This is a genomic window from Curtobacterium sp. MCBD17_034, assembly GCF_003234515.1.
GTDB lineage: Bacteria > Actinomycetota > Actinomycetes > Actinomycetales > Microbacteriaceae > Curtobacterium.
The window spans coordinates 1-113,999 of the sequence record NZ_QKTN01000001.1; the positions used below are offsets into that span (position 1 = coordinate 1).

Here is a 113,999-nt window from a genome sequence, read left to right on the forward strand (position 1 = left end):
CTGCGGAGAGTGTGTGAACTAGACAGCTCCACTCCACTGCAGGAGGTCCTTCTCACATCCCAACGACTACAGCGAGTCGTCGCAACACAACCAACGTCCCTGGGCAGTACAACTAGCCAGTCGGCGTTGCCCAGCCGCTTCAACTCGGCAGCGGCAGCCTCGAACTGCTCGGGCCAGCGACGATCATACGGAACCAGCACGATTCGCACTGTAGAGGGTTGTCCGGTAGTGGATCCGTGGGTTCAGCTGGTCGTTGCAACACCACCGTGATTCGGAGTGTTGCAGATGGGATCGAGGCTGGAACAGCGTGCCCGTGAGGCACGATTTTGGGAGCTACTCGGACAAGGCCTGAGCAGGCCGGCTGCTTGCGATGCTGTCGGAGTGCATCCACGTCAGGGATACCGATGGTTCAAAGCTGCTCACGGGAAGAACCCGTTCGAGCGAGTGCCCCGCTCCGGGAGGTACCGATGCACGTGTCCCACGAGACGATCTACCAATCCCTGTTCGTCCAGGGCCGCGGGCACCTTCGCGCTGACCTGCACAAACACCTCCGCACCGGCCGCGCCATCCGTCGCCACCGGGGTGAGCCCCGGCGGGCGTCGTGGTCAAAGATCCGGGACATGGTCCTGATCAGTGAACGTCCCGCCGAGGTCGACGACCGCGCCGTTCCCGGGCACTGGGAAGGCGATCTGATCGTCGGGATCAACGCGAGGAGCGCGATCGGCACCCTGGTCGAACGCACGACCCGGTACGTGATGCTGCTGCACCTGCCTGACGGGCACAGCGCCGACGCCGTCCGCGATGCGATGATCCCCACCATCCAGACCCTGCCCGAGCATCTCCGCCGTTCGTTGACATGGGATCAGGGCACGGAGCTTGCCCGGCACAAAGACATCACGCTCGCAACCGACATCGCGATCTACTTCTGCGACCCGCACAAGCCCTGGCAACGCGGCTCGAACGAGAACACCAACGGCCTGCTCCGGCAGTACTTCCCGAAGTCCACTGACCTCACCGTCCACAGCCCGGAACGGCTCCTCGAAGTCGCCACGGAGCTCAACGGACGACCCCGCAAGACCCTTGGCCACCGCACCCCAGTAGAAGCATTCGAAGGGCTACTCTCGGACCCGAAACAACCACCCGTTGCGACGACCCCGTGAAACCGCCGGTCGTTCATCGGACGCTGAGCACCGCTACGCCGACGGCGCCAGTCGTCTCGCTTGCGGATGGCTTACCGGGCGCCAATTACGCATTAACGCTTCCGACGGTCTTCCCGCCTCAGCACCACTGAGAACGCGGCCACGAAGATGACCCAGCAGGCGACTTGCACCACTTGGCCGACTGACGGTTCACCCACCAGACGCAGAACCGCAAAGAGCAAAGCGAATGCCCCGAAGATGATCGCGACGATGAACCACCTGCGCGTCTTGCGCCAGGCCCGCTGATTCGGTGTCCCTTCGGGCCTACTCACGGCGGCACCATCATGTCGGCAGCGTACCGGCAGCTCCTGTCCCGCAGTGGATCGGCTCCCGGGCTTGGCAAGTGCCTTCCGTAGGATGCGTCTGTGGGTGTGGCTGGGGAGAAGTATCGGGCGTGGGCGCAAGTCGAAGCGCATGGCATCTCCGATCTGTACTTCGACTGGGCGACTGGGATCGCGGCCGATGAGCACATCGTGAAGCTGGTCGAGGAGCTGCCCACGACGAAGCGGCAACCGAACCTTGTCTTCGCTTCGGCCCGGATGGCGGGTGTTCCTCTCGTGCCCTACAAGGAGGCAAGGAGTGAGTTCATCGCCAGGTGGGATGCGATCCGCGGGATTGCACTCACCCACGCGACGCAGACGAACGAAGTCCGCCGGTGTGCCGTGCTCTTGCCTGAGTTGGCGAAGATCACCGGACCGATCGCCCTGCTTGAAGTCGGTGCGTCCGCGGGCCTGTGCCTGTACCCGGACAAGTACGCCTACCGCTTCATCACCGAACGCGGAGTGGACGAACTGGCACCTGCAAGCGGCAGCGCTGTTGCGCTCGAGACCGAGCTACGAGGGCGTCCAACCCCGACGCGCCTCCCGAAAATCGTCTGGCGTGCCGGCATTGACCTGAACCCTCTCGACATCGCAGACCCGGTGTCACTGGAATGGCTAGAAACACTCGTGTGGCCCGAGCATGACGAGCGACGCCGGGACCTGCACGCGGCGGCATCCGTCGTTGCGGCACACCGGCCGCTACTGGTGGCAGGTGACCTGAATGAAGCGTTCGAGGAGCTCGCCGCGCAGGCACCAGCTGACGCGACGTTGGTCGTCTTCCACAGCGCCGTGCTCGTGTACCTGAGCCCGGACGCGCGCGAGTCGTTCGTTGGCAAAGTCCGCGCGAGCGGTGCTGTGTGGATCAGTAACGAAGGCAAGTCGGTACTCCCGGAGATTGCGACGCAGCTACCGGCAGACACCGAGAACGGCACCGTCCTGGCAGTCAACGGCACACCCGTCGCCATCGTCGGCCCACACGGACAGTTCTTCCACGCTCTCGCCGACTCCTGATCGGACGACAGCGCGGCGTGCCCGGCGAGGGATCCTCCACCGGCCATCGGCGGCGGTACGCGCGAGAGCGCTGCGGTGGATGTGCGGCGTCGCTCAGCGAGGTGCGGATTCTGACACCGAGGCTGCGAGGAGCGAGCCCAGACCCAGCACGGCAGCAGCTACCCGGGCCCGGTGCGCCATAGCCCAGCGGTTCCGCACACCTTCCCATCCCTCCGGCGGGTTCTCGGACGACCACGTCAGCAATCGGGCGTTGATGGGCAGCTCGACGGCGACGGTGATGGCCAGAGCGGTCAGCTGGCCGGTGAACCCGACAACGGTCAGGCGGGAGGCGCGCGAGGATCCCTGCCGGCGTCGCACGACGGCCATGGCCAGGTTGGCCGCTACGGCAGCCGGGAGCAGTGGCCCCATCACTGGCCGGAGATTGCGCACGGTCGCCTGCTGCACCTCAATGTACGTGCGCGGCGAGAAGCTCACAGTCGCGGGTCCGAGACTGGTCAGGGTGCCGAAGAACACGCCCGTCGAGAGGGTGGCGGTGAACAGGCTGGCGAAGTGAACGACTGGACCGAGGCGCATGAGTCATTGTCTTCGATAGCAGGCGGGAAGAACAGCGGCTCACGCTCGGGTCGGTGCATCGCTTCCGACTGGATGTTCCGCTTCAAGACGGCGTGCCCGCCGAAGCACAAGGACCCTGTGGACGTTCGAGCACTGGCAGAGAAGTACGGGTACGAGATACCGGCGACTCATCGCGGGCCCGTTCGATCGCCAATCCCCTACCGGATGCGTGAGCGGTGGGCGGGCGGCCGAGACAGCACCGGGGTGAGTACACCTCCGACCAGAAGGACCAGACCAAGGCCGGCGATGAGGAACTCGCCGAAGACTTCTGGAGCATCGAAAACAGCATGCTCGTCGAACCAGGTCCCGAGGATTGCGCCGTCGACGGAGTCGACGACCATGATGACCAGTCCCAGGAAAGCCGTAACCCAAGCCCACAACCGCGGCATCCACCCGAGCATGGCCGGTGGAACCGCCGCGCTGCTGAAAGCGCGTCGACGACCAGCCAACGCGTCGACGAAAGCACCTTCGGTTCTCAGTCGGTGAGAAGCGACCTCGACCGTCTCGCTCCAAGATCGACCACTGAGACGGGTCAGCTTGACTCCCGAGCTCGTCCCATGCTCTGCATCGGTGCCTCGCCTCGGCCGGTCGCCCGGGTCGTCCGGGCAGCGCGCGCCCCTCGTCAGCGGAAGTCTTGTACGTGGTCCTGTGCCCAGGTCTCGATGGTCAGCGGTGGCCTGCCGAGCAGGCTCTCGACTGCGTCCGCTGCGAGCCCGGCGGGGAGCATGGGCATGTTGCCCTGTGCTTCGATCACGCGGTCGACGACGAACGGCGGCAGCTGTGTCAGGAGCTCGGTGCGGTAGGTGTCGGTGTCGATCTCGACGAGGTCGACCGCCTCGTCGAGCGCGTGCGCGATCGCCGCGACCTGCTGACGCACGGTCGACGGGCCCGGGCCGAGGACGGCGTGGGCCTTGCCGCGCTGGGTGTCGTCGAGCAGGGACGCGGCCGCGACCTCGGCGATGTCTCGTTCGTGCACGGGAGAGGACACCGCGTTGGGGAACGCCGTGCGCAGCTCTCTGCGCGTGCGGATGCTCTGCCAGCGCAGCATGTTCGACGCGTAGTAGCCGGGTCGTACGAAGGTCCAGCCCAGGCCCGACTCCTGCACGGCCTTCTCGACTGCGCGGTGCTGCTCGGCTATGGGGTCGGATCCCGTGCTCGCGGAGATCACCGAGGCAGAGGAGAGCACCACCACGTGCTCCACCCCGGCGTCCCGAGCGGCGGCAGCGAAGTCGGCCGCGGTCTCCGGGCGGGCGTAGAGAAAGACCTTGTCGACGCCGTCGAGGGCATGCGGGAAGGTCTCCGGCGCATCGAGATCGAGGGAGACAACCTCTCCCTCGTCCGAGAACTGGCCGGGACGCGGGGAGCGGCTTGACGCCCGCACCGCCGCACCTGCGGCGATCAGGGTCGTGAGCACCGCACCTCCGACGTTTCCGCTGGCACCGGTCACGAGGATCACCAACGTTCCTGCCCCTTTCGGTACTGTTGTTGTGTCAACAGTATTCAAGGAGATGTTGAAGTGTCAACAGATAATCCGAGTGAGCTGTGGCAGCTGTGGAAGCGGAGCCACGAGGCGCTCCGATCCGCGATCGTTGCGGACGTCATCGCTCACTCCGAGCTCACCGAGCCTGAGTTCTCGGTGCTGATCCACCTCCACGACGCCGGCGGCAGCCTGCGGCAGAACGCCTTGGGGCAGGCGCTCGCGTGGGACCGGACCCGGCTGTCCCACTTGGTCTCCCGCATGGAAACCAGGGGGACTGTGGCACGCCGGAAGCTCACCAATGGCGTCGACATCGAGCTCACCCCCACAGGGCGCAGACACTACGAGGAGGCCCGCCCCCATCTCGACACTGCAGTCCGAGAGCACCTCCTCGACCGGCTCGACGAAGAAGACACTGCCGCCCTCACTCGCATCCTGCGGCACCTCAGCGGAGCACGGAGACCGCCCCTCGGCCCGAAACGGCGCGTCCCGGACACTCGCACAGTTCCTTGACCTCGCCACCCCCGCCAACAAGGCAGTCAGTCAATGCCTGACCGCGCCGCCCCGACCTCCTGAGTACAGCGACGTACCTGTTCTCGAGGCGGCAGGGACACTGGGACGCGTTGCACGCGCGTCCGCACGCTACCCCCATTGAGAGGCCGCTATGCGGCATCAAGTGCGAGACGCTGACACTCCATCGACGTCGACCGCGTCGACTCGCCCCCGACCGACGTGCGGCCGCCCGAACCGAGTGAACAGCTCCGCCACTGAGGTCGGTGACCTCGGGCGCTCGACGTCGGATCCGCTACGAGCCAGCCGGCTGGCCGTGAGCGACGGTGCCGCATGCGGCGCGAAGCCGGGGTCGCGGCATCGAGCCACTCGGGCGGCACGGCGGTATCGCCAGAGGGGAGACCAGTTCTGGCGAGCAACCCTTCGTCGATGCTCTTGGGGTCGGGTGGCTAGAGAAGGCTCGTGAGCACGCCACCGTCGGCCCGGACGGCGGCGCCGTTCGTCGCGGACGCCATGGGGCTCGCGAGGTACGTCACGAGCGCCGCGATCTCGGCCGGCGCGATGAACCGTTCGAGGAGGGTGGTCCGGTTCTCGCCGATGATCGCCCGTTGCACCGTCTCGACGGGGAGTGACCGGGCCGCCGCGATCGCGTCGACCGTGGACGCGACGCCGTCCGAGTACGTGGGCCCGCCGAGCACGGTGTTGACCGTGACGGCGGTGCCGCGCGTCCGCTTGGCGAGGCCGTTACCGAGGGCGATCATCGCCGCTTTCGTCACGCCGTAGTGCACCATGTCCGCCGGCACGTTGACGCCGGACTCGCTGCCGATGAAGACGATGCGGCCCCAGCCCCGTTCCAGCATCCCGCCCAGGAGGTGTCGCGACAGTCGGACACCGCTCATCACGTTGACAGCGAAGTACCGATCCCAGTCCTCGTCGGTGACGGACTCGAAGTCGGCGAGGCCGAACAGCCCGACGTTGTTGACCAGGACGTCCACGCGGTCGAGCGCCTCGAGCAGTCGAGCGATGTCGCCGGGATCGGCGAAGTCGGCGGCGATCCCGGAGAGGTCGGAGCTGGGGCGCTCTCGCCTCAGGCGTTCGACGGCGTCGGCGACGTGGGCACGGTCTCGGCCGTTCAGGATCACCCGTGCGCCTTCGGCGGCGAGTGCGGAGGCGATCGCGTACCCGATGCCCTGCGTCGATCCACTGATGAACGCCGTCTTGTCCTGGAGTTGCAGGTCCACGATTGCTCCTCGATCCTCTCGCGCCGCACGACGCAATGACTTGCTCAGGCAAGCACCGTAGGACGGATCACTTGCCTGAGCAAGTCAATGCACGCTACGCTGGCGGCATGGCGCGGCCGAGGATCACCGGCGAGCAACTCGAGGTCTGGGCGGCCGTGGCGACGCTGCTCGAACGGCTGCCGGCTGCCCTCGACGCGCAGCTGCAGCGGGACAGCGGGCTCACCCACTTCGAGCACGGAGTGCTCACCGCACTCGACACCGCTCCAGACCAGACGCTGCGGATGAGCACGCTCGCCGGGTACGCGAGTTCGACACTCTCACGGCTGTCCCGAGCGGTCACTCGACTCGAGCGGAAGGGATGGGTTCGCCGTGTCGTCGATCCGACGGACGGTCGGTTCACGCTCGCGGTGTTGACCGGCGACGGACGCGAGAAGGTCGCGGAATCGACCCCCGCACACCAGGCCCTGGTCCGACGGTTGGTCTTCGACACGATCAGCCCCGAGCAGGCGCACCAGCTCGGCGTCATCGCGCGGAGCATCGCCGACGCGATCGACACCGCGCCGGCGTGGCGGCCTCCGCAGGCGAGCGACACATGAACCCGCATTCCCCGCTGACTCTCGAACTGCTGACCTACGCCGCGGACGGGTCGGATCGCATCATGCACCGCGTCCGCTGAGCGTCCACCGGTCGCGATCCGCGGACTCGATCCGTAGCGTACGTGGCTGCTGTCGGGCAGCACGCGGCCCCAACGCAAAGAGCACTCATGCAGCCACGGCGGCCGCGACCGCAGCGGCGAGCAGCGGAGCGGAGGCCAAGACGTGAAGCCTGTGACAGCTGCGAGGACGGTCACGACGAACAACACAACGGTCACCGGTCCGAGTATCCAGCCAGCCCGGAGCCGGGTGTGTCCGCACACTCCTTGTCCTCGCCGGAGATTCCGGCAGGGGATCGCCTACCGGGCGTTGCTGTTACCGTCTCGGGTGTGCGGGTGGTGTGTTCGTTCGTCGGGGGCTCAGGGCATCTGGTGCCGCAACTTCCCCTGCATCGGTCTCTCGCTGAGGCCGGACACGAACTCACCCTCGTGGGTCGCGCGTCCGCTGCCTCCGTTGCCCCAACGGGCTTGTACCGTACGGCCGCTCTTCGGCCCGACCGACGAAGCGACCCGTCTGGTGGCATCACCCCGCTCGTTCCACTCGATGTCGAACACGAACTCGCGGTCGTCGAGCGGCACTTCGCGGGATCGGCCGCCCTGAAGTCGGCCGGCGCAGTGAGGGACTTCTTGCCCGGGGCGGACCTCTTGGTGTGTGACGAGCTGGACTTCGGGGCGATCGGAGCCGCGCAGCACGCCGGCGTCCCGTCCGTCGTCGTATCCGTGATCGCCTCCGGCGCGCTCGTCCGCCCCGTGAGACTCACGCATGCTCTCGGACAGTTGGGTGAGGCCCTGGGCCTGTCGGGGCCGGTCCGATCGCGCGGCGATGTCTTCGTTGTTCCTTTCGCCCCGACGATGCGCGATCCGCTATTCCCGACACCTGACGACGCGCTCTGCATGCGCCCAGACGCCGGCCCTCCGCCCGCCCCGGACGGATCGATCGTCGCGACGCTCGGAACAGAGTTCAACACCGAATCGGGCGACTTGTTCCACCGCATCCTCGCCGCGCTCGCCCGCTTCAACACGCCATCGGTGCTCGCAGTGGGGAACGACGTCGATCCCGCGCGGTTCGGCCGGCAGCCAGCTCACGTGCAAGTGCGACGGTTCGTCGATTTCGACGCGCTTCTCCCCCGGGCGAGCGTTGTTGTGCACCACGGTGGGAGCGGGTTGTTCCTCCGTTCGGTTCTCAGCGGCACACCGCAGGTCGTCCTTCCAATGGGGGCGGACCAGCCGTTCAACGCTCGCCGAGTCGACGATCTCGGCCTGGGCGCCACACTTGACCCCACGACCGTCGACTCCTCGGACATTTTCGAGGCGATCACAGCCGTTCTCGCCAACGATCAAGCTCTCGAATCGACGGCCGCGTTGCGCCGTTCCACCCTCAATCTTCCGGCCCCCGCCGACGTCATCGCCCACATCAGCTCATCCGTGCTCTAACGCCCAGCGGTCCTCCACCCGGGGTGCTATCGGCCCCTGGCAGTGCCTGCGCCCGTGCAGCCCGTCCGAAAGCCGATCGGGTGACGAGACGACGTCAGCTCGGTGCAGCGGCGCATCCTCGCGCCATGAACGCTCTACTGATCGGGTACGCCCGCGTCTCAACCTACGAACAAGACCTCACCGCTCAACGCATCGCGCTCGAGCGACTCGGAGTCCTCCCACCCAACATCCACACCGATCACGGCCTGACCGGCACGAACAGATCACGACCCGGCCTTCGGGAAGCACTCGCTTCCTGCCGTGACGGCGACACAGTTGTCATCGCGAAGCTCGACCGGCTAGCGAGAAGCCTTCGAGACGCGAAAGACATCGTCGACGAGCTGACCGCCAAGAACGTCAAGCTCAACATCGGCGGTTCCGTCCATGACCCCAACGACCCCGTCGGCCGCCTGCTGTTCAACGTCCTCGCGATGGTTGCCGAGTTCGAGTCCGACCTCATCCGAGCTCGCACGCGCGAGGGGATGCGGATCGCGAAAGCGAAAGGCCACCTCCGCGGCCGGCAACCCAAGCTCAGCGCCGCTCAACAGCGACACCTCCTCGAGGTGCACGAAGCTGGCACGCACTCGGTCGCGGAACTCGCCGAACTGTTCGGCATCGGACGAGCGACCGTCTACCGCTGTATCGACAGACAAGCCCACCCCGACCGCTAACGGTCAGCTCCGCTCTCGGCGCAGGCGTCCGAGAGCGGGGCGTCATCCGCGAGCAGATTCATCAGATGACTCATCCAGTCTGTCCTCGAGCGCGGACGTCCGCTGAACGACCGGGCTTCGAGACGGTCGACGCCCGGCAGGAGGAGGTTGAGTTATGTCGCGGTCGACGGGCGCCGGGTAGCGTCGGAGCATGACGTCGTGGTGGGATCGAACCGATCCGTCAGATCGTCCGGAACTGACGAACCGTATGCCTGCAGGACTCATCGAGTCGTGGTGGAACGTAATCGCGGGTGCCGCCCTGATGATCGGTCTCCCCATCATCGTGCTCAGTGGTGGCTTCGACGCAGCGCGCGTCGCGTTCGCACTCTTCGACCTGGCCATCATGGTGGCACTCGAGCTCGTCTTCTTGAGGAAGCTTGTCCAGCGCATCGCCGGCCGGCGCGCGCTTCGCGCGGAGCGCGACGACGATTCATAAGTAGGTTCCGATGCTCTCGCGCGTCCGTACATCGATCGGCTACCGGGCGGCCCGGGGTGATCGGCTGCGACGGGCCAAGCCGCTACGGCGGTAGAAGTTCTCCAAGGCAGCACGGTCCGGCAGGAGCACCTTCGGCCGTTCGAACTCGTCGAAGGCATGCCGATACCCGAGCCGGTTCTTCCTCGCGGGTCCGAGGATGAAGCGGAGCATTTCGACGCGGACGCGGTCGCGAGTGCCTTCCAAGCTCCCAGCCCGGTCGGACTCGAAGAGGGTGCGGCGGACGTACCGGACGATGCTCGCGGTGGTCGAGGCATCCAGCAGCACCAGACCGGTTGCTCGCCGCAACCTGCCTGGCAGCCAACGCGAGTAGTTGCCCTCGATGACCCACTGATCCGTGTCCATCGCCTCGTTGTGCATGCGCTCGAAATCGATGTCCGGACGCTCGACCCAGTCTGTCCCGGGCAGGTGGCGGTACTGGTCGAGGTGGATCACTGGAAGCGACCGGGCTCGGCCGATGGCTGCCGCAAGGGTCGACTTGCCGCTGTTAGACGGCCCCAGGATGCAGATCCGCTGGCCGAGGTCGACGAGGTCCATCTGGCGAGTCTCGCAGGAGGGCCCGCCGATGAAGCATCACTCATGCACGAAGACCGGTAGCCGATCGATAACCGTCCCTGGCCGCCGGGCGAGTGAGGCTAGTTTCGCTTTCCCAATCACGCCGAACAGGCGAGCGCCGCGAGCTGCCAGACGTTCTCCAGTTCGGTGCTCAGAAGTCGAGCACCATCCCGGGGAAGTCGCCGATGTACCGCTCGACGGCGTCGCCGACGCTGACCTTCGCGTCCTTCTCGTCGAGCATCTGCTGCAACCGGCGTTCGTCCGAGCGCAGCGTCTCCGAGCGGTCCCCGGTGGTCATGCCTGCGATCGTGGCGAGGGAGAACCCGCTCTGCTTCACCCGGAACGTGCGTGCGACCGCCAGACGAGGCTCGACGCGGACGATCTTGAGCACGGTCTTCGCGATCGGAAGCGATCCGATCACCTCGCCGGTATCCGGGTCCTTGATGTCGGTGCCGGATGGATCGAGGACAGCGAACTGCATCCCTTCCCGCACGCCGTCGTCGCTGCCCCGGTTGATGACCAGGTCGGTTGCGGTGAGCAGTTGCGCGACCTTGCCACGGATTGGCTCCGGAGCGCTTTCACCGTCCAACTCGTCGTCCGCTGGGTCGTGATAGTCACTCATTCGGTTGTTCCGTCCTCTGGCGCATCCGCCAGGTCCTCGTAGAGCCGATACCAGTCCGACGCGAGGTCGTCGTGATCTTGCTCCGCCTCTTGCAGCTGCCAGCTCAACCGGTCCACGGCCTTCTGTGCGATGGCCGGATCGTCCGAATTGGCTGCGTCCTCGGCGAGCTTGCGAACCCCGGTCAGTGTCTCCCCGAGACGCGCGTGCCGCCGCATCTGAATCCCCAAGGCTTGGGGGTTGGGTGCTCCCTTCGCGAACAGGTACACCGACGCCCCTTGGAACACCGCCGACAACAGAACGGTGAATCCGCTCTCGGAGGCCGACGGGGGCGTCTTGGCAGAGGCAAGGAACGCGATCAGGGCAGCGAAAGCGAGTCCGAGGACACTCAGCACCCCACCGGCTATGCGGTAACGGTACCGGCGACACCAGCGCCAGAACGCTTGGCGATCGAAGCTCACGTGTGGATCGTAGCCGCTGGCGGGAGCATTTACGGCGTCCGTTAGCCGGTCCTTCAGCGGACGTCCGGGCGCTTGCGGGAGGCGCCGACTCCTACAGCCCTGGTCCGTGGCCGACCCTGTCTCATATACGTGGTCCGAGAACTTTCGCACTTCGCGTAGGCCATACGGACGCCTCGAGACACTCGAAGGCTTAGCCGACCCGACGACGTCGCCCGTCTGCACAGCCAAATAGCGTGTCCAGGCCCGTATTTCAGATACGTTGAGTGGCAGTTGAACAAGTTGCTTGGCGGCCGAAAAGTTCCCCTACTGCGGCATGTCCACGAACCGCGAGAACATCCCGTGGAACGCCACCGTGATGGTATCCGTCGGCCCGTTGCGGTGCTTCGCGACGATGAAGTCCGCCTCGCCCTGCCGCGGGTTGTCCTTCTCGTAGGCGGACTCGCGGTGCAGCAGGATGACCATGTCGGCGTCCTGCTCGATCGAGCCCGACTCCCGCAGGTCCGAGATCTGGGGCTTCTTGTCCGCGCGCTGCTCGGGGCCACGGTTGAGCTGCGAGAGCGCGATGACCGGGACTTGGAGCTCCTTGGCCATGAGCTTGAGCGCACGCGAGAACTCCGAGACCTCTTGCTGGCGACTCTCGACCCGCTTGCCGCTCGTCATGAGCTGCAGGTAGTCGATGACGACGAGCTTGAGGTCGTGCTGCTGCTTGAGCCGCCGGCACTTGGCTCGGATCTCGACGAGGGTCATGTTGGGGGAGTCGTCGATGAAGAACGGGGCGTCGTTGATGCGACCGCGGGTCTGGGCGATGGTCGTCCAGTCGCGGGCGTCGACGGTGCCCTTGCGCATGTTCTGCAGCGGCACGCTCGACTCGGCGGACAGCAGGCGCATGGCGATCTCGGAGCGGCCCATCTCGAGCGAGAAGAACGCCGCGGTCTGGTTGTGCTTGACGGCGGCGGCGCGAGCGAGGTCGAGGGCGAGCGTCGACTTGCCGAGCGCCGGGCGCGCCGCGACGATGATGAGCTGGCCGGGGTGGAACCCGTTCGTCAGGGCGTCGAGCCCGGCGAACCCGGTCGGCACGCCGGTCATCTGCCCGTCGCGGCCCTTGGCGGCCTCGATCTCGTCGATGGCGGAGCCGATGGCCTCGGTCAGCGGCACGTAGTCCTCGGTCTGCACGCCACCCGCGACGTTGTAGACCTCGGCCTGGGCGTTGTTGACGAGGTCGGTGACCTCACCCTCGGACGCGTAGCCCATCTGCACGATGCGCGTGCCGGCCTCGACCAGGCGACGGAGCACGGCCTTCTCGGCGACGATCGCGGCGTAGTAGCCCGCGTTGGCCGCCGTGGGCACGAGCGAGGTCAGGGAGTGCAGGTACTCGGCGCCACCGGCCCGGGACAGCATGGCCGTCTTGGTGAGCTCGTCGGTCACCGCGATGACGTCGGTCGGCTCACCGTGCGAGTACAGCGACAGGATCGCGTCGAAGATGACCTCGTGCTTGGGGATGTAGAAGTCCACGCCCCGCGCGGTCTCGATCACGTCGGCGACGGCGTCCTTCGACAGCAGCATGCCGCCGATGGTCGACTGCTCGGCCAGCAGGTCGTGGGGCGGCGTCCGCTCCATGCCCCGTTCGGCCATGTCCGGTGGTGCACCGAGATGCGCGATCGACACGCAGACTCCTCACTGTCCTGGTCGGCCCGTCCGGGCCGTTCGAGCATGATCCGGGAGGCCCGTCCCACCATTGGTACCGCCACCCCCCGACACCACCCTCGCGGCTCGAGCGCGACGGTCGTTCCGATCCCGTGACGACCCGTTCCATGCCCCCTGCCCGAGTCGCTCCCGCAGGCTAGGGGAGCGAAGTTATCCCCAGCAAGAGGTCCTGTGGATAACTTTGTGGATGACACGGGGAACACGCCGGAAAGCGGTGGGGACAACTGTGGAAACTCCTGTGGAGGAGCGGGGACCGGGGCGAAATAAACCGCTTCTGACCAGGCATTTCCGGTTGCACACCATGTGTGCACAACGTTGTTTAGAGTGCCGGTTGAAGGTTCCCGACTTGACGTCCTGCCTGTGCATAGAACCTGGACAGGGCGGCCTGATGTGGAGTACCACGTCCCACGCTCCCAGCCCCACCACATGCGCGCTTGTCCCCCGGAACGGTCCCCGGGTCAACAGCGCGACGGGTGTCGCTGGGCGCGCGCCGGAACCACGCGGAGTTGCTGTCCGCAACCAGGAGGACACGCGTACCCCACCGGCCTCGCCCCGGTCCCGGCCAGCGGGACGCACCGCCACCGCGCCTCCGGCAGGGGGCCCGAATCGACAGGACCGTTGTCGTCCGACAGCAGTCGGGTCGTCGCATGCAACCGCATCTCGTGCGTGTGCATCCGACGACCGCCGATCCGATGTCGGACGACCGCCGGAGCGTCGAAGAGCAGCAAAGCCGGAGGAGGCCACGGGGACGACGAAGGGCGGGCCTCCCGACTGGGAGACCCGCCCTCGGCGGTCGGACCGGCAGCGCCGGCCCGGACGGAACTACTTGGCGGCGACGACCTTCAGCGCGATGGTCGCGACGATGTCCTCGCGGAGCCGGACCGTGGCCTCGTGCTCGCCGACGGACTTGATCGACCCGGGGACCTCGATCTTGCGCTTGTCGAGCGAGCCGATGCCCTGCGCCTGCACGGCGTCGGCGACGTCGCCCGGGCGGACCGAGCCGAACAGGCGGCCGTCCTTGCCGGCCTTGACGGTCAGCGTCACGACGGCGTTCTGCAGCTTGAGCTTGAGGTCCTGGGCCTCTTCGATCGTGGCGAGCTCGCGCGCGGCGCGGGCGGCCTGGATCGACTCGACCTGCTTCTGACCACCACGCGACCACGCGACGGCGAAGCCCTGCGGGATCAGGTAGTTGCGGGCGTAGCCGTTCTTGACGTCGACGACGTCACCGGCGGAACCGAGGCCGGAGACCTCGTGGGTGAGGATGAGCTTCGACATGGGTGATCCTCCGATCAGCGGCCGGAGCCGGCGTAGGGGAGGAGCGCCATCTCGCGGGCGTTCTTCACGGCACGGGCGATGAGGCGCTGCTCCTGGACGGAGACGCCGGTGATACGGCGGGCACGGATCTTGCCGCGCTCGGAGATGAACTTGCGCAGGGTCGCGACGTCCTTGTAGTCGATGACGCCGACCTTGATCGACTTCGCGGGGGCGGCGTTCTTGCCGCCCTTGCCTCCGCGAGGCTTGCGGCGGTCGCCGCTGCTCTTTCCAGCCATTGGGGGATTCCTTCTAGTTCTGTTTCCGGATCAGCGGGGGAGCCGACTGATCAGAACGGGGTTTCGTCGTCGTAGGTGCCGCCCGGGGTGTTCCACACGTCCGACGAGGACGTGTTGCCACCCTGGTTGCCCTGCGGGGACCACGGTTCGTCGGACTGCGCGCCACCGTTGTAGCCGCCGCCGCCACCGTTGCCGCCACCGACCTGGCCGCGGCCACCGCCGCCACCACCACCGGAGGCGCGGGTGACCTGGGCGGTCGCGTAGCGGAGCGAGGGGCCGATCTCGTCGACCTCGAGCTCGATGCTCGTGCGCTGCTGGCCTTCGCGGTCCTGGTAGGAGCGCTGACGCAGACGACCCTGCGCGATGACGCGCGAGCCCTTGGTCAGCGATCCCGCGACGTGCTCGGCGAACTCACGCCAGACACTCGCACGGAGGAACAGCGCGTCGCCGTCCTTCCACTCGTTCGCCTGACGGTCGAACGTGCGCGGTGTCGACGCGATGGTGAAGTTCGCCACCGCGAGGCCGTTCTGCGTGTACCGCAGCTCGGGATCGCTGGTGAGGTTGCCCACCACCGTGATGACGGTCTCGCCGGCCACGGGCTACTCGGCGCTCTTCGTGGCGGCCGCAGCCTTGCGGGCGGCGCGCTCGTCGGAGAGCTTCTTGGCGGCGGCGACCTGGGCGATCGCTTCCTCGGCGCGGAGGACCTTGGTGCGGAGCACGGCCTCGGAGAGACCGAGCTGGCGGTCGAGCTCCTTGGCGGCGTCGGCGTTCGCCGTCATGTTGACGACGGCGTAGATGCCCTCGGACTTCTTGTTGATCTCGTACGCGAGACGACGACGGCCCCAGACGTCCACGTTGTCGACGGTGCCACCGTCGTTGCGGATGACTGCGAGGAACCGGTCGAGCGACGGAGCGACCGTGCGCTCGTCGATCTCGGGGTCGAGGATGACCATCAGTTCGTACTGGTGCATGCGGAACCCACCTCCCTTGGTCTAGAACGGCTCCGGTCTTTCCGGAGCAGGAGGGTTGATGCATGTGTGCGACCACCACGAAGGCGGTGGGCACAACCTGACAAGATTAGCCGACGGCCGGGAGGCCCGGCAAGCGTTCTCCCCAGCCCGACCGCCCGCACCGTGGTCGGGTGGTGCGGATCAGCCCCGCTCGGCCCACCAGGCGCGCAGGCGACGCTCCGCCTCGTCGGGTCCGAGGGGCCCCTCGTCCATGCGGGCCTCGAGCAGGAACCGGTAGGCCTCGCCGACCTCACGCCCGGGGCGGATGCCGAGGATCCGCATGATGTCGTCGCCCGTCAGGTCCGGACGCATGGCGTCGAGTTCCTCCCGGTCGCGCAGGGCGGCGATCCGGTCCTCCAGGTCGTCGTACGCGAACCCGAGCCGGTCGGCCTTGCGGCGGTTGCGCGTCGTGACGTCCGAGCGGGTGAGCTCGTGGAGCCGCTCGAGCTGGTCGCCGGCGTCGCGGACGTAGCGGCGCACGGCCGAGTCCGTCCACGCGCCGTCCGTGTAGCCGAAGAACCGCAGGTGCAGCTCGATGAGCTTCGTGACGGCGGCGACGGTCTCGTTGTCGAACCGCAGCGCGCGGAGCCGCTTGCGGGCGAGCTTGGCACCGACGAGGTCGTGGTGGTGGAAGCTCACGACGCCGCCGGGCTCCAGGCGGCGGGTGGCGGGCTTGCCGATGTCGTGGAGCAATGCGGCGACGCGGAGGACGATGTCGGGCGCGTCGCCGGCGTGCCGTTCGTGCTCGTAGCCGATCGCCTGCGTGAGCACGGTGAGCGAGTGCTCGTAGACGTCCTTGTGGTGGTGGTGCTCGTCGATCTCGAGCTGCATCGCCGGGAGTTCCGGCAGCACCCGCTCGGCGATGCCCGTGTCGACGAGGAGGCGCAGCCCGGGCACGGGGTCGTCCGTGGCGAGCAGCTTGACGAACTCGTCGCGCACGCGCTCGGCGGAGACGATCGCGATCGAGCCGGCGAGCTCGGTCATCGCGGCGCGGACTTCGTCGCTCACGGTGAACCCGAGCTGGCCCGTGAACCGTGCCGCACGCATCATGCGGAGCGGGTCGTCGCGGAAGGACACGACGGCGCTCTGCGGGGTGCGCAGGCGACCGGCGAGCAGGTCCTCGACGCCGTCGGCCACGTCGACGAGCTCGCGCTGGGGGAGTCGCAGGGCCATCGCGTTGACGGTGAAGTCCCGGCGGACCAGGTCCTCGGTGATGGCCGATCCGAACTCGACCTCGGGCTTCCGGGTCTCGCCGTCGTACACGTCGCTGCGGTACGTCGTGATCTCGACCTGCTCGCCACGCACGCGGGCCGCGATGGTGCCGAACTGTCGCCCGACGTCCCAGGTCGCGCTCGCGATCGGTTCCACGATCCGGAGGATCTCGTCGGGCCGGGCGTCCGTCGTGAAGTCGAGGTCGGTCACGGGCCGGCCGAGGAAGGCGTCGCGGACGGGACCGCCGACGAGCGCGAGTTCGTGGCCGGCCTCGGCGAAGGCGGCGGCCAGGGTGGCGACGGGTGCGGACTCGGCGAGGTGACCGAGGCGTTCCACGGCGTGTGCGACGGAGGGCATGACCCGTCGATCATCCCAGAACCCGGCCGTGCCGTGCCTCCTCGGCTGCGTCTCCGGCTGGGCCTCCTACACTCGTCCGAGGCCCGGACGGTCCCGGGCGCCTCTTCCATGCACATCCTCCGAACGCCACTCGCCGCCGCGGTGACCGCGCTGGTCGCCCTCGGCGTCGTCGGCGCGCCCGGAGTCGCGGAGGCGGCGAGCAGCAGCCATGCAGCGGTCAGCAGCAGCCACGCCGCGTCGGCCACGAGCAGTGCGCGCGCGGTCGCGACCCCCGGTCCCACCGGCACGAACGCCAGCACCGCGACCCCCGCGCCCACCCACCCCGCGCAGAAGAATGCAGCGGCGCCCACCACGGCGACCACGGCCTCCCTGTCGGTGGCGGCGACGGACCAGGGCGTGCTCAAGCCGGACCAGGACCTCACCCTCACGGTCACCGTGACGAACGGCACCGACACGGACCTCGCCGCGACCACCGCGGACGTCTCCCTGTCGCGGAGCGTGACCGGGGACCGGTCCGACCTCGAGGACTGGCTCGACGACACCAGCTCAGACGGTTACCTCGGCTCCTACCTGAGGAGTTTCGACGTCCCGGTGGTCCCCGCGCACCAGACGGTCACGATGACCGACATCACGATCCCGTCGGCCACGGTCGGCCTCGACGGCTACTCGTTCGGCGCGCGCCGCCTCGCGGTCTCGTACGCGTCGGGCTCGGTCGACGTCGTCGGCCGCTCGGCCATCACCTGGTACCCGTCGCTGACGCAGCAGCCCACGGACGTCTCCGTCGTGATGCCGATCACCGTGCCCGCGACGACGTCGACCACGCTGTCGGCGTCCGAGCTCGCCGCGGACACCGCCGTCGACGGCACGCTCACGGCGCAGCTCGACGCCGCGATCGACCACAACGTCGCGATCGGCGTCGACCCGCGGATCATCGTCTCGATCCGGCTCCTGGGCCAGGACGCCCCCGAGTCCGCGGTGGCCTGGCTCGACCGTCTGACCGCCGCCCGGAACGAGACGTTCGCGCTCCCCTACGCCGACGCCGACCTGACGGGCCTCCGGCAGGCGGGAGCGCCGGGCGTCTTCACGCCGATCTCGTTCGACCAGGACGTCGACCCACGGCACTTCCCCGGTGCGGTCACGCCGACGCCGACCGCCACCGCGACCGGGACGACGGACGGTGCGAGCGGCGCCGGCGCGGCCGCCGCGAGCGCGACGCCGACCGCCGGTGCGGGCCCGTCCACGTCGGCCGGTGGAGGCACGGGGACGAGCGCCGGCGCCGGAACCAGCACCGGGGCTGAGACCGGAACGGCGGCCGGAACCGGAACGACCGCCGGCACGGACGCAACCCCGGCGCCCGGCACGGGTCAGCCGGGAGGCGAGCCCACACCCGCCGCGCCCACGCTGCCGACGATGCAGACCCTGCTCGACTTCCCGTACACGCTGCCCTCGATCGCCTGGCCGGACGAGGACACCGTCACGTCGGACGACCTCCCGGTACTCGCCAAGGGGGGTTACCAGCACATTATCGTCGCGAACGGGAACACCACGGCCGGCGCGGACACCACGGTCGCCGCCTCCGCCAAGGCCGGGACCGCCGACCTCCTCGTGTCCGACGAACGGCTGAGCGCGCTCCTCGACGACGCCGCGGACGCACCCGACCAGGCGTCGTGGCAGAGCGCGATGGCGGCGCTCACCGCCACCCTCGCGACGACGACGCGCCAGGCGAGCACCTCCGCCCCGATCCTCCTGACGTTCGACCGGTCATGGCCCACCGACCCGACCCGCATGTCCGACACGCTCGACGCGCTCGAGTCGATGCCGTGGGTCTCGCCCACGGACCTCTCGACGACCATCGGCACCGCGCCGACGAGCGTCTCGGTGAGCAACCACGCCGAGCCCGACGACCGCCTCGCGCAACTCCGCCAGCTCGTCCAGTCCGAGAGTGCCGTCACCGCGTTCTCGACCGCGCTGACCACCCCCACCGACCTCACGGCGCCGACCCGGCTCCACACGCTCGCCCTCGCCTCGACCGCGTGGACGACCGACCTCGCGGGACTGCAGCGTGCCGTGGCCGTCCGGGTGAAACGGGCGAACGCCGTCGTCGACTCCGTCGGGATCGTCGACTCGAGCTCCATCACCCTGCTCGGCGACCGGTCGTCCCTGCCGATCTCCGTTCGCAACAAGTCCGAGTTCCCCGTGACCGTCTACCTGACGGTGACGCCGTCGAACTCGTTCCTCCGGGTCGAGAAGAACGCGCTCCAGGTCACCGTCCAGCCCGAGTCACAGTCGCGCATCACGTTCCCCGTGCAGTCCGTCGCGAACGGCAAGGTGCAGCTCCAGCTCAGCCTGACGAGCTCCACCGGGACGCGCGTCGCGCAGCCGAGCGCGGTCGAGATCAACGTGCAGGCCCAGTGGGAGACCATCATCACCGGCCTCGCCGGAGCCGCGGTCGTGGTGATCTTCGGCCTCGGGATCCTGCGCAACATCCGCCGACGCCTCCGTCGCCGGTCCGGTGGCGCGCCTCCTGAGGACGACGACGACCCCAACCGTCCGCTCGACGACCAGCCGGTGGCCGCGTCGGCCGCCGCCCCGGCGGCCACCGTATCCACGGCCGTCGCCGCTGCACGCCCGACGGGCGCACGAGAACGGAACGACGTGACCGACGACCTCCAGACCGCTCGGCCGGGAGGCACGGCTCCGCTCGCCGGGACCCCCATCGGTGCCGCGGCACCCACCGCCGGCACCCCGGGCACGACGGACGCGGCCGTCGGGGCGGGCGCGGTCGCGGCAGCGGGCGCGATCGACGGCGCGACCCCGACCGGCGGCGCGACCCCGACCGGCGGCGCGACCCCGACCGCCCCGGCGGAACGCGGCCTCGGCCGGGCCAGCGCCCTGCTCGCGATCGGCACGATGGTGTCGCGCGTCCTCGGGTTCGCCAAGACGTTCGTCCTCGCGGCCGCGATCGGCCAGTCCGGTAGCGCCGCCGCCAACGCCTTCGCCGTCTCGAACCAGCTGCCGAACAACATCTACGCGCTCATCGCGGGTGGCCTGCTCAGCGCGGTCCTCATCCCGCAGATCGTCCGCTCGATGAAGCAGCACGCCGACGGCGGTCAGGCGTACATCAACCGGATCGTCACGCTCGGCGGCATCGTGTTCCTCGGCGTCACCGTCGTCGCCACCGCGATCGCGCCCCTGCTCGTCCACCTGTACAGCCAGTCCGCGGGCAGCGGCGGCAAGGGCTTCGCGGACGACACCACCGCACTGGCGGTCGCGTTCGCGTTCTGGTGCCTGCCGCAGATCCTCTTCTACGCGCTGTACTCGCTGCTCGGCGAGGTCCTCAACGCCCGCCAGGTGTTCGGGCCCTTCACGTGGGCGCCGCTCCTCAACAACGTCATCGCGATCGCCGGGCTCGTCGTGTTCATCGCCCTCTTCGGCACGCGCGGGCTCAACAGCGACGCGGGCGACTGGACGCCGACGAAGATCGCCGTGCTCGCGGGGAGCGCCACTCTGGGCGTCGCGGTGCAGGCGGCGTTCCTGCTGCTCTTCTGGCGTCGTGCCGGCCTGGGGTTCCGTCCCGACTTCCGGTGGCGCGGGGTGGGCCTCAAGGCGACGGGCACCGCGGCCGGCTGGCTGTTCCTCATGATCCTGGTGACGCAGCTCGCGGGCATCGTGCAGTCGCGGGTGGCGTCCCTCGGCACGGGCGCGGGCAACGCGACGCTGCAGAACTCGTGGCTGCTGTTCATGCTGCCGCACTCGATCATCACCGTGTCGATCGCCACCGCCTACTTCACCCGGATGAGCCACGACGCGGAACGGGGTGACATCGCCGCGGTCCGCCGGAACCTGTCGCAGTCGCTCCGGATCGTCGGTCTGTTCACCGTGTTCGCGTCGGTCGCCCTCATCGTCCTGGCGTTCCCGTTCGCCCGGATCTACGAGCACGCCTTCACGGACGTCCGGTCGATGGCCTTCGTGCTCGTCGCCTACATGCCCGGCCTGGTGCTGTTCAGCATGTTGTTCATCATCCAGCGGGTGTTCTGGGCCCTCCACGACCACCGCACGCCGTTCTTCATGCAGCTCGTGCAGTCCGGGCTGTTCGTCATCGGCGCGCTCGCCGTCGCGGCCCTGCCCGGCTCGGCCATCGGCGTCGGCGTCGCGATCACCACCACGCTCGCCGGCAGCGCCCAGACCGTCGTCGCGCTCGTCATCGTCCGCCGACGCCTCGCCGGCATCGAGGGCGGCGCCGTGACGCGCTCGCACGTGCAGTTCGTCGTCGCCGCGATCGTCGCCGGGGCCGCCGGGGTCGCCGTCGCCGCGTTCTTCGGGGCGTTCCGAGCCGGCGGGTTCGCGATGACGGACGTCACGAGTGCGCTCATCACCCTCGCGCTCACCGCGGCCGCCATGGTGGTCGTGTACGTGGCCGTGCTCGTCCTCACGCGCAACGGCGAGATCCGCAGCGCGGTGGGCCTCCTCCGGGCCCGTCTCGGACGCTGAACGCGGGCCGAGCGGCGGAATGCGCCGCCGGTACCATGTGTTGATCCGATCGGACCGGGAGGCACCGGTCCGGTCCTCCAGGACGTCCACGACGAAAGGGCACCAGGCATGCGCCAGCTCATCATCATCGGCTCCGGTCCCGCCGCGCTGACGGCCGCGATCTACAGCGCGCGCGCCGAGCTGAAGCCCCTCGTGGTCGCGTCCAGCGTCGAGACCGGCGGCGAGCTCACCAAGACCACCGAGGTCGAGAACTTCCCCGGCTTCCCGGAGGGCATCCAGGGCCCCGACCTCATGATGAAGATGCAGGAGCAGGCCGAGAAGTTCGGCGCGGAGATCCTGTACGACGACGCCGTGTCCGTCGACCTCACGGGCGACGTCAAGAAGGTCACCGTCGGTGGCGGCCAGACCTACGAGTCGCTCGCCGTGATCTACGCGACCGGCTCCGCCTACCGCAACCTGGGCCTCCCGGACGAGCAGCGCCTGTCAGGCCACGGCGTGTCGTGGTGCGCGACCTGCGACGGCTTCTTCTTCCGCCAGAAGAACATCGCCGTCGTCGGCGGTGGCGACTCCGCGATGGAGGAAGCCACGTTCCTCACCCGCTTCGCCGACACGGTGACGGTGATCCACCGTAAGGACGTCCTGCGCGCGTCGAAGATCATGCAGGACCGCGCGTTCAACGACCCGAAGATCGCGTTCGCGTGGAACAAGGAGGTCGTCGCCATCCACGGTGAGACCTCGGTCGAGGGCGTCACGCTCCGCGACACCACCACCGGCGAGGAGTCGCAGCTGCCCCTGGACGGTCTGTTCATCGCGATCGGCAACGACCCGCGCACGCACCTCATCCACGGCCAGGTCGACCTCGCCCCCGAGGGCACCATCGCCGTCGACGGACGCTCGTCGCGCACGAACCTGTCCGGCGTGTTCGCGGCCGGTGACGTCATCGACCCGACCTACCGGCAGGCGATCACCGCGGCCGGTTCCGGCACGGTGGCGGCCCTCGACGCCGAGAAGTTCCTCGCCGACCTCGAGCCCGAGCTCGCCGCCCTGGCGGACGGTCCGGTCCCGGTCGAGCCCGTCACGATCTCGCCGGTCGAGCCGGCCACGGTCGGCAGCTGAGCGGTCGCGCCCGCCGCGCCGTGGCCTCCCGTCCGACGGAATAGCGACACGGACGCCGATGTTGTCCACAACGACCAACCCAAGGAAGCAGGAACCATGTCCAACGCCAAGGCAGTGACCGACGCGTCGTTCTCGAGCGACGTGCTGCAGTCCGACAAGACGATCCTCGTCGACTTCTGGGCCGAGTGGTGCGGGCCGTGTCGTGCGGTCTCCCCGATCCTCGACCAGATCGCGTCGGAGCACAGCGACAAGATCGAGATCGTCAAGCTCAACGTGGACGAGAACCCCCAGTCCGCCATGCAGTACCAGATCACCTCGATCCCCGCGATGAAGGTCTTCCGCGGCGGTGAGGTCGTCAAGACCGTGATCGGTGCGAAGCCGAAGCCGGCGCTCGAGGCCGACCTGGCCGAGTTCCTGGTCTGACACCAGCCCCGACGGCTCCTGAAGCCCCGTCTCCCGATCCGGGAGGCGGGGCTTCCGTCGTCCACGCGGAGCCACGCGTCCGGAACTGGCCTGCGCGGGGACCGACGGGCGTGCACGGGCATGCCGTATCGTGGCCGGAACGCCGTCCGTCGGCGTCGGCGTCGTCGTCCGCGATCGGCGCCCGAGTGATCGGAGACCATGCGATGACCGACCGGGGAACCAGCCTCGACCCGTGGTACGACTCCTACGCCCAGCGCACCGCAGGGCTGAGTGCATCCGAGGTCCGAGCACTGTTCGCCGTCGCATCCCGCCCCGAGGTCGTCTCCCTGGCTGGCGGCATGCCGTTCGTGTCCGCGCTCCCCCGCGAGCTCGTCACCGGGTCCATCGACCGGGTCATGGAGCACGACGCCGCCATGGCGCTGCAGTACGGCGGCGGCCAGGGTCTCCGGACCCTCCGTGAGCACATCGTCGACATCATGGCGCTCGAGGGCGTCCGTGCGAGCGCCGAGGACGTCGTCGTCACCACGGGTTCCCAGCACGCCCTCGACCTCGTCACGCGGCTGTTCATCGATCCGGGCGACGTCGTCCTGGCGGAGTCGCCGTCGTACGTCGGTGCGATCGGTGTGTTCCGCTCGTACCAGGCCGAGACCGTGCACGTGGCCATGGACGACCAGGGCCTGGTCCCCGAGGCCCTGCGCGAGACCATCGCCCGCCTCAGGGCCGCCGGCAAGCGCATGAAGTTCCTGTACACCATCCCGAACTTCCACAACCCCGCGGGCGTCACGATGAGCCGCGAACGCCGCATCGAGATCCTCGACATCTGCCGGTCGAACCAGATCCTCGTGCTCGAGGACAACCCCTACGGTCTCCTCTGGTTCGACGAGCCGGCGCCGCAGGCCATCCGCTCGATCGACGAGGACGGCGTCGTGTACCTCGGCTCCTTCTCGAAGACCCTCGCCCCGGGATTCCGCGTCGGCTGGGCCCTCGCGCCGCACGCCATCCGCGAGAAGCTCGTGCTCGCGAACGAATCCGCTGTGCTCGCACCGAACTCGTTCGGACAGTACGTCGTGAACGCGTACCTCGATGCCGCGGACTGGAAGGCCCAGATCACCACCTTCCGCGGTCTCTACGCGGAGCGCCGCGACGCCATGCTCGCCGCCCTCGCCGAGTTCCTCCCCGACCTGCGGTGGACCACGCCGAACGGCGGGTTCTTCGTGTGGCTCACGCTGCCGGACCAGCTCGACTCCAAGGCGATGCTGCCCCGCGCGGTCAAGGAACTCGTCGCCTACACGCCGGGTACCGCGTTCTTCGCGGACGGCCGCGGGGGCGGACACATGCGTCTCTCCTTCTGCTACCCCACACCGGAGCAGATCCGCACCGGCGTGAAGCGGCTCGCGACCGTTGTGAACGACGAACTCGAGCTCATCGAGACCTTCGGCACCGCCGCCCGGCCGGCGCCGATCACCGACCCCGCCCAGACGGTCTCCGCACCGCCGCCGAACATGTCCTGACCCGCGTCGCCGTTTCGGCCGACCGCTCCTGACCAGGGATTCATCACGCCGCGCGCCGCGCGGCCGCACTCGAGGAACGCATCATGGTGGAGTTCGCCCGTCGTCACGTCGTCGTCGTCGCGGGGGGCATCTCGCACGAGCGGGACATCTCGCTCCGTTCCGGACGACGCGTGGCTGACTCGCTCATCGGCTACGGCTGGCAGGTCGATCTCCGGGACGCCGACGCGACGCTGCTGCCCGCGCTGCGCGAACTCCAGCCCGACGTCGTCTGGCCCGCGCTCCACGGCGCCAGCGGTGAAGACGGCGCGCTCCGCGGCATCCTCGAGGCACTCGACGTGCCGTTCGTCGGTTCGCGCGCCACCTCGGCTCGCCTCGCGTGGGACAAACCGACCGCATCCGCACTCGCCGCTCGGGCGGGCGTTCGCACGCCGCGATCGGTCACCCTGTCGCACGACGTCTTCCGCGAACTCGGCGCCGTCAGCGTGCTCGCGGCCATCGCGGACGAGCACCCGATCCCCCTCGTGGTCAAGCCCGCCCGCGGTGGCAGCGCGCAGGGCGTCACCCTGGTCCACGACACGGCTGATCTGCCGCGAGCGATGGTCACGGCGTACACCTACTGCGACGACGTCATCGTCGAGCAGCTCATCACCGGGACCGAGATCGCCGTCGGGGTGGTCGACACCGGTGATGGCCCGGTGCCCCTCGCTCCCGTCGAGATCGTCCCGCGATCCGGCGTGTACGGGTACGAGGCGCGGTACAACGCTGGTGAGACGACCTTCTACACCCCGGCGCGCTTGTCGGCCCCAGCCGCAACGGCGGCGGCCGACGCAGCAGTCGCAGCACACGTCGCGCTCGGCCTCCGGCACATCTCGCGCGTCGACATGATCGTCGACGCGGTTGAGACACCGTGGTTCCTCGAGGTGAACGTCCTTCCCGGTCTCACCGAGACGTCGCTCGTGCCGCAGGCCCTCCTGGCCTCCGGTCATGACCTCGGCTGGGTCTACGCCGAGCTCGCCGAGCAGGCCATCCGCGACCATCGCCGGTAGCGGTCGTCTGTCCCACGAAGGATCAGCCCGGTCCCGAGCAGCGCGGTCCGGTCCCGGGCAGCGCAGTGCACGCGCGTTCCACGTGAAACATTCGGCTGCTCGAGGCGCAGTTGGAGACGACCCGGTTCTGTGGCTTGGCGAGGGTGAACGCGACGGCCGGAGTTGGCCACCGGTCGTCTTGATCGGCGTGTGGTCGAGGCACCGTAGTCGTCCCCGCAGGAGCAAGCTGATCGGCGTACCGAGCGCCCAGCGGCAGCACGATCTGCGTGGCGGCCGAACAACAGCAGACCGAGGACGCCGGGACACGACTGTGCGATCGTGCGCTGGGGTGACCCGGCTCCGCGTCCACCAAGCGTAGCCTGATCGCCGCCCGGGTGCCGAGGACGGCCCACCTGGGCGACGAGGCGCGCCGAGGCGCACCGATCACGATCCGCACGCCCAGCCTCGCGACGGCCGCGTACGCCCGCGGTGGCAGCGACGATCGCCCATCGTGGTTGCCTCACGCGCCGCCCGGATGGCTGACCGGATCGCCGCCCACCCGGCGCCTCGCGCTCCGCCTCAGGGTCACCCGACTCGCCGCCCATCTGACCTCTCATCCGCCGCCCGTCTCGCTGCCATCCTGGCGGACCCGATCAACGTCCCGGCGCAATCCCCAGCGCTCATCCGAGCGCGAGCCACCAGCGCCGCGGTCAACCTCTTGCAGCGATCTCCGGTCTGCCGTCCGTCGTCGTCGAGACACCGCAGGCCAAGCCGCTCGTCGTGCCGTGGCGTTGTCATCTGCCGGGGGACCCGGTCCAGTGCTCATAGTTCCATCCCCGCGACGGCCGTCGAGTCATCCTCCGCCTGCATCGCGTCGCGCTTTGTTCGCGGTCCGCGCGCAACGCCGCGTCGTCACGCGCACCGGCTGCGGCGCGACCAGCAGGAGGGCGGCCCTTGTTTCACGTGGAACGTGCTCGCCACGCCAGTCTCTCGACTCCGGCCGTCGCACGACCATCAGCGCACGCGTTGCCGCACCGGATCGGTCGCACCAGCGGCTCGACTGGTCCATGGACGGCGTGCGCAGAATTCGCGATCAGGGCGCGAGCCACGCATCGTGCTGATCGTGGTCAGCGCCGCAGGCGCCCTTCGGACGCCACCTGCCGACGCACCTCACGATGTTCCACGTGAAACGTCAGGACGCTGCGTCGGCGACTGCCTCGTTCCGCAGGTCCTCGAGGATCCGATTGAGATCCTCGATCGTTGCGAAGTCGATGCTCAGCGTGCCCTTGCGCGACCCCAACTGGATCTTCACGCGCGTGTTGAGGCGGTCACCGAGGCGTTCCGCGAGGTCATTGAGATGAGCTTGCCGCTTGGACGGCTCCGTCCGCGGCCGCACCGAGGGCGTCTTGGCCGAGAGTGCCGCTGCGGCTGCCTCAGCGGCCCGGACAGACAGGTCCTCGTTCACGATCTTCTCGGCGAGGTACTCCATCGCCTCTGCATCGGGCGCCGAGAGGATCGCGCGAGCATGGCCGGCGCTCAGGACACCGGCTGCGACGCGCCGCTGCACCGGTGACGGCAGTCGGAGCAGGCGGATGGTGTTCGTGATCTGTGGCCGCGAACGCCCGATACGTGCGGCGAGCTGCTCCTGCGTGATCCCGAAGTCCGCCAGGAGCTGCTGGTAGGCCGATGCCTCCTCGAGCGGGTTGAGGTTCGCACGGTGCAGGTTCTCGAGGAGCGCATCGCGCAGCATGGCGTCATCAGGCGTGTCCTTGATGATCGCCGGGACGGTGGCGAGGCCGAGTTCCTTCGTGGCCCGCAACCGTCGCTCACCCATGATGAGCTCGTACCGCGCCTCGGTACCGGCCGCGCCTGCGATGGGACGAACGACGATCGGCTGCAGGACGCCGATCTCGCGGATCGAGTGGACCAGCTCCTGGAGCTCTTCCTCGCGGAACTCCGAGCGTGGCTGCTGGGCGTTCGGCACGATGTCCAGGGGGTTGAGATTGGCCAGGCGAGCGCCGGGCACGGCAACCAGGTCATCGGCGGTCTGGCCGACGCTGTTCGGCGAGGCTCCGTCGGCAAGGATCGCAGCGACGGCATCCGTCGCGGTCGTCGCGGGGTCCCTGGTCGCAGCACTCGTGTTCGTGGGGAAGAAGACGTCGACCGGACGCTCCTGTTGCTCGGCGCTCGTCGGGATGAGCGCGCCGATGCCCCTGCCGAGCCCGGTCCGCTTCGGTGCCATCAGTGCTTCGCTCCTCGTGCTGCGATCTCTGCGGCCGCCTCGAAGTACGAGAGCGACCCTGGTGAATTCGTGTCATAGCTGACGACGCTCTGCCCGTAGCTCGGAGCCTCACTGATGCGCACGGACCGGGGGATCAGCGTGGCGAGGACCTGGTCGCCGAAGTGCTCACGGACCTCGGTCGCGACCTGGTTCGCCAGATTGGTCCGGCCGTCGTACATGGTCAGCAGGATCGTTGACACCCGCAACGCCGGGTTGAGATGCCGCTCGATCAGCTCGATGTTCCGGAGCAGCTGGCTCAGTCCCTCGAGCGCGTAGTACTCACACTGGATCGGGATGAGCACCTCACGGGCCGCCACGAACGCGTTGATCGTCAGCAGACCCAGCGACGGCGGGCAGTCGATGAACACGTAGTGGAACGGCTCGTCAACGCCGTCGAGAAACTGCTGCAGCGCGGTCCGGAGGCGCTGTTCACGCGCCACGAGGGACACCAGCTCGATCTCTGCGCCCGCCAGGTGGATGGTCGCCGGCACGCAGAACAGATTCTCCGACTCCGGGCTCTGCTGCATGGTGCCGGCGAGTGGCGCTTCATCCACGATCACGTCGTAGATGCTGGCGACCTCCGCGCGGTGGTCCACGCCAAGCGCCGTCGAGGCATTCCCCTGCGGGTCGAGGTCGATGACGAGCACGCGAGCGCCGCCACGGGCCAGTGCGGCCGCGAGATTGACCGTCGTTGTCGTCTTGCCGACGCCGCCCTTCTGGTTCGACACGGTGAACACGCGCGTCTGCTCGGGCAAGGGGAACTGCTGCGTCGCGAGCGCGCGTCGCCGCCGATTGAGGTCGGCGATCTCGCGCGCGAGTGGCGTGGTCGCGTCGAAGTCAGTAGATGAACTCACGAATGCACTTCCCCGTCTCGATGTTCCACGTGAAACGTTGGTGCGGCTGCGGCGAGCAGTCGTCCGATGCTCGACCAGACACTCCGCACGGGAACGTCAGTCAACTGTAGCCCGGAAGACCCGGGTCGTTTCCTCCACCACGCCGGCACCGAGCTCGATGACCTCGACGTCCGTCAGGCGCTTCCGGAGAATCACCTTCCGTGCCGCATCGACTTCGGCATCGACCCGGGCCCCCTTCATGAGCAGCAACTGGCCGCCCGAGCGGACGAGTGGAACGGTGATCGGGATGAGCTTGCTCAGGGCGCTGACAGCGCGGGCCGTCACCTGATCGAGCACGAGGTCATCCGCGACGTCCTCGGCTCGGGCGCGCAGCACCCGCACGTTCTGCAGCCCAAGCCGGTCCGCTTCACCACGCAACCACTCGACGCGCCGCTCCATCGGCTCGATGAGGGTCATCTCGACGTCAGGCCGCATGATGGCGAGCACGAGGCCCGGCAGTCCCGCACCTGATCCGACGTCACCGACCTTCGCTCCCTCGAGGAGCAGCGGTCCGACCACACCCGAATTGAGGATATGTCGCGTCCAGAGCCGTGGGAGTTCCAGGGGTCCGATCAACCCGAGCTCCTCGCCACGTCGCGCGAGTTCCTGCGTGAAGGACCGGACCTGCTCGAGGTGGTCGCCGAACACCGCCGCAGCAGCGTCCGGCTCTGGCTCGACCGGCAAGCTCTCGGTCACGGCGACCTCCACGTCGCCCTCAGCAGACGCGGAACGCTCGTCCGTGCTGTCAGCCACGTCAGCGCGTGACGACCGTGTGCCGGTCGCGGCCCTCGCCCTCGGACTCCGAGTGGAAGCCGCGCTCGGCCACGAGATCGTGCACGAGCTTGCGCTCGTACGACGACATCGGCGGGAGCGCCGCGCTCGGGGACCCGGCCTCGATCCGCTCGATGGCCGTGTCCACGAGCCGACCGAGCTCCGAAGCCCGAGCATCGCGCGAGCCACCGACGTCGAGGATCAGACGGCTGAATTCGCCGGTCTCGGCCTGTACGGCGATCCTGGTGAGTTCCTGCAGCGCCGACACCGTGTCGGGCTTCGAGAGCACCCGCAGCGCGCCACCCTGATCGGTCACCGAGAGGTAGACGCGGCCGCCGCGCTCCTCGATCTCGATGTCACCGTCGAGATCGCAGATGTCGAGCAGTTCCTCGATGTAGTCGGCAGCGATGTCGCCCTCATCACGGACCTCGTCGTCGACGCCCTCCACGTCGTCGACCGGTGCCTCGGTGGTCGGCTCGTCGGACACGGGCGCGTCCTCGGTCAGCAGCTCGTCGTCGGTCACGACTTCTTCCCGTTCTTCTTGGCGCGGTTCTTGCCCACCGGCTGCTGCCGCTGGGTCGTCGGGCGAGGACGCTCGATCTCGGTCACGCGGATGTCGTTCACGGCGGCGAGAGCGCCACCGGCGGTCGCGCCACGTCGCTGCGCTTTCCGGGCGAGCCGGGCTTCACGGGCGAGCGCCGCCTCGGACCCCGGCGTCGGCATGCGCCGGATCACGACGTACTGCTGCCCCATCGTCCAGACGTTCGAGGCGAGCCAGTAGAACATGACGCCGAGCGGGAAGCTCAGACCCGAGAACACGAACACGAGCGGGAGGACGTAGAGCATCATCCGCTGCTGCCGGTACATCGGGCTCGCCTTGGTCTCCGGCGACATGTTCTTGGCCACGATCTGCAGCTGCGTGACGAACTGCGAGACGGTCATGATGATGACCATCGCGGCGGCGATGAGGCGGACCTCCCAGCCCGTGGCGCTGAGGAACGTCTCGTGCAGGGGAGCGCCGAACAGCTTCGCGACACCGAACGAATGGGCCAGTGGCGTGGTCAGCAGGCCGATACCGGTCTTGTCGATCTGAGCGGTGTGGAGCGTCGAGTACAGACTCAGGAACACCGGCATCTGGATGATGAGCGGCAGGCAGGAGCTCAGCGGGTTCGTCCCGGTCTCCTTGTACAGCGCCATCGTCTCGCGGGACATGGCCTCACGCGAGAACTGGTCCTTCTTGCCCTTGTACTTGTCCTGGATCTTCTTGAGCTGCGGCGCGACCTCGAGCATCCGCCGCTGGCTCTTGATCTGCCGGACGAAGATCGGGATCAGCGCCGCCCGCACCACGAGGGTCAGACCGATGATCGAGATCACCCAGGTGATCCCGGCGTTCGGGTCCATGCCGATGGCCGCGAACAACGAATGGAAACCGACGAGGATCGCGGAGACCACCCATTTGAGTGGCCAGAGGATCGTGTTTTCGAGGAACTCCATGAGAAGCGGTCACGCCTTTCGGGGGTGCGGTGTCAACCGGCGACGCCGGGAGGTCGGGGCGGCCTGCGGGGCCGAACGGTGGGTGCCGTCCACGGGGCGGGTCTCCAGGACGGGGGTGCCGTCGAGCCGGCGGGTGCCGAGCGCGCGGGTGTCGCCGGCTGGGCGGGGGAGCACGAACCCGAAACGGGTCACGGGATAGGGCGCGGTCCGAGCCCGGACGTCGTCGATGCCACCGGCCGCCCACGGATTGCACCGGGCGATACGCCAGGCGCCCATGCTGGAACCGACGACGACGCCGTACTGCTGAATGGCCTCGAGTGCGTACCGCGAGCACGACGGGTGGTACCGGCAGACCTCGCCGTACAGCGGGGAGACGACCGCGCGGTACGCGCGCAGCACCACCACGCACACGTTGCGCGGGAGCAACGCGACGGCCGACAGTGCTCGTCTCATGCCTTGTTCACACCCTTGCTCTGGCTCGTGCTCCGACTGAAGCACTGCCTGACGTCTGCGATGAGGGTAGGCCAGCCGGCCTGCGCGGCGGCTGGCAGTGCGCGGACGACCACATCGAGCCCCGAAGGGTGATCGACGACGAGTTCGTGGGCGATGGCCTTGAGCCTGCGGCGGACGAGGTTCCGGGTCACCGCGTTCCCCACCGCCTTCGAGACGATGAACCCGAACCGGGTGGGATCGGCATCGGCACGGACGACCACCGATACGACGGCGTGCGCCGTGGCGCTCCTGCGACCACGACGCACGACGGTTCGGTAGTCGTCACCTCGGACGATCCGGTTGGCTCGGGCCAACAACCCCGGGGGTTAGGCCGAGAGCTCGGTGCGGCCCTTGCTGCGGCGGGCGGCCAGGATGGCACGGCCGGCGCGGGTCCGCATACGAGCGCGGAAGCCGTGCTTCTTGGCGCGGCGGCGGTTGTTCGGCTGGAAGGTGCGCTTGCTCATGATCTCGTCTCCACACGGACGCTCGCGGCGGTCCGGTCACGTTGGGTCCGTTGACGCGATGGGAACGGACGCTCTGGGCGCGACCGATTGGCCGCAGTCAACCGTTCAACGGTACGTGAGGACGGGCCCTGGGTCAAACGAACGGGACCAACCGCTCATTCTCCACATTGGGGACAACTCCGGTTGCGTCCGACGCGCCGCGAGCAATTACAGTGGGTTGATCCAGGGGCGCGCGGCCCGTGATCACCCGGCAGGACCGGGCACGAGCACGATCCGCGACTCGTGGAGAACACTGTGGACAACCCTGTGTACGGCCGAGTGGTCCGCCCACGACTCGCGGGCGACGTCGGCGCTGTGCGGGAGCCGGCCGGAGCGACCGTCGGTCCACGTCGACCGACCAGAGGAGACGAGCGCGCCATGACGATCCCGGCACCCGTCGAGGACCTCTGGGCCTCGGTGCTCGGACTCCTCGAGGACGACGACCGGATCACCCCGCAGCTGCACGGATTCCTCAACCTGGTCGAACCGAAGGGCGTGCTCGCCGGGACGCTCTACCTCGAGGTGCCCAACGACCTGACGCGCGGCATGCTCGAGCAGCGGATCCGGGTCCCCATCACCGAGGCCGTCTCGCGCCTCGGTGACGACTCGGTCGCCAACTTCGCGATCACGGTGAACCCCGAACTGACCCCGGAACCCCGCACGGATCCGGTGGTCCCCGCGTACGCGGCATCGGCACCCGTCCCGCCGATGGAGCAGGGCACGGCCCCGCGCCAGTACGTCGAGGCCCCGTTCGTGCCCGCGCCGGTGGACAACCCGTCGAGTGCCGGCCGCCCGGACTCGCGCCTCAACCCGAAGTACAACTTCGACAACTTCGTCATCGGCGGTTCCAACCGCTTCGCACACGCCGCCGCCGTCGCGGTCGCCGAGGCCCCGGCGAAGGCCTACAACCCGCTGTTCATCTACGGCGACTCCGGCCTCGGCAAGACGCACCTCCTCCACGCCATCGGGCACTACGCCGAGAGCCTGTACCCCGGCATCCGCGTCCGGTACGTCTCGAGCGAGGAGTTCACCAACGACTTCATCAACTCGATCGCGAACAACCGCTCCGCGCAGTTCCAGCAGCGCTACCGCGACATCGACATCCTGCTCATCGACGACATCCAGTTCCTGCAGGGGAAGGACTCCACGCAAGAGGCCTTCTTCCACACCTTCAACACCCTGCACGACCACAACAAGCAGGTCGTCATCACGTCGGACCTGCCGCCGAAGCACCTGACCGGCTTCGAGGACCGCATGCGCAGCCGGTTCGAGTGGGGCCTGATCACGGACGTCCAAGCGCCGGACCTCGAGACCCGCATCGCGATCCTCCGCAAGAAGGCGCAGAGCGACCACCTGCAGGTGCGCGACGACATCCTCGAGTTCATGGCGTCCAAGGTGTCGAGCAACATCCGCGAGCTCGAGGGGACGCTCATCCGGGTCACCGCGTTCGCGAGCCTCAACCGGACCGAGGTCGACATGGCACTCGTGCAGACGGTGCTCAAGGACCTCATCACGCTCGACGAGGACAACGTCATCGCACCGGTCGACATCATCACGCACACCGCGGACTACTTCAAACTGTCCGTCGACGACCTCTACGGCTCCTCCCGCTCCCAGGCGATCGCGACCGCCCGGCAGATCGCGATGTACCTCTGCCGCGAGATGACGAGTCTGTCCCTGCCCAAGATCGGGCAGCTGTTCGGCAACCGCGACCACACGACCGTGATGTACGCGAACAAGAAGATCACCGAACTCATGAAGGAACGTCGGTCGATCTACAACCAGGTGACCGAGCTCACGAGCCGCATCAAGCAGGACCGCCGCTACAAGTAGCACCGCCAGCGTCGCCCTCGTACCCCTCCGCGCGCAGGCCGGGAGGCCCACCGCGGCCCCGCCATGCGTCCCCCGGCCCGGCTGCGGGACGGCCGCGACGCCGCCTCCGGAGAGCACCACCGCCCGGTCTCCACAAGATGTGCACAACGTGTGGATAACTGTGGATGACACGCCGCTCCCCTGTTCATGGACGACGGCCGAGCTGTGGACGTCGTCGGGAGGGAGCTCCCGACGAGTTTTCCTCGTCCACGGCCGCTCCACACACTGCTCACAAGTCACACGGTTGTAGTTCCCCGTCCTGACAACGATCAACAGAGTTATCCACACTGTGCACAAGCGTTAAGACCATTACTCCTGGTTAACGATCTCTCTCAGGGGGCCAACCTTGTGGACGGTCCCCAGCGGCCGAACGACACGGATCCCGCCCCCGCCCGCTGTGCCACAATGGGGGCCGCCGTCACCGAACCGAAGGACAGGGGTCCCAGCTGTGCAGTTCCATGTCAACCGGGACGTCTTCAGCGAAGCGGTCTCCTTCGCGGTCAAGCTCCTCCCCCAGCGCACGACGCTCCCGATCCTGTCGGGTGTGCTCATCCACGCCGAGGACGACCACCTGACGCTCTCGTCGTTCGACTACGAGGTCAGTGCGCAGACGCGCATCCCGGCGCAGATCGACGACCCCGGCACCGTGCTCGTGTCCGGCCGCCTCCTCGCTGACATCGCCAGCCGCCTCCCGAACGCGCCGGTCGTGTTCAGCACCGACGAGTCCCGGATCACGGTCACGTGCGGATCGGCACACTTCACGCTCCTGAGCATGCCCGTGGCCGAGTACCCGACCCTGCCCGAGGTCGGTCCCCAGACGGGCGTCATCCCGGGCAACGCCTTCTCCGAGGCCGTCGCGCAGGTGGCGGTCGCCGCCAGCCGTGACGACGTCACCCCCGTCATCACGGGTGTGCAACTCGAGGTCGGCGACAACGACCTGTCCCTCGTCGCGACGGACCGCTACCGAGTCGCCGTCCGGACGATCGCATGGGACAGCGGGCGCGTCGGCGCTGACCCGATGCACGCCCTGGTACCCGCGCGTACCCTCCAGGAGGTGGGACGTACCTTCGGATCAGCGAGCACCGTGTCGGTGTCGATCAGCGGCAACCAGGACCGCGAACTCATCGCGTTCCGTGCCGACGACAAGACCGTCACCTCGCTGCTCATCAAGGGCAACTACCCGCCGGTCCGCCGGCTGTTCCCCGACACCGTCCCCGACCACGCGGTGCTCAACACCGCGGAACTGGTCGAGGCCGTCCGTCGCGTCTCCCTCGTCCTCGAGCGCGAAGCCGCGCTCCGATTCACCTTCTCGGTCGACGGGCTCACGCTCGAGGCGATCGGATCCGAACAAGCGCAGGCATCAGAGTCGATCGACGCGCAGTTGACCGGAGAGGACACCGTGGTCTCGCTGAAGCCGCAGTTCCTCCTGGACGGGTTGAACGCGGTGCACTCCGAGTTCGTCCGCATCTCCTTCACCAAGACGGAGAACCCGAACAAGCCGGGGCCTGTGCTCATCACGGGACAGACCTCGCGCGAGGACGCGGCCGCGGACGGCTACCGGTACCTGCTCCAGCCCAACCTCCTCCTGCGCTGACGCCGGGGCACCACCGGGCGTCGCGCGAACTCAACGAGAAAAGGGAAATCATGCACATCGGTCTTGTCGGCCTCGGGAAGATGGGCAACAACATGCGTGCCCGCCTGCGCAACGCAGGGATCGAGGTCACCGGTTACGACGCCAACCCCGCCGTCTCCGATGTCGCCAGCCTCGCGGACCTCGCGGCGGCTCTGCCCGGCCCGCGCCTCGTGTGGGTCATGGTCCCCCACGGCAAGATCACCGACGACGTGATCACGGGCCTCGCCGACGTCCTCGACGCGGGCGACCTCGTCATCGACGGTGGCAACTCGAAGTGGCTCGACGACGAGGTGCACGCCAAGCAGCTCGACGCCAAGGGCATCCGCTACATGGACGCCGGTGTGTCCGGTGGTGTCTGGGGCCTCGACAACGGCTACGGCCTCATGGTCGGTGGCGCGGACGAGGACGTCGCGACGGCGATGCCCGTGCTCGACGCGCTCCGCCCCGAGGGCCCGCGCGAAGAGGGCCTGGTCCACGCCGGTCCGGTCGGTGCCGGCCACTACACGAAGATGGTCCACAACGGCATCGAGTACGCGATCATGCAGGCGTACGGCGAGGGCTACGAGCTCCTCGAGGCCAAGGACCTGGTCAAGGACGTCCCCGGGACCTTCAGGGCATGGCAGCGCGGGACGGTCGTGCGTTCCTGGCTGCTCGAGCTGCTCGTGCGCGCGCTCGACGAGGACCCGACGCTCAAGGAGCTCGAGGGCTACGTCGAGGATTCCGGTGAGGGTCGCTGGACGCTGGAGGAAGCGATCGAGCACGCCGTGCCGATGCCCGCGATCAGCGCCTCGATCTTCGCGCGCTTCGTGTCCCGTCAGGGCAGCGAGTCGCCGACGATGAAGGCCGTCGCCGCCCTCCGCAACCAGTTCGGCGGCCACGCCGTCAAGAAGGCCTAGCGGTCCTCGCTCCTTCGGCCCGCGTGCACGTCGACCATCTCCAACTGACCGACTTCCGGAACTACCGGGAGGCGGACGTCGACTTCGCACGCGGGCCGAACCTGTTCGTGGGCCGGAACGGACAGGGCAAGACCAACCTCGTCGAGTCGATCGGGTACCTGTCCACCCTCGGTTCGCACCGGGTCCCGACCGACGCCGCGCTCGTGCGACAGGGGTGCGACGCGGCGATCGTCCGGGCACGGCTCGCGTACGAGGAGCGCACGATCCTCGCCGAGGTGCAGATCAACCGGACCGGCTCGAACCGAGCCCAGGTGAACCGGGCACCCATCAAGCCCCGGGATCTCCCCCGCTACTGCACGAGCGTGTTGTTCGCCCCCGAGGACCTGGCCCTGGTGCGCGGCGAGCCCGCCGGCCGACGCCGGATGCTCGACGAACTCCTCGTGCTCATCGCCCCGCGCATGCAGGGGGTGCTCGCGGACTACGACCGGACGCTCCGCCAGCGGAACACGCTCCTCAAGTCGGCGCGCGGTTCGGGTGTCAGCGGCGGCGCGATGTCGACCCTGGACGTCTGGGACGACCGCCTCGTCGCGCTCGGGTCCGAGGTCATCGCCGGCCGCGACCACCTGGTCCGACGACTCGCACCGTTCGTCGCCGAGGCCTACGCGGCGGTCGCGGGTGCGGCCCACGAGGCGTCACTCGCGGGCGTCCTCAGCATCCGCGGCGGTGACCCGGAGACCGAGCAGGAGCTCGGGAGCGAGATCGAACCCGTGACGGTGGCCGCCGCGGCGGACGGGTTCCGAGCCGGCCTGGCCCGTCGGCGCCGGGACGAGCTCGACCGCGGACTGACGCTCGTCGGTCCGCACCGAGACGACGTCCTCTTCCGGCTCAACGGGTTACCGGCCCGTGGCTACGCCAGTCACGGCGAGTCGTGGTCGTTCGCACTGGCGGTCAAGCTCGCGGCCGCGGCCGTGCTCCGCGCGGAGTCGTCCCTCGGCGATCCGATCATCGTGCTCGACGACGTGTTCGCGGAACTCGACGAGACCCGCCGCGGCCGACTCGCGAACGCGGTGTCCGGGTACGAGCAGGTGCTCATCACGGCGGCCGTCCACGGTGACGTGCCGCCGGTCCTCGCCGCGCACACGGTGCACATCGACGCCGGGAGGATCGTGGACGCGCCGGGCGACGACGCGGCGGTCGCCGAGACGGGGACCCCGGCGACCGGATCGACGGACGGGACCGACGGGGTGGACGCGCACCGTTCCTCCCGTCCGGCCGCCCAGGAGGTGTGACGGTGCCACGACCGGACCGGCCGACCGAACCGACGCGGTTCTACCTCCACCTGAAGGCGGTGTTCGGTGACCCCGCGAAGCGATCCGTCGACGCGCGTCGGCGTCGTCGACGCGAGGCATCCGCGGACTCGGAGCCCTACGGCGTCGGACGCGAGCCGCGGGGGCTCGGGGACGTGGTGGGGAACCTGACGAGCGAGCTCGGGTGGACCGAGCCCCTGGCGCAGTCCGAGGTGATCGCCGCGTGGCCCCATGTCGTCGGCGCCGAGCTCGCGGCGCACTCGGAGCCGGTGTCGATCGACGACCACGCGCTGCTCATCCGGTGTGACTCGACCGCCTGGGCCACACAACTCCGACTCATGCGCGCGCAGATCACGACGACGATCGCGGAGCGCTACCCGGAGGCGGGGGTCGAGTCGGTGCGCGTTCTCGCCCCGGACGCCCCGACCTGGAAACGCGGTCTCAGATCGGTCCAGGGGCGCGGCCCTCGCGATACCTACGGTTGAGGCGACAAATCAATCCTCTGGGAGCGGAATCGGCCCGCAGATCGGCTTCTCAGCCCTCGGGAGCAGGCCTGCTGCGGTAGACTCGTGGGGTTGCACGCGGGCGCTGGCGCACGCCGGACACGCCGTGCTGCACGACCGAATCGCAGGCGGGCAGGAGCCACAACGACCATGTCATCAGAATCTGGCGACACCCCTCAGGACAACGCGTACGGTGCCGATCAGATCCAGGTGCTCGAAGGCCTCGAAGCGGTCCGCAAGCGCCCCGGCATGTACATCGGCTCCACCGGACCACGTGGGCTCCACCACCTCGTCCAGGAGATCGTCGACAACTCGGTCGACGAAGCCCTGGCGGGGTACTGCGACCAGATCGACATCGTCATCCGCGAGGACGGCGGCGTGCGCGTGACCGACAACGGCCGTGGCATCCCGGTCGACATCCACCCGAACGAGGGCATCTCGACCGTCCAGCTCGTGCTGACGGTCCTGCACGCCGGCGGTAAGTTCGGCGGCGGCGGGTACGCGGTGTCCGGTGGCCTGCACGGTGTCGGGTCGTCGGTCGTGAACGCCCTGAGCTCGGAACTCGACGTCGAGGTGCGCCGACAGGGCCACGTGTGGCGGCAGAGCTACACCGACGGCGTGCCCGTCGCGCCGCTCTCCCAGGACGAGGAGACCGACACCACCGGCACGACGATCACGTTCTGGCCGAACGCGGACATCTTCGAGACCGTCGACTTCGACTACGAGACCCTGCGCACGCGGTTCCAGCAGATGGCGTTCCTCAACAAGGGGCTCCGGATCACGCTCCACGACGAGCGTGTCCCCGACGAGGGCGAAGAAGCACGGAAGGACGTCTTCCACTACGAGCGCGGGCTCGTCGACTACGTCGAGTACCTCGTCAGCACGAAGAAGGCCGAGGTGATCCACCCCGACGTGATCTCCCTCGAGTCCGAGGACACCGACCGGAAGATCTCGCTCGAGCTCGCCATGCAGTGGAACACCTCGTACCAAGAGAGCGTCCACACCTTCGCGAACACGATCAACACGCACGAGGGCGGCACGCACGAAGAGGGCTTCCGCGCCGCGCTCACCTCGCTCGTGAACAAGTACGCGCGCGACAAGAACATCATCAAGGAGAAGGACGACAACCTCACGGGTGACGACATCCGCGAGGGGTTGACCGCCGTCATCTCCGTCAAGCTCGCCGAACCGCAGTTCGAGGGCCAGACCAAGACGAAGCTCGGCAACACCGAGGCGAAGTCGTTCGTCCAGCGTGTCGTCGGTCAGGAACTCGGCGACTGGCTCGAGCGCAACCCGACGCAGGCGCGCGACGTCGTCCGCAAGGCGATCCAGGCCTCCCAGGCGCGCATGGCGGCGCGGAAGGCGCGCGAGACCACGCGGCGCAAGGGCCTGCTCGAATCCGGCGGGATGCCGGGCAAGCTCAAGGACTGCCAGTCCAAGGACCCGACGGTCAGCGAGATCTTCATGGTCGAGGGCGACTCGGCCGGCGGATCAGCGGTGCAGGGGCGCAACCCGCTCACCCAGGCGATCCTCCCGCTGCGCGGCAAGATCCTCAACGTCGAGAAGGCCCGACTCGACCGCGCGCTGGCGAACCAGGAGATCCAGTCGATGATCACGGCGTTCGGTGCCGGCATCGGCGAGGACTTCGACCCGGACAAGGCGCGGTACCACAAGATCGTGCTGATGGCCGACGCCGACGTCGACGGCCAGCACATCACCACGCTGCTGCTGACGCTCCTGTTCCGCTACATGCGTCCGCTCATCGAACGTGGCTACGTGTACCTCGCGCAGCCCCCGCTCTACCGACTCAAGTGGTCGAACTCGGCCCACGAGTACGTGTTCAGTGACCGCGAGCGCGACGTCCTGCTGCAGGCCGGTCTCGCGGCGGGCAAGCGGATCCCGAAGGACAACGGGATCCAGCGCTACAAGGGCCTCGGCGAGATGGACTACAAGGAGCTCTGGGACACGACGATGAACCCGGACACCCGCACGTTGCTCCAGGTCACCCTCGAGGACGCCGCCGCGGTCGACGGCGTGTTCGCCACCCTCATGGGCGAGGACGTCGAGTCACGTCGTCAGTTCATCCAGCAGAACGCCAAGGACGTCCGCTTCCTGGACATCTGAGGCACCGCGCGCCCCGCGCGCCCCGACCACCTGCCGGCGCGACGCCCGAGCAGGACGGAACCACGGCCTCCCGGCCGATGAGAGAGGCAGCACATGGCTGACGACAACGACAACGGCGGCGACGAGCCCGAGGTCGTGCACGGCGACGCCGGCGACATCGTGCTCTCGGGCGACCGCATCTCGCAGGTCGACCTCCAGCTCGAGATGCAGCGGTCCTACCTCGACTACGCCATGAGCGTCATCGTCGGGCGTGCGCTCCCGGAGGTCCGTGACGGCCTCAAGCCCGTGCACCGGCGCGTCCTCTACGCGATGTACGACGGCGGGTACCGCCCGGACCGCGCCTTCTCCAAGTGCTCGCGCGTGGTCGGCGACGTCATGGGGCAGTTCCACCCGCACGGCGACTCCGCCATCTACGACGCCCTCGTCCGCCTGGTGCAGCCGTGGAGCCTCCGGTACCCGCTCGCGCTCGGCCAGGGCAACTTCGGGTCCCCCGGCAACGACGGTGCCGCCGCCCCGCGGTACACCGAGACGAAGATGGCTCCGCTCGCGCTCGAGATGGTGCGGGACATCGAGGAAGACACCGTCGACTTCCAGGACAACTACGACGGCCGCACGCAGGAACCGTCGATCCTGCCGTCGCGCTTCCCGAACCTGCTCGTCAACGGGTCGGTCGGCATCGCGGTCGGCATGGCCACGAACATCCCGCCGCACAACCTGCGCGAGGTCGCCGAGGGCGCGAAGTGGGCGCTCGAACACCCGGACGCGACGCGTGAGGAGCTCCTCGAGGCGCTCATGCAGCGGATCAAGGGCCCGGACTTCCCGACCGGCGCGCAGATCCTCGGCGTCCGCGGGATCCAGGACGCCTACCGCACGGGCCGTGGTTCGATCACCATGCGCGCGGTCGTCAACGTCGAGGAGATCCAGGGTCGGACCTGCCTCGTCGTGACCGAGCTGCCGTACCAGGTGAACCCGGACAACCTCGCGGTCAAGATCGCGGAGCTCGTCAAGGACGGCCGCCTGGCGGGCATCGCGGACATCCGCGACGAGACCTCCGGCCGCACGGGACAGCGCCTCGTGATCGTCCTCAAGCGCGACGCGGTCGCCAAGGTCGTGCTCAACAACCTGTACAAGCACACGCAGCTGCAGGAGAACTTCGGCGCGAACATGCTCGCGATCGTCGACGGTGTCCCGCGCACGCTCGCGCTCGACGGCTTCATCTCGGCGTGGGTCGACCACCAGGTCGAGGTCATCGTCCGGCGGACCCGCTTCCGGCTCCGCAAGGCAGAGGAGCGGGCGCACATCCTCCGCGGGTACCTCGCCGCCCTCGACGCGCTCGACGAGGTCATCGCGCTCATCCGCCGGTCGCCGACGGTCGAGGAGGCCCGGGACGGCCTCATGGCGCTGCTGTCGGTCGACGAGGTCCAGGCACGCGCGATCCTCGACCTGCAGCTCCGTCGTCTCGCCGCCCTCGAGCGACAGCGGATCCACGAGGAGGCCGAGGAGCTCGAGCGCCTCATCGCGGACTACCAGGACATCCTCGCGCGTCCCGAGCGCCAGCGCGTGATCATCGGCGAGGAGCTCGACGAGATCGTCGCCAAGTTCGGTGACGACCGCCGCACCGAGGTGATGTTCGGGTTCGACGGCGACATGAGCGTCGAGGACCTCATCCCCGAGGAGGAGATGGTCGTCACCATCACGCGTGGTGGCTACGTCAAGCGCACGCGCAGCGACAACTACCGGTCCCAGCACCGCGGCGGCAAGGGCGTCAAGGGCGCCCAGCTCCGAGCGGACGACGTCGTCGACCACTTCTTCGTCACGACGACGCACCACTGGCTGCTGTTCCTGACCGACAAGGGTCGCGTCTACCGCGCCAAGGCGTACGAACTCCAGGAGGCCGGGCGCGACGCCAAGGGCCAGCACGTCGCCAACCTGCTCGCCATGCAGCCCGACGAGCAGATCTCGCAGGTCCTCGACATCCGCGACTACGAGGCAGCCCAGTACCTCGTGTTGGCGACCCGCGACGGCCTGGTCAAGAAGACCGCGCTCACCGAGTACGACACGAACCGCACCGGCGGGATCATCGCGATCAACCTCCGCGAGGGTGACGCACTCGTCTCCGCACTCCTGGTGGACGAGTCCGACGACCTCCTCCTGGTCTCGCGGCACGGGATGTCGCTCCGGTTCACCGCGACCAACGAGGCGCTGCGCCCGATGGGGCGCTCAACGTCGGGCGTCAAGGGCATGACCTTCCGCGGGGACGACTCGCTGCTGTCCGCGTCGGTCGCCCACGACGAGGGATTCGTCTTCGTGATGACGGAGGGCGGCTACGCCAAGCGCACCGCGGTCGACCAGTACCGCGTGCAAGGACGTGGTGGTCTCGGCATCAAGGTGGCCAAGCTCGCGGTCGACCGGGGTGACCTGGTCGGCGGTCTCATCGTCAGCGGGGACGACGAGGTGCTCGTCGTGCTGGCTTCCGGCAAGGTGGTAAGGTCTGCCGTGGCCGAGGTCCCTGCCAAGGGGCGCGACACCATGGGCGTCGTGTTCGCACGCTTCGCCGACGACGACCGGATCATCGCAGTGGCCCGGAACAGTGAACGGAACCTGGACGACCAGGCCGACGCCGAGATCGAACCCGCGGGCCCGGTCGAAGCAGTGAGCCCCGCCGAGGCAACGGACGAGCCCGCCGACCCGCAGGCCGGAGAGGACCAGTCAACGAATGAGTAGTGTCGCCGAGAAGCTCCAGCGCAAGACGAAGCGACCCGTCGGCACCAAGCAGGTCCGGCTGCGCCTGGTGTACCTCGACTTCTGGTCGTGCGTGAAGCTGTCGTTCCTCATCGCGCTGGCTGGCAGCATCGTGATCGTCGTGGCGACCATGCTCGTCTGGATCATCCTGAACCAGACGGGCGTGTTCACCCAGATCGACAAGCTGCTGCAGGACGTCACCGGCAAGAACAACTACTCGATCATGGACCAGTTCTCGCTGGGCCAGGTCATGGGGTTCTCGATCGTCGTCGGGAGCCTCAACGTGGTCGTCGGCACGGTGCTCGGCGCGATCGTGAGCGTGCTGTACAACCTCAGCGTGCGGATCACCGGTGGTCTGCTCGTCGGGTTCACCAACAACTGACCCGGATCACCGGCCTGGAGGCCCCCCACCCGATTCGCGCCTGCGGCGCGCGTCATGTAGGCTTTCATCCGGTCTCGGGGCTATAGCTCAGGCGGTTAGAGCGCTTCGCTGATAACGAAGAGGTCCTAGGTTCAAGTCCTAGTAGCCCCACTCCGACGGTTCGCCGTCATCGTGACTGCACCACCGAGCCCGTATGACCCGTCGGCTGCTCCTCCGGTAGCATGGCCGACCATCCGGGGCCTTAGCTCAATTGGCAGAGCACCGCCTTTGCAAGGCGGGGGTTAGGGGTTCGATTCCCCTAGGCTCCACCAGCTGTCCGGGCTGCTCGGCGCTTCGCGCCTTCGCAGCCCGCTGGTTCAGTGCTTCATGCGCGCCGCCGCCCCTGCGGCGCGACGTCGCGGGGCGTGCCTGAGCGCTCCGTGCTCGGCGCGCGGCGCCGGCCCAGTGCCTTCGGTCCGCGTCCCATCCGGTCCTCCTCTTGCGCGAGATCGCGGGAGATGCCGCTTCGGGCAGCGCCGGAACGACATCTGCTGCGATCTCGGCGGAGGGCTGCCGCCGATGCCGGGTGGGATGGCCCTCCCGGCATGACGAACGGCCCGCGCCGAGTGGCACGGGCCGTTCGTGTGGTGCGATCCGATCAGGCGGCGGGCTTGTCCGCCGCGTCCGCGTCGTCGGCGACCCACAGGTCGTCGTCGGCACGGAGGGTCTGGTACGCCGCGTACGCGGCTCCGATGACGGCGACGGCACCGACGACGATGAGCGCGACGCCGCCGAAGCCGAGTCCGCTCTTCTGCTTCGGCGCGGCCTTGACCACCGTCTTGGCGGCCTTGCGGCCCTTCTTCGAGGCCTTGGCCGCCTTCTTGGTGGCGTCGGCGACGATCTTGCGCACCTTCGGGTCCTTGGCCAGGTCCACGACGCTCATCGCGGACCCGAGGGTCGACACGAGGCTCGGGACGACCTCGGTGGTCAACCGGGTCTTGGTGGCGGTCGCCGCGGACGTCGCCGCGTGCACGCCGGTGGCGACAGCGGGCTTGACCCCGTTGTCGATGGCGTCCTTGACGCGGGGGCCGAGGTCGTTGCGAGCGGCGTCGGCAGCGTGCAGTCGGGCCTCGGCCAGGATGGCGTTCGCGTGCTCGAGGACCTTGCGCTGCTCGCCGAGGAGGGTGGTCGTCTGACCCTTGAGCTTCTTGATCTGCTTCTTGCGCTTGCGGGAGAGTTCCATGGTCATGAGCTACCTCCATCGGATCGGGCGGTGAGATGCCCATCCTGCCACCGGAGACCCTGGCAGGTCACGGTGCCTCGTCTGGAAGTACCATGAACGACCCGGGAGCGCATGCGAGAATGGCCACATGTCTTCGCACACCGCTGTTGCAACCATCCACACCAACCTCGGCGACATCCGCGTCAACCTCTTCGGCAATCACGCACCCAAGACGGTCGCGAACTTCGTCGGACTCGCCACGGGCACGCAGGAGTGGACGCACCCGGGTACCGGCAAGGTGTCGACGGACAAGCTGTACGACGGCGTCGTGTTCCACCGCATCATCAAGGACTTCATGATCCAGGGCGGCGACCCGCTCGGCCAGGGCATCGGCGGCCCGGGCTACCGCTTCGACGACGAGATCCACCCGGAGCTCACGTTCCAGCAGCCGTACATCCTGGCGATGGCGAACGCCGGCACCCAGGGTGGCCGCGGCACCAACGGATCGCAGTTCTTCATCACGACCGTCGCCACCCCGTGGCTGCAGGGCAAGCACACGATCTTCGGTGAGGTCGCCGACGACGAGTCGCGCGCGGTCGTCGACGCGATCGAGGCCGTGCCCACCGACGGCCGCGACAAGCCGCGTGAGGACGTCGTCATCCAGAGCATCGACGTGACCGACTCCGCTGGCGCCGGGGCGTAGTGACCGACTTCTCCCAAGACCGAGCGAACTTCTGCTACCGGCACCCGGACCGGCAGAGCTTCATCCTGTGTCAGCGTTGCGGGCGGACGATCTGCACCGAGTGCCAGACGCCGGCCGCCGTCGGGGTGCACTGCCCCGAGTGCGTGCGTGAGCAGCGCGCGCAGTTCTCGTCGAACCGCCGGACCGTCGGCCCGAGCACCTTCACGGTGGCACGGCGTCGCTTCGGCATGATCGACCAGAAAGCGACGACGGTCATCGTCGTCGTCAGCGTCGCCATCTGGCTGCTGCAGATGCTGACCGGCGGGACGAACGGGCCGGTCACCGCCGCGCTCGACTACAACCCGTACTGGCTGCCGACGCAGCCATGGCGGTTGATCACGACGATGTTCGTCCATGGCAGCTTCCTGCACATCCTGTTCAACATGTGGGCCGTGTGGATCTTCGGCCGCATGCTCGAGCAGATGCTCGGGACCTGGCGGTTCGTGGCGCTGTACTTCATCAGCGGTCTCGTCGGTTCGGTGGCGGTGACGGTGCTGGCGCCGCAGACCACGGTGATCGGCGCCTCCGGGGCGATCTTCGGACTGTTCGCGGTGTTCTTCGTGCTCCAGCGGAGTCTCGGCGGCAACGCGGTCCAGATCCTGGTCATCATCGGGCTCAACCTGGTGATCGGGTTCCTGGTCGCCGGCGTCGCATGGCAGGCGCACGTCGGCGGCGTCGTCGCGGGGTTCGTGACGGGCTTCATCTTCACCCGAACCCGCAATGTCCGACGGCGTGGGCTCCAGATCACCCTGCTCGTCGCCGAGGCCGTCGTCGCGGTCGCCATCGCCGCAGCGGCCTACGCAGTGTACACGTGAGCACCGTCGGGAGGCCCGACACACGAAGGCCCGCGGACCGGACGGACCGCGGGCCTTCCGTCTCCCCCCGAAGAGGGGGATGAGTTATCCACAGCCATGTCCACATTGGGGATAATCACAGCTGTGTAAGTCCACTAGGCTCCGCCGTCACCCGGCGGACAGATCGTGTTCGCCTCAGCGCCACTTCGTCGTCATGAGGAACCCGATGAACATGATCCCGAAGCCGATCAGGATGTTGAGCGACCCGAGCGTCGGCACGGGCAGCGTTCCCTGCGAGACGTAGAACACGATGACCCAGGCGAGGCCGACGAGCATGAAGCCGAACATGACCGGCTTGAACCACACCGGGTTCGGTGCACCGCCGGCAGTGTCGACCGAGTCGGCTCGGGCCTGCCGGGCGGGCTTCGTACGGTCCTTCTGCTTGGCCATGGCCGGTATCCTACCGTCAACACATCTGCCACCCGCTCGGGTGGGTGGGCTGTCGGACGGGGGACGAACCACATGACCGTGACCGAGGTGCCCGTCGAGGGCGACGCTCACGCCCCGTCCCCGGACAGGGGCGGCCGTCGTCGACGCCGAGGCCACGTGACCGTCCTCGGTGTCCTGGGCGACCTGCTCATCACGGCGGGTGTGCTCGTCCTCCTGTTCATCGCGTGGCAGCAGTGGTTCAACGACCTGGTCGTCGCCAAGCAGCACGAACACCAGGCCCAGCAGTTCAGCAAGTCGCTCGGCGCGATCTCGACGCCAGCGCCCACCCCCACGGAGGGGTACGGTCCGCCGAAGGTCAGCGCGCAGCCCGGCAACACCAAGGTGTTCGGCGTCATGTACGTGCCCCGGTTCGGTGCGACCTACGCCGTCCCCATGGCCGGCGGCACGACCACGGCGGGCACACTCGACACGATCGGCATCGGGCACTACGACCACACCCAGATGCCCGGTCAGGTCGGGAACTTCGCCGTCGCCGGTCACCGCACGACGCACGGCGCCCCGTTCAACCAGATCGCGAACCTCCAGGTCGGCGACAAGATCTACCTCGAGACCGCGGACGGCTTCTACACCTACACGTTCCGCAACCTGGAGTACGTGCCGCCGACGCAGGTGACGGTCCTCGACCAGGACCCCGACGACGTCGGCGTCGCGACGAAGGACCGGATCATGACGATGACGAGCTGCAACCCGATGTACTCGGCGCAGGAGCGCATCGTCGCCTTCAGTGTGTTCGATTCGTGGCAGCCACGGTCCGCGGGAGCGCCGACGGCCATCGCGTCCGAGGTCAAGGGTTAGGAGACCACATGTACGGTGCGCTCTGGCGGGTCCTGCCCGGTCCGGTGTGGGTACGGATCGTCGAGGTCCTGGTCCTCGTCGCGATCGTCCTCGCCGTCCTCGACCTGTGGGTGTTCCCCTGGGTGCAGGAGCTGATCCCCACCCCCGACGTGACGGTCGGCCACCGATGAGCCGGATCCTGGTCGTGGACAACTACGACAGCTTCGTCTACACGCTCAACGGCTACGTGCAACAGCTCGGTGCCGAGACCGACGTGGTCCGCAACGACGCGATCGATGCGGACGCCATCGCCGACCGCATCGCCGAGTACGACGGCGTCCTACTGTCGCCGGGGCCCGGCGCTCCCGCCGCTGCCGGCGTCTCGATCCCCGCCGTGCATGCTGCGATCGGCGCCGACGTGCCGTTGCTCGGGGTGTGCCTCGGACACCAGGCCATCGCGGAGGCACTCGGGGCCACGGTGACCCACGCCGAGGAACTCATGCACGGCAAGACGTCGAGCGTGATGCACGACGACAGCCCGCTGTTCGTCGGCGTTCCGCAGCCGTTCACGGCGACCCGGTACCACTCGCTCGCGGTGGTCGACGGCACGGTGCCCGACGAACTCGAGGTCACCGCGCGGACGACCGGGGGTGTGATCATGGGAGTCCAGCACCGGGAGGCTCCGGTGTTCGGCGTGCAGTTCCACCCGGAGTCCGTCCTGACCGAGGGCGGGTACCGCATGGTGGGGAACTGGCTCGAGCTGACCGGGCTCGCGGGTGCCGCCACGGCCGCGGACGGACTCGGTCCGCTCATCACGTCGCCCTCGACGGACCGCTGAGGGCGACGCGCGGACCGCTGAGGACGACGCGCGGACCGCTGAGGACGACGCGCGGGCGACCTGCGGGTCACGCGGCCCGACGAGGGTCACGCGGCCCGATGGGAATCACGCGGCCCGGTGAGGCTCACGCGATCTCCGATGAGGGTCACGCGGTCCGGAGAGGACCACGCGGTCCGCTGGAGGCGGCGCCCCGGACGGTCGACGAACCGTCAGTGGTCGTCGTCGCCGTTCCCGGAGTCGCTGCTCTGGGTGGGTGCCGGCGTCGATGTCTGCGTGGGCTGCGCGGAGGCGGCACAGTACGTCAGCTGCACGGTCGAGCCCTGCGGCTGATCGCCCGGCGGGAGCGACTGCTGCGTCACGGTGCTCCCGGTGCAGGTGTAGTCCGGCTGCGGCTGCACGGTGAGCCCGAGGCCGGCGAGTGTCGCGTTCGCCGTCGAGAAGGGCTGCTTCGTGACGTCGGGCAGCTGGATCTTGCCGTTCGAGACGACGATGTTCACGACCGAGCCCTTGTTGACGGTCGTGCCCGAGCCCGGGTCGGTGCTGAGGACGGTGCCTGCGGGCACGGTCGCCGAGTACCCCGAGTTGCTGCTGCCGATCTTGAGGCCCTGCGACTTCAGGGTGGTCTCGGCGGCCTCCTGGGACTGGTTCGTCACGTCCGGCACGGCGACCTGCGCCGGACCGGCCGAGACCACCACCCGGATGTTCTGCTGGGGCGCGACGTTCGTGCCGGCGCCGGGCGTGGTCCGGATGATGGTGTCCTTCGGGACCGACGTCGAGTTCTTGTCGACGCGGACGGCGACGAGATGGCGCTTCTCCAGGGCCTTCTGCCCGGTCTGCCAGGTCGCGCCGGCCACGTTCGGCACGGACACCGACGAGGACACGGACGACGTGGATGGCTGGAGGTTCGCGACCCACCAGACGACGGCGATCACGACGGCTGCGATGACGATGACGCCGAGCCAGATCCACGCCACGGGCGGTCGGCTCTGCGTCCGCTGCGGGCGGGCGTCATCGGGGTCGTCGAGCTCGCGGAAGGCCGCGTCGGCGCTGTCGGAGGTCCGGGGGTCGACGCCGAACAGGACGGTCGAGGCGTCGGCGGCGGCCGGTAGCCGACGCGTCGCGGGGACGTGCCCGGACGCGGCCTGCTGGAGGTCACGACGGAACTCCGCGGCGCTCTGGAACCGCTGCGACCGGTCCTTCGCGAGGGCGCGCAGCGTGACCGCGTCGAGTGCGGGCGACACGGCTGGGTTCACGGTGCTCGGGGCGGCCGGCTGCTCGCTGACGTGCTGGTACGCGACCGCCACGGGCGAGTCCCCGCGGAACGGCGGACGACCGGTGAGCAGCTCGAACAGGACGATGCCCGTCGAGTACAGGTCGGTGCGGGCGTCGACGGTCTCGCCGCGGGCCTGCTCGGGGGAGAAGTACGAGGCGGTTCCGAGGATCGCGGTCGTCTGGGCCACGGTCGCCGAGGTGTCGGTGATGGCCCGCGCGATCCCGAAGTCCATGACCTTGACCTGGCCGGACTGCGTCACCATGACGTTCGCGGGCTTGATGTCCCGGTGCACGACACCCGCACGGTGGCTGTACTCGAGCGCGGTGAGGATGCCCTCGGTGATGCGGACGGCCTCGTCCGGAGCGAGCGGGCCGTCGGTGAGGATGTCGCTGAGCGGACGCCCCTCGACGAACTCCATGACGATGTACGGCACCTGGACCTCGGCACCGGAGGGCTCGGTCACCGTTTCCTCACCGGCGTCGTACACGCGGACGATGGTCGGGTGGGCCATGCGCGCGGCGGCCTGGGCCTCTTGCCGGAAGCGCGTGCGGAACGAGGGGTCGTTCGCCAGGCTCGGCTTGAGGAGCTTGACCGCGACCCGACGACCGAGCCGGGTGTCGTTGCCGATGTGGACCGTCGCCATGCCGCCCCGGCCGATCGTGTCGCCGATCTCGTACCGGCCGGCGAGGAGGGAGATCCCCGCGGTCACACCTTCTGCCACGTGTCCTCCGAGTGTCCGTCGCGATCAGTGTACGGCAGGGGTTCCTGACGGATCGCTGGCGCGGGCGACCCGGTGGCGAACCGTTATCGGAAGGTCATCAGCGGTGCAGACCGACCCGGTTCGCGATCTGGTCGAGCACGCTGTTCGCGTCGTCGTTCGAGGTGCCGGGGGTACCCGGGGTCCCGGCGGAGCTCGGAGTGGGCGTGCTCGTCGCGGCCGGCTGGTACTGCACGGTGAGCGGCTGGGACGAGCCCGACTGCAGGTCCCCGCAGTTGACGGTGTAGGTGAGGGACACCGTTCCGGGCGAGCCGGCGGAGACGCGGACCGACGTGCCGCGGGTCGCCCCCGAGGACGCCCCGGAGCCGTCCGTGCCGTTCTGGATCGTGTACGAGTACCCGGTGAGGCTGTAGCCGGTCGGGCACTGCGTGTACGCCGGCCAGGTCGCCGTGAAGGTGCCGTCCGACGAGATCGGCGAGGCGGTGGCCGTGGACGGGGTCGGCGCCGACGGCATGGGCCCGTAGGCCTTGACGGTGATGGTGGAGCCGTACGGCAGGTTGCCGGTGGGGTCGATGGACTGCACCGTGTTCTCCGGCGTCGTGCTCGACGCCGGATCGCCCGTGACGACCTTGACGGTGAACCCTTCGGCGCGCAGCGCGGCCGCCACGTCGTCGACGTTCTTGCCCGTGTAGTCGCCCTCGTTCACCGTGACGGTCTGGGGCTGGGCGGTGGTCGGCGTGGAACTCGGGCTGTCGCTCGGCTCGGACCGCTTCGGCGTGGACGCGTGCGATGGGGTCTCCGACGCGCTCGGGTCCTGCTGGTTGCCGCGGTTCGCGAACACGATGCCGCCGATGACGAGCGCCGCGACGAGGAGCGCCCCGAGGACGATGAGGGGCCACAACCAGGGCCGGCGCTTCCGGCCGTCGTCGTCGGGGGTCGGCGGGGTACCGGGGCCCCTGGGCACGGCCGGCCCCGGCGTCGGAGCGAGCCGCTGCGTGGCCTGGGTCCCGATGATGCTCGTGGCGTCGTCGTTGCCGACCGGCGGGTTGAAGGCGACGGTGGCTGCGCCGAGCGCCGGGACGGCGACGGTGGCCGCGGCGACGTCACCACGTCGGAGTGCCTGCGCCGCGCGTGCGAGGTTCGCCGCGGTCGCCGGGCGGTCGGCGGGCTTCTTCGCGATGCAGGACATCACCAGGTCACGCACGGGCTCGGGGATCGACGCCGGGAGCTCCGGGGGCTGCTCGTTGATGTGCGCCATCGCGATCGCGACCTGGGACTCACCCGTGAACGGACGCTTGCCCGCGAGGCACTCGTAGGCGACGATCCCGAGCGAGTAGATGTCCGTCGAGGGCGACGCTGGGTGACCGCTCGCCTGCTCCGGCGACAGGTACTGCACGGTGCCCATCACCTGACCCGTCGCGGTCAGGGGGACCTGATCGGCGATGCGCGCGATGCCGAAGTCCGTGATCTTCACCCGGCCGTCCGGGGTGATCAGGAGGTTGCCGGGCTTGATGTCCCGGTGCACCAGCCCGACCGCGTGCGCGGCCTGCAGGGCGTTGGCAGTCTGCGCGACGATGTCGAGGACCTTGTCGACGGGGAGTGTGTGCTCACGCTCGAGCAGCGTCGAGAGCGCCTCGCCGGGGACGAGTTCCATGACGAGGTAGGCGCTGCCGTCCTCTTCGCCGTAGTCGAAGACGTTCGCGATGCCCTCGTGGTTGACGAGTGCCGCGTGTCGGGCCTCCGCGCGGAAGCGCTCGAGGAACCCGGGGTCGCCGAGGTACTCGTCCTTGAGGATCTTGAGCGCGACGGTGCGACCGATGACGAGGTCGGTCGCCTGCCACACCTCGCCCATGCCGCCGATCGCGACGCGGGAGGAGAGCTGGTACCGCCCACCGAAGGTGAGTCCGCTGGTGGGTCTCATTTGTTCAGCACCGCCTCCATGACTTTCTTCGCGATCGGAGCCGCGACCGTGTTGCCCACGCCCTGTTGTCCGAGTCCGCCGCCGTTCCCCACGACCACGGCGACGGCGACCTGCGGGTCCTTCGCGGGGGCGAACCCGGTGAACCAGAGCGTGTAGGGATCGCCCGTCCCGTTCTCGGCGGTGCCGGTCTTGCCCGCCACGTCGACCCCGTCGATTCTCGCATTGGTGCCGGTGCCGTTGTCGACGACGCTCTCCATGGCCTTGGTCAGGTCGGAGGCGACGTCGGACGAGATCGGGTCGCCGTACTGCTTGGCCTGGAACGGGACCACCGTCTTCAGGTCGCTCGTCGTGATCTTGTCGATGAGCGTGGGGCTCATCACCCGGCCGCCGTTCGCGATGCCGGCCGACACCATCGCCATCTGGAGCGGGGTCACCCGGACGCTCTGCTGACCGAAGGCACTCCGCATGAGCTCGGCGGTGCCGTCGGTCTGCGGGTACTGGCTCGGCGTGCTCGCCATCGGCACGTGGATGCTGTCGCCGAAGCCGTATTGCTTGGCCATCGCGTTGATGGCGTCGTAGCCGAGCTTCTGGCCGAGCTCCGCGAACGGGATGTTGCACGAGTTCTGGATCGCGACGGCGATGGTGACCGTGTTGCCACCGCCGCAGGACCCGCCCTCTGCGTTGTTGATCGTGCGGCTCGTGCCCGGCAGGGTCAGTGTCGACGGGTTCGGCAGCGTCGAGTCGAGGTCGTAGTCACCGCTCGCGAAGGCGGCGGAAGCGACGATCAGCTTGAACGTGGACCCCGGCGCGTACAGGTCGCCGGCGATCGCGCGGTTCTGCAGCGGCTGGCTCTCGGCGGACAGGAGGGCGTGGTACTGGGCCAGGACCTGCTTCGTGTCGTGCACGGCGAGCGTGTTGGGGTCGAACGACGCCTTCGACACCATGGCGAGGATCTTGCCGGTCTTCGGCTCGATGGCGACGACCGCACCGGTGTTCGAGCCGAGTGCGTCGAACGCGGCCTGCTGCACCTGCGGGTCGATCGTCAGGTTGACGTCGTCGCCCTGGACGTCCTGCCCGGTGAGGATCGAGTTGATGTTGCTGAAGAAGCTGTCGGAACTCGTGCCCGCGAGGTAGGAGTTCTCGGCGCTCTCGACCCCGGTCTCGCCCTGCCCGATGGTGAAGTACCCGGTCACGGCGCTGTACAGGTCGCCGTTCGCGTAGGTGCGCTGGTAGTTGTACTGGTCGTCCACGGGCTTCGACTCGGCGATGGGGGTGCCGTCGACCAGGATCGCGCCGCGTTTGGTCGAGTAGCTGTCGAGGATCGTCCGGGAGTTCCGGGAGTCGGCCCGGAGCTGCTGGGCCGAGAAGAACTGGATGCTCGTCGTCGACACGAAGAGCGCGACGAACATGAGCACGACCACGGTCGAGATCGAGCGGAGTTGGCGTTTCACGGGCGGGTCACCGTCCTGTCCTCGTGTCGATGGCGGCCGTGGCGACGCCCTGCTGCACCCGCTGCTCCGCCGGGACGGAGTCGGTGAGGCGCAGGAGCATCGCCGCGATGATCCAGTTCGCCACGAGTGAGGAGCCACCCGCGGCCATGAACGGCGTGGTCAGACCCGTCACGGGGATGACGCGCGTGACGCCGCCGATCACGATGAAGGTCTGCAGCGCGATGACGAAGCCGAGCCCGACCCCGAGGAGTCGGCCGAAGTCGTCCTGGCCGGCGTACGCCACGCGGAACCCGCGCGAGACGAGCAGGAGGAACAGTCCGAGGATCGCGAAGACGCCGACGAGCCCGAGTTCCTCGCCGATGGCCGAGAAGATGTAGTCGCTCTGGGCGAGCGGGGTCAGGTACGGGCGTCCCTGGCCGAGGCCCGTGCCGGTGATGCCGCCGTTGGCGAACCCGAACAGACCCGTCACGAGCTGGTAGCTCCCGGAGAACTGCCGGTTGTAGATGGTGTTGTCGAACGGCTCGAGCCAGGCCTGGAACCGGCCGTGCACGTAGGTGAGGGTCTGCGCGGCGATGAGCGCGCCTCCCACGAACAGGATCAAGCCGATGATCACCCAACTCGCGCGGCCCGTGGCCACGTAGATCATCACGAGGAACAGGCCGAAGTAGAGCAGCGAGGTCCCGAGGTCGCGCTGGAACACGAGGACGCTCATCGCCGCGCCCCACACGATGAGGATCGGCCCGAGGTCGCGGGCCCGCGGCAGCTGCACGCCGAGGATCCGGCGGCCCACGATCGACAGGCTGTCGCGCGCCGTCACGAGGTACCCGGCGAAGAACAGCGCGAGCGAGATCTTGGCGAGCTCGCCCGGCTGGAACGAGAACGGTCCGATGCCGATCCAGACGCGCGCGCCGTAGATGGTGCGTCCGATCCCGGGCAGCATCGGCAGCAACAACAGCACGATGCTGACGAGCATGAAGATGTAGCGGTAGCGCTGGAGGAAGCGGTGGTTCCGGACGAGCAGGAGCACCAGGATCGCCATCACCATGGCCATGCAGGTCCAGGCGATCTGCCGGACCCCGGCGCTGCCCCATCCGGTGGCGCTCGGTGTGTGCAGGTCGATCCGGTAGATCTCGGCGATCCCGATGCCGTTGAGCACGAGGGCGATCGGCAGGATGAACGGGTCCGCGTTCTTCGCGACGATGCGGAGGACCACGTGCATCACGAGGGCCAGCACCAGGATGGCCGCGCCCTCGATCAGGATCGGCACGTCGATCCGGTTGTGCACGCCGAGCTGGACGAGCAGCATCGCGCCGGCGCAGATGCCGCAGGCGATGACGAGGAGGCCGAGCTCCAGGTTGCGGGCGCGCGCCGGTTCGCGCAGCTTGATGGTGATGGTCTGCGTCAGGGACTGGCGGGCGGCGATGTCAGCCATGCGCGCCTCCCGTCGGCGTCGGCGTCGGCGTCGGCGTGGGTGTGGGCGTCGGCGTCCCGGTGCCGTCACCGTCCGCGTCGGACTCGGCCGCGGCCTCCAGACGGCGGATGATGGCCCGCGCGTCCGACAGGGACGACGCGTTGATGGTCTGGCGGACGTTCTCACGCGTGTACGCGGGCAGGTCGCCGACCCGGAGGTCCGAGTCCTCGTACACACTCGACAGGTGCACCGGACCGATGCCCTGCTGCACACCCTTGAAGATGGCCACGTTGCTGCCGTCGGCGCCTACGTAGTAGTGCTGTTGGGTCCACCGGTAGCCGAGGAACACGACGCCGACGAGCACGACGACCGCAGCGACCAACGCGATCGTCCACGAGATGCGACGACGCAGGCGCCGGCGGCGGTCCTCCGCGATGAGCTCGGCGAAGTACTGGTCGGACTCGGGCTCGAAGTGTGAGTCCTCGGGCGCCGTCGTGACCTTGAGGGGGTGGAGCAGGATCGTCGGCAGCCGGATCGGCTTGCGGCCCGTCGACGCCTCGAACGTCAGCGGCGCGGCGGCGGACCCGACGGTCGTCGCGGCGTCGTCGACGTCGTCCGGGACGTCCTCGGTCACGTCCATCACCACGACGGTGACGTTGTCCGGTGCGCCGTGGTCGAGGGTCTCCTTGACGAGGCGCTGCGTCACCTGGTTGGCGTCCATCTCGGACGCGAGCGCGTGGCGGATGCGCTCCTCGGCGAGGTAGCTCGACAGGCCGTCGGAGCAGAGCAGCCACCGGTCACCGGGCTGGATGTCCATGACCGCGGTGTCGACCTCGGGCGCCGCGTCGACGTCGCCGAGCACCCGCATGAGGACGGACCGCCGCGGGTGGACCGCGGCTTCCTCCGGCGTGATGCGCCCGCTGTCGACCAACCGCTGCACGAAGGTGTGGTCGGCCGTGATCTGCTTGAGCTCGCCGTCCCGGAAGCGGTAGATGCGGGAGTCGCCGATGTGCGCGATCGCGATCTGGTCGCCCACGCGGATCATCGCGGACACGGTCGTGCCCATGCCCGTGAGCTCCTGGTGCTCGAACACCGTCTCGGTGATGAGCTGGTTCGCCGCGATGAGCGCGGCCTGCAGCGCGAACTCCGCGTCGTGGGCCGACGGGAACTCGCGGTCGACCTCACGGATGCGGCGGATCGCGATCGCGGAGGCGACGTCACCCCCGGCGTGCCCGCCCATGCCGTCGGCAACCGCGAACAGGTACGCCCCCGAGTAGCCGGAGTCCTGGTTGTTCGCGCGGATCCGGCCCACGTGGGACACGGCGGCACTGAGGGTACGGGCTGCCATCCGGCGCTACCGCCGCAGCTCGAACGTCGTCGTCCCGATGGTGATCGGGGTGCGCTCCCGGACCGGCATGGGCGCGGAGACGCGCTGGCCGTCGAGGAAGGTGCCGTTCGTGGAGTCGAGGTCGGTGATGAACCACCCCTCGGGGCGGAGGTCGAGGCGGGCGTGGTTGGTGGACGTGTAGTCGTCGCGGATGACGACGTTGCTGTCGCTCGCTCGACCGATCGTGATCGGACCGCGCCCGAGGGGCATCTCCATGCCCTCGCGCGCGCCGTCGGTGATGACGAGTCGGGTGGCGACCTGCGTGGCGGACGCGGGTGGGCCTCCAGGCCGGATGGCCTCGGTGAACGCGCCCGGATCCGCGCGGCCAGCCGTGGCGTTGGTCGGCAGTGGCGGCGTGCTCGGACCCTGCTGCTGGTTCTTGGCGTCGGTCGGGATGGACCGGGTGCGTTGCCCGAACAGATCGCTCCGGAGGGCGAACACGATCGCGAACACGAACAGCCACAGCACCGCGAGGAACGCGAAGCGCAGCACGAGGAGTGTCAGGCTGCTCGTCATCACGCTCCTCCGTCGGCTTCCGGGACCACCCGGAACACCATACGGGTCCGTCCGATCTCGATGGTGGAGTCCGGCTCCACGATCGCACGCTCGAAGCGCTCGCCGTTCAGCTTGGATCCGTTCGTCGAGCCGAGGTCCGTCGCCTGCGCGTGCTTGCCGTCCCACACGACCTCGACGTGCCGACGGCTCGTGCCGGTGTCGGCGACCGTGATGTCGGCGTCCGAACCGCGACCGATGACGGTGCGGCCCACCTTGAGGTGATGGCGCTGCGACCCGATGTCGAGCACGCCGGCCCACGTGACGTCACGACGGACCGTCGTGGAGTCGACCTGCAGGATCCCGGTCGAGAGCGTGCCGTCCTGCCGCAGCGTGATCTGGACCGGACCGGAGAACGAGTAGTTCTGTGCGACCGCGTGCTGCTGGACGAGGCCGGTGAGCTCGTCGATGAGCGGCCGGCCGATGTCGTTCATGCGCGAGTAGTCCGGCGGCGCGAGCCGGACCGTGAACTCGTTCGGCACGAGGATGCGCTCGCGCGTGACCACCGCCGCCTTGGTGTCGAGCTCGCGTCGGAGCGCCGCCGAGATCTCGACCGGCTGCACGCCCGAGCGGAAGGTCTTCGCGAACGCGCCGTTGACCGCGCGCTCGAGCCCTCGCTCGAAACTGTCCAGTAGGCCCATGGGTCTCCCGTGATCGCGGTCGCCGACTCATGCATGGTAGTGGTTGGCGTGGGTTCCTTCCTGTGCGTGCTAGAGTCGTCCGGCTGGCGCGAGTGGCGGAATTGGTAGACGCGCACGGTTCAGGTCCGTGTGCCCGTGAGGGCGTGGGGGTTCAAGTCCCCCCTCGCGCACCAGGCATGGAGGCCCCGGGAACACCCGGGGCCTTCGTCGTTCCCGGGGATGCTGGAGGCCGCCGGACGGCCTGTCCGACCGCGCCCTGCGGTTCGTGGACCCCACCACCGACGCCGCCGACGGGCCGGCTGACGCCGATGCACTCCGCGAGCGGTGCCGCCAGACTCTGCGGTCAGAACGGGCGTCGCTCCGGGCGACATCCGTCGTCACCGCCACTCGTGCGCCCGACGGTGCTGCCCTGTTCCGGTTCGACCTCGAGCACGCGGACGGCTCGGCGGTGACGGCCGTGCTGCGCGCCGCGGTCGACCCGTCGACGCGGGAGCCCAGGTACGGGGAGCTGCGGGCGGATCGCGGACCCGCGTTGGTCCAGCCGGGAGGCACGGCACCGGTCGTCGACGCCGCCGTCTGATCCGCGGGACCGACGGGGAACGGGCGCGTCAGAGCACGACGGCCCCGAGCACCCGGTGCGCGATCGAGATCGACTCGCCCGAGACCACCGAGCGCGGGGACGACAGGAACGCCACGAGGTCGGCGATCTGCTCCGGGCTCGACTCGCCGCCGCGGCCGGGCGTGACCTCGGCCGAGGGCGTGTCGGTGACGGTGCCGGGGTTGACGACGTTGAGCGTCACGCCTGAACCGGCGAGTTCGTCGGCCAGGTTCTTCGCGATGACGTTCGTCGCCGCGTTGCGGACCGAGGTCGTGACGTTCCCGGTCAGGTAGGCGTTCTGCCCGCTGAGCACGACGACGCGTCCGTGGCCGGCGGCACGCATGCCGGGGAGGACCGCGTTCGCGACCCGGAGGAAGCCCAGGGCCTTGCCGTCGATGGCGTGCAGCACCTGCTCCGGGTCCGACGCGCGTGCAGGGTCGAGCGTGCCGGCAGCGGGGGCCGCTGTGACGACGAGGACGTCGATGTGGCCGTGGCGGTCGACGACCTCGGCCACGGCGCGCTCGACGGAGCCGGCATCGCCGGTGTCGAGCCGGACGGTGTCGGGTCCGGGGTCGGCGCTCCGCGACGCGATGACGACGGACGCGCCTTCGCGGCGGAGTCGGTCGGCCACGGCGCTGCCGATGTAGCCCTGTCCGCCGACGACGAGTGCGACGCTGTCCGTGAGTTCGAGGTCCACGACGCCACGGTATGCCCCACGCGGGGTCGAGGTGCGGGTCGTGCTCGTCGGATCGTGCTCGACACCCCCGATTCGGCATGCCGGGCATGAAGTACCGTGCCGGTACCGGATCAGAGCAGGAGCAGCATGACCACCCCCATCGCGAGCGCACCGCGGCGCTTCGCCGCCCTGCGCGATCGGCACTCGCGCCCCTACCTGTTCACCGCGGGTCTGTCGATGATGGGCGACAACATCGAGCACGTCATCACCTACTGGGTGCTCTGGCAGCGGTTCCACTCGCCGGCGCTCGTCGGGTTCGAGGTCGTCAGTCACTGGCTGCCGTTCCTGCTGCTCTCGGTGTGGTTCGGCACGCTGGCGGAGCGGTACGACTGCCGCCGGCTCATCCAGATCGCGCAGGGCATGTTCATGCTCGTGTCGGTGGCCTGGGGTGTGCTGTTCCTGACCGGGACCCTGCGCATCTGGGAGGCCTGCCTGCTCCTCGTGCTGCACGGCATGGCCGGCGCACTGTGGGCACCCGCGGAACAGCTCCTGCTGCACGACTTCGCCGAACCGGCGGAACTGACGAGCGCGGTGCGGCTCAACGCGACGTTCCGGAGCCTCGGGATCCTGTTCGGGCCGGTCGTCGGCTCGGCGCTGCTGCTCGGGCTCGGGTCGACGTGGGGGATCTTCGCGAACGTCCTGTTCTACGTGCCCATGACGCTCCTCATGCTCCGGACGCCGTACACCGGCCACACCCGGAGCGGGTCCGTGCACCGCGCCCGCGTCTCGCTGCTCGACACCGGCAAGGTGCTCCGGAGCGTCGGCGGCGACCGCGTGCTCATCGGGATGATCGTGCTCGCCGGCCTCACCGCGCTGTGCATCGGCGGGGCGCTGCAGGTCGCGATCCCGTCGTTCGCCGACGCCCTGGGGGCCGGGGACGCCGGACTCGCGTACGGGCTGCTGCTGTTCGCCAACGGCGCGGGTGGTGTGCTCGGCGGGTTCCTGCTCGAGGCCACGGGCGCGATCAAGCCGAACACCCGGGCGGCGGTCGCGGCGGGTGTCCTGTTCGGGCTGACGACGATCGCCGTCGCGGTGACCGGGAACTACGTCGTCGCGGTGCTCGCGCTGCTCGTGGGCGGTGTCGCGAACATGGCGGGCATGTCGATCGGGCAGGCCGTCGTGCAGCTCCGGGCGCCGCTCGACCAGCGCGGCCGCGTGGTCGGGGTCTACAACATGTTCGGCAGTGGCCTGCGCACGGGCAACGGCATCACGCTGGCGGTGCTCGGTGCGGCCGTCGGGGTCGGCTCGGCGGTCGCGATCGGTGCCGCGGTGCTCGTGGTCGGGACGCTCGTGGTGGCGCTCGTCATCGCACGGCGGGATGCTGCCGAGCGCGGTGGTGTCACCGAGCGGTGAACCGCGTTCGTCCGTTCGAACACCACGATCGCGGTGTTCGAACGGCAGCGGGGTGTTCGACGCACGGCCGGCGGGCGATCAGCGCGCTGGGACCGCCGCCCGGAACCGCGCCCGCACCACCGAGGGCGTCGACCCCGTGTGCCGCCGGATGAGCGCGCGCAGGTTCGCGGTCGTCCCGAGTCCGCTCCGCTGTGCCACGAGGTCCAGGGGCAGGTCGTCCCGCTCGAGCAGCCGTTCCGCCAGGAGCACCCGCCGCCCCGTCAGCCAGGCGAGCGGCGTGCTGCCGACCTCGGCACGGAACCGCCGGTGCAGCGTGGTGACCCCGACGTGCGCGTGGGCGGCGAGGTCCGCGACGGTCAGGGGCTCGGCCAGGTGCTCCTCGGCCCAGTCGAGCGTCGCCGACAGGGGTGTGTGGGTGACGCGCGGCACCGACCGCTCGACGAACTGCCGCTGACCGCCGTCGCGGAAGGCCGCGAACACCAGGCGTCGGCTCACCTGGTTCGCCACCTCGGCGCCGTGGTCGTTCCGCACGATGTGGAGGCCCAGGTCGAGCGCCGCCGCGCTGCCGGCGGACGTCAGGACATCGCCGTCGTCGACGAACAGCACGTCGGGGCGGAGGTCGACGTCGGGGAAACGCGCCCGGAAGTCGTCGGCGAGCTGCCAGTGCACGGCAGCCGGTCTGCCGGACAGGAGGCCAGCCTCCGCGAGCGTGTACGCCCCGGTGCACAGACCGACCATGCGGGCGCCGCGGTCGTGGGCCTCCCGGATCGCGCGGAGGACCGCCGGGCGTGAGGCGGTCTCGACGTCGGGACGGTTCGGCACGATCACGGTGTCCGCCGTCGCCAGGGCGGACAGGTCGTCGTCGGCGGTGATCCGGAACAGGCCGTCGCGCATGGTCGTCCGGCGACCCGGCGCCACGATCCGCAGGGTGTAGGGCTCGAAGCCGAGGTCCTGGGCGCGGCGGGCACCGAACACCTCGCAGGCGCACGCCATCTCGAAGGGGTTCGAGCCCTCGTCGACGACGAGCACCACCCGGTGCGGTGTCCCACGACCACGCGGGACGGTCCCGGCATCGGGCTGCAACGATCCTTGCGACATCGGGCATTCCTACCATGCTCGACCGCCGCTGCCGATCCCTACGCTGACGGGCGGAGACGGGCGCACGGCCCGGCCCGAGGACGAGGAGGACCACGTGGACGACAAGGTGACGCTGGCGGACGAAGCGGCGACGTTGACCGAGTTCTGGTCGCAGCGTGTCCTCGCCGAGGCGAACGGGCAGCTGTTCAAGGTCGCCAAGGGCATCGGCTCCACGCGGTGGCACGCGCACGACGACCAGGACGAGACGTTCCTGCTGCTCAGCGGACGCCTGCGCATCCAGTTGCGGGACCGCGACGTCGACCTCGCGCCGGGCGACCTGTTCGTCGTGCCGCGGGGGGTCGAGCACTGCCCGGTGGCCGATGAGGAGGTCCGGTTCCTCATCGTCGGCCCCGAGGTGACCTCGACCGCGGCCGGTGGCAAGCCGGAGTGGAGCGAGGGCGGCGGGACGCCGCCGGTGTCCTGACGCAGCGGCACCGGGACGAACCGGTGCGTTCCCGTCGAACACCCGGATGACGGTGTTCGAACGGCAGTGGGGTGTGCAACGGCAGCGGGGGTGCGAACGGCAGCAGGGTGCGCGACGGCAGCAGGGTGTGCGACAGCGGCAGCGTGTGCGACAGCGACAGCGGCAGCGTGTGCGACAGCGGCAGCGTGTGCGAGGTCATCGCCGACGCACAGCCGGTGCACCGATGCCGGACAGGAACGCGCGCCGCTCGTGTGAGCGCTCTCGACACGCTGTGGCAAGAGGGTGTTGCAACTCCATTCCATCGTTGTAAAGTCACCCCAGACCCGCCGCGCCGTCGGTGGGATCGGTCCGTCCCGATGGAGTGATGCCATGACCGCAACCCGAACGACCCGCGACGCCTCCGCGTCCGAGATCCCCGTGCTGCGCACCGCGCCGCGGGGAGGGTCCTCCGCGGGCCGCACCCCACGCCCGGCAACCGGACGGGAGGACCGGCACCGGTCCTCCAGACAGGATCCGGCGCAGCGCCGGTGACGCACTGAACCCACGTCCGCTTCCCTGGCGGACGAGCACCCAACGCAGCACCCCCGGCGACCCGTCCACGGGCACCGGAACGACGAGGAGGTCGAAATGGCAACGGGAACGGGAGCCTTCACGAGGCGGGGATTCCTGACCGCGGGCATCGCCGCGGCAGGAACGGTCGCACTCGCGGGCTGCAGCAGCCCCGTGTCGGCAGGACTGGTGGGCAGTCAGCTCAACCCCGAGCAGCTCATCTTCTGGAACCTGTTCGGTGGTGGTGACGGCAACCGCATGCAGCAGATGGAGGCCGGCTACCGCAAGGGACACGGCGGATCGGGATCCCTGCAGGCGACGACGTTCGCCTGGGGCAACCCCTACTACTCCAAGCTGACACTGGCCACCGTCGGGAACAAGCCGCCGGACGTCGCGGTCTCCCACCTGACGCGGGCGAAGCCGCTCTACGACGGTGGGATCCTCGAGCCGATCACCGAGGACGACCTCGCGCTCGTCGGACTCAAGGCGAGCGACTTCAACGCCAAGTCGTGGGCCGCGCAGAAGACCGACGGCAACAACATCGCCATCCCGCTCGACACCCACCCGATCGTCATGTTCTACAACGAGGACGTGTGCCGGAAGGCCGGGCTGATCGGCAGCGACGGCAAGCTCAAGGACCTCACGGGCCTCGACACGTTCGAGTCGGCGCTCGCCGCGGTGAGCAAGGTCACGGGTGGCAACGCGATCACGGTCGCGAACGTCAGCGAGACTGCGACCCCCTGGCGCGTGTTCTGGACGTTCTACAACCAGATCAACGGCGTCACGCCCTTCCTCTCCGACAACGGGGCCAAGCTGTCCGTCGACGAGGACGCCTTCAACAAGGTGAACGAGCGGATGCAGACCTGGGTGAAGAACGGCTGGCTCAACAAGGGCCTCGACTACGCCGGCGCGCAGACGCAGATGTTCACGGGCAAGGCGGGCTTCTACCTCGAGGGCGAGTGGGAGATCAGCACGGCCCAGTCGATCAAGGGCCTGAAGTTCGGCATGGTGCCGATCCCGCAGATCTTCGACAAGCCGGCCGCGCAGGCCGACTCGCACACGTTCGTCCTGCCGAAGAAGGCGCGGACCCTCGACCAGCGCAAGCAGCACATGGGGTTCATCAAGACCATGCTCGAGCAGAGCATGACCTGGGCGCAGGGCGGTCACGTGCCGGCGTACCAGCCGACCGCGACGAGTGCGGCGTACCACAAGCTCGAGCCGCAGGCCGACTACGCCTCGGCCGCCAAGGTCGCCGTGTACGACAACCCCGCCTGGTACGGCGGGTCCGGTTCCACCTTCGAGGCCACGGTGGGCGCCCAGCTCGCGCTCGTGCAGCAGGGTTCGACGTCGCCGCAGGGCGCCATGTCGGCCATCAAGCAGCAGCTCGCCGTCTACCTCAGCACCCCCAGCCCACTGTGACCCCCTCACCCCAGAACCCCGGAGGTACGACGACGTGACCGCCACCGCACCCGTAGCGAACCGTCCCACGCTCACGACCCACGTCCCGAAGTCGCGGCCGCGGCGCGCGGCGCTCGATCGACAGGACGGGCGCAAGGCCTGGTTGTTCCTGGCCCCGTTCGGACTCTTCTACCTGGCGTTCCTGCTCGGACCGACCGTGTGGATGATCATCACGAGCTTCTTCAACACGTCGACCGTCCACACGGGCCTCGGTACCTTCGCCGGGTTCGCGAACTACGGCGAGATGCTGACCCGCGCCGACTTCTGGAGCGCGCTGTGGCACACGCTGCAGTTCACGATCTACACGACACCGCCGCTCGTCATCCTCGCGTTCGTGTTCGCGGTGCTGACGAACCGGATCCGTCGGGGACAGTGGTTCTTCCGCCTCGCGTTCTTCCTGCCCTACATCCTGCCGTCGGCGACGATCTCGCTGATCTGGGTGTTCATCTTCACGCCGGGCACCGGCCTCTGGGCGCTGGGCGAGAGCTGGCTCGGCATCACGCCGGGGGCGGGTGTCCTCGCGTCGCCGAAGACCGCGATGATCGGCATCGCGCTCGCCACCGTCTGGTGGACCCTCGGCTTCAACTTCGTGCTGTACCTGGCGGGCCTCCAGGAGATCCCGCGTGAGCTGTACGAGGCGGCCGCCGTCGACGGCGCGTCGAACTGGCAGCAGATCCGATCGATCACGCTGCCCCTGCTCGGCCGGACCACGACCCTCGTGATCCTGCTGCAGATCATCGCCAGCCTGAAGATCTTCGACCAGGTCTACCTGATGACGAGCGGTGGGCCGGGCATATCGACGCAGGTGGCCCTCGGGCTCATCACGAACACCGGCTTCACCGACAACCGCATCGGTGCGGCGTCGGCGGCGTCGGTCCTGCTGTTCATCGTCATCGTCGCCATCGCGGTCATCCGACAGGTGATCGACCGCTCCGCAGCTCGGAAGGAGGCCTGAGATGGCCACGACCACCACAGCGCCGACCAGGACCCGCAGCAAGTCCCCGGTCTCCGCGGCAGCACCGGCGCAGAACGCGACGCGCATCGGTGTCAGCGGCCGGACGTTCAACATCGTCGCCGGCATCGTCCTGACGGTCTTCGCGATCATCTGGCTCATCCCGAGCCTGTTCGCACTCAAGACGTCGCTGTCCGACAACGGCACCGCGGCACTCGGCGCCGGCGCGATCCTGTCGCACTGGAACCCGACACTGCACTCGTACGCGTCGCTGTTCCAGGCCGGCGACATCTGGAACTGGTACCTGGCGAGCGGCATCACCTCGGTGATCACCGCGATCCTCACCGTGCTGTTCGCGTCGATGGCGGCGTTCGCGCTGTCCCGGCTGAACTTCCCGGGTCAGAACCTCGCGTTCCTGCTCATCATCCTCGGCATCATGATCCCGGGGCAGGTGCTCATCGTCCCGATCTTCCAGGAGCTCGGCGCGGTCAGCCTGCTCAACACCTACTGGTCGGTGATCTTCCCGCAGGTCCCCGCGGTGATCGCGGTGTTCATCTTCAAGCAGTTCTTCGACGGCATCCCCCGGGAGCTCGAGGAGGCCGCGCGCATCGACGGCGCCGGGCTGTGGAAGGTGTACTGGTCGGTCATCATGCCGCTGTCCCGTCCGGTCATCGCCGCGGTCGTCATCCTGACCTTCGTCGGTGTCTGGAACAACCTGCTCCTGCCGCTGTTCGTGCTGTCGAACCCGAACCTCATGACGATCCCCGTCGGGCTCGCCACGGTCCAGGGCTCGTTCGGTCAGCGGTACGCGGACATCCAGGCAGGTGCGATCCTCGCGGCACTGCCGCTGATCATCCTGTACCTGATCTTCCAGCGGCAGATCGTCGAGGGTGTGACCGGCAGCGGCCTCAAGGGCTGACGCCACCTGCACCACCGGTCCTCGAGAGGCCCCGCTCCGGCGGGGCCTCTCGTCGTGCCCGGAGCAGCGGTCGGCGGGTCACCCGCGCTCGTCCCACCGGCCGGGAGGGACGGGTCATGCCGGTGCCGCGCCTCCCGGCCGTCGGTCAGGAGGCCCGGCGCGACGCCAGCCAGTCCGTGAACTCGGTCGCGACGATCCGTTCGTCGTGGACGTCGGCGGCCTCGTCCGACGCGAGCCACCGGATCGGGGCCCGCATGACGTCGGGGGAGAGGACGGCGAGTGCCTCGGGCCGGGACGTGCCCTCGAGCATCCCGGTCGCCGTCGCACCGCCCGGGAGGAGGATGTTCGCGCGGACCGGGGTGCCGGCGAGGTCCGCGGCGATGATCCGGGCGAGGGCCTCGGCGCCCGCGCGGGAGGGTCCGTACGGGACGAAGCCGCGGCGGTTCATCGTGCCGTGGTTCATGCTGATCGTGACCACGCGGCCCGTGCCCGCAGCGAGCATCCGCGGCGCGACCGCCCGTGCGACGAGGAAGTAACCCGTCAAGTTGGTGTCGACGACGTCCCGGAAACCGTCGGGGGAGACCTCCCAGAAGTCCTGCGGCGTCGTCATGAACGCGGGGTTCACGGTGCGCATGCCGATGCCCGCGTTGTTGACGAGCAGGTCGATGCCGTCCAGCGCCTGCCACGCGGTGGCGGTGCCCTGCTCCACGGACCGGTCGTCGCGGCTGTCCATGGCGATCCCGATCGTGTCGCCGCCGATCTCGCGCGCGGCGGCGGTGACCCGGGCCTCCGAGCGGCCGGTGACGGCGACGCGGGCGCCCGCATCGACGAGTCCCTCGGCCATCGCGCGGCCCAGGCCCGACGTGCCGCCGGTGACGAGTGCGCGGACGGTGTGCAGGTCTTCCATGGGGGCCTCCCGGAGGTGTGGTGCGGTGCGGTGCGGTGCTCCCTCGATACGCCGTGGGGATGGCAGCGGACCGGGTGCCGGGGGTGGGGGGCGGGTCAGATGATCGTGATCGGGGTGCCGAGCGGCAGGAGCTTCGTGAGCGCCGTGATGTCCGCGTTCTGCATGCGGATGCACCCGTGGCTGGCGTCCTTGCCGATGCTCGACGCGTCGTCCGTGCCGTGCAGGCCGATCTGCCCCGGACCGCCCCCGAAGCTCGTGAGCACGTCGGAGAACGCGGAGAGCCCGTACGCGTAGGGCCCGTACCCGGCGTTCGTCGGCTTGAGGAGCTCCGTCAGGTAGAACGACCCGTGGGGGGTGGGGGTCCCGCCGGTGCCGGACGCGACCGGGTAGGTGGCGACGGGCCTCCCGGCGCGGTAGACGGTGAGGGTGTTCGTCTCGGTGACCGCGACGAGGTGGTAGGCGACGGTGCTCAGCGCGACGTCGCTCGCGCGGACCCACCCGGTACGGCCGTTCGGACGCGTCGGGACGTCGACCTCGACCCACCCGGACTGCTGCGCGACGACGAGGAACACGAGCGGGGCGCCGTTCGACTGCGGATTGGGGAGGGTCGTCGTGACCGCGCCGCCGGCGGCGGCGTGGACGGCGACGCTGGCGACCTCCGCCGTCGCGACGGTCGCCGATGCCGCGATCGGCGGGGCGCTCGGTGCCGTGGCGTCCGCGCTGGGGCTCGGCGAGGCGGTCGGACGCTGACCGAGCGCGCCGCCGACGTGGACGGTCGGCGTCGGTGTCGGGGTGTGACCGGCACGCGCGTGGTGCGGGTGGGCACCGGAGCAGCCGGCGAGGAGGAGCGTTGCCGTGACCGCGGCGACGGTCACGGGAGCGAGACGGCGGAGCACGGCGGGCCTTCCGGGGACGAGGTGGTGCCGGACAGCGCTGATCCGCCGGACGACGGGCGTCCGGCGGATCAGCGTGTGCGCGGTGGGGGTCAGCCGGTGAAGGTCGCCGTGGTGGTGACCGGCGTCGCGACCGGGGCGGGCGGGGTGGTCGGCGTCGTCACGGCCGGGTCTGCCGTGACGTCGAGCACGAACCCGACGAAGATGCCCGAGTTCTCACCGACGAGCGTGAGCGCGTAGGTGCCGGCGGTCGCGTCGGGGTCGGTGACCGTGCCGACGACGCTGCCGTCCGCGCCCGCGGTGAGGGTGACACCGGTGTCCGTGGCCGTGCCGTCCTCGGCGACGAGCGCGACGCCGACGGGCTCACCGGGCAGGAACCCGTTCGGCTGGGAGACCGCGACGCCGGTGGTGGCGAAGTCGCTCACCGACAGGGTCACGGGCGTGATCGTGCCGGCGTCGGAGGGCCGCGGCGTGAAGTAGTCGTTCTGCCCGTCGAAGGCGATGCCCGTGACGGTGGCCGGACCGGTGGCGTCGGAGACGCCGTACTCGCGGATCGTGGCGTCGGGGCTCGTCGCGGCGAACTGCGCCTGGAACTGCGCGAGCGTGGCCGGGGTACCGGCGGGGATGGTCCCGACCGGGGTGAATGAGGTGTACTCGCCGTCGATGCCCTCGTCGCCGCCCGTGACCGCGACGAGCGCTGCGTAGTTCTGGTCGGCGATCTCGCCGTCGCCGTCGAGGTCCACCACGAGGGTGAAGTCGGCGTCGTCGCTGCTCACGAGGTCGGCGGTGCCGAGGTCGGTGTCGGTCGAGCTGGTGATCGACGTGAGGTCGCTCGCCGGGTGGCCGTCCGTCGAGTGCAGGAGCACGCCCGGTCCGGAGAACGTCAGGCCGGACGGGCCGAACGTCGGCGTCGTGAACCCCGTCGCGGTGCCGGTGTACCAGGTGCCGGTCGGCGGCTCGCCGGTGCCGCTGTAGGTCTGGAGGTCGGCGCTCGTGATCCAGGTCGACGACTGGGTCGAGGCGTCGAGCAGGCGGGGGCTGACGCCGGCGGTGGTGGCGGCATCGGCGGTGGCGGTGCCGGTGAGCACGGCGGCGCCGGCGACGGCGGTGGCAGCGACCGCTGCGAGGACGGGGAGACGCTTCACGGGTGGTTCCGTTTCGGGACGGGCGGATCGGATCCGCGGTTTCGGTGGTGGTGCGTCGTGGGCCGACGCGCCGGTGCCGCCAGGTCTCGGGCCGACGCGGCGGCGGAACCGAAAAGCCCTCAGAACCTCCGGATCTGTGAGGACCCTATCCCCAACGGGACCGCAGCGGTACTCCCGATCGGATGTCAGAACGGAGCGTCGCACACGACATGTCGCACGGTCGGCCGGGTGCTCCGCGCCCTCGCGGAGCTGTGCGCAACGGCACGGGGAACTGGGGGATGCGCCGGATCATTCCCCTGAGTATGATTTCCCTTGGTTAATCGTTTAAGCGGCGATCCCACCCGACGCCGCGATCAACCACTCCAGCAACGACGCTCGGAAGGAACTGCATCACCATGCACATCGGGTCATCACGGATCCCCCGTCTCAGGCGGATCCCCACAGCGCTGCTCGGAGCCCTCGCCCTCGTGGCGGGCACGCTCTTCGCAGCAACGGCTGGCGCCGGTGGCGCCGCAGCCGCCACGTCGCTCCCATGCGACGTCTACGGGAGCGCGGGGACCTCCTGCGTCGCCGCGTACAGCTCGACGCGGGCGCTGTCCGCGTCGTACAACGGGCCGCTCTACCAGGTGCAGCGCGCCTCGGACGGTGCGACGACGAACATCGGCCTGCTCTCGGCCGGTGGGTACGTCAACGCCGCGACGCAGGACACGTTCTGCGCCGGGACGACGTGCACGATCCCGAAGATCTACGACCAGACCGCGAACCACAACGACCTGACGGTCGCGCCCGCGGGCGACGCGGGTGCGGCGAACCACGCGGCGAACGCGACCGCACTGCCCATCACCGTCGCGGGGCACGAGGCCTACGGGTTGTACATGCCCCCGCAGGTCGCGTACCGGATCCCGAGCACGGCGGCGAAGGGCACGGCGCGTGGCGCGAGCCCCGAGTCGATGTACGAGGTCGCGAGCGGCACGAACAGCAACAACGGCTGCTGCTCCGACTTCGGGAACGTCGAGACGCAGGAGAAGGACACCGGCCAGGGGCACATGGACGCCCTGAACCTCTCGACGCTCAACGCGCCCGGCAGCTCCGGCAAGGGGCCGTGGGTGCAGGCGGACCTCGAGAACGGCGTGTTCCAGGGCGGGACACCGACCTATACGCCGAACACCGGCAACAACAGCAAGTTCGTGACCGCCGAGCTCAAGAACAACGGGACGAACAAGTTCGCCCTGAAGGGCGGGAACAGCCAGACCGGCTCGCTGACGACCTGGTACGAGGGCCCGGAGCCCGCTGGTGACTACACGCCGATGAAGCTCGAGGGCTCGATCGTCCTCGGCGCGGGCGGCGACAACTCGAACCGCGGCACCCAGTCGTTCTTCGAGGGCGTGATGACGACGGGCTACTCCACGGACGCGGCCGACAACGCCGTGCAGTCGAACATCGTCGCGCAGAACTACCAGGGCGTCAGCACGGGCGGTGGTCCGGGCTCGCAGATCGTCGGACCCGGCGGCAAGTGCGTCGACGTGTCGGGCGACGACACGGGTGGCAACCTCGCCGTGGTCCAACTCTGGGACTGCTCGGCGCTCGCAGCGGACCAGCACTGGTCCGGGACGGCGTACGGCACGGGCACGCTCGGCACGCTCGGGCGTTGTCTCGACGCAGACGGCAACGGGACCGCGAACGGGACGCACCTGGAGCTGTACGACTGCAACGGCGTCGGCGGCCAGCAGTGGATCGTGCAGGGCGACGGGTCGATCAAGAACCCGCAGTCCGGGCGGTGCCTCGACGACCCGTCCGGGAACACCGCGAACGGCACGGCGCTCCAGCTGTACGACTGCAACGGGAACGCGGCGCAGAAGTTCACCGTCGCGGTCCCGATCATCGGCAACGGCGGCAAGTGCGTCGACGTCGCCGGTGACGACCTGCAGCAGAACGGTCAGCAGGTGCAGCTCTACGACTGCCTGACCATCGAGACCGCGCAGCCGGCCGCGCAGGACCAGCAGTGGACGGTCGACCAGGCCGACCACACCATCCGCACGCTCGGCCGGTGCCTCGACGCGGACGGCAACGCCACCGCGAACGGCACCCACGTCGAGCTCTACCAGTGCAACGGCGTCGGCGGGCAGCAGTGGATCCCGCAGGCCAACGGGTCGATCCTCAACCCGCAGTCGGGGCGCTGCCTCGACGACCCGTCGGGCAACACGGCGAACGCCACCGCCCTGCAGCTGTACGACTGCAACGGCAACCAGGCGCAGGTGTTCACCGTGAACTGACGCCCGCGTCGCGAGCCTGTGGCGTGCCTCCAGACCGGGAGGCACGCCACCGGTGTGTCGAGCCGGCTCGCGATCCGCGGGGCGGGCTTGTTGAATCGATAAAGCAGCGCTACAGTTCCAGGAGTCGGGGCGGTTAATCGATAAAGCAGCCCGACCAGCAGCCGTGCGAGGAGGCACTGATGGCGAAGTCCGTGACGCTCAAGGACGTCGCGCAGCGCGTCGGCGTGACCGCTGCCGCCGCCTCGATGGCGCTGTCCGGTCACGAGCGCATCAGCGCCGCCACCCGGGACGCCGTGCGTCGCGCCGCTGACGAGCTGGGGTACGTGCCGAGTTCCGCCGGGCGCGCGCTCCGGAACCAGCGGGCCGGCGCCGTGGCCCTCGTCGTCCCGAACAGCTCGCACCACGTGTTCGGGCACATGTACTTCATGCACGTGCTCACCGGCATGTCCCGGGCCGCCAGCGCGCACGACGCGCAGGTGATCGTCTCGACCAACGCGGACGAGGAAGGTGGCGTGGCCGCCTACGAGCGCGTCATGCGCTCGCGGAGCGCCGACGGCGTGATCGTCACCAGCGCGGCCATCGACGACCGGAACATGGAGCGGCTCGTCGCGTCGGGCCTCCCGGTCGTGCTCATCGGCAACGCGCCGTCCCTGCCCGATGCGGCCAGCGTCGGGATCGACGACGTCGCTGCGACGCGGCGGATCACCGAGCACCTCATCGGCGCACACGGGCGCCGCCGGCTCGTCCACGTCACGGGCACACTCGACCACCAGACCGGACTCGACCGACGCGAGGGGTTCCTCGCCGCCGTCCGCGATCACGGTGTCGACGTCGACGCGCTCGTGGTCGAGGGGGACCTCGGCGAGGAGTCCGGTGCGGACGCGATCCGGGCCCTGCTCGACGCGGGCACGGAGTTCGACGGCGTCGTCTTCGCGAACGACGACATGGCGACCGGCGGCATGCGGGTGCTCCGCGCAGCCGGCGTCGACGTGCCGGGAGCCGTGTCCGTGGTCGGGTTCGACGACTTCGGTCTCGCCCGTGTCACCACGCCCGCGATCACGACCGTCCGGGTCCCCGCCGAGGAGATGGCCCGCCTGGCCACGGAGCGGCTGTTCGACCTCGTCGACGGCACGAGCGACGGTCCGACCCACCGCGCACTCCCGGTGTCGATCGTGGTCCGCGAGTCGTGCGGCTGCGGCCCGGAGCACCGCGCCGAGGACTGAACCGCCCGACCACCGGCACGTCGCCGGCCCCCGTCCCCCTCAGACCCGTTCCCCTGCCCACCATCACATCCCACCTCCGTGCCGTCCCCTCCCGAGGACGGTCCACAACGCAAAGGAGCGTTCCATGAAGAAGCGCAACACGGCCCTCGCCGTCGCCGCCGGAGCCGCCGCTGTGGCCCTGGCCCTGTCCGGCTGTTCGACGTCGTCATCGTCGTCGGCGAGCGGACCGGTCACCCTCAAGGTCTGGACCGGGTTCACCGGTGGTGACCGCCCCGGGTACGCGCAGATCGTCAAGGACTTCGAGGCGTCCCACCCGGACATCAAGGTCCAGATGACCGTGCAGCCCTGGGACACCATCCAGCAGAAGCTCCCGTCGGCATGGCTGACCGGGCAGGGTCCGGACATCGCCGCGGTGTCGAGCGACCCGAACGCGGTCGCGCAGTACGTCAAGACGAACTCGGTGCTCGCCCTGACGGACACCGGCAGTGGCAAGGACCAGATCAACACGTCGAAGCTCGCGCCCGGCACCGTCAAGGAGTTCACGTACAAGGGCAAGCTCTACGGGATCCCCGCGAACTTCGCGACGCTGAGCCTGTACTACAACAAGAAGCTGTTCCAGCAGGCCGGCATCACGAACCCGCCGAAGACCATCGACGAGCTCGCGCAGGACGCGAAGAAGCTGACGACCGGCGGCCACTACGGCATCTCGCTCGCGGACAACCAGACGATCCAGATGTGGCCCGTCCTGCAGTGGCTCGAGGGCGGCGACATCGTCAACGGCAAGGGCTGCTCGGTGCTGCAGACGAGCGCCGGCCAGAAGAGCCTGTCCACGTGGGCCGACCTCGTGGCGAAGGACAAGGTGAGCCCGGTGGGGCAGACCGGTGCCGAGGCCGACTCCCTGTTCTCCGCGGGCAAGGCCGCCATGGAGATCAACGGGCCGTGGGCCGCGCCGGGTTACAAGAGCGCGGGCGTCGACCTCGGGATCGCGACCATCCCGACCGGGGTCGACGGCACGTCCGTCACGCTCGGGTCGACCGCGCCGCTGTCGGTGTCGGCCAAGACGAAGTACCCGAAGCAGGCGCAGGAGTTCCTCGCCTACTGGACGAGCAAGTCGACGCAGGAAAAGTTCTCGCTGAAGACCGGGTTCCCGCCGCTGCGCACCGACATGACCGACGACGCCAAGCTCACGGCCGACCCGACGGTGTCGGTGTTCGCGTCGCAGGTCGGCAACGCCCGCCTGTACCTGCCGCACGTCCCCCAGGCGACCAAGGTCGACTCGGACGGCTACGTGCCGCTCATCGGCAAGATCACGCGCGGGACCTCGGTCGCGAGCGCGACCAAGGACGCCGCGCAGACGATCGACGGCCTCACGGGCTGCTCGCAGTGACCAGCCACACCTCGGAGCGGGTCCCGTCGCGCAGCACGCGCGACGGGGCCGGCACCACCCCAGGGTCGCGCAGCGGTGGGGAGGGCCGGCGCGCGACCGCTCGTCGGTTCCGGTTCCAGCCGGCCTGGCTCTTCATGGCGCCGAGCCTGCTGATCCTGGGCGTGTTCGTGATCTTCCCCATCTTCCGGTCGCTGTACTACAGCTTCTTCGACTGGACCGTCGGGGCGAGCACGGAGCCGTTCGTCGGGTTCGGCAACTACGTCAAGCTGTTCCACGACCACCAGTTCTGGAACGCGCTCGGCGTGACGCTCGAGTTCACGATCGTGTCCGTCGTACTCCTGCTCGTGTTCGGGTTCCTGTCGGCCCTGGCGCTCCAGGGCGAGGGGATCGCGACGCGCATCGTCCGATCGATCTTCTTCTTCCCGACGATCGTCTCGCTCGTCACGATCGGCCTGGTCTGGAAGTTCCTGCTCGACCCGGACATCGGGCTCGTCGGCGGCCTCACCGCGGCGCTCGGTCTGCCCTCGATCGGGTGGCTCCAGTCGACGACCCTCGCCCTGCCGACGGTGATCTTCGTGTCGGTCTGGAAGAGCGTCGGCTTCGCCATGATCCTGTTCGTCGCGGGCCTCAAGGGCGTCCCCGGCGAGCGGTACGAGGCGGCCCAGCTCGACGGCGCCGGCCGGTGGGCCACGGTGTGGTCGATCACGATCCCGAGCATCCGGCCCACGCTGCTGTTCACCTCGATGATCCTGACCATCCAGTCGTTCCAGGTCTTCGACCTCGTCTACGTCATGACCGGCGGCGGCCCGGTGTTCCACACCGACTCGCTGGTCAACCTGCTCTACCGCGACGGGTTCGTGGACTACCAGACCGGGTACGCGTCCGCGATCTCGTGGGTGCTGTTCGCGATCATCATGCTCATCTCGCTCGTCCAGCTCAGATTGTTCAGGTACAACGATGTCGACTGACACCTCCGTGGCGGACGTGCCCCGGACCTCCCGTTCGTCACGCGGCGGCGACGACCGCGGCGACCGGTCCACGCCCACGCAGCGCAGGCAGCACGGGCCGCGGCCCGCCGTGCGCACGGTGGACGTGCTCAAGTGGGTCTACCTCGGCGTCGGGGTCGTGTTCGCGCTCGTGCCCTTCATCTGGATGGTCTCCGGGTCGTTCCGGAGCGAGAGCGACCTGTTCCACAACCCCGCGAGCCTGTTCCCGACGAGCGTCACCATGCACGGGTACGTCGGCGTCTGGCAGCAGCTGTCGTTCGTCCGGCTGCTCGTCAACACGTTCGTGTTCGCGGGCGTGACGACGGCGCTGACCCTGCTGTTCGACTCGATGTGCGCCTACGCCCTGGCGCGGATGCGGTTCGTCGGTCGGAACGTCGCGTTCGTCATCGTCATCGCGACCCTCATGGTGCCGTTCCAGGTGACCCTGATCCCCGTGTTCGTCGAGCTGTTCCACTTCGGCTGGCTGAACACCTACCAGGGGCTCATCGTCCCGCGGGCGACGAGCGCGTTCGGCATCTTCCTGTTCCGGCAGTTCTTCGTCAGCATCCCGCCGGAGCTCGACGAGGCGGCGCGCATCGACGGCGCCGGGCACTGGCGGATCTACTGGCAGGTCGTGCTCCCGCTCGCCAAACCGGCGATCGCCACCGTCGCCGTGCTCAACGGCATGAACCTGTGGAACGACCTGCTCTGGCCGCTCGTCGTCACGACGTCGAACGACATGCTCACCCTGCCCGCCGGCCTGACGCTGTTCGGCGGCCAGCACGTGACCGACCACGCGATCCTGCTCGCCGGTGCGACCATCTCGCTGGTCCCGATCGCGATCGCGTTCTTCTTCGCACAGAAGTACTTCGTGGCCGGCGTCGCGACGAGTGGACTGAAGTGATGGGCGACTTCACCTGGGTCCTCGGGATCGAGGACACCTCGGTCCACCCGCCGGCGCACTTCGCGATGGCGCCGCTCGACGAGTACGACCTGACGGAGCACACCGAGCACTGGCGCGCGGACCTCACCGCCGCGCGCGACCTCGGCGCGGGTGCGGTCCGGTACGGCGTGAACTGGCCGCTCGTGCACACCGCGCCGGAGACCTACGACTGGAGCACCCTCGACGAGCGGCTCCGGTTCGCGGTCGAGGAGCTCGGGCTGACGGTGATCGCCGATCTCGTGCACTACGGCACGCCGACCTGGCTCGACGGCTCGTTCGCCGACCCGCGCTACCCCGACGTCGTCGCGGCGTTCGCGGGTGCGTTCGCGGCGCGCTACCGCGGGTTGGTCGACCACGTCACACCCTTGAACGAACCCGTCACGACGGCGTCGTTCTGCGGCCTCCGCGGCGTGTGGCCGCCGGCGCTGACCGGCTGGGACGGCTGGGTGCGCGTGACGCTCGCGCTGGCCGAGGGGATCACCCGGTCCGTCGCGGCGATCCGGGCGGCCAACCCGGCCGCGGTCATCGTGCACGTCGAGGCGTCGTCCCTGTTCGCCACGGACGACCCCGCGCTCGCGGGCGAGGCCGAGCACCTGACCGCGATCGGCACCGTGCCGACGGATCTGGTGCTCGGGCTGGTCGGCGTGCAGCACCCCATGCACGGGTGGCTGCTCGAGCACGGCGCCGCACCGGAGCAGCTCGCGCGTCTCCGGGCCGACCCGGCGCGCATCGACGTGCTCGGCGTCAACTACTACCCCGACCTGTCCCCGCGGACCCTCGTCGCCGACGGCACCGACGTGGTGCAGATCGCGACGGACCGCTGGACCGACGGGCTCGTGACGAGCCTGCGCGGGTTCGAGGCGCGCTACGGCCTGCCCATGATGGTCACGGAGACGAGCATCGAGGGCACGGACGAGGTCCGGACGGCCTGGGTGCGCGACTCGGTCCACGCGGTCCAGGAACTCGTGGCGGGCGGCATGGACCTGCGCGGGTACACCTGGTGGCCCCTGTTCGACTTCGTCGACTGGTCGTACGCGTCCGGCGGTCGGAACGTCGAGGAGTTCGCGGTGCCCGACGAGGTCGTGGCCGCCCGGGTCCTCGGCGGGCGCAAGACCCCGTCGCTGCGCCGCATGGGGCTGGTCCGGCTCGAGGAGCAGGCGGACGGCTCCCTGCAGCGCGTCCCGACCGGGGCGGCAGCGGCGTTCGGGACCGAGACCGGCGCGCCGGCCAACCGTCTGTACAACGTTGTAACGGCTGCGGCAGACTGGACGCCATGACGACGCTGCGCGGCGAGGAAGCCGCTCCCCGGACCATGTCCGTTCCCGAACCGGCGAGCCGCCAGGACGGCACCCACCCCCGGCCGCAACTCGTCCGTCCGGCCTGGGCCGACCTCGACGGGCCGTGGTCGTTCCGCCACGACGACGGCGACGAGGGCCTGGGCGCGGGCTGGTCGGCGGGCTTCCGGCCCGAGCACGGGGCGACGGACCGCACGATCACGGTGCCGTTCCCGCCCGAGTCGGTCGCGTCGGGCATCGACGAGCCGGGGTTCCACCCCGTGGTCTGGTACGCGCGCAGCATCTCGGCCGAGGACCTCGAGCGTGCCGGGCGCTCGGCCGTCGCGTCCCGGGTGCTCCTGCACTTCGGTGCGGTCGACTACCGCGCGACGGTGTGGCTGGACGGGGTGCGCCTCGGCGAGCACGAGGGCGGGCACACGCCGTTCTCGTTCGACGTGACGCACGTGCTCGACGCCAGCACGGACGTCGACGCCGGCACCGACACCACGCACACCCTGGTCGTCCGCGCCGAGGACGACCCGCACGACGTCACGCAGCCCCGCGGCAAGCAGGACTGGCACGAGCACCCGCACGTGATCTGGTACCGCCGCACCACGGGGATCTGGCAGACCGTGTGGCTCGAGGCGGTGCCCCCGGTGTCGGTCGCGGCGCTCCGCTGGGAGACCGAGTTCCCCGGCTCGGTGGTCCGGGGCACGGTCCGGATCGCCGGTCGGGTGACCGCGGGCACGACACTGTCGGTGTCGCTCCGCCACGAGGACGGTGACGAGGACCTCGGCAGCGCCTCCGTCGTCGTGCCGGCGGGCGCCACGACCGTGGACGTGGTCGTCCCCGTCGCGCGGCAGACGAACGGCCAGGCGTACGACGAGATCGTGTGGACGCCGGAGACCCCGCGGCTCATCGACGCCACCGTCGTGCTCGGGCACCCCGACGGGTCCGGGGACGTCGTCGCGTCGTACCTCGGGTTCCGGTCGGTCGCGGTCGACCGGGGGGCGTTCCTGCTCAACGACCGGCCCTACGACGTCCGGAGCGTGCTCAACCAGGGCTACTGGCCGGACTCGAACCTCACCGCGCCGAGCCCGGCCGCGTTCCGTCGTGAGGTCGAGCTCATCAAGGAGCTCGGGTTCACCGCGACCCGGATCCACCAGAAGATCGAGGACCCGCGGTTCCTGTTCTGGGCGGACCGCCTCGGCCTCCTGGTCTGGGGCGAGGCGCCGGGTGCCTACGCGTTCACCCCGACAGCGGTGCAGCGGCTCATGCGGGAGTGGATGGACGCCGTGGAACGGGATGTGTCCCACCCGTGCATCGTGACCTGGGTGCCGGCGAACGAGAGCTGGGGCGTGCAGCACATCGCGCACGAACCAGCACAGCAGGCGTACGCCCGGGCGCTCGCCGACGTCACGCGGGCGCTCGACCCGTCACGGCCCGTGATCTCGAACGACGGCTGGGAGCACGCCGCGTCGGACATCCTCAGCGTGCACGACTACGAGGCCTCGGGCGAGGTCCTCGCCGCGACCTACGCCGACGACGCCGCCCGCACCCGCTTGCTCGCCGGGATGGGCCCGGCCGGCCGGCGGATCCTGGTCGGCGACGCCGAGGACCACGGCCAGCCGGTCATGCTCACGGAGTTCGGCGGGGTCAACTACCAGCCGGGTGCCGACCGCGACGACGCCTGGGGGTACTCCGTCGCGGTGGACGGCGACGACTACGTCGACCGGATCACCGCGCTGTACGACGGCATCCGCGCCAGTTCGTTCCTCGCCGGGTCCTGCTACACGCAGTTCACGGACACGCTGCAGGAGACGAACGGGCTGCTCACCGCCGAGCGCGAGCCGAAGGTGCCGATCGAGCGGATCCGCCGCGCCGTCGCCGGACGCGACTGATCGCGGCCGGGAGGGACGTGGCGGGTCCCGCCCCGTCCCTCCCGGCTCAACCGCGCAGCGTGGCGCGGGGATGCTCCCCGAACCGCGCGCGGTACGCCCCCGCGAACCGTCCGAGGTGCGTGAAGCCCCACGCCTGCGCGACCCCGGCGACGGTCGTCCCCGGTACGCCCTGTTGCAACTCCGCGTGGACGCGGTCGAGGCGGGCCTGCCGCAGGTACCCGAGCGGTGTGGTGTCGAGCACGCGTCGGAAGCCCTCCTGCAACGCCCGCACGCTGAGGTGCGCCGCGGCCGCGATCTCGGTGGTGCCGATCGGCTCGTGCACATGGGCCTGCACGTACTCCACCGCGGCGCGGATCCGTGCGTTCCGCGGCAGGAGCACCGCGGACGGCAGGGCGTCGGCGAGGGGCGGGTAGAGCCCGAGGAACGCGATCGCCGTCATCCGCGTGAGTTCGTCCCACAGCAGGGGACTGACCGGGCCGGAGCGCATGGTGTTCGACACGAGTCCCACGGTGCCCTGCCAGCTGCGGACCGCGGCGTCGGTGGGGGCGGCCGTGTGGTCGAACCGCAGGTCCTCGCCGGCGAGGCCCTGCTCGCGGGCGATGCGGTCGACGTGGTCACGTCCCAGGTGCACGAGCTTCTGGTCGTAGTCCGTGAACCGGAACACGAAGGACCGGTGCGCCGGGAACAGCAGCGGCCGCCCGGGGACCATGCGCAGGTCGTCGTGGCCGAGGTCGACCGTCGACCGCCCTGCCGTCAGCCACTGCACGACGTAGTCGCCGCCCGGCGGGATGTCGCCCTGGATCTCGCCGTGCATGCGCGAGGTCCGGAGTGTCAGGTCCGTGTCGCCCATCGCGGCGTAGCGGTAGCGGTAGGGCGTCGCCCGCGTCGGTGCCGAGGACCAGGCCGCGCCGGCGTAGAGCCGGGGCAGGTCGTCCATGGCCCGGTCGGCGTCGAGGCCGTGGGCCTCGATTCGGATGGGAGTGGCCGCCGCACCGGTCGTGGTGTCCATCGCTCCCGTGGTGTCCTCGCCGCTCGCGGGCATCCGTCGGTCCTCGACGCAGGGCGACGAGTCGGGGAGACCGCGCAGTGACGAGGATAGGCGGAAGGAGGAGGAAAAGCAAAGAATATTGGACAATCCGACCGGGGTACCCCGGTCGTTCAGCGGTGGCCCGTGCCCCCGGATCAGCCCTGGGGCACGCCGAGTTCCAGCGCCCGCACGACCCGGTCGAGCAGGCCCACCAAGCGCTTGCGGTCCCGCGGGCCCAGCTCGTCGAGCACCACGCGCAACGCGTCCTGCGTCCCCCCGACCGCCTCCCGCATCGCGGTCTTCGTCGTGTCGGACAGGCAGATCAACTTGCTGCGGCGGTCCGTCGGATCGACGTCACGGAGCACGTGGCCGCGAGCCCCCAGGCGCTCGAGGATGACGCTCGTCGCGGCGCTCGTCATGCCGACGTGCTGCGTGAGGTCCTTGACGCGGACGGCACGACCGACCGCCTCGGCCCGCGCGATGAACTGGAGGACGACGAGGTCCGTGCCCCCGACACCGAGCCGCGCGCGGAGCCGTGAGCGGAGCGCCGCATCCGCCGTCTCCACGCGGGTCAACGCCGCCACGACGTCGATCGCCTCGTCGATGCGTTCGTCGTCACGACGCATGCGGTCGTCGTCGGCGGTCGGCTCGGACACGATGCTCCCCGGGGTCGTTCGATCTGCGAACAGTTTGCCACCGCGACCGTCGATGCGCTCAGCTGTCCCCCACCACGCTCATGACGTTGCCCGACGGGTCCGTGAACCAGGCGATCAGCGGCCCGCCGTGGCGGTTCACCCCCGAATCGTCCGTCAGCCCCTCGTACTGCTCGAACACCACGCCCCGCTCCGTCAGGTCCGCGACCGTCGCGGGGACGTCCGGCACCGGGAAGTTGAGGACCGTGAACGACGCCGGCTCGTGCGCGTCGCCCTTCGGGTACACGAGCACGGGCGTCCCGCCGCCGACCTCGAGCATGAGCATGCCGTTCGCCTCGTGCACCGACAGTCCGAGCACGTCCTCGTAGAACGCCCGCGCCTCGGCGGTGTCCCGCACCGAGAACCCGCTGAACGCCCTCGTCGCATCGATCATGGCCGACAGTGTCCCTCCGACCGTGCCGGAGCACCAGACCCCGCGTCCTGGCATCCGGACCGTCGGGTGGGAGACTTGCGACATGCCGCCCACCCCCGCCGCCCTCGACGTCGCGGCCGCGGTGGAGCGGGCCCTCACGCTCGTCGCCGACCGTCCGCCCGCCGGGAGGGCCGTGCTCGGCATCGCGGGCAGCCCCGGCTCCGGCAAGTCCACCCTCGCGCGCCGTGTGGTCGCCGCCGTCACCGAGGCGCACGGGCCGGGCGTCGCCGTCCAGGTGCCCATGGACGGGTTCCACCTGGCGAACACCGCGCTCGCCGCCCTCGGACGGTCCGACCGGAAGGGCGCGATCGACACCTTCGACGCCGCCGGCTACGTCGCGCTCGTGCGCCGGCTCGTCGCCGCCGACGAGGACGTCACGTGGGCGCCCGACTTCGACCGGCGGGTCGACGAGCCCGTGGCGGGCAGCATCGCCGTGCCACGCGCCGTGCGACTCGTGGTCACCGAGGGCAACTACCTGCTCGACCGGGACGAGCCGTGGGCACTGCTGCCGGGCCTCCTGACCGAGACCTGGTTCTGCCGGACCGACGACGCCGTCCGGATCGACCGGCTCGTCGGACGCCACATGCGGCACGGCCGCGACCACGCGGCGGCCCGGGCTTGGGCGACCGAGGTCGACGGCGCGAACGCCCGGCGCATCGAACCGACGGCGGACCGCGCCGACCTCGTCGTCACCACCTGACCCCCACCGCACCCGACCGGGAGGACCGGCACATGTCCGACACGACGCCCAGCACGGCGGATCCCCAGCCCGTCATCGCCGTCACCGGTGCCACCGGGCACGTCGGCGGTGCCGTCGCGCGGGCGCTCGCCGCTGGCGGTCGACCGTTCCGCGCGGTCGTCCGCGACCCGGCCCGGGCACCCCGGCTCGCCGGAGCCGAGGTCGCCGTGGCCGCCTTCGCCGACGCGGACGCCGCTCGTGCCGCGCTCGCCGGTGTCGACGTCCTGCTCATGGTCTCGGCGGCCGAGGCGGAGGACCGCCTCGAGCAGCACCGCACCTTCGTCCGCGCCGCTGCCGAGGCCGGGGTCCGCCACGTCGTGTACACGTCGTTCGTCGGCGCGGCACCCGACGCCACCTTCACGCTCGGGCGCGACCACCACGCCACCGAGGAGGCGATCCGCGCCTCCGGCATGACGTGGACGTTCCTCCGCGACTCGTTCTACCTCGACTTCGTGGAGGAGCTCGTCGGCGAGGACGGCGTCATCCGCGGTCCGGCCGGGGACGGTGCGATGGCGGCGGTCGCCCGAGCGGACGTCGCGCGGGTCGCGACCACGGTCCTCCTGGACCCGGACCGGCACGCTGGAGCGACCTACGCGCTCACCGGGCCCGAGGCCGTCACCCTGGCCGAAGCGGCGGCGGTCGTGTCGGACGTCCGCGGCCGCACGGTGACCTACCACCCCGAGACGCTCGACGAGGCGTACGCGTCACGGGCGCGCTGGGACCCCGCTCCGTGGCAGGCGGACGCCTGGGTGAGCACGTACACCGCGATCGCCGAGGGTGCGCTCGCGGCCGTCAGCGGTGACGTCGAGCGGGTGACCGGGCGGCGCCCGATGTCCCTGCGCGAGGTGCTCGCGGCGGGCTGATCGCCCGCACTCAAAAGAGGTGCTGCGCTCACCGGTGCCGTTCCATCACCCCGCTCATCAGGCATTTTCAACTGTCAACAGGGCGTGAGCAGCCGGTACTCGAAACCTACTTGAAGCCGTAGGCTCGGTCCGATGAGCGCGAACGACGTGGACCGTGCCCTCGCTGCTCCGCGCGACGAGGTCGGTCCCAAGCTGTGTGCCCTCCTCGAGGACCAGTGGTTCGACCGGAAGTCGATCCGGATCCAGGCGAAGGACCTCGCACAGCATCTCGTCGCGTTCGCGAACGCGGAAGGTGGCGTGATCGTGCTCGGTCTGAGCGACGGCCGGGTCGAGGGATTGAAAGCGAGTGCCGGGCGCCTCAACGACTTCCAGCAGACGGCGATCGACCACACCGTGCCACCCGTGCGGGCGCGCGTGGATCAGACACGTTGCGTGAATGACGCAGGCGAGATCGATACGTTGGTGGTCGTCCGCGTCGACCCTGGCGAAGTCGTTCACGAGATGAAGAACGGAGACTGCTACCTCCGCGTCGGAGACGAATCTCGGAAGCTCCGCCATGAACAGCGCCGCGAGCTCGAGTACGACAAGGGACAAGCGCAGTGGGACGGGCATCCGTTGCTCGGTCTTCGGCGGGACGACCTCAACCGCCAGCTCCTCGAACAGTTCCGCAGTGCCACGGGCGCTTCCGGCACGTTCGATCGTCTTCTGAAGGCGCGCAGCCTCGTGACGCGGCACGGCGAGTACACGAACGGTTGCTATCTGCTGTTCGGTGAGCACCCGCAGGACGAGTTCCCTCAAGCGCACATTCGGGTGATCCGATACCTGGGTCCTGAGCGTGGCACGGGCGCTCGCCTGTCGGTTGACGACACCAACGACCTCAGGATCGAGGGACCGATCCCCTATGCCATCACCAAGGCCGCTGAGGAGATCGAACGTCTCGTCCCGCGGAAGAGGTCGCTGCGCGCCTCCGGTCTGTTCGAGAGCGAGCCCATCGTCCCGAAGGATGCGTGGCTCGAAGGTGTCGTGAACGCGGTCATCCATCGCTCCTACAGTCTCGGCGGTGACCACATCCGGGTCGAGATCTTCACGGACCGGATCGAGATCGAGAGTCCGGGCCTCTTCCCCGGTCTCGCTGACCCGGCGCGGCCTCTTGACATCAGTCGCTTCGCCAGGAACCCGCGGATCGCAAGGGTCTGCGCCGACCTCCGGATCGGTCAGGAACTCGGCGAGGGAATCCGGCGCATGTTCGACGAGATGCGGCGGGTCGGCCTGACGGATCCCGTGTACGTGCAGAGCCAGGGAAGCGTGAAGCTGACACTCCTGGCCCTTCCACGTATCGACGAACGAACGGCGGCTCGACTGCCGGCTCGCTCGCAGGAAGTACTCGACGTCATGCGTGCCGCAGATCGAGACCTGGGAACGGGGGAGATCTCGCAGCTGGTCGGATTGAGTAGACCGGCGACGAAGGCGCGCCTCGATGCGCTCGCTTCCGAGGCACTCATCGAGTGGATCGGCAAGTCGGAGCGAGATCCGCGAGCCGTGTGGCGGCTGCGGAACTGACCGACCTCGCTAGTCGACGTTCCGGGCCGCGATCGTCCCCGACACCCCGAGCACGAGCACCGCACCGACGACGACGAGCAGGGGCACGGTCCAGCCGCCCGAGGCCTCGTGGAGCGTCCCGGCGACGAGCGGACCCGCACTGCCGAGCAGGTACCCGCCGCCCTGCACCAGCGCGGACATGCGGCGCGCGTCGGCGTCGGTCGTCACGAGCCGCACGACGATGATGAACACGATCGTGATGCCGCCACCCTGGGCAGCGCCGCCGCAGATCGACCAGAGGAGCCACAGCTGCGGTGCGAGGAGCAGCCCGAGCGGCATCGCGAGCCAGAACAGACTGACGAGCACGATGATCGAGCGAGGCCGCCACCGGGACGCGAGCACGGGGACGCCGAGGGCCCCGACGACCGCGAGGATCTGGAAGACCGAGGAGCTCGCGCCCGCCGAGGCCGTGTCGAACCCGATCTCGTCGTGCAGGAGCGTCGGGATCCACGCGGTCAGGGCGTAGTACGAGAACGCCTGACCCGCGAACGCCAGGACGAGGCCCCACGTGACGAGCCGCCGCGCCGGGGCTGGTGCGGTGGCGTGCCGCTGGGTCTCCGGGACGAGGACCTGGTCGATCGGGCCGGTGACCGGGAGCGGCTCCGCGCTCGCGGTGATCGGACCTCGGAGTGCGGCGCGGACGCCGACCGCGCGCGACCACGCGGCAGCCGCGATGAGCACGAACACGCCCCAGATCGCGATCGCGACGGGCCAGCCGACGACCGCGGCGAGGGGGGCCGTGCCGAGCGAGGTGATCATCGACCCGACGTTGAGCGCCGACGTGTAGACGCCGGTCACGATGCCGACGCGCTCGGGTGAGGAGTCACGGCGGATGACGACGGGCACGACGACGTTCCCGATCGTGATCGCGATGCCGATGAGCGCCGTCCCGGCGACGAGGGCCCACGACGTGCCCGCGGAACGGAGGAGCGTGCCGGCGAGCACCCCGACGAGCGACGCCGTCACGGCACGCTCCGGGTCGAGCCGGGCGATCACCCACGACGCCAGCGGCGTCGCGAGCGCGAAGCACAGCACCGGGATCGTCGTGAGGAGCCCGGCGACCGTCGGGGTCAGGCCGAGGTCGTGCCGGACATCGCCGATGACCGGGGCGACCGCCACGACGGGACCGCGCAGGTTGAGCGCGATGAGCACGATCGCCGCGGGCAGGAGCCACGCGGCCCGCTCGCGGACCCGGGCGCCGGTGCGGTCGGACATCACAGCAGGATGGGGAGCAGGTCGAGCGGCTCGGCGGCCCGGGCGATCGTGCCGGCGGCCTCGGCGGGGGAGCCGTACCCCCACTCGGCGAACACGACCGGGACGCCGTGGGCGGCGGCGCCCTCGACGTCGTGGTGTCGGTCGCCGACGAGGACCGGCCGCGACACGTCGACCCCGCGCGCGGCGAGCCGGCGCAGTGCCTCGGCGACGACGTCGGCCTTGGCGCTGCGGACCTCGTCGTCACTCGCGCCCGTCACGACGTCGAGGTACGGCAGGAGCCCGAAGTGCTCGAGGATGTAGGTCGCCGGGGTCTCGGGCTTGCTCGTCGCGGTCGAGGTCGGCACGCCGGCCTCGTGCACGCGCCGCAGGACCTCGGGCATCCCCGGGTACACCCGCGCGTCGAGGGTGCCGTGGGCGAGGTAGTGCTCCCGGTAGACCTGCAGCGTGTGCTGGACCTGGTCCTCGTCCATCCCCATGCTGCGGAACGAGTCGAGGATCGGCGGCCCCACGAAGCTGAGGAGCGTGGCGGGCGACGGCACCGGCACCCCGATGCGTTCGAACGTGTACGTGAGGCTCGACGTGATCCCGGGCGCCGAGTCGCAGATCGTGCCGTCGAGGTCGAACAGGATCGCGGAGAACGGGCTGGACATCGGTTCCAGCCTATGGGACGGGCGCTGCGTGGCCGTGGTGGGTGGGGCCTCCCGGCCGGGAGGCACGTCCCCACCCCGTCGCGTCGCTCGCGGAGCGCGCGTGGTTCAGAACAGGCGGGTGTGCCCGCCCTCGATGCCGCGCATGGCGTCGTAGTCGAGGACGAGGCAGCGGATCCCGCGGTCCTCGGCGAGGGTGCGGGCCTGCGGCGCGAACGTCTGCGCCGCCAGGACGCCCTGCACCGGGCGGAGGTGCGGGTCGCGGTTCATGAGCTCGAGGTACCGCGTGAGCTGCTCGACCGCGTCGATCGTGGCGTTGCGCTTCATCTCGACCGCGACGGCGGCACCGGCGGCGTCGCGGGCCAGGATGTCGACGGGGCCGATGGCGGTCATGTACTCGCGACGGACGAGCGTGTGGCCGTCGCCGAGGAGCTCGATCTGCTCGGCGAGGAGCTGCTGCAGGTGGGCCTCGACGCCGTCCTTGACGAGCCCCGGGTCGACGCCCATGTCGTGGGTCTCGTCCGAGACGACCTCGTGGATGCTGACGACGAGGCGGTCCTGCGTCTTCTTCTGCGTGACCGTCCAGACCTCGGTGATGCCCGCGGCCGCCTGGTCCTCGTCGGGCTCGGCCGTGCTGATCGTGCAGGGCGGGCTCATCCAGTTGAGCGGCTTGTAGCTGCCGCCGTCGGAGTGGACGAGGAGCGAGCCGTCCGACTTGAGCATGAGGAGCCGGGTGGCCAGCGGGAGGTGGGCCGAGAGTCGTCCGGCGTAGTCGACGGAGCAGCGGGCGATGACGAGACGCACCCGACGAGCCTAGTCAGCGCCGGCGGGCGGGTTCGTCCGTGTCGAACCGGTTCCTTCCGGTCGAACCGCCGGATGCGGGTGTTCCACCGGAAGGGCGCGGTTCGACCTGGGGGCGGGTGCGCTCGCGGGCGGCACCCGACGCGAGCCCCGCGAGGACGATGAACACGACCACGACGAGCAGGGCGTGCAGGAGCCCGAACTGCTTGCCGAGGAACCCGATCACGGGCGGGCCGGCCAGGAACGCGACGTAGCCGATCGTGGCGACGGCGCTCACGCGGATGGCCGCGTTCCGGGGGTCGTCGGCGGCGGCGGACATCCCCATCGGGAACCCGAGCGATGCTCCGATGCCCCAGAGCACCACGCCGACGATCGCCAGGGGCACCGACGGCACGAGGATGAGCACGAGCAGGCCGACGAGGGCGAGCGCCGCACTGCCGCGGAGCACCGGCACCCGGCCGAAGCGGTCGATCACGAACACACCACCCGCGCGACCCACCGTCATCGCCGCGACGAACACCGACAGCACGGCACTGCCCTCCGCGTTGGTCAGGCCGTGGCCGTCCACCATCGCGAGGGGCAGCCAGTCGTTCGCGGCACCCTCGGCCAGGGCCATCCCGAGGACGATGAGCCCGATGAGGATCGTGGCCGGGGACGCCCACACCTGCCAGCGGTTGAGGACGGCGACGGGCGAGGTGTCCGTCGACTCGGGGTGGGGCTCGGCACGCTCGTCGCGGAGTCGAGTGACGGCGACGACCATGCCGATGCTCGCGAGGACGCCGATGCTGCCGATGTGGATCCACACGGGGACGTCCGCGGCCTCGGCGGCGGAGCCGAGTGTCGCCCCGAGGAGGGTCCCGACGCTGAACGCGGCGTGGAACAGCGGCATGACGCTCCGCCCGCCGGAGCGTTCGGCGCTGGCCCCGGAGACGTTCATCGACACGTCGCACAGACCGTTGCCGAACCCGAACGCGGTGAGGCAGCCCCAGATCGCCCAGGACCCCCAGCCGGCCGAGACGGCGATCGACGCGCTCACCATGCCGACGACGAGCAGGACCGCGGCGACCTGGATCCCGCGTCGTGCCCCGAGCCGGGCGACGATGTGGCTCGCCGCGGACAGCCCCACGATGGAGCCGACCGACATGCCGAGCACGAGCAGCCCCATCTCGGACGTCGAGGCGTGCAGCGAGTCGCGGACGCTCGGCACCCGTCCGAGCCAGGTGGCCATGTCGAGGCCGGAGAGGGTGAACACGACGAACACGGCGTTGCGCCAGGTCCGCGTGCCCGGGGTCCGGGTGCTCGTCGGCGTGGTCACACGGCCTCCTCGTCGTCGATCCGGTGCGGGCGGTCATTCGTCACTCGAATCGATTCGACCCAGGATCGGTCGTTACGCTACCGAGCCATGGACAACGCGGCAAGGGAGACCGGCGCGTCGGACGTGGGCACCGCCTCCAGGCCGCGTGGTGACGCCCGACGCCCGACGCTCGCCGCCGTCGCGCGCGCGGCGGGGGTGGCACCGTCGACCGCCTCGCTCGCGTTCAGCGGTGCCGGTCCGGTCGCCGCGGAGACGAAGGAGCGCGTGCTCGCCGTCGCGGCCGAGCTCGGGTACGACGGCCCGGACCCCCGCGCACGATCGCTCCGCCGCGGCCGGTCCGGGGTGGTCGGCGTCGTGCTCGACGACCGCCTCAGCGACGCCTTCCGTGACCCGGTCAACGTACAGACCCTCGACGGGATCGCCGAGGTCGCCGGTGCCGCGGGCGCCTCGTTGCTGCTCGTGCGGAGCCCGCTCGACGGCGCGGAGGGGTTCGGGCCGCTCGTCGACGCCCCCATGGACGCGGTCGTGCTCATCGGCTGCAACGTCCGGATCGACGCCGCGGTCGCGGTCCTCCGGCGGCGCGAGATCCCCGTCGTCGCGGTCGAGGCCGAGCACATCGCCGGCGCCGTGCCGATCATGCTCGACAACCGGGACGCGTCACGGCGGGGTGCGGAGTACCTCCGCGACCTCGGCCACACGGACGTCGCCGTCGTCGCGCTGCCGATCGACCCGGACCGCACACGCGGGCCGCTCACGCCCGAGCTCGCCGGCCGGGCGACGTCGTTCATCGCCCTCGAGCGCCTCCGCGGCGTGCACGAGGTGTTCCCCGACGCCGCCGCCGTCGTCGCGGGCGGCAGCGCGGTCGAGGAGGGCCGCCTCGCCGGGGCGACCCTGTTCGCGGGACCGTCCCGGCCGACCGCCGTCGTCGCGCAGAGCGACCTGCTCGCCGTCGGGGTCATCGTCGCGGCGCTCGACGCGGGACTCCGCGTGCCGCAGGACGTCAGCGTCGTCGGGTTCGACGGCATCCGGATCGACGACAGCCTGCTGCACCGCTCGCCCGTCCAGACCCTGACGACACTCGTGCAGCCCGCCGTGCAGAAGGGTCAGGCCGCCGCGCGGGCCGCGCTGGCGATGCTCGAGGGCGAGGAGCCCGAGCCCGCGGCCTTCCGGAGCGAGCTGCGCGTCGGGGACACCGTCGGGCCGCCGCCGGTGCACTGAGCCGGGACACGGTCGGGCCGCCGCCGCTGCGCTGAGCCGCGCCGCTGCGTGAGCCGCGCCGCGCCGCGCCGCGCCGACAGGCCGTGCCGGGGGCCGCTCTCGCGGTCAGGACGCCATCGCACGCCGGATCCACCCCGGCCGGTGCGCCCGCACGCCGAGCGTGATCGCCCGGATGCCGATGTACCCGAACGAGAACGCCGCCCAGAGCGGTACGGGACCGGCGTGGATGCCGCCGGGAGGCGCCGCGTCGGCCCCGTGGGACCCGGCCCCCTGCGACACCACCCACAGCAGCGGCAGGTACACGACGAGGTTCACGAGCCCCGCCAGCGCCAGGTACCGCGCGTCGCCGGCACCGATGAGCACGCCGTCGAGCACGAACACGTACCCCGCCACCGGCAGCCCGATCGCGGTCACCACGAGCAGCGCGGGCAGCAGGGACCGGACGGTCGCCGCGTCCGAGAACACCGGCCCGAGCACCCCGCTCAGCGCGGCCGTGAGCAGCCCGAGGAGCACCCCGCCCGCGACGCCGAGCACCACGAGGCGGGTCGTCACGAGCCGGACCCGGTCCGCCTGGCGTGCTCCGAGCGCGTGCCCGACCAGGGCCTGGCCGGCGATCGCCAGGGCGTCGAGCGCGAACGCCAGGGTCGAGAACACCGTGAGGGCCACCTGCGTCGTCGCGAGTCCGGCGACCCCCAAGTCCGCGGCGACCGAGACCGTCGCGAGCATCGCCACCCGGAGCGACGCCGTCCGGAGGAACAGCCACGCGCCGGAGCGGAGCGCCCGCACCACGCCGGAGACCCCGGGGCGCAGCGACGCGCCGGTGGAACGGGCCCCCCGGACCGCGATCACGACGTACACGGCCGCCATCGCCCACTGGACGACCACGGTCCCGAGCGCGGAGCCGGTCACCCCCATCCCCGCCCCGTAGATGAGCACCGCGTTCAGCCCGCCGTTCACGACGAACCCCACCGTGGCCACGACCAACGGCGTGCGCGTGTCCTGGAGGCCCCGCAGCAGCCCGGTGGACGCCGTCACCACCAGGATCCCCGGCAGACCGACGAGCGACACGAGCAGGTAGGCCGTCGCCGTGGCCGAGACGCCGGTCGACGCGCCGAACAGCCCCACGAGCGGTCGGGCGAGTGGCCACCCGACGAGCGCCAGGACGACCCCGAGTCCGAGCGCGAGCCACATGCCGTCGAGGCCGGCGTGCACGGCGCCCCGGCGGTCCCCCGCTCCGAGCGCCCGGGCCACCGCCGGTGTCGTCGAGTACGCCAGGAACACGAGCAGCCCGGTGGCTGTCTGCAGCACGCTCGACGCCAGCCCGACCGCCGCCAGGGGTGTCGCGCCGAGGTGCCCGACGAGCGCCGTGTCGGTCATGAGGAACAGCGGCTCGACGACGAGCGCGCCGAGGGCCGGCAGTGCCAGCCGGACGATGTCGCGGTCCACCCGGGAGGCGCGGCCCCGCCCGCCCCGTGGCGGACGTCCCGGGGTGGCCGAGCGGGCGGTGGCCGAGCGGGCGGTGTCCTCGGGGCCGGGGTCCGGCGTCACCGCCGGTCGGTCGGCGTGTTCCGCGCGGTCGGCGCGGTCGCGGGTCCGCTCTCGGTGCCGGTGCCGGTGCCGGTGCCGGTGCCGGTGCCGGTGGGGACACCGAGTGCGTCCCGCGGACCGGTGTCGGGCCTCCCGATCGTGTCGGCGACGTCGGCGGCGCCCACCGCGTCCGTCCCGCGTGCCCGACCGATCAGGTCCATGAGGTGGTAGACGACGATCGCGGCGACGGTGCCGATGACGATGCCGCCGAAGGTCGCGCCGCCCACCCCGAACGTGAAGTCCGCGATGCCCATGACGAGCGCGATGCCCGCCGTGAGCTGGTTCTTCGGCCGGGCGAAGTCGACGCGGTTCTCGACCCAGATGCGGATGCCGATGATGCCGATCAAGCCGTAGAGCGCGGTCGTCGCGCCACCGAGCACCCCGGTCGGGACGGTCGCGATGACGGCGCCGATCTTCGGCGACAGCCCGAGCAGGACCGCCACGATCCCCGCGACCCAGTACGCCGCCGTCGAGAACACGCGCGTCGCGGCCATGACGCCGATGTTCTCGCCGTACGTGGTCGTGGCCGAGCCGCCGCCGAGTCCCGCGATGACGGTCGCGACGCCGTCGGCGAGGAGCGCACGCCCCGTGAGCGGGGTGAGGTCCCGTTCGGTGAGCTGCCCCACGCCCTTGACGTGCCCCACGTTCTCGGCGATCAGGGCGAGCACGACCGGGAGGAACCCGAGGTACACGGCGAGGTGCCCGCCGTCGAAGCGCGGCGCGGTGAACGTCGGGAGGCCCACCCACGCGGCCCGCGCGACCGCCGAGTAGTCGATCTGGCCCGCCAGGACCGCGACGACGTACCCGACGACCACCCCGACGACGATCGAGAGTCGGCCGATCATGCCCCGGAACAGGACCGTGCACAGCACGATCGCCGCCAGGGTGACGAGCCCGATGACGGGGGACTTCGTGAAGTCCGCCTTCGCCGTCGGGGCGAGGTTGAACCCGATGAGCGCCACGATCGCCCCGCTGACGACGGGTGGCATGAGGACGTCGATCCACCGCGAGCCCGCGAGGTGCACCACGACCCCGACCACGGCGAGCAGCGCACCGACGAGCACGATGCCGGACAGGGCCACCGGGATGCCCCCGACCTTGGTCGCCGCGGCGATCGGGGCGAGGAACGCGAAGGACGACCCGAGGTAGCTCGGCAGCCGGTTGCGCGTCACCACGAGGAACAGCAGCGTGCCGATGCCGCTGAACAGCAGGGTGGTCGACGGCGGGAACCCGGTGATGAGCGGGACGAGGAACGTCGCACCGAACATCGCCACGACGTGCTGGACGCCGAGGCCGACCGTCCGACCCCAGCTGAGGCGTTCCTCGGGGGCGACGATGGTGGTGGCGGAGACCGTCCGGCCGTCCCCGTGGAGCGTCCAGGGAAGAGGCATGGCCGAACCCTACCGGGGCCGGGCCGCAGCCCGGGGGAACGCCATGGGATCGTGGCTATGGTGGTCGGCATGACTGCCGAGCGCGAGCGCCCCTCCGGGATCCAGACCGACGACATCGACGCGACGGTCCGGCCGCAGGACGACCTCTACCGGTACGTCAACGGACGGTGGATCGCCGACACCCCGATCCCGGACGACAAGGCGCGGTACGGCTCGTTTACCGTGCTCGCCGAGGCGGCGGAGGAAGCCGTCCGCTCCATCATCGAGCGGTCGCAGCAGGCCCTCCCGGGGACCGAGGCCCGCAAGGTCGGCGACCTCTACACGAGCTTCATGGACGAGCAGGCGCTCGAGGTCCTCGGCAGCGGCCCCATCGACCCCCTGCTCGGCGAGATCGACCTCGTGCAGGACGTCTCGGACGTGCTGCGACTCGTCGGCCGGTTCGAGCGCCTCGGGGTCTCGAGCTTCGTGCAGCTGTTCGTCGACAACGACCCGGGTGACCCCGAGGCCTACGTCGTGTTCCTGGAGCAGGGCGGGCTCGGGCTGCCGGACGAGTCCTACTACCGCGAGGACCGGTTCGAGGACATCCGCGGTCGCTACCGCGAGTTCGTCGGGGCCATGTTCCCGCTCGCCGGCTTCGACGAGGGCGCGATCCGCACCCAGAACGTCATCGACCTCGAGACCGCGCTCGCTGCGTCCCACTGGGACAACGTCACCACGCGGGACAGCCAGAAGACCTACAACCGCATGAGCTGGGCCGAGGCCGAGGCGCTCGCCGAGGGCGTCCGGCTGTCCGAGTGGGCCGAGGCCGTCGGCGCGCCGGTCGACGTGTTCGACACGGTGGTCGTCCGCGAGCCGGGCTTCCTGACCGGGCTGGCGCACGAGCTCCGCACGCGGCCCATCGGCGCGTGGAAGGACTGGCTGCGCTGGCAGGTCATCCGGTCCTCGGCGCCCTACCTGACCACGGCGTTCTCGGCCACGAGCTTCTCGTTCTACGGCACCGCACTCACCGGTGCGCCGAAGCAGCGCGACCGCTGGAAGCGCGGCGTCTCGCTCGTCGAGGGCGCGATGGGTGAGGCCGTCGGCAAGATCTACGTGCAGGAGCACTTCGACGAGACCGCGAAGGCCGCCATGGACGCCCTCGTCGCGAACCTCGTCGAGGCGTACCGGCAGAGCATCACGGGCCTCGACTGGATGACCGACGAGACCCGGCAGCGTGCGCTCGACAAGCTCGCCAAGTTCACGCCGAAGATCGGCTACCCCGTCCGGTGGCGCGACTACTCGGCGCTCCAGGTGACGCCGGACGACCTGCTCGGGAACGTCCGCGCCGTCGCGTCGTTCAACGTCGACCGCGAGCTCGGCAAGATCGGCAGGCCGATCGACCGCGACGAGTGGTTCATGACGCCGCAGACGATCAACGCCTACTACAACCCCGGGTTCAACGAGATCGTGTTCCCCGCGGCGATCCTGCAGTTCCCGTTCTTCGACCAGCAGCGCGACGCCGCGGCGAACTACGGGGCCATCGGAGCCGTCATCGGACACGAGATCGGGCACGGGTTCGACGACCAGGGCTCGCAGTACGACGGCGACGGACGCCTCCGCAACTGGTGGACGGAGGCCGACCGCGCCGCGTTCGAGGAGCGCACGAAGGCCCTCATCGCGCAGTACGACGCGCTCGTGCCGACCGAGGTCCCGGACGGCCGCGTCAACGGTGCGCTGACGATCGGCGAGAACATCGGTGACCTCGGCGGACTCGCGATCGCGTGGAAGGCCTACCTCATCTCGCTCGACGGCCAGGAGCCCCCGGTGATCGACGGCATGACGGGTGCTCAGCGGTTCTTCCTCAGCTGGGCCCAGTCGTGGCGGATGGCGATCCGCCCGGAAGAGGCCGCGCGCCTGCTCAGCATCGACCCGCACTCCCCGAACGAGTTCCGCTGCAACCAGATCGTGCGGAACATCGACGAGTTCGCGGCGGCCTTCGGGGTCACCGAGGGCGACGCCCTGTACCTCGCTCCGGAGCAGCGCGTCGCCATCTGGTGACGAGCCGCGACCGGTCAACCCCGTCCCGAGGAGCGTGTGGGCCCAGTGGTCGAACGCGACGTGTCGCCACGGCGGCACCAGGCACGGTCACGTGCCGCCGGGCGGCACCGCGGTGACGTCGAGGCCGCCTTCGCCGCGACGGTCGACGCGCTCGGGTCACTCGCGTACGACGGAGCCCGCGTCAGTGCGTCGGTGATCGACACGACGACGGGGCGGGCCCTGCTCGCGGTCGACGAGCGGGTGGTGCTCCCGGTCGCCGGGGTGGGGAGGCTCCTCCTGCTCATCGAGGTCGCGGCCCAGCTCGAGGAGGGCCGGCTCCACGGCGACCGGCTCCAGCGCATGGCCCGGGACACCGCCGGCGGACCTGGGCTGTGGCAGTTCCTCCAGGAGCCCACGCTGCAGGTCCCCGACCTCGCGACCCTCGTCGGAGCGGCCGCCGACGCCTGGGCGACGAACGCGCTGCTCTCCACCGTCGGCATCGAGGCCGTCCGGCTCCGCGCCGAGTCCCTCGGCGTCGACCGCAGCGCCGTGCTCGACCGCGTGCGCGACCGGCGCGGCCCGGACGACGCACCCGACCAGGCCGTCGCCGCCGCGGCGGAGCTCAGCTGGCTCATGCGGGGTCTGGCGCTCGGCGAGGTCGTCGACGAGGCGACGAGCAACCGCGTGCTCGGCTGGGTGTCGCTCGGGATGGACACCACCCTCGTCGCCGGGGCCTTCGGGCTCGATCCGTTGGCGCACCGTGGGCTCGACCACGGCCTCCAGCTCGTCGCGGTGACCGGGACCGGGCCGGGCATCCGCAGCGAGACCGGGGTGCTGCGCGGGCCGTCGTCGTCCGTCAGCTACGCCGTGACCGTCGGGTTCGAGGACGACTCCCTGCAGCGGCGGCTCGCGGTCGTGGAGGCGCTCCGCACGATGGGCGCGGACATCCTCGACCACGTCCACGCCTGACGAGCTCGCCCCGCCCCTTCCGCCTGTTCTCGACGGTGCGGGCGTCGGTCGACAGCGGCACCGTCGAGACAGGGCGGAGAGGGTGGGGCCGCTGGTGCGCCGCGGAGGCCGGGACCAGGCGGGAGGGGGAGACTGGCACCGACCGGACGCGGTGCCGACGACGACGCCGGACGGTGACCACGGCCGCCCGTGCGACACGGACGGCCAGGAGGGCGGTTCCCGATGGCTGGCAAGCACGAGCAGACCCGGAACGACGACGGCGGACGCGAGGACGGCCCCGCGGTCGTCGCGGGCGAGTACGTCGACTCCGACATCCCGGGCGAGCAGCCACAGGCCGACGCCGAGCCGGTGGGGGAGTACGTGAGCAGCGACGTTCCCGGCGAGCTGCGGGTGGGCGACACCGACCCCGCGGGCGAGTACGACGACTCCGAGATCCCCGGCGAAGCCCGGATCCGGACCGAGGAGCCCATCGGCGCCTACGACGACGCGGACGTCCCGGAGGACCGCGGGGCGTGACTCGCGCCGCCCTCAGTCGACCAGGTCGGCCTCGACCATGCGGCGGAGGGTCTCGACCCCGGCGGGCGGACACCGGTGTGCGTCGGCGGAGGTCACCCAGTCGACGGCGTCCACCTCGGCCGACGGCACGGGCTCCTGGCCGACGAGGGCGGACGGCGCGACGAGGAACAGCTCCATGGCGACGCGTGTGCCCGGCGCCTGGCCGTGTGCGTCCTCGGTGACCGTGCCGAACGGCTGGCAGTCGGCGGGCGTGAGGCCGAGCGTGGTCTCCTCACGGGCCTCCCGGACGGCGGCGTCGACGGGCGTCTCGCCCGGTTCCACCTTGCCGCCGGGCAGGTACAGGACGTCGCGACCGCGCGACCGCACCATGAGCACACGGCGGTCGCGGACGACGAGCACCGCGCTCACGCGCAGCGTCCGGGAGGCCGTGCCCGGGTCGGTCGTCAGGACGCGTCCGCCGCGTGGTCGCCGAGGTCGCGGGCGCGCTCGCTCAACGGCACGACGGGCGCCGCCGGTGCCTCGGGCTCGATGCCGAAGAGCGCGTCGACCGCGGCGGTGAAGTCCTCGGCACGGCCCTGCCGACCGAGGTCGCGTGCGCGGACGGACGGGCGGTGCAGGAGCACGCCGGCCAGGTGTCGGAGGGCCTGCTCGGTGCGGTCGGACGAATCGCCGCGGTCCCGGGCGCGGGCGATCTCGGCGTCGAGGACGTCGAACACGTGCTTGCGGAGCGCGACGAGCGCGGGGGTGGCGGACTGCTCGAGGGCCGCGGTGTGGAAGCGCGTGACGGCGTCGTCGACGATCGCGCGGGCCTCCGACTCGGCGTTCAGCTCGGACAGCGGGGCGTGCAGGCTGATGGTCTCGAGGTCGAGCAGCTCGACGCCGTCGACCGATGCGGCCGCCGGGTCGACGTTCCGCGGCAGCCCGAGGTCGATCACGAGCCGACGCCCGGGGTGGTCGAGGTCCGAGGCGTGGACGACGGGCACCTCGCTCGAGGTGCAGGTGATGACGACGTCGCTCGCCGCGGCCGTGCCCGCCAGGTCCGCGACGGGCACCAGGTCGTGCTTGGCGGCGAACACCGGAGCGCGCCCGGACGGCGAGTACACGGCGATGTCGGCGACGCCACGGTCGCGGAGGGCGGCGACCGTCGTGGCGGCGTACCGGCCCGTCCCGACGAGGAGCACGTGGGTGTCGGCCCAGTCCGTGACGCGGGACGACGCGAGCTCGAGCGCGAGACGGACGATGGAGCGACCGGCGGCACCGATGCGCGTGCGCGTCTTGACGCCGCGCGAGGTGTGGGCGGCCTCTTGGAAGAGCCGTTCGAGGTCCGACGTCGTGGTACCGGCGGCACGGGCGCCCTCGAGCGCGCGACGCACCTGACCCGAGATCTCGGTCTCGCCGACGACGACGGACTCGAGACCGCTCGAGACGGCGAAGAGGTGGTGGACGACGTCGACGCCGTCGAGCACGCGGACGGAGGCGCGGACGTCGTCGGCGGCGAGGTCGCTGGCGGCGCTCACCGCGTCGATCGTGGCCGCGACGGCGGAGTCGCGGTCGCCCGCGACGTCGAGGTAGGCCTCGAACCGGTTGCAGGTCGCCAGGACCACGGCACCGTCGAGGACGTCCGATCCGCTCACGAGACCGTCCGCGGCAGCCGGTGCCCCGATGCTCAGTCGCTCCAGGAGGTCGAAGCTGGCGTTGCGATGCGACGCCGTGAGACAGATGAGCACGTACTCGATGGTACCGCGGCACGCCGACGGCCGGGGTCAGCGGGGGTCCCCCGGGCTGAGGACACGGCAAGGTGTGCACGGCGAGCGGGTGGGAGACTGGGCGCGTGATCGACTCCACGACCGTCGCGTTGCCCCCGACGCACCCGCTCGCCGACGGCCGGACCGCGGATGCCCCGCTCGTCCGGGCGCTCCGCGGGGACCGCCCCGAGCGCCTGCCGGTGTGGTTCATGCGGCAGGCCGGGCGGTCGCTGCCCGAGTACCGGGAGCTCCGTGTCGGCACCGCGATGCTCGACGCCTGCCTCGACCCGGCGATGGCGTCCGAGATCACCCTGCAGCCGGTCCGGCGCCACGGCGTCGACGCGGGCATCTTCTTCAGCGACATCGTCGTCCCGATCAAGCTCGCGGGCGTCGACGTCGACATCGTCCCCGGTCGGGGTCCGGTGCTCGGCCGGCCGATCCGCACCGCGGCGGACGTCGCGGCGCTCGAGTCCCTCGACCCGAGTGCCCTCACCCCGATCGCGGAGGCCGTGGCCCGGACCGTCGCGGAGCTCGGCACGACGCCGCTCATCGGGTTCGCCGGGGCCCCCTTCACGCTCGCCGCCTACCTCGTCGAGGGCGGCCCGAGCAAGGACCACATCCGCGCGCGGACCCTCATGCACGCCGACCCCGAGACCTGGGACCGCCTGCTCGGATGGGCAGCGGACGTCTCGGGGGTGTTCCTCCGCGCGCAGGTGCTCGCCGGCGCGTCCGCGGCGCAGCTGTTCGACTCCTGGGTCGGGTCGCTGTCCCGCGCCGACTACACGGCGCGGGTCGCGCCGCACTCCGCGCGGGCCCTGGCGCACGTGGCCGACCTCGGTGTGCCGACGATCCACTTCGGTGTCGGCAGTGGCGAGGTGCTCGCCGACATGGCGGCCGTCGGGGCCGATGCGGTCGGCGTCGACTGGCGGATCCCCCTCGACGACGCCGCGCGCCGCGTGGCCGGCGCCGACGTGACCCTGCAGGGCAACATCGACCCCGCGATGCTCGCCGCGCCGTGGCCGGTGCTCGAGGCCCACGTGCGGGACGTCGTGGCGCGCGGTGGTGCCGCGCGTGCGCACGTCGTGAACCTCGGGCACGGCGTGCCACCCGAGACGGACCCCACGGTGCTGACGCGCGTCGTCGGCCTCGTGCACGACCTCGGCGACGGCCGCACGACCGGCGACGGCCGCAGCGCCCACGAGGGGCTCGGCGCATGACCGCCGTCGTGGTGGTCGGCGGCGGCGTGGGCGGCCTCGTCGCCGCGCGTGACCTCGCCAAGGGCGGCGCCGACGTGGTGCTCGTCGAGGCGTCCGACCGGCTCGGTGGGATCGTCGACCGGCACACGGTGGCGGGCATCGAGCTCGACCTCGGCGCGGAGTCGTTCGCGACCCGCGGGGACACCGTCGGCACGCTGGCGATCGAGCTCGGCCTCGGCAACGAGATCGTGACCCCGGACCCCCGCGGTGCCTGGCTCATGACGCGTGACGGACGGGTGGCACCGCTCCCGCAGGCGGGCCTCCTCGGGATCCCGGGGAGCCCGACGGCGGCGGACGTCATCGCGGTCGTGGGCACGTCGGGGGCCCTGCGCGCGCAGATGGACTCGCTGCTGCCCGGACCGGTGGGCGCGAAGGCCCGGACGCTCGGCGAGCTCGTGCGTCGACGCATGGGGGACCGCGTCCTCGACGACCTCGTCGTGCCGGTCGCGGCGGGGGTGCACTCGACGCACCCGGACGAGCTCGACCTCGACCGCGTCGCGCCGGGCCTCCGCGCCGCCCTCCTGCGCGAGGGGTCGCTCGGCCGGGCGGTCCTGGCGCAGCGGGCCAAGGCGCCGGCGGGGTCGGCGGTCGCGGGGATCCGTGGTGGCATCGCCCGGCTCGTCGACGAGCTCGTGGCGGACCTCGACACGTACGGGGTCGACGTCCGTCTCGGCACCCGCGCCGTCCGGATCGACCGCACGGCGGTGGACGTCGTCCCCGTCGACGACGGCAGCGGCACGGGACGCCCGGGTCCGGCCGAGCGGCTGGTGGCGGACCACGTCGTCGCGGACGTCGCGGACCCGTCCCGGCTCGTCGGCCAGCGGGACGCGGCGATCGAACTCGTCACCCTCGTGGTGGACCAGCCGGACCTCGACGCGGCGCCCCGCGGCACCGGGATGCTCGTGCACCCGGACGCCGAGCGCGTGCGGGCGAAGGCGATCACGCACGCGACCGTCAAGTGGCCCTGGCTCGCCGAGCGCGCGGGCGGACGGCACGTCCTCCGGCTCAGCTACGCGCTGTCCGCGCGCGACGGGGCGGACGCCATCGGTGTCGGCACGAGCCTGGCGGTGGACCCGGACAGCGCCGTCGCCGAGACCGCCACCGCGGACGCCGCCGCGCTGCTCGGGGTGCCGATCGACGCGGGCGTCGTGATCGGCGCCGCCCGGGTCCGCTGGCGTGCTCCGGACACCGAGCCGGCCGGCCTCGCCGAGGGTGTGCTCGGCGTCGGCGAGGCGAGCGTCGGCCGGGGTCTGGCCGGTGTCGTCGCGACGAGCAGGTCGGTGGCCGCCGGCATCCTCGACGCCTGACCGAACCGGCAGAGCGGCCGGGGGCTACTGTGGGCGGAGTCCCGTCCGTTCGCCGATGCATACCGCTCGGCGCATGCCACAACCGAGAGGTCCCAACATGCGAGGCAGACTGATCTTCCTGACCGGCGTCGGAGTCGGCTACGTGCTCGGCGCCCGCGCCGGACGTGCGCGGTACGAGCAGATCCGCTCGGCGACCACGCGCGTCTGGAACAGCGACGGCGTGCAGAAGCAGGTGCACACCATCGAGGACTTCATCGCCGACCGGACGCCCGACGTCGCGGACTTCATCGGTGAGACCACGAAGAAGGTCGTGCGCAAGGCCGGGCCCAAGGGCTCGGGCGGCTCCTCGGAGTCCTGACCGTCCGAACGGCCGAGGCACCGTGACCCCGGTGCCGGAAGGAGCAAGCACGATGTCCGATACCCGAAGCGGTGAACGCCGCTCGCGGTCGTTGTTCGGCCTGGTCAGCGACGTCCCGCGGCTGGTCCGCGAACTCGTCAGGGGCGAGCTCGCGCTGCTCAAGGCGGAGATGCTCCAGAAGGCGAAGATCTTCGCGTTCGCGGCGGCGTTCCTCATCGTCGCGGTCGTGATCCTGTTCTACGCGATCGGCGTGTTCCTGACGGCGGCGGTCCTCGGTCTCGCCACGGTGATGCCGGGCTGGCTCGCGGCGATCATCGTCGCGGTCGTGCTGCTCATCATCGCCGCGGTCCTCGGACTGCTGGGGTACCGCCGGATCAAGACCGGCCTCCCGCCGCTGCCGGCGCGCACGATCCAGAGCGTGAAGAACGACGTCAACGCCGTCCGCGGCATGGGCCGCAAGCCGAAGCCGCCGGTGCAGCAGAGCAGCCGCCGGCCGGACGTCGACGGCACCTTCTGAGACGGGACGACCAGTGAGCGACACCCACGACAACGGACCCGACTTCGCCGCGCTCGACCGCCGCGTGGCGGCCACCCGCGCGCAGCTGTTCGACACCCTCGACGCGATCGAGGACTGGTTCGACGTGCCGAAGCAGCTCGGCGTGGCGGTGCACCGCACGCGGCAGGGGTTCGAGGACCACCCCGTGCCCTACCTGGCAGCGTTCGCAGGGGGCGCCCTGGTCGTCGGGGGTATCGTCGTCTCGGTGATCCGCCGCCGGTAGGCACCGGCCGGGGTCACCCGCCCCACACGGCCCGCGCCCGGGCAGCGTGCGCGCCACCGCGACAGCAGCGGTGAGCGACACGCGGAGCAGTGCGCTGGGTGTGCGGCAACGGAGCCGAGGCGACCACCATCCGACCGAAGGACAATGGATCCCATGAGTTCCAGCGCGCCCGCGCACAGCACCGAATCCTCCGCCTCGCCGTCCGACTCCGGCATCGACGAGACCCTCCTGACCGCCTACACGCTGTGGGCGGTCTTCCGGCGTCCGGTGGGCGCCGTCGCTCCCTTCGCGGCCGACGCCGTGCCGGAGCTCGACGCCGCGGTCGCGCGGGCGGCCGAGCACGGCGTCACCGTGCGCGGCTTCTACGACGTCTCCGGGTTCCGCGCCGACGCCGACCTCATGGTGTGGCTGCACGGCGACGACGCCCAGGCGATCCAGGCCGCGCTCCGCGACCTCCGCCGCACGGCACTCCTGGTGGAGGCCGCTCCCGTGTGGCACGCGATGGGCATGCACCGCGACGCCGAGTTCAACAAGCGGCACACGCCGGCGTTCCTGCGCGGCAAGGACCCGGAGGCCTGGCTGACGGTCTACCCGTTCGTGCGGTCCTACGAGTGGTACCTCCTGCCCGAGGAGGACCGCCGCCAGATGCTCGCGGACCACGGCCGGCAGGGGGCGAAGTTCCGCCGCGTGCTCACGAACACGGTCGCGAGCTTCGCGCTCGGCGACTACGAGTGGATCCTGCCGCTCGAGTCCCCCGAGCTCGTCGACCTCGTCGACCTCATGCGGGACCTCCGGTACACGGAGGCCCGGCGCCACGTGCGCGAGGAGGTCCCGTTCTTCACGGGCCGCCGCATCGAAACCACCGAACTCCCGGAGGTCCTGTCGTGACCGAGATCACCGACACCCCCAGCGCGACCGGCATCACGAACGGTCAGGCCGTCCTGGCGGCCACGCCGGCCGCCGCGGGCGGCCCGGAGCACGTGACCGAACCGACCGCGTACGACGCGATCCTCCTCGCCGGGTTCGGCGGACCGGAGGGACAAGAGGACGTCATCCCGTTCCTCCGCAACGTCACGCGCGGGCGCGGGATCCCGGACGAGCGGCTCGAGGAGGTCGCGCACCACTACCGGCACTTCGGCGGTGTGAGCCCGATCAACGCGCAGAACCGCGCGCTCAAGGCCGCGCTCGAGGCCGAGTTGGCCCGGCGGGGGATCGACCTGCCGGTGCTCTGGGGCAACCGGAACTGGGCGCCCTACCTCGAGGACGCCGTCCAGGAGGCCGCCGCCGAGGGCGCCACGAACCTCATCGCGATCGCCACGAGCGCCTACAGCTCCTACTCGAGCTGCCGGCAGTACCGCGAGGACTTCGCGCGCGTGCTCGATGCGACGGAGCTCATGGACACCGTGCGGATCGACAAGGTGCGCCAGTTCTTCGACCACCCCGGCTTCGTCCGGCCGTTCGTCGACGGCGTCCGCGACGGCATCGCACGGGCGATCGCCGAGAACGAGGGCCTCGACGTCGGGACGGAACTCCGGGTGCTCTTCTCGACGCACTCGATCCCGTCGAGCGACGCGGCACGCTCCGGCCCCGACTTCCGGGGCTTCGGGGAGCACGGCGCGTACGAGGCGCAGCACGAGGCCGTGGCCGGGGTCGTCCTCGACGCCGCGTGGGCCGAGCTCCTCGCGTCGCCCGAGGGCGCCGCGCTCCAGGGCTCGTCGAAGCCCGCCTGGAAACTCGTCTACCAGTCACGGTCGGGGCCGCCGAGCATGCCGTGGCTCGAGCCGGACATCAACGACTACATGAACGAGGAGCTCGCGGGCGGTCCCACCCGTGCCGTGCTCATCGTCCCGCTCGGCTTCGTCAGCGACCACATGGAGGTCATGTGGGACCTCGACGAGGAGGCCACGGAGACGGCGCAGGAGCTCGGCTTCTGGTCGATCCGGACGCCCACGCCGGGGGTCGATCCCGCGTACGTCGCCGGTCTCGTCGACCTCGTGCTCGAGCGCGTGCAGGGCACCCCCGTCGCCGACCGCCCGCACCTCACCGACATCGGCCCCTGGTACGACGTCTGCCGCCCGGGGTGCTGTGAGAACGTGCGGGCCGGGTTCAAGCCGGCGGTCGCCGGGCTCGCGCCGTGAGCCCCGAGGCCGAGGCGGGACCCACCCCGATCCGCGTGGGGACCCGCGGCAGCGCGCTCGCGCTCGCGCAGTCGCAGGCCGCGGCCGCCGCGCTCGGCAAGGCGGCGGGTCGGCCCGTCGAGCTCGTCACCGTGCACAGCGAGGGCGACCGGACGAGCGAGTCCCTGGCGACCCTCGGTGGCACGGGCGTGTTCGCGTCCGCGCTCCGCGAGGCCCTGGTCGCCGGCGAGGTCGACGTCCTCGTCCACTCGCTCAAGGACCTGCCGACAGCGCCGTACCCCGGCCTGCGGATCGGCGCGGTGCCCCGCCGTGCGGACGCCCGTGACGCCCTCTGCGCCCGCGACGGTCTGACGCTCGAGACCCTCCCCGAGGGCGCGCGGGTCGGCACGGGATCGCCGCGCCGGGCCGCGCAGCTCCGCCGTCGTCGCCCGGACGTCGAGATCGTCGACATCCGGGGGAACGTCGACACGCGCCTCGCCCGGGTCGGGGTCGACCTCGACGCGGTCATGCTGTCCGCCGCCGGCCTGGGGCGCCTCGGTCGTCTCGCCGACGCCACCGAGCTCATCGGCCTCGGTTTCTGGCCGACCGCGCCCGGGCAGGGCGCGCTGGCGATCGAGGTCCGTGGGGACCAGGGCGACCGCGCGCTCGAGCGGGGCCTCCGCGGCATCGAGCACGCGGAGTCCCGGCTCACGGTCACCGCCGAGCGCGAGGTCCTCGCCCGCCTCGAGGCCGGCTGCACCGCTCCGATCGGGGCGCACGCGGTCGTCGACGCGGAGCTCCTGCTCGTGAGCGCGACCGTGTACCGGCCCGACGGCACCGAGTACCGCACCGCGTCGCACGGCGCACACCTCGAGCCCGGCCCCGCGCACGAGCGCCTCGACGAGGCCCGCGACGTCGCCCGCCGGGTCGCCGAGGAGCTCCTGGCGAACGGCGCCGCCGATCTCGCCGACTTCCACCTGAGCAGCGAGTAGGCACCGACCACGGCCAGCACGAGCGACACGGGCGCCGGAACTCCCGCGACGAGCACGGGCGTGCGCGCCGGCGGCGGTCCGGCGGCCCGGGACGCCCGGCGTCCCACCGTGCTCGTCCCGCGCGGCGGCACCTGGGGCGAGCGGGTCGCCCGGGAGGCCCGGCACCGGGCCCTGGAACCGCTCGTCGTCCCGCTCATCACCGACACCGACCCCGTCGACCCCGCCGCGTTCGCGGCCGCCGTCGACGCCCTCGCCGCCGGGACGTACGCCTGGATCGTCGTGACGAGTGCGACGGCGGTGCGGCGCGTGGCGGAGCGGTTGTCGGGCCTCCCGGCCGGAACGCGGGTGGCGGCCGTGGGCCACGCGACCGCGGCGGCGTGTACCGACGCCGGGTGGCGGGTCGACCTGGTGCCGGCCGCGGCGTCAGCGGCCGACCTGGCCGCCGTGGTGCCGGGCACGGCGGGCCGGGTGCTGTTCCCGCGGAGCGCGATCGCGGCCCCGACGCTCGTCGCGGGGCTGCGTGCCCGCGGCCTCGACGTGGACGACGTCGAGGCGTACCGTACCGTGGGGACCGGCACCGGACCGGTCGTGGTGCCCCGCCCACCGGACGCCGTGCTCGTCACGAGCGGCAGTGTCGCAGGCGAGGTCGCGGCCCGGCTCGTCCCGCTCGACGACCGGACCCGGCTCGTCTGCATCGGGCCCGGGACCGCCGCCGACGCCCGCGCGCTCGGCCTCCCCGTCCACGGCGTCGCCGCCGCCCGGACCACCGCATCGTTGCTCGACGCCGTCGTCGAGGTCCTCGCCCCGCTCCTCGACACACAACCAGGAAGGTGACCGTGTCCGCACCCCACTCCCCCGTCGGCCAGTTCCCCCAGGTGCGCCCGCGCCGTCTCCGCGCGACGCCCGCGATGCGCCGGCTCGTGGCCGAGACCCGTCTGCACCCCGCCGAGCTGATCCTGCCGATGTTCATCCGCGAGGGCGCCGACGCCGCGGTGCCGATCACGAGCATGCCCGGGGTGGAGCAGCACTCGCTCGACTCGTTCCGGCGCGCGCTCGTCGAGGCCGCCGAGGTCGGCATCGGCGGCGTGAACCTCTTCGGCGTCCCGCAGCACAAGGACGCCACCGGTTCGGGCGCCACCGACCCGGACGGCATCCTCAACGTGGCGATCCGTGTGGCCAAGGAGGAAGTGGGCGACGCGCTCGTCGTCCAGTCCGACCTGTGCCTCGACGAGTTCACCGACCACGGTCACTGCGGGGTGCTCGCTGCGGACGGCTCGGTCGACAACGACGCGACGCTCGAGCGCTACCGCGACATGGCGGTGGCCCAGGCCGAGGCCGGCGCCGAGCTCGTGTGCATGAGCGGGATGATGGACGGCCAGATCGCCGCCGCCCGCGACGCGTTGGACGGCGCCGGTCACTCGGGCACGGCCCTCCTGGCGTACGCGGCGAAGTACGCGAGCGCGTTCTACGGGCCGTTCCGCGAGGCCGTCGCGTCGACGCTCGTCGGCGACCGCCGCACCTACCAGATCGACTCCGGCAACGGGCGTGAGGGCCTGCGCGAGGTCGAGCTCGACATCGAGGAGGGCGCGGACGTCGTCATGGTGAAGCCCGCGATGAGCTACCTCGACGTGCTCGCCGCCGCCACGGCGATCTCGCCGGTGCCGGTGTGGGCCTACCAGATCAGCGGCGAGTACGCGATGATCACGGCGGCCGCGCAGAACGGCTGGATCGACCGCGACGCCGCCGCGATGGAGAGCGTCCTCGGCATCAAGCGTGCCGGTGCGGACGCGATCCTGACCTACTTCGCCGTCGACCTGGCGAAGCGGCTGCGCCAGGAGTCCGGTGCGAGCGGCCGGGTCAGCGGCGCCACCCCGGCGGCCGGTGCCGAGACCGTGGAACTCTCGAGCGTGGGGAAGTCGACCCGTTGACGACGAACGACGAGCTGTTCGGTCGCGCGAAGCACGCGATCCCCGGCGGCGTGAACTCCCCGGTGCGGGCCTACGGCTCGGTCGGCGGGACGCCCCGCTTCCTCGTGGCCGCGCAGGGGCCGTACGTCACCGACGCCGAGGGGCGCGAGTACGTCGACCTCGTGGCGTCGTGGGGTCCGGCGATCCTCGGGCACGCCCACCCCGGCACGGTCGCCGCCGTGCAGGAGGCCGCTGCCCGTGGGCTCTCGTTCGGTGCCTCCACGCCGGGCGAGACCGAGCTCGCGGAACTCGTCGAGCAGCGCGTCCGGGTCGGCGGCGCCGGTCCGATCGAGAAGCTCCGGCTCGTCTCGACCGGGACCGAGGCGACGATGACCGCGATCCGTCTGGCCCGTGGCTACACCGGCCGGGACCTGCTCGTGAAGTTCGCGGGGCACTACCACGGCCACTCGGACTCCCTGCTCGCCGAGGCCGGGTCGGGGGTGGCGACGCTCGCACTGCCCGGATCCGCCGGCATCACCGCCGAGACCGCCGCGCAGACCCTCGTGCTGCCGTACAACGACCTCGACGCCGTCCGGGCCGCGTTCGACGAGCACCACGAGCGGATCGCCGCGGTGATCGTCGAGGCCGCCGCCGCGAACATGGGCGTGCTCGCGCCCGAGCCGGGGTTCAACCGGGCGCTCGCGCAGATCGTCCAGGAGCAGGGCGCGCTGCTCATCCTCGACGAGGTCCTCACCGGGTTCCGCGTCGGCCCGGCCGGGTGGTGGGGTCTCGAGGCCGCCGGTGTCGTCCCCGACGGCACCGGATGGCAGCCCGACCTCATCACGTTCGGCAAGGTCGTCGGCGGCGGGATGCCCCTGGCGGCCCTGGGCGGTCGGGCCGAGGTCATGGACTTCCTGGCGCCGCTCGGTCCCGTGTACCAGGCGGGGACCCTGTCCGGGAACCCGCTCGCCGTCGCGGCCGGGCTCGCCACGCTCCGCGCCGCCGACGACGCCGTGTACGCGCACCTCGACCGCACCGCCGACCTGCTGTCCGGCGCGGTCTCCGCGGCGCTGACCGCCGAGGGCGTCGCCCACACCGTGCAGCGCGCGGGGAACCTGTTCTCGTTCGCGTTCACCGCCGAGCCGCCGCGGACCTACGACGACGTCCGTGCGCAGGAGGCCTGGCGGTACCCGCCGTTCTTCCACGCCATGCTCGACGCGGGCGTCACGCTGCCGCCGAGCGTGTTCGAGGCGTGGTTCCTGACGGCCGCGCACGGCGACCCCGCCATCGGTCGCGTCCTGGAGGCCCTGCCCGCCGCCGCCAGGGCCGCTGCCGCCGCGTCGGCGTAGGCAGGGCCGGGAGCGGGCCGCTGGTCGGCCGGTCGCCGGTCGCCCGTCGCGGGTCGGCCGGCCCTGTCGCGAACGCCTCCGTTGTGTCAGTCTGGGGATCCCATGGACGCCGCCGCCGAGGACCTGACCGCCGTGCTCCCGCCGTCGGCTGCCGTGCTCGCCTCGCGGGCGATGCTCGGGATCGTCGCCGCCTCGCTCGAGTCCGCGCTCGAGCAGGTGACCGTCCCGCAGCTCCGGATCCTCGTGGTGCTCGTGGCGCGTGGGCCGGTCCGCGCGGGGGTCCTCGCCGAGGAGACCGGTGCGAGTCCGTCGACGCTCACGCGGACGGTCGACCGCCTGGAGCGGGACGGCTGGGTCCGGCGGAACAGCGCGCCGAGTTCCCGCCGCGAGACCCTGGTGGTGCCGACGCGACGGGCGATCGCGCTCGTCGAGGACGTGACGCGTCGGCGGACCGAGGGGATCGAGCGGGTCCTGGCCCGGCTGTCCGACCAGGATCGGGCGGCCGTCGTGCGCGGATTCGAGCTGTTCAGCGGAGCCGCCGGCGAGTTCGACCGGCGGCGGCTGCTCGGGCTCGGCATCGGCGACGAGCGCGGCTGACGGATGCCGGAGCGCTGACCGATGTCCTCCCCCCAGCACACCCTCGACGACGACGCGTTCCTCGACCACGTCGCCGACCGCCTGGCAGCGCTCCCCGGCGTGGAGGCCGTCGCACTCGGCGGTTCCCGAGCGCAGGGGACGAACCGTCCGGACAGTGACTGGGACGTGGCGGTCTACCACCGCGACGCGTTCGATCCGCAGGTGGTCCGGGACCTCGGGTGGCCCGGGCACCTGACCGGACTCGGTGGCTGGGGCAGGATCTTCAACGGTGGCGGCGCGGTCACCGTGGACGGACGGTCCGTCGACATCCACTACCGCGACCTCGACCTCATCGACGCGGTCCACGACGACGCCGTCGGCGGACGGTTCACCATCGAGCCCCTGCTGTTCCACCAGGCGGGCCTGCCGAGCACCATCCTCCTGGCGGAACTGGCCTCGAACCGCACCCTCCGTGGGCAGGTGCCCCGGTGGGAGTACCCGGAGGCGCTCCGCACGGCCGCCCCCGGCGTGTGGTGGACGAACGCCGACCTGACCCTGCACTACGCGAAGGAAGGCCACGCCCGCCACGGACGGGTCGCGCAGTGCGCGGGTCTCATCAGCGAGGCCGCGTGCCACGCCGGGCACGCCGTCCTGGCACGTCGCGGCGAGTGGGTGACGAACGAGAAGCGACTCCTCGCCCGGGCGGGGCTGTCGGGCATCGACGACGTGGTGGCGGGTCTGGGGACCGAGGTGCCGGACCTCCTCCGCGGCGCGGACCGGGCGCGGGCGTTCCTCGAGGCGGCGGTCCGGCGCGAGGGGATCGGGGGCGAGCCGCCCCGCGCCGGGTGAACCGACGGGTCGGCCCCGTCCGCCCACACGCCGGACCCGGCTCGGTCAGTGCGTCAGGACGGCCGCCACCTCGGGGATCCGCGCGACGTACCCGTCGAGCAACGAGCGCGCGACCGTGACGCTGTCGACGAGCGGATGGAGCGCGAACGCCTGCAGGGCCTCCGATCGCGACCCGGTGAGCCCGGCGGCGATCGTGTGCCGCTCGACGTCCTTGACCTGCGCCATGAGCCCGATCTGGTGGAGGTCCGGCTGCTCCGTCGTCAGCGGGTGCACGCCGTTCGCGTCGACCATCGTGGGCACCTCGACCACGGCGTCGTCGGGCAGGCCCTGGATCGTGCCGCGGTTCCGGACGTTGAGGATCATCGTCTGCCGCTCGTTCCGGCTGATCGCGGCCATCACGCCGAGGGCGACCCCCGCGTAGCCCTGGTGCGCGGGGTCGGTCTCGCGCTCCTTCGGGTCGACGGGCTCGTCCTGCGTGCCGCCCTTCGCCTCGGCCATGTACGAGGCGCTGCGCCGGGCGACGGTCTCGCGCCAGAGATCGGCGACCCCGTTCCCCGCGGCCGTGGCCCGGTCGTAGAAGGCGCCCTGGGACTCGGCGAGGAAGTCACCGCGGGTCTTGCCGGAGTCGATGATCGTCCGCACGGCGTCGCGGTTGAAGTAGTAGTAGAAGAGGTACTCGTTCGGGATCGCGCCGAGGGAGCGGATCCAGTCGAGTCCGAAGACGTGGCCCTCCTCCATGGCGGCGAGGCGGGCGTCGTCGGCCAGCAGCTCGGGCAGGACGTCGCGGCCGTCGTACAGGACGCGGCGCATCCAGCCGAGGTGGTTGAGCCCGACGTAGTCCATCTGCACCCGCGTGTGGTCGAGCCCGAGGGTGCCCGCGACGCGACGCCCGAGACCGGACGGGGTGTCGCAGATGCCGAGCACGCGGTCGCCGAGCACGGTCTGCATCGCCTCGGTGATGATGCCCGCGGGGTTCGTGAAGTTCATGACGTAGGCGTCGGGTGCGAGGTCCGCGATGACCCGGGCCGCCTCGACCATGACCGGGACGGTGCGGATCGCGTACGCGAGGCCGCCGGGTCCCGTGGTCTCCTGGCCGAGCACGTCGAGGTCGAGGGCGACGTGCTCGTCGCAACGCCGTCCCTCCAGGCCGCCGACGCGGAGCGCGGCGAACACGTACTGGCTCCCCGCCACGGCGTCCTGGAGGACCGTGGTCGGCACGAGTCGCGGCGCGTCCTCGAACCCGGCCGCGAGCTCGGTGAGGATCGCGACCATGGCGGCGAGGCGGCGTTCGTCGACGTCGTACAGCGCGACCTCGTCCACGCGGGGCGTGCCGGTGTCGCGGAGCAGCGCCTGGTACACGTACGGCGTGCGGAACCCGCCGCCTCCGAGGATGCAGAGCTTCATGCGATGGTGACCTCTCCGCCGGCGTTCCGGCACAGTGCGAGCGTGTCGTCAGGGGCGCCCGTGGTGGTGACCAGGGCGTCGACGTCGGTGAGGGAGCAGAGCCGGAGGGCTCCGGTCCCGGGGAACTTGGCCTCGGACGCGAGCAGGACGACCTTGTCCGACGCCGCGATCATCGACTGCTTGATGGGGGCCTCCACGGCCATGTTGTCGACGACGTGCCCGTTCGCACGCACCCCGGTGCACGACAGGAACAGGACGTCCGCGCTGATCTGGCTCAGCGCGAGTTCGGCGAGGGACCCGACGAGCGTGCGGTAGTTGCGGCGGACCACGCCGCCGAGCAGGACGAGCCGCACGGCGCGGTCGTCGCGGAGCTCGTCGAAGACGGCGAGGTTCGAGGTGACGACGGTGACGTCACGACCGTGCAGGCGGCGCGCGAGCAGCGGCGTCGTGGTGCCGATGTCGAGCAGCACGACGTTCCCGTCGGCGACCATCGCGGCCGCGGCCTCGGCCATCCGTTCCTTGAGATCGAGGTCGCGCCCGTCGTCGAACGGCCCCTCGGCGCGGACGCGGCCGTGGTCCTCGACGGTCGTGCCGGGCTTCAGGACCGCGCCGCCGTACGTGCGGGTCAGCTCGCCGTTGCGGTCGAGCACCTCGAGGTCGCGGCGGATCGTCGCCTCGCTCACGTCGAGCGCGGCGGCGAGTTCCCGCACGGAGGCGGCACCCTCGGCGCGCAGGGCGCTGATGATGCGGTTCTGCCGTTCGCGCAGGATCATGCCGTCACTCTAACCACGCCGTGCTCGACTTCGGGCAAACCCGAGCAGAACCGCACCGGAGATGAACAGGATTAACAGAACCGCGTCACTTCGGTAATGTGCCGGAAACACCGAGTGCACAGGCTTGCAGGACATCGGGCGGAACCGCGACGTCGTGCAGCACGCACCCGGACGCGGAACCGCGATGACGAGGAGCCTCCGTGACCGACAGCCAGCGCGCCGACCCCGGCGGGACGGACCTGCCCGCCACCGGCCTGCCCCGCGCCGCCGACCTGCCCCCCGCCGCCGACCTGCCCGGTGCGGCCGACCTGCCCGGTGCGATCGACCTGCTGTTCGCGGGCGACGTCTTCTGCGACGTCGTGTTCTCGGGCGTCTCCGTGCCCGAACCCGGCACCGAGGTGTACGCCGACGGGTTCACCGTGACGCCCGGCGGTGTCGCGAACCGCGCGGTCGCCGCGGCCCGGGCCGGTGCGAGCACGCGGATCCTCGCCCGCCTCGGCGACGACCCGCTGGGCACCCACGTCCGCGCCGTGCTCGACGCCGAGCCGGACCTCGACACGAGCCTGCTCGAACTGGTGCCCGGACACCAGAGCCCCGTCACGGTGGCCCTCACCGGTGCGCACGACCGGAGCTTCATCACCTACCAGGAGGCCCTCGGGCACCTCGAGCTCCCGGACGACCTCGGGCCCGTCGGCGCGACGCACGTCGGCATCGCGCACGAGCTGCCGCCATGGGTCGCCCGGCTGCGCGCGGCGGGCACGACCGTCGTCGGCGGTGTCGGCTGGGACCACACCGGCGAGTGGGGGTCGCACGTGCTCGACCGCCTCGCCGAGGTCGACGTGTTCGTGCCGAACGACGTCGAGGCGATGCGCTACACCCGCACCGACGACGCCGTCGCCGCCGCACGCGTGCTCGCCGAGCGGGTCCCGCTCGCCGTCGTCACGCGTGGCGCGGCGGGCGTCGTCGCCGTCGACGGCGGCACCGGTACGGTGGTCGAGGTCCCGACCGTGACCGTCCCGGTCGTCGACCCCACCGGCGCCGGTGACGTCTTCGTCGCCACGTTCATGGCGTCGGCATCGCGCGGCTGGGACCTCCGCACGCGCCTCCGGTTCGCGGGGCTGTGCGCGTCGATGTCCGTCACCGGACTCGGCGGTGCCGCGAGCGCACCCCGACCTGCCGACCTCGTCGCGTTCGTCGACCGGCACCGTCCGGACGGCGACTGGGCGTTCCTCCGGGAGGCCCTGCTCCCGGCCGCCTGACCGGCCCGCTCCGTCACCACCACCACACCCGCCCACCACCTCCACCGCCGCCGCGCTCCCCGCGACCCGGAGATCGGAACGAACCATGAAGACCACCAGGAAGGCACCGCTCCTCGTCGGTGTGGCGACCGCGCTCGCGCTCGGCCTCGCAGCGTGCACCCCCGGCGGCACGTCCGCCTCGAGCGACCAGAGCCTCGGCCCCGTGTCGAAGAGCGTCGGATCGGGCCGGACGACCCTGACGGTGTGGGACCAGAACACCGACGGCGGCATCGACGAGGCGCAGCAGCAGCTCAACGCGGCGTTCGAGAAGGCGCACCCGAACATCACCGTCAAGCGGGTCTCGCGGTCGTTCGCGGACCTCAAGACGACGCTGAAGCTCGCGCTCTCCGGGGACAACCCGCCCGACGTCGTGCAGGCGAACCAGGGCTACCCGGACATGGGCGCGTTCGTCAAGGCCGGACTGCTCCGTCCCGTCGACGACTACGCGAAGCTGTACGGCTGGAACGACTACTACCCGTCGAGCCTGCTCAAGCTCAACTCGTTCTCGTCGAACGGAACGACCTGGCAGGGCGACCACCTGTACGGCGTCTCGCAGACGGGTGAGCTCGTCGGGCTGTACTACGACAAGGCGGTGCTCGCGAAGGCCGGGATCACGAACCCCCCGACGACCGTGTCCGAGCTCACCGACGACATGGCGAAGGTCAAGGCCGCCGGATCGCTGCCGCTCAGCTACGGCGACGTCGAGAAGAGCCCGGGCATCCACCTGTACGGCTTCGTGCTCTCAGCGCTCGCCGGGCACGACGCGGTGAACGACCTCGTCACGTCGGAGCGCGGCTCGTGGACCGGCTCCGACGAGGTCACCGCGGCGAAGACGATCCAGGGCTGGCAGGAGAAGGGCTACATCACGCCGGGCGCCAACGGGGTCTCGCGCGACGACGCCGTCGCGGCCTTCGGCAAGGGGCAGTCCGCGTTCCTCGTGACCGGGACCTGGTACGAGGCGACGCTCGAGGCCGCCGCCGCCGCGAAGGACATCGGCTTCACGGCGCTCACCCCGAAGGGCTCGGACACGCCGGTCACCATGGGCGGCGAGGGGCTCGCGTGGGCGCTGACCTCGAAGACGAAGCACCCGGACGCCGCGGCCGCGTACGTCGACTTCATCACGAACGCGAAAGCGTCCGAGACCCTCGTGAAGACGGGCAACCTGCCCACGGTCGTCCCGAGCAGCGACACCCCGGCCTCGGGCACGATCTCGGGCGACATCACGAGCGAGTACAAGGAGATCTCGCAGGCGAACGGCATCACGCCCTACCTCGACTACGCGACCCCGACGTTCTACGACACCCTCACCGCCGCGGCGCAGGACCTCGTCGCGGGCAAGGCGACGCCGCAGCAGTTCACGCAGAC

The 113,999-nt window shown here is 70.5% G+C and carries 107 protein-coding genes, 3 tRNA genes and 2 pseudogenes (1 of these 112 running past the window's edge); 64 read left to right on the forward strand and 48 right to left on the reverse strand.

What is annotated here, in order from left to right; all coding sequences use genetic code 11:
• Positions 1 to 285 precede the first annotated feature (285 nt).
• From DEI92_RS16985 to DEI92_RS00015, 3 genes and pseudogenes are all read left to right on the forward strand, one after another.
• Positions 286 to 405 (forward strand): annotated as a pseudogene (locus tag DEI92_RS16985) (hypothetical protein); the annotation flags it as partial.
• Between the two features lie 53 nt (positions 406 to 458).
• A pseudogene (locus DEI92_RS00005) lies at positions 459 to 1,160 on the forward strand (IS30 family transposase); the annotation flags it as partial.
• A 410-nt stretch (positions 1,161 to 1,570) separates the two neighbouring features.
• Positions 1,571 to 2,530, forward strand: coding sequence for a DUF2332 domain-containing protein (locus DEI92_RS00015; RefSeq protein WP_258369757.1), 960 nt, complete (start codon positions 1,571 to 1,573; stop codon positions 2,528 to 2,530).
• 93 nt (positions 2,531 to 2,623) lie between these two features.
• Here DEI92_RS00015 and DEI92_RS00020 read toward each other — a convergent pair whose 3' ends face one another.
• The 3 genes from DEI92_RS00020 to DEI92_RS00030 form a co-directional block, all read right to left on the reverse strand.
• Entirely contained in the window at positions 2,624 to 3,103 is a 480-nt protein-coding gene (locus DEI92_RS00020) for an anthrone oxygenase family protein (protein ID WP_111011907.1), read from the reverse strand.
• Positions 3,104 to 3,300: 197 nt separating this feature from the next.
• The gene (locus DEI92_RS00025; RefSeq protein WP_146244893.1) at positions 3,301 to 3,483 is read right to left on the reverse strand and encodes a hypothetical protein; all 183 of its coding nucleotides are present in this window, start codon (positions 3,481 to 3,483) and stop codon (positions 3,301 to 3,303) included.
• Positions 3,484 to 3,764: 281 nt separating this feature from the next.
• Positions 3,765 to 4,598, reverse strand: a complete 834-nt coding sequence (locus tag DEI92_RS00030) for an NAD(P)H-binding protein (RefSeq protein WP_309146557.1) — start codon at positions 4,596 to 4,598, stop codon at positions 3,765 to 3,767.
• Positions 4,599 to 4,658: 60 nt separating this feature from the next.
• Between DEI92_RS00030 and DEI92_RS00035 the strand changes: the two genes are divergently transcribed.
• On the forward strand, positions 4,659 to 5,132 hold the full coding sequence (locus DEI92_RS00035) for a MarR family winged helix-turn-helix transcriptional regulator (RefSeq protein ID WP_220037426.1): 474 nt from the start codon (positions 4,659 to 4,661) through the stop codon (positions 5,130 to 5,132).
• A gap of 446 nt (positions 5,133 to 5,578) precedes the next feature.
• Here DEI92_RS00035 and DEI92_RS00040 read toward each other — a convergent pair whose 3' ends face one another.
• Entirely contained in the window at positions 5,579 to 6,370 is a 792-nt protein-coding gene (locus DEI92_RS00040) for an SDR family NAD(P)-dependent oxidoreductase (protein WP_111011910.1), read from the reverse strand.
• A 107-nt stretch (positions 6,371 to 6,477) separates the two neighbouring features.
• On the opposite strand from DEI92_RS00040, the gene DEI92_RS00045 reads away from it, so the two are divergent.
• The 4 genes from DEI92_RS00045 (at position 6,478) to DEI92_RS00065 (ending at position 9,641) form a co-directional block, all read left to right on the forward strand.
• Positions 6,478 to 6,966, forward strand: a complete 489-nt coding sequence (locus DEI92_RS00045; RefSeq protein ID WP_111011911.1) for a MarR family winged helix-turn-helix transcriptional regulator — start codon at positions 6,478 to 6,480, stop codon at positions 6,964 to 6,966.
• A 704-nt stretch (positions 6,967 to 7,670) separates the two neighbouring features.
• Entirely contained in the window at positions 7,671 to 8,456 is a 786-nt protein-coding gene (locus DEI92_RS16370) for a glycosyltransferase (RefSeq protein WP_181434570.1), read from the forward strand.
• 125 nt (positions 8,457 to 8,581) lie between these two features.
• Positions 8,582 to 9,166 carry a recombinase family protein gene (locus DEI92_RS00060; RefSeq protein ID WP_111011914.1) on the forward strand — a complete coding sequence of 195 codons (585 nt, stop codon included), beginning with the start codon at positions 8,582 to 8,584 and terminating at the stop codon, positions 9,164 to 9,166.
• Positions 9,167 to 9,356: 190 nt separating this feature from the next.
• Complete coding sequence (locus DEI92_RS00065) at positions 9,357 to 9,641, forward strand: hypothetical protein (RefSeq protein WP_146242817.1); 285 nt, start codon at positions 9,357 to 9,359, stop codon at positions 9,639 to 9,641.
• A 39-nt stretch (positions 9,642 to 9,680) separates the two neighbouring features.
• Here DEI92_RS00065 and DEI92_RS00070 read toward each other — a convergent pair whose 3' ends face one another.
• The 9 genes from DEI92_RS00070 to DEI92_RS00110 all read right to left on the reverse strand — a co-directional run bounded on the left by DEI92_RS00070 (position 9,681) and on the right by DEI92_RS00110 (position 17,166).
• Positions 9,681 to 10,235: an AAA family ATPase gene (locus tag DEI92_RS00070; RefSeq protein WP_111011916.1), complete on the reverse strand. Its 555-nt coding sequence runs from the start codon at positions 10,233 to 10,235 to the stop codon at positions 9,681 to 9,683.
• A 169-nt stretch (positions 10,236 to 10,404) separates the two neighbouring features.
• On the reverse strand, positions 10,405 to 10,875 hold the full coding sequence (locus DEI92_RS00075) for a hypothetical protein (RefSeq protein ID WP_111011917.1): 471 nt from the start codon (positions 10,873 to 10,875) through the stop codon (positions 10,405 to 10,407).
• Positions 10,872 to 11,333, reverse strand: coding sequence for a hypothetical protein (locus DEI92_RS00080; RefSeq protein WP_111011918.1), 462 nt, complete (start codon positions 11,331 to 11,333; stop codon positions 10,872 to 10,874). Before DEI92_RS00080 ends, DEI92_RS00075 begins: the two co-directional genes overlap by 4 nt.
• A gap of 303 nt (positions 11,334 to 11,636) precedes the next feature.
• Positions 11,637 to 12,998: a replicative DNA helicase gene (gene dnaB / locus DEI92_RS00085; RefSeq protein ID WP_375334608.1), complete on the reverse strand. Its 1,362-nt coding sequence runs from the start codon at positions 12,996 to 12,998 to the stop codon at positions 11,637 to 11,639.
• A gap of 861 nt (positions 12,999 to 13,859) precedes the next feature.
• The gene (rplI, locus tag DEI92_RS00090; protein WP_111010767.1) at positions 13,860 to 14,312 is read right to left on the reverse strand and encodes a 50S ribosomal protein L9; all 453 of its coding nucleotides are present in this window, start codon (positions 14,310 to 14,312) and stop codon (positions 13,860 to 13,862) included.
• 14 nt (positions 14,313 to 14,326) lie between these two features.
• Positions 14,327 to 14,587: a 30S ribosomal protein S18 gene (rpsR, locus tag DEI92_RS00095; protein ID WP_066517360.1), complete on the reverse strand. Its 261-nt coding sequence runs from the start codon at positions 14,585 to 14,587 to the stop codon at positions 14,327 to 14,329.
• A gap of 50 nt (positions 14,588 to 14,637) precedes the next feature.
• A complete protein-coding gene (locus DEI92_RS00100) occupies positions 14,638 to 15,183 on the reverse strand; it encodes a single-stranded DNA-binding protein (protein ID WP_111011919.1) in 546 nt (181 codons plus the stop codon).
• 3 nt (positions 15,184 to 15,186) lie between these two features.
• A complete protein-coding gene (gene rpsF / locus DEI92_RS00105) occupies positions 15,187 to 15,558 on the reverse strand; it encodes a 30S ribosomal protein S6 (protein WP_111010769.1) in 372 nt (123 codons plus the stop codon).
• 180 nt (positions 15,559 to 15,738) lie between these two features.
• Positions 15,739 to 17,166 carry a CCA tRNA nucleotidyltransferase gene (locus tag DEI92_RS00110; RefSeq protein WP_111011920.1) on the reverse strand — a complete coding sequence of 476 codons (1,428 nt, stop codon included), beginning with the start codon at positions 17,164 to 17,166 and terminating at the stop codon, positions 15,739 to 15,741.
• Between the two features lie 108 nt (positions 17,167 to 17,274).
• On the opposite strand from DEI92_RS00110, the gene murJ reads away from it, so the two are divergent.
• The 5 genes from murJ to DEI92_RS00140 all read left to right on the forward strand — a co-directional run bounded on the left by murJ (position 17,275) and on the right by DEI92_RS00140 (position 25,753).
• On the forward strand, positions 17,275 to 21,657 hold the full coding sequence (murJ, locus tag DEI92_RS16650; protein WP_220037427.1) for a murein biosynthesis integral membrane protein MurJ: 4,383 nt from the start codon (positions 17,275 to 17,277) through the stop codon (positions 21,655 to 21,657).
• Positions 21,658 to 21,765: 108 nt separating this feature from the next.
• Complete coding sequence (gene trxB, locus DEI92_RS00125) at positions 21,766 to 22,773, forward strand: thioredoxin-disulfide reductase (protein WP_111011922.1); 1,008 nt, start codon at positions 21,766 to 21,768, stop codon at positions 22,771 to 22,773.
• Positions 22,774 to 22,869: 96 nt separating this feature from the next.
• The gene (gene trxA, locus DEI92_RS00130) at positions 22,870 to 23,196 is read left to right on the forward strand and encodes a thioredoxin (RefSeq protein WP_111010772.1); all 327 of its coding nucleotides are present in this window, start codon (positions 22,870 to 22,872) and stop codon (positions 23,194 to 23,196) included.
• A 203-nt stretch (positions 23,197 to 23,399) separates the two neighbouring features.
• Positions 23,400 to 24,707, forward strand: a complete 1,308-nt coding sequence (locus DEI92_RS00135; RefSeq protein WP_111011923.1) for a PLP-dependent aminotransferase family protein — start codon at positions 23,400 to 23,402, stop codon at positions 24,705 to 24,707.
• A gap of 83 nt (positions 24,708 to 24,790) precedes the next feature.
• A complete protein-coding gene (locus tag DEI92_RS00140) occupies positions 24,791 to 25,753 on the forward strand; it encodes a D-alanine--D-alanine ligase (protein ID WP_111011924.1) in 963 nt (320 codons plus the stop codon).
• A gap of 1,171 nt (positions 25,754 to 26,924) precedes the next feature.
• Here DEI92_RS00140 and DEI92_RS00145 read toward each other — a convergent pair.
• The 8 genes from DEI92_RS00145 to rpmH form a co-directional block, all read right to left on the reverse strand.
• Positions 26,925 to 27,974 carry a ParB/RepB/Spo0J family partition protein gene (locus tag DEI92_RS00145; protein ID WP_111011925.1) on the reverse strand — a complete coding sequence of 350 codons (1,050 nt, stop codon included), beginning with the start codon at positions 27,972 to 27,974 and terminating at the stop codon, positions 26,925 to 26,927.
• Positions 27,974 to 28,867 (reverse strand): ParA family protein, encoded by an 894-nt coding sequence (locus DEI92_RS00150; RefSeq protein WP_111010777.1) that lies wholly within the window; start codon positions 28,865 to 28,867, stop codon positions 27,974 to 27,976. Before DEI92_RS00150 ends, DEI92_RS00145 begins: the two co-directional genes overlap by 1 nt.
• 96 nt (positions 28,868 to 28,963) lie before the next feature.
• Positions 28,964 to 29,602 (reverse strand): 16S rRNA (guanine(527)-N(7))-methyltransferase RsmG, encoded by a 639-nt coding sequence (gene rsmG, locus DEI92_RS00155; protein ID WP_111010817.1) that lies wholly within the window; start codon positions 29,600 to 29,602, stop codon positions 28,964 to 28,966.
• 58 nt (positions 29,603 to 29,660) lie between these two features.
• Entirely contained in the window at positions 29,661 to 30,200 is a 540-nt protein-coding gene (locus DEI92_RS00160) for a protein jag (protein WP_375334607.1), read from the reverse strand.
• The gene (yidC, locus tag DEI92_RS00165) at positions 30,197 to 31,171 is read right to left on the reverse strand and encodes a membrane protein insertase YidC (RefSeq protein ID WP_111010778.1); all 975 of its coding nucleotides are present in this window, start codon (positions 31,169 to 31,171) and stop codon (positions 30,197 to 30,199) included. The genes DEI92_RS00160 and yidC overlap by 4 nt, the downstream gene beginning before the upstream one ends.
• 9 nt (positions 31,172 to 31,180) lie before the next feature.
• Positions 31,181 to 31,624, reverse strand: coding sequence for a membrane protein insertion efficiency factor YidD (gene yidD / locus DEI92_RS16655; RefSeq protein ID WP_111035757.1), 444 nt, complete (start codon positions 31,622 to 31,624; stop codon positions 31,181 to 31,183).
• Entirely contained in the window at positions 31,621 to 31,980 is a 360-nt protein-coding gene (gene rnpA / locus DEI92_RS00175) for a ribonuclease P protein component (RefSeq protein ID WP_111011926.1), read from the reverse strand. Before rnpA ends, yidD begins: the two co-directional genes overlap by 4 nt.
• 9 nt (positions 31,981 to 31,989) lie before the next feature.
• On the reverse strand, positions 31,990 to 32,127 hold the full coding sequence (gene rpmH / locus DEI92_RS00180) for a 50S ribosomal protein L34 (RefSeq protein WP_019181680.1): 138 nt from the start codon (positions 32,125 to 32,127) through the stop codon (positions 31,990 to 31,992).
• Positions 32,128 to 32,544: 417 nt separating this feature from the next.
• Here rpmH and dnaA point away from each other — a divergent pair, with 417 nt between their 5' ends.
• The 10 genes from dnaA to DEI92_RS00230 all read left to right on the forward strand — a co-directional run bounded on the left by dnaA (position 32,545) and on the right by DEI92_RS00230 (position 43,936).
• A complete protein-coding gene (gene dnaA / locus DEI92_RS00185; protein WP_111010780.1) occupies positions 32,545 to 33,999 on the forward strand; it encodes a chromosomal replication initiator protein DnaA in 1,455 nt (484 codons plus the stop codon).
• Positions 34,000 to 34,486: 487 nt separating this feature from the next.
• On the forward strand, positions 34,487 to 35,632 hold the full coding sequence (gene dnaN, locus DEI92_RS00190) for a DNA polymerase III subunit beta (protein WP_111010781.1): 1,146 nt from the start codon (positions 34,487 to 34,489) through the stop codon (positions 35,630 to 35,632).
• 50 nt (positions 35,633 to 35,682) lie between these two features.
• Entirely contained in the window at positions 35,683 to 36,567 is an 885-nt protein-coding gene (gene gnd / locus DEI92_RS00195; protein ID WP_111011927.1) for a phosphogluconate dehydrogenase (NAD(+)-dependent, decarboxylating), read from the forward strand.
• 23 nt (positions 36,568 to 36,590) lie between these two features.
• Positions 36,591 to 37,856 (forward strand): DNA replication/repair protein RecF, encoded by a 1,266-nt coding sequence (gene recF / locus DEI92_RS00200; RefSeq protein WP_111011928.1) that lies wholly within the window; start codon positions 36,591 to 36,593, stop codon positions 37,854 to 37,856.
• Between the two features lie 2 nt (positions 37,857 to 37,858).
• Positions 37,859 to 38,359, forward strand: a complete 501-nt coding sequence (locus DEI92_RS00205; RefSeq protein WP_111010819.1) for a DUF721 domain-containing protein — start codon at positions 37,859 to 37,861, stop codon at positions 38,357 to 38,359.
• Positions 38,360 to 38,527: 168 nt separating this feature from the next.
• Complete coding sequence (gyrB, locus tag DEI92_RS00210; protein ID WP_111010784.1) at positions 38,528 to 40,501, forward strand: DNA topoisomerase (ATP-hydrolyzing) subunit B; 1,974 nt, start codon at positions 38,528 to 38,530, stop codon at positions 40,499 to 40,501.
• A 93-nt stretch (positions 40,502 to 40,594) separates the two neighbouring features.
• Complete coding sequence (gyrA, locus tag DEI92_RS00215) at positions 40,595 to 43,225, forward strand: DNA gyrase subunit A (protein ID WP_111011929.1); 2,631 nt, start codon at positions 40,595 to 40,597, stop codon at positions 43,223 to 43,225.
• On the forward strand, positions 43,218 to 43,625 hold the full coding sequence (locus tag DEI92_RS00220) for a DUF3566 domain-containing protein (RefSeq protein ID WP_111011930.1): 408 nt from the start codon (positions 43,218 to 43,220) through the stop codon (positions 43,623 to 43,625). The genes gyrA and DEI92_RS00220 overlap by 8 nt, the downstream gene beginning before the upstream one ends.
• 76 nt (positions 43,626 to 43,701) lie before the next feature.
• A tRNA-Ile gene (locus DEI92_RS00225) sits at positions 43,702 to 43,775 on the forward strand.
• Between the two features lie 85 nt (positions 43,776 to 43,860).
• Positions 43,861 to 43,936: transfer RNA gene (locus tag DEI92_RS00230), tRNA-Ala, on the forward strand.
• Positions 43,937 to 44,262: 326 nt separating this feature from the next.
• On the opposite strand, the gene DEI92_RS00235 is transcribed toward DEI92_RS00230, so the two are convergent.
• Entirely contained in the window at positions 44,263 to 44,853 is a 591-nt protein-coding gene (locus DEI92_RS00235; protein WP_111011931.1) for a hypothetical protein, read from the reverse strand.
• 121 nt (positions 44,854 to 44,974) lie between these two features.
• On the opposite strand from DEI92_RS00235, the gene DEI92_RS00240 reads away from it, so the two are divergent.
• Positions 44,975 to 45,529 (forward strand): peptidylprolyl isomerase, encoded by a 555-nt coding sequence (locus tag DEI92_RS00240; protein ID WP_111010788.1) that lies wholly within the window; start codon positions 44,975 to 44,977, stop codon positions 45,527 to 45,529.
• Complete coding sequence (locus DEI92_RS00245; protein WP_111011932.1) at positions 45,529 to 46,383, forward strand: rhomboid family intramembrane serine protease; 855 nt, start codon at positions 45,529 to 45,531, stop codon at positions 46,381 to 46,383. The genes DEI92_RS00240 and DEI92_RS00245 overlap by 1 nt, the downstream gene beginning before the upstream one ends.
• A gap of 174 nt (positions 46,384 to 46,557) precedes the next feature.
• On the opposite strand, the gene DEI92_RS00250 is transcribed toward DEI92_RS00245, so the two are convergent.
• The gene (locus DEI92_RS00250; protein ID WP_111010790.1) at positions 46,558 to 46,812 is read right to left on the reverse strand and encodes a cell division protein CrgA; all 255 of its coding nucleotides are present in this window, start codon (positions 46,810 to 46,812) and stop codon (positions 46,558 to 46,560) included.
• A gap of 72 nt (positions 46,813 to 46,884) precedes the next feature.
• Here DEI92_RS00250 and DEI92_RS00255 point away from each other — a divergent pair, with 72 nt between their 5' ends.
• From DEI92_RS00255 to DEI92_RS00260, 3 genes are read left to right on the forward strand one after another with little or no spacing between them, the layout of a single operon-like run.
• On the forward strand, positions 46,885 to 47,667 hold the full coding sequence (locus tag DEI92_RS00255; RefSeq protein ID WP_111011933.1) for a class E sortase: 783 nt from the start codon (positions 46,885 to 46,887) through the stop codon (positions 47,665 to 47,667).
• Positions 47,668 to 47,675: 8 nt separating this feature from the next.
• Positions 47,676 to 47,837 carry a hypothetical protein gene (locus tag DEI92_RS16375; protein WP_181434571.1) on the forward strand — a complete coding sequence of 54 codons (162 nt, stop codon included), beginning with the start codon at positions 47,676 to 47,678 and terminating at the stop codon, positions 47,835 to 47,837.
• Entirely contained in the window at positions 47,834 to 48,484 is a 651-nt protein-coding gene (locus tag DEI92_RS00260) for an aminodeoxychorismate/anthranilate synthase component II (RefSeq protein ID WP_111011934.1), read from the forward strand. Before DEI92_RS16375 ends, DEI92_RS00260 begins: the two co-directional genes overlap by 4 nt.
• A 209-nt stretch (positions 48,485 to 48,693) precedes the next feature.
• Here the strand turns inward: DEI92_RS00260 and pknB are convergent, their stop codons facing one another.
• From pknB to DEI92_RS00295, 7 genes are all read right to left on the reverse strand, one after another.
• Positions 48,694 to 50,478 carry a Stk1 family PASTA domain-containing Ser/Thr kinase gene (gene pknB / locus DEI92_RS00265; protein WP_258369773.1) on the reverse strand — a complete coding sequence of 595 codons (1,785 nt, stop codon included), beginning with the start codon at positions 50,476 to 50,478 and terminating at the stop codon, positions 48,694 to 48,696.
• Between the two features lie 97 nt (positions 50,479 to 50,575).
• Positions 50,576 to 52,396: a protein kinase gene (locus DEI92_RS00270; protein WP_111011936.1), complete on the reverse strand. Its 1,821-nt coding sequence runs from the start codon at positions 52,394 to 52,396 to the stop codon at positions 50,576 to 50,578.
• Positions 52,393 to 53,847 (reverse strand): penicillin-binding protein 2, encoded by a 1,455-nt coding sequence (locus DEI92_RS00275; protein ID WP_111011937.1) that lies wholly within the window; start codon positions 53,845 to 53,847, stop codon positions 52,393 to 52,395. The genes DEI92_RS00270 and DEI92_RS00275 overlap by 4 nt, the downstream gene beginning before the upstream one ends.
• Positions 53,848 to 53,854: 7 nt before the next feature.
• Entirely contained in the window at positions 53,855 to 55,279 is a 1,425-nt protein-coding gene (locus DEI92_RS00280) for an FtsW/RodA/SpoVE family cell cycle protein (protein WP_111010796.1), read from the reverse strand.
• The gene (locus DEI92_RS00285) at positions 55,272 to 56,606 is read right to left on the reverse strand and encodes a Stp1/IreP family PP2C-type Ser/Thr phosphatase (RefSeq protein ID WP_111011938.1); all 1,335 of its coding nucleotides are present in this window, start codon (positions 56,604 to 56,606) and stop codon (positions 55,272 to 55,274) included. Before DEI92_RS00285 ends, DEI92_RS00280 begins: the two co-directional genes overlap by 8 nt.
• Positions 56,607 to 56,612: 6 nt before the next feature.
• Entirely contained in the window at positions 56,613 to 57,161 is a 549-nt protein-coding gene (locus DEI92_RS00290; protein WP_111010798.1) for an FHA domain-containing protein, read from the reverse strand.
• Positions 57,161 to 57,838: a DUF3662 and FHA domain-containing protein gene (locus DEI92_RS00295; protein WP_111010799.1), complete on the reverse strand. Its 678-nt coding sequence runs from the start codon at positions 57,836 to 57,838 to the stop codon at positions 57,161 to 57,163. Before DEI92_RS00295 ends, DEI92_RS00290 begins: the two co-directional genes overlap by 1 nt.
• A gap of 86 nt (positions 57,839 to 57,924) precedes the next feature.
• On the opposite strand from DEI92_RS00295, the gene DEI92_RS00300 reads away from it, so the two are divergent.
• Both DEI92_RS00300 and DEI92_RS00305 read left to right on the forward strand, forming a co-directional pair.
• Positions 57,925 to 58,011 (forward strand) — tRNA-Leu (locus DEI92_RS00300).
• Between the two features lie 92 nt (positions 58,012 to 58,103).
• The gene (locus DEI92_RS00305) at positions 58,104 to 58,418 is read left to right on the forward strand and encodes a hypothetical protein (protein WP_111011939.1); all 315 of its coding nucleotides are present in this window, start codon (positions 58,104 to 58,106) and stop codon (positions 58,416 to 58,418) included.
• A 28-nt stretch (positions 58,419 to 58,446) separates the two neighbouring features.
• Here DEI92_RS00305 and DEI92_RS00310 read toward each other — a convergent pair whose 3' ends face one another.
• Positions 58,447 to 59,133, reverse strand: coding sequence for an SDR family NAD(P)-dependent oxidoreductase (locus DEI92_RS00310; RefSeq protein WP_111011940.1), 687 nt, complete (start codon positions 59,131 to 59,133; stop codon positions 58,447 to 58,449).
• Between the two features lie 126 nt (positions 59,134 to 59,259).
• Between DEI92_RS00310 and DEI92_RS00315 the strand changes: the two genes are divergently transcribed.
• On the forward strand, positions 59,260 to 60,525 hold the full coding sequence (locus tag DEI92_RS00315) for an MFS transporter (protein WP_111011941.1): 1,266 nt from the start codon (positions 59,260 to 59,262) through the stop codon (positions 60,523 to 60,525).
• Positions 60,526 to 60,603: 78 nt separating this feature from the next.
• Here DEI92_RS00315 and DEI92_RS00320 read toward each other — a convergent pair whose 3' ends face one another.
• On the reverse strand, positions 60,604 to 61,623 hold the full coding sequence (locus tag DEI92_RS00320; protein WP_111011942.1) for a GlxA family transcriptional regulator: 1,020 nt from the start codon (positions 61,621 to 61,623) through the stop codon (positions 60,604 to 60,606).
• Between the two features lie 94 nt (positions 61,624 to 61,717).
• On the opposite strand from DEI92_RS00320, the gene DEI92_RS00325 reads away from it, so the two are divergent.
• From DEI92_RS00325 to DEI92_RS00340, 4 genes are all read left to right on the forward strand, one after another.
• Entirely contained in the window at positions 61,718 to 62,086 is a 369-nt protein-coding gene (locus tag DEI92_RS00325) for a cupin domain-containing protein (RefSeq protein ID WP_111011943.1), read from the forward strand.
• Positions 62,087 to 62,713: 627 nt separating this feature from the next.
• Positions 62,714 to 64,054, forward strand: a complete 1,341-nt coding sequence (locus DEI92_RS00330; protein ID WP_111010376.1) for an extracellular solute-binding protein — start codon at positions 62,714 to 62,716, stop codon at positions 64,052 to 64,054.
• A gap of 34 nt (positions 64,055 to 64,088) precedes the next feature.
• Positions 64,089 to 65,048 carry a carbohydrate ABC transporter permease gene (locus DEI92_RS00335; protein ID WP_111010375.1) on the forward strand — a complete coding sequence of 320 codons (960 nt, stop codon included), beginning with the start codon at positions 64,089 to 64,091 and terminating at the stop codon, positions 65,046 to 65,048.
• Position 65,049: 1 nt separating this feature from the next.
• Entirely contained in the window at positions 65,050 to 65,964 is a 915-nt protein-coding gene (locus tag DEI92_RS00340) for a carbohydrate ABC transporter permease (protein ID WP_111010374.1), read from the forward strand.
• A gap of 145 nt (positions 65,965 to 66,109) precedes the next feature.
• Here DEI92_RS00340 and DEI92_RS00345 read toward each other — a convergent pair whose 3' ends face one another.
• The 3 genes from DEI92_RS00345 to DEI92_RS00355 all read right to left on the reverse strand — a co-directional run bounded on the left by DEI92_RS00345 (position 66,110) and on the right by DEI92_RS00355 (position 68,909).
• On the reverse strand, positions 66,110 to 66,871 hold the full coding sequence (locus DEI92_RS00345) for an SDR family NAD(P)-dependent oxidoreductase (RefSeq protein ID WP_111011944.1): 762 nt from the start codon (positions 66,869 to 66,871) through the stop codon (positions 66,110 to 66,112).
• Between the two features lie 95 nt (positions 66,872 to 66,966).
• A complete protein-coding gene (locus DEI92_RS00350; protein WP_258369780.1) occupies positions 66,967 to 67,767 on the reverse strand; it encodes a L,D-transpeptidase in 801 nt (266 codons plus the stop codon).
• 89 nt (positions 67,768 to 67,856) lie between these two features.
• Positions 67,857 to 68,909, reverse strand: a complete 1,053-nt coding sequence (locus DEI92_RS00355) for a hypothetical protein (RefSeq protein ID WP_111011945.1) — start codon at positions 68,907 to 68,909, stop codon at positions 67,857 to 67,859.
• Between the two features lie 395 nt (positions 68,910 to 69,304).
• On the opposite strand from DEI92_RS00355, the gene DEI92_RS00360 reads away from it, so the two are divergent.
• The 7 genes from DEI92_RS00360 (at position 69,305) to DEI92_RS00390 (ending at position 78,896) form a co-directional block, all read left to right on the forward strand.
• Positions 69,305 to 71,182 (forward strand): arabinofuranosidase catalytic domain-containing protein, encoded by a 1,878-nt coding sequence (locus DEI92_RS00360; protein WP_111011946.1) that lies wholly within the window; start codon positions 69,305 to 69,307, stop codon positions 71,180 to 71,182.
• A gap of 179 nt (positions 71,183 to 71,361) precedes the next feature.
• Entirely contained in the window at positions 71,362 to 72,405 is a 1,044-nt protein-coding gene (locus DEI92_RS00365; protein ID WP_111011947.1) for a LacI family DNA-binding transcriptional regulator, read from the forward strand.
• Positions 72,406 to 72,529: 124 nt separating this feature from the next.
• The gene (locus DEI92_RS00370) at positions 72,530 to 73,792 is read left to right on the forward strand and encodes an ABC transporter substrate-binding protein (RefSeq protein ID WP_111010369.1); all 1,263 of its coding nucleotides are present in this window, start codon (positions 72,530 to 72,532) and stop codon (positions 73,790 to 73,792) included.
• On the forward strand, positions 73,789 to 74,760 hold the full coding sequence (locus DEI92_RS00375) for a carbohydrate ABC transporter permease (protein WP_220035657.1): 972 nt from the start codon (positions 73,789 to 73,791) through the stop codon (positions 74,758 to 74,760). Before DEI92_RS00370 ends, DEI92_RS00375 begins: the two co-directional genes overlap by 4 nt.
• Positions 74,750 to 75,682: a carbohydrate ABC transporter permease gene (locus DEI92_RS00380; RefSeq protein ID WP_111011948.1), complete on the forward strand. Its 933-nt coding sequence runs from the start codon at positions 74,750 to 74,752 to the stop codon at positions 75,680 to 75,682. Before DEI92_RS00375 ends, DEI92_RS00380 begins: the two co-directional genes overlap by 11 nt.
• Positions 75,682 to 76,998 carry a family 1 glycosylhydrolase gene (locus DEI92_RS00385; protein ID WP_111011949.1) on the forward strand — a complete coding sequence of 439 codons (1,317 nt, stop codon included), beginning with the start codon at positions 75,682 to 75,684 and terminating at the stop codon, positions 76,996 to 76,998. The genes DEI92_RS00380 and DEI92_RS00385 overlap by 1 nt, the downstream gene beginning before the upstream one ends.
• On the forward strand, positions 76,995 to 78,896 hold the full coding sequence (locus tag DEI92_RS00390) for a glycoside hydrolase family 2 TIM barrel-domain containing protein (protein WP_111011950.1): 1,902 nt from the start codon (positions 76,995 to 76,997) through the stop codon (positions 78,894 to 78,896). The genes DEI92_RS00385 and DEI92_RS00390 overlap by 4 nt, the downstream gene beginning before the upstream one ends.
• A 46-nt stretch (positions 78,897 to 78,942) precedes the next feature.
• On the opposite strand, the gene DEI92_RS16735 is transcribed toward DEI92_RS00390, so the two are convergent.
• From DEI92_RS16735 to DEI92_RS00405, 3 genes are all read right to left on the reverse strand, one after another.
• Positions 78,943 to 79,938 (reverse strand): helix-turn-helix transcriptional regulator, encoded by a 996-nt coding sequence (locus DEI92_RS16735; RefSeq protein WP_111011951.1) that lies wholly within the window; start codon positions 79,936 to 79,938, stop codon positions 78,943 to 78,945.
• A gap of 140 nt (positions 79,939 to 80,078) precedes the next feature.
• A complete protein-coding gene (locus DEI92_RS00400; RefSeq protein WP_111011952.1) occupies positions 80,079 to 80,579 on the reverse strand; it encodes a MarR family winged helix-turn-helix transcriptional regulator in 501 nt (166 codons plus the stop codon).
• A gap of 58 nt (positions 80,580 to 80,637) precedes the next feature.
• Positions 80,638 to 81,009, reverse strand: coding sequence for a VOC family protein (locus DEI92_RS00405; protein WP_111011953.1), 372 nt, complete (start codon positions 81,007 to 81,009; stop codon positions 80,638 to 80,640).
• An 82-nt stretch (positions 81,010 to 81,091) separates the two neighbouring features.
• On the opposite strand from DEI92_RS00405, the gene DEI92_RS00410 reads away from it, so the two are divergent.
• The 3 genes from DEI92_RS00410 to DEI92_RS00420 all read left to right on the forward strand — a co-directional run bounded on the left by DEI92_RS00410 (position 81,092) and on the right by DEI92_RS00420 (position 84,210).
• A complete protein-coding gene (locus tag DEI92_RS00410) occupies positions 81,092 to 81,748 on the forward strand; it encodes a nucleoside/nucleotide kinase family protein (protein ID WP_111012363.1) in 657 nt (218 codons plus the stop codon).
• A gap of 32 nt (positions 81,749 to 81,780) precedes the next feature.
• Positions 81,781 to 82,650, forward strand: coding sequence for an SDR family oxidoreductase (locus DEI92_RS00415; RefSeq protein WP_111011954.1), 870 nt, complete (start codon positions 81,781 to 81,783; stop codon positions 82,648 to 82,650).
• Positions 82,651 to 82,782: 132 nt separating this feature from the next.
• The gene (locus DEI92_RS00420) at positions 82,783 to 84,210 is read left to right on the forward strand and encodes an ATP-binding protein (protein WP_111011955.1); all 1,428 of its coding nucleotides are present in this window, start codon (positions 82,783 to 82,785) and stop codon (positions 84,208 to 84,210) included.
• A gap of 9 nt (positions 84,211 to 84,219) precedes the next feature.
• Here the strand turns inward: DEI92_RS00420 and DEI92_RS00425 are convergent, their stop codons facing one another.
• The 4 genes from DEI92_RS00425 to DEI92_RS00440 form a co-directional block, all read right to left on the reverse strand.
• Positions 84,220 to 85,464 carry a CynX/NimT family MFS transporter gene (locus DEI92_RS00425; protein ID WP_111011956.1) on the reverse strand — a complete coding sequence of 415 codons (1,245 nt, stop codon included), beginning with the start codon at positions 85,462 to 85,464 and terminating at the stop codon, positions 84,220 to 84,222.
• Positions 85,464 to 86,114 (reverse strand): HAD hydrolase-like protein, encoded by a 651-nt coding sequence (locus DEI92_RS00430; protein WP_111011957.1) that lies wholly within the window; start codon positions 86,112 to 86,114, stop codon positions 85,464 to 85,466. Before DEI92_RS00430 ends, DEI92_RS00425 begins: the two co-directional genes overlap by 1 nt.
• A gap of 105 nt (positions 86,115 to 86,219) precedes the next feature.
• Positions 86,220 to 86,915 (reverse strand): endonuclease NucS, encoded by a 696-nt coding sequence (gene nucS / locus DEI92_RS00435; RefSeq protein ID WP_111011958.1) that lies wholly within the window; start codon positions 86,913 to 86,915, stop codon positions 86,220 to 86,222.
• Positions 86,916 to 86,928: 13 nt separating this feature from the next.
• Complete coding sequence (locus DEI92_RS00440) at positions 86,929 to 88,227, reverse strand: MFS transporter (RefSeq protein WP_111011959.1); 1,299 nt, start codon at positions 88,225 to 88,227, stop codon at positions 86,929 to 86,931.
• Positions 88,228 to 88,314: 87 nt separating this feature from the next.
• Between DEI92_RS00440 and DEI92_RS00445 the strand changes: the two genes are divergently transcribed.
• Positions 88,315 to 89,445: a LacI family DNA-binding transcriptional regulator gene (locus DEI92_RS00445; protein WP_111011960.1), complete on the forward strand. Its 1,131-nt coding sequence runs from the start codon at positions 88,315 to 88,317 to the stop codon at positions 89,443 to 89,445.
• 105 nt (positions 89,446 to 89,550) lie between these two features.
• Here DEI92_RS00445 and DEI92_RS00450 read toward each other — a convergent pair whose 3' ends face one another.
• Complete coding sequence (locus tag DEI92_RS00450; protein ID WP_111011961.1) at positions 89,551 to 90,891, reverse strand: MATE family efflux transporter; 1,341 nt, start codon at positions 90,889 to 90,891, stop codon at positions 89,551 to 89,553.
• 98 nt (positions 90,892 to 90,989) lie between these two features.
• Positions 90,990 to 92,423, reverse strand: coding sequence for a uracil-xanthine permease family protein (locus DEI92_RS00455; RefSeq protein ID WP_111011962.1), 1,434 nt, complete (start codon positions 92,421 to 92,423; stop codon positions 90,990 to 90,992).
• A 69-nt stretch (positions 92,424 to 92,492) separates the two neighbouring features.
• Here DEI92_RS00455 and DEI92_RS00460 point away from each other — a divergent pair, with 69 nt between their 5' ends.
• The 3 genes from DEI92_RS00460 (at position 92,493) to DEI92_RS00470 (ending at position 95,924) form a co-directional block, all read left to right on the forward strand.
• Positions 92,493 to 94,460, forward strand: a complete 1,968-nt coding sequence (locus tag DEI92_RS00460) for a M13 family metallopeptidase (protein WP_111012364.1) — start codon at positions 92,493 to 92,495, stop codon at positions 94,458 to 94,460.
• A 45-nt stretch (positions 94,461 to 94,505) separates the two neighbouring features.
• Positions 94,506 to 95,408, forward strand: coding sequence for a serine hydrolase (locus tag DEI92_RS00465; RefSeq protein ID WP_111010354.1), 903 nt, complete (start codon positions 94,506 to 94,508; stop codon positions 95,406 to 95,408).
• A 222-nt stretch (positions 95,409 to 95,630) separates the two neighbouring features.
• Positions 95,631 to 95,924 (forward strand): hypothetical protein, encoded by a 294-nt coding sequence (locus DEI92_RS00470; protein WP_111011963.1) that lies wholly within the window; start codon positions 95,631 to 95,633, stop codon positions 95,922 to 95,924.
• Between the two features lie 12 nt (positions 95,925 to 95,936).
• Here the strand turns inward: DEI92_RS00470 and DEI92_RS00475 are convergent, their stop codons facing one another.
• Both DEI92_RS00475 and DEI92_RS00480 read right to left on the reverse strand, forming a co-directional pair.
• Positions 95,937 to 96,332 (reverse strand): NUDIX domain-containing protein, encoded by a 396-nt coding sequence (locus DEI92_RS00475; protein ID WP_111011964.1) that lies wholly within the window; start codon positions 96,330 to 96,332, stop codon positions 95,937 to 95,939.
• A gap of 35 nt (positions 96,333 to 96,367) precedes the next feature.
• Positions 96,368 to 97,651, reverse strand: a complete 1,284-nt coding sequence (locus tag DEI92_RS00480; RefSeq protein ID WP_111011965.1) for a glutamyl-tRNA reductase — start codon at positions 97,649 to 97,651, stop codon at positions 96,368 to 96,370.
• Positions 97,652 to 97,755: 104 nt separating this feature from the next.
• On the opposite strand from DEI92_RS00480, the gene hemE reads away from it, so the two are divergent.
• From hemE to DEI92_RS00545, 13 genes are all read left to right on the forward strand, one after another.
• Complete coding sequence (gene hemE, locus DEI92_RS00485; RefSeq protein WP_258369799.1) at positions 97,756 to 98,886, forward strand: uroporphyrinogen decarboxylase; 1,131 nt, start codon at positions 97,756 to 97,758, stop codon at positions 98,884 to 98,886.
• Entirely contained in the window at positions 98,883 to 100,232 is a 1,350-nt protein-coding gene (locus DEI92_RS00490) for an NAD(P)/FAD-dependent oxidoreductase (protein WP_111010350.1), read from the forward strand. Before hemE ends, DEI92_RS00490 begins: the two co-directional genes overlap by 4 nt.
• A gap of 97 nt (positions 100,233 to 100,329) precedes the next feature.
• Positions 100,330 to 100,590 (forward strand): hypothetical protein, encoded by a 261-nt coding sequence (locus DEI92_RS00495; RefSeq protein ID WP_111010349.1) that lies wholly within the window; start codon positions 100,330 to 100,332, stop codon positions 100,588 to 100,590.
• 52 nt (positions 100,591 to 100,642) lie between these two features.
• Positions 100,643 to 101,107 (forward strand): phage holin family protein, encoded by a 465-nt coding sequence (locus DEI92_RS00500; protein ID WP_111011966.1) that lies wholly within the window; start codon positions 100,643 to 100,645, stop codon positions 101,105 to 101,107.
• A gap of 13 nt (positions 101,108 to 101,120) precedes the next feature.
• Positions 101,121 to 101,369 carry a hypothetical protein gene (locus tag DEI92_RS00505; RefSeq protein ID WP_111011967.1) on the forward strand — a complete coding sequence of 83 codons (249 nt, stop codon included), beginning with the start codon at positions 101,121 to 101,123 and terminating at the stop codon, positions 101,367 to 101,369.
• Between the two features lie 153 nt (positions 101,370 to 101,522).
• Positions 101,523 to 102,257, forward strand: a complete 735-nt coding sequence (gene hemQ / locus DEI92_RS00510; RefSeq protein ID WP_111011968.1) for a hydrogen peroxide-dependent heme synthase — start codon at positions 101,523 to 101,525, stop codon at positions 102,255 to 102,257.
• Positions 102,254 to 103,507 carry a ferrochelatase gene (locus tag DEI92_RS00515; RefSeq protein WP_375342524.1) on the forward strand — a complete coding sequence of 418 codons (1,254 nt, stop codon included), beginning with the start codon at positions 102,254 to 102,256 and terminating at the stop codon, positions 103,505 to 103,507. The genes hemQ and DEI92_RS00515 overlap by 4 nt, the downstream gene beginning before the upstream one ends.
• Positions 103,504 to 104,478 carry a hydroxymethylbilane synthase gene (gene hemC / locus DEI92_RS00520; protein WP_111011969.1) on the forward strand — a complete coding sequence of 325 codons (975 nt, stop codon included), beginning with the start codon at positions 103,504 to 103,506 and terminating at the stop codon, positions 104,476 to 104,478. Before DEI92_RS00515 ends, hemC begins: the two co-directional genes overlap by 4 nt.
• Before the next feature lie 60 nt (positions 104,479 to 104,538).
• Positions 104,539 to 105,312 carry a uroporphyrinogen-III synthase gene (locus DEI92_RS00525; RefSeq protein ID WP_111011970.1) on the forward strand — a complete coding sequence of 258 codons (774 nt, stop codon included), beginning with the start codon at positions 104,539 to 104,541 and terminating at the stop codon, positions 105,310 to 105,312.
• Positions 105,309 to 106,406: a porphobilinogen synthase gene (gene hemB, locus DEI92_RS00530; protein WP_375342525.1), complete on the forward strand. Its 1,098-nt coding sequence runs from the start codon at positions 105,309 to 105,311 to the stop codon at positions 106,404 to 106,406. Before DEI92_RS00525 ends, hemB begins: the two co-directional genes overlap by 4 nt.
• Positions 106,403 to 107,734 (forward strand): glutamate-1-semialdehyde 2,1-aminomutase, encoded by a 1,332-nt coding sequence (gene hemL / locus DEI92_RS00535; RefSeq protein WP_111011971.1) that lies wholly within the window; start codon positions 106,403 to 106,405, stop codon positions 107,732 to 107,734. The genes hemB and hemL overlap by 4 nt, the downstream gene beginning before the upstream one ends.
• Positions 107,735 to 107,836: 102 nt before the next feature.
• Positions 107,837 to 108,331: a MarR family winged helix-turn-helix transcriptional regulator gene (locus DEI92_RS00540; protein WP_111011972.1), complete on the forward strand. Its 495-nt coding sequence runs from the start codon at positions 107,837 to 107,839 to the stop codon at positions 108,329 to 108,331.
• Positions 108,332 to 108,352: 21 nt separating this feature from the next.
• Positions 108,353 to 109,159 carry a nucleotidyltransferase domain-containing protein gene (locus DEI92_RS00545; protein WP_111011973.1) on the forward strand — a complete coding sequence of 269 codons (807 nt, stop codon included), beginning with the start codon at positions 108,353 to 108,355 and terminating at the stop codon, positions 109,157 to 109,159.
• Positions 109,160 to 109,204: 45 nt separating this feature from the next.
• Here DEI92_RS00545 and DEI92_RS00550 read toward each other — a convergent pair whose 3' ends face one another.
• Positions 109,205 to 110,563 carry a 6-phospho-beta-glucosidase gene (locus DEI92_RS00550; RefSeq protein WP_111010340.1) on the reverse strand — a complete coding sequence of 453 codons (1,359 nt, stop codon included), beginning with the start codon at positions 110,561 to 110,563 and terminating at the stop codon, positions 109,205 to 109,207.
• On the reverse strand, positions 110,560 to 111,336 hold the full coding sequence (locus tag DEI92_RS00555) for a DeoR/GlpR family DNA-binding transcription regulator (protein ID WP_111010339.1): 777 nt from the start codon (positions 111,334 to 111,336) through the stop codon (positions 110,560 to 110,562). Before DEI92_RS00555 ends, DEI92_RS00550 begins: the two co-directional genes overlap by 4 nt.
• 200 nt (positions 111,337 to 111,536) lie before the next feature.
• Between DEI92_RS00555 and DEI92_RS00560 the strand changes: the two genes are divergently transcribed.
• Both DEI92_RS00560 and DEI92_RS00565 read left to right on the forward strand, forming a co-directional pair.
• Positions 111,537 to 112,595, forward strand: coding sequence for a carbohydrate kinase family protein (locus tag DEI92_RS00560; RefSeq protein ID WP_111011974.1), 1,059 nt, complete (start codon positions 111,537 to 111,539; stop codon positions 112,593 to 112,595).
• Positions 112,596 to 112,680: 85 nt separating this feature from the next.
• Positions 112,681 to 113,999: the 5' portion of an extracellular solute-binding protein gene (locus DEI92_RS00565; RefSeq protein WP_111011975.1), read on the forward strand. The gene runs 43 nt beyond the window's last position; only the first 1,319 of its 1,362 coding nucleotides appear in the window; its start codon is at positions 112,681 to 112,683; its stop codon lies beyond the right edge, outside the window.

Bases quoted from the DNA above. Each gene is read 5' to 3' on its own strand.
- DEI92_RS00020 (WP_111011907.1), bottom strand. From the start codon at position 3,103: ATGCGCCTCGGTCCAGTCGTTCACTTCGCCAGCCTGTTCACCGCCACC.
- DEI92_RS00025 (WP_146244893.1), bottom strand. From the start codon at position 3,483: ATGGTCGTCGACTCCGTCGACGGCGCAATCCTCGGGACCTGGTTCGAC.
- DEI92_RS00045 (WP_111011911.1), top strand. From the start codon at position 6,478: ATGGCGCGGCCGAGGATCACCGGCGAGCAACTCGAGGTCTGGGCGGCC.
- DEI92_RS00060 (WP_111011914.1), top strand. From the start codon at position 8,582: ATGAACGCTCTACTGATCGGGTACGCCCGCGTCTCAACCTACGAACAA.
- DEI92_RS00065 (WP_146242817.1), top strand. From the start codon at position 9,357: ATGACGTCGTGGTGGGATCGAACCGATCCGTCAGATCGTCCGGAACTG.
- DEI92_RS00070 (WP_111011916.1), bottom strand. From the start codon at position 10,235: ATGGACCTCGTCGACCTCGGCCAGCGGATCTGCATCCTGGGGCCGTCT.
- DEI92_RS00075 (WP_111011917.1), bottom strand. From the start codon at position 10,875: ATGAGTGACTATCACGACCCAGCGGACGACGAGTTGGACGGTGAAAGC.
- rplI (WP_111010767.1), bottom strand. From the start codon at position 14,312: ATGTCGAAGCTCATCCTCACCCACGAGGTCTCCGGCCTCGGTTCCGCC.
- rpsR (WP_066517360.1), bottom strand. From the start codon at position 14,587: ATGGCTGGAAAGAGCAGCGGCGACCGCCGCAAGCCTCGCGGAGGCAAG.
- rpsF (WP_111010769.1), bottom strand. From the start codon at position 15,558: ATGCACCAGTACGAACTGATGGTCATCCTCGACCCCGAGATCGACGAG.
- DEI92_RS00110 (WP_111011920.1), bottom strand. From the start codon at position 17,166: ATGCCCTCCGTCGCACACGCCGTGGAACGCCTCGGTCACCTCGCCGAG.
- murJ (WP_220037427.1), top strand. From the start codon at position 17,275: ATGCACATCCTCCGAACGCCACTCGCCGCCGCGGTGACCGCGCTGGTC.
- trxB (WP_111011922.1), top strand. From the start codon at position 21,766: ATGCGCCAGCTCATCATCATCGGCTCCGGTCCCGCCGCGCTGACGGCC.
- trxA (WP_111010772.1), top strand. From the start codon at position 22,870: ATGTCCAACGCCAAGGCAGTGACCGACGCGTCGTTCTCGAGCGACGTG.
- DEI92_RS00135 (WP_111011923.1), top strand. From the start codon at position 23,400: ATGACCGACCGGGGAACCAGCCTCGACCCGTGGTACGACTCCTACGCC.
- DEI92_RS00140 (WP_111011924.1), top strand. From the start codon at position 24,791: ATGGTGGAGTTCGCCCGTCGTCACGTCGTCGTCGTCGCGGGGGGCATC.
- DEI92_RS00145 (WP_111011925.1), bottom strand. From the start codon at position 27,974: ATGGCACCGAAGCGGACCGGGCTCGGCAGGGGCATCGGCGCGCTCATC.
- yidC (WP_111010778.1), bottom strand. From the start codon at position 31,171: ATGGAGTTCCTCGAAAACACGATCCTCTGGCCACTCAAATGGGTGGTC.
- yidD (WP_111035757.1), bottom strand. From the start codon at position 31,624: ATGAGACGAGCACTGTCGGCCGTCGCGTTGCTCCCGCGCAACGTGTGC.
- rpmH (WP_019181680.1), bottom strand. From the start codon at position 32,127: ATGAGCAAGCGCACCTTCCAGCCGAACAACCGCCGCCGCGCCAAGAAG.
- dnaA (WP_111010780.1), top strand. From the start codon at position 32,545: ATGACGATCCCGGCACCCGTCGAGGACCTCTGGGCCTCGGTGCTCGGA.
- gnd (WP_111011927.1), top strand. From the start codon at position 35,683: ATGCACATCGGTCTTGTCGGCCTCGGGAAGATGGGCAACAACATGCGT.
- gyrB (WP_111010784.1), top strand. From the start codon at position 38,528: ATGTCATCAGAATCTGGCGACACCCCTCAGGACAACGCGTACGGTGCC.
- gyrA (WP_111011929.1), top strand. From the start codon at position 40,595: ATGGCTGACGACAACGACAACGGCGGCGACGAGCCCGAGGTCGTGCAC.
- DEI92_RS00220 (WP_111011930.1), top strand. From the start codon at position 43,218: ATGAGTAGTGTCGCCGAGAAGCTCCAGCGCAAGACGAAGCGACCCGTC.
- DEI92_RS00235 (WP_111011931.1), bottom strand. From the start codon at position 44,853: ATGACCATGGAACTCTCCCGCAAGCGCAAGAAGCAGATCAAGAAGCTC.
- DEI92_RS00240 (WP_111010788.1), top strand. From the start codon at position 44,975: ATGTCTTCGCACACCGCTGTTGCAACCATCCACACCAACCTCGGCGAC.
- DEI92_RS00250 (WP_111010790.1), bottom strand. From the start codon at position 46,812: ATGGCCAAGCAGAAGGACCGTACGAAGCCCGCCCGGCAGGCCCGAGCC.
- DEI92_RS00255 (WP_111011933.1), top strand. From the start codon at position 46,885: ATGACCGTGACCGAGGTGCCCGTCGAGGGCGACGCTCACGCCCCGTCC.
- DEI92_RS16375 (WP_181434571.1), top strand. From the start codon at position 47,676: ATGTACGGTGCGCTCTGGCGGGTCCTGCCCGGTCCGGTGTGGGTACGG.
- DEI92_RS00260 (WP_111011934.1), top strand. From the start codon at position 47,834: ATGAGCCGGATCCTGGTCGTGGACAACTACGACAGCTTCGTCTACACG.
- DEI92_RS00270 (WP_111011936.1), bottom strand. From the start codon at position 52,396: ATGAGACCCACCAGCGGACTCACCTTCGGTGGGCGGTACCAGCTCTCC.
- DEI92_RS00280 (WP_111010796.1), bottom strand. From the start codon at position 55,279: ATGGCTGACATCGCCGCCCGCCAGTCCCTGACGCAGACCATCACCATC.
- DEI92_RS00285 (WP_111011938.1), bottom strand. From the start codon at position 56,606: ATGGCAGCCCGTACCCTCAGTGCCGCCGTGTCCCACGTGGGCCGGATC.
- DEI92_RS00290 (WP_111010798.1), bottom strand. From the start codon at position 57,161: ATGACGAGCAGCCTGACACTCCTCGTGCTGCGCTTCGCGTTCCTCGCG.
- DEI92_RS00295 (WP_111010799.1), bottom strand. From the start codon at position 57,838: ATGGGCCTACTGGACAGTTTCGAGCGAGGGCTCGAGCGCGCGGTCAAC.
- DEI92_RS00315 (WP_111011941.1), top strand. From the start codon at position 59,260: ATGACCACCCCCATCGCGAGCGCACCGCGGCGCTTCGCCGCCCTGCGC.
- DEI92_RS00320 (WP_111011942.1), bottom strand. From the start codon at position 61,623: ATGTCGCAAGGATCGTTGCAGCCCGATGCCGGGACCGTCCCGCGTGGT.
- DEI92_RS00330 (WP_111010376.1), top strand. From the start codon at position 62,714: ATGGCAACGGGAACGGGAGCCTTCACGAGGCGGGGATTCCTGACCGCG.
- DEI92_RS00340 (WP_111010374.1), top strand. From the start codon at position 65,050: ATGGCCACGACCACCACAGCGCCGACCAGGACCCGCAGCAAGTCCCCG.
- DEI92_RS00345 (WP_111011944.1), bottom strand. From the start codon at position 66,871: ATGGAAGACCTGCACACCGTCCGCGCACTCGTCACCGGCGGCACGTCG.
- DEI92_RS00360 (WP_111011946.1), top strand. From the start codon at position 69,305: ATGCACATCGGGTCATCACGGATCCCCCGTCTCAGGCGGATCCCCACA.
- DEI92_RS00365 (WP_111011947.1), top strand. From the start codon at position 71,362: ATGGCGAAGTCCGTGACGCTCAAGGACGTCGCGCAGCGCGTCGGCGTG.
- DEI92_RS00370 (WP_111010369.1), top strand. From the start codon at position 72,530: ATGAAGAAGCGCAACACGGCCCTCGCCGTCGCCGCCGGAGCCGCCGCT.
- DEI92_RS00380 (WP_111011948.1), top strand. From the start codon at position 74,750: ATGTCGACTGACACCTCCGTGGCGGACGTGCCCCGGACCTCCCGTTCG.
- DEI92_RS00385 (WP_111011949.1), top strand. From the start codon at position 75,682: ATGGGCGACTTCACCTGGGTCCTCGGGATCGAGGACACCTCGGTCCAC.
- DEI92_RS00390 (WP_111011950.1), top strand. From the start codon at position 76,995: ATGACGACGCTGCGCGGCGAGGAAGCCGCTCCCCGGACCATGTCCGTT.
- DEI92_RS16735 (WP_111011951.1), bottom strand. From the start codon at position 79,938: ATGCCCGCGAGCGGCGAGGACACCACGGGAGCGATGGACACCACGACC.
- DEI92_RS00405 (WP_111011953.1), bottom strand. From the start codon at position 81,009: ATGATCGATGCGACGAGGGCGTTCAGCGGGTTCTCGGTGCGGGACACC.
- DEI92_RS00410 (WP_111012363.1), top strand. From the start codon at position 81,092: ATGCCGCCCACCCCCGCCGCCCTCGACGTCGCGGCCGCGGTGGAGCGG.
- DEI92_RS00415 (WP_111011954.1), top strand. From the start codon at position 81,781: ATGTCCGACACGACGCCCAGCACGGCGGATCCCCAGCCCGTCATCGCC.
- DEI92_RS00420 (WP_111011955.1), top strand. From the start codon at position 82,783: ATGAGCGCGAACGACGTGGACCGTGCCCTCGCTGCTCCGCGCGACGAG.
- DEI92_RS00425 (WP_111011956.1), bottom strand. From the start codon at position 85,464: ATGTCCGACCGCACCGGCGCCCGGGTCCGCGAGCGGGCCGCGTGGCTC.
- DEI92_RS00430 (WP_111011957.1), bottom strand. From the start codon at position 86,114: ATGTCCAGCCCGTTCTCCGCGATCCTGTTCGACCTCGACGGCACGATC.
- DEI92_RS00445 (WP_111011960.1), top strand. From the start codon at position 88,315: ATGGACAACGCGGCAAGGGAGACCGGCGCGTCGGACGTGGGCACCGCC.
- DEI92_RS00455 (WP_111011962.1), bottom strand. From the start codon at position 92,423: ATGCCTCTTCCCTGGACGCTCCACGGGGACGGCCGGACGGTCTCCGCC.
- DEI92_RS00460 (WP_111012364.1), top strand. From the start codon at position 92,493: ATGACTGCCGAGCGCGAGCGCCCCTCCGGGATCCAGACCGACGACATC.
- DEI92_RS00470 (WP_111011963.1), top strand. From the start codon at position 95,631: ATGGCTGGCAAGCACGAGCAGACCCGGAACGACGACGGCGGACGCGAG.
- DEI92_RS00490 (WP_111010350.1), top strand. From the start codon at position 98,883: ATGACCGCCGTCGTGGTGGTCGGCGGCGGCGTGGGCGGCCTCGTCGCC.
- DEI92_RS00495 (WP_111010349.1), top strand. From the start codon at position 100,330: ATGCGAGGCAGACTGATCTTCCTGACCGGCGTCGGAGTCGGCTACGTG.
- DEI92_RS00500 (WP_111011966.1), top strand. From the start codon at position 100,643: ATGTCCGATACCCGAAGCGGTGAACGCCGCTCGCGGTCGTTGTTCGGC.
- hemQ (WP_111011968.1), top strand. From the start codon at position 101,523: ATGAGTTCCAGCGCGCCCGCGCACAGCACCGAATCCTCCGCCTCGCCG.
- DEI92_RS00540 (WP_111011972.1), top strand. From the start codon at position 107,837: ATGGACGCCGCCGCCGAGGACCTGACCGCCGTGCTCCCGCCGTCGGCT.
- DEI92_RS00545 (WP_111011973.1), top strand. From the start codon at position 108,353: ATGTCCTCCCCCCAGCACACCCTCGACGACGACGCGTTCCTCGACCAC.
- DEI92_RS00550 (WP_111010340.1), bottom strand. From the start codon at position 110,563: ATGAAGCTCTGCATCCTCGGAGGCGGCGGGTTCCGCACGCCGTACGTG.
- DEI92_RS00555 (WP_111010339.1), bottom strand. From the start codon at position 111,336: ATGATCCTGCGCGAACGGCAGAACCGCATCATCAGCGCCCTGCGCGCC.